Raw genomic sequence first — 111329 nt, forward strand, 5'->3', positions numbered from 1 at the left:
GACCCGGATGCCTGCCGTGCGCATCGAGGCCGGCTACCTGTCCCACCCCAGCGACGCCGCACGCCTGGCCGACCCGGCGTTCCGCGACACGATCGCCGAGGCCGTGCTGGTCAGCCTGCAGCGGCTCTACCTGGGAGATGACGACACCGCCACGACGGGCGTCCTGAGACTCGGCGACCTGCGCGCCTACCTCGCCTCACACAGCTGACAACGACCACGAATCGGCTACTCCCCCAAGGGAATTCCCCGACCGCTGAGCAGCAGCCGACCTACTCCAAGCCCGCGGTCGCGGCGGTCGGTCGGTCTGCGGTCCTAGCTACTTCGGTCCTAGCTGCGGCGGTCGAGGCCGAGCATGTCGACGATCCGGTTGAGGTCCTCGACCGAGGCGAACTCGACCGTCAGCTTGCCCTTGCGCTGACCCAGGGCGATGTTGACCCGGGTGTCGAACCGGTCGGACAGCCGGGCCGCCAGGTCGTCGAGCTGGGGGTGCCGGTTGCCCGCGCGCGGGCGTCGCGGCTTGGCCACGTCGTCCGGCCCGCCGACGGCGACGATCTCCTCGACGTTGCGGACGCTCAGGCCCTCGGCCACGATCCGCTGCGCGACGCGCTCCATCGCGGCACCGTCGGGCAGCGACAGCAGGGCCCGCGCGTGGCCGGCCGACAGCACGCCCGCAGCCACGCGGCGGGCCACGAGCGGCGGCAGCTTCAGCAGCCGCAGCGTGTTGGAGATCTGGGGCCGGGAACGGCCGATCCGAGCGGCGAGCTCGTCGTGGGTGCAGCCGAAGTCCTCGAGCAGCTGCTGGTAGGCCGCCGCCTCCTCGAGAGCGTTCAGCTCGCTGCGGTGCAAGTTCTCCAGGAGGGCGTCCCGCAGGAGGTCGTCGTCCTCGGTCTCCTTGACGATCGCTGGCACGGTAGCCCGCCCAGCCTCCTGCGAGGCGCGCCAGCGGCGCTCACCCATGATGAGCTCGTAGCGCACGCCCTCGGGGGCGTTGTCGAGCTGGTCGGGCCCCTGACCTGCAGGAATGGGCCTGATGACGATCGGCTGAAGCACCCCGATCTCGGAGATGGAGTGCACCAGCTCGGCCATGTCGTCCTCGTCGAAGACCGACCGGGGCTGACGCGGGTTGGGGCGGATCTGCTCGACCGGGATCTCGCCGTAGGAGACTCCCGGGACCGGCGCCAGCCCGTGCGGGTTGTCCGTGTCTGCCGCCACCGCGCCATCTGCGTCGTCGGTGTCGCTCGCGTCACCCGAGCCTGACGCCTCACCGGTGCGGGCCTGCCCGTTGCCGGCAGCACGGTCATCGTCGGACACCCCGTCCGGACCGTGACCGGCGTCGCTGGTCGGCTCCATCGTCGTCGTGGTCGTCCCTGCCCCAGCCGAGGCCTCGCCGGCACCGTCGCGCCCGGACGGCGTCCCACCGGCATACGCCGTCGCGCCGGGACGCTGGTCAGGGAAAAAGACGTCCACGGGACGGCCATTGGGGGAGGTCGGGGCGTTGGGGATCAGGGCACCCAGGCCCCTGCCGAGTGCGCGGCGCTTCTCGCTCATGGTGTCTTCTCTCAGTTCTGCGTGGACGCGGTCGAGTGGTCGGCGGTGGCGGCGCCGCGATCGGCAAGCTCAGCAGCCGCGCCCAGGTAGGACAGGGCGCCACTGGAGTTGGGGTCGTAGGTCATCACGGTCTGGCCGTGGCTCGGCGCCTCCGAGATGCGCACCGAGCGAGGCACGGTGTTGCGCAGGACCTGCGCCGGGAAGTGGTTGCGCACCTCCTCGGCGACCTGGGCCGACAGGCGGGTCCGGCCGTCGTACATGGTCAGCAGGATGGTCGACACGTGCAATGACGGGTTGAGGTGGTTGCGGATCAGCTCGATGTTCTTGAGCAGCTGTGAGAGACCCTCGAGCGCGTAGTACTCGCACTGGATCGGGATAAAGACCTCCTGGGCGGCGACGAAGGCGTTGACCGTCAGCAGGCCCAGACTCGGGGGGCAGTCGATCAGGACGTAGTCCGGCGCCGGGCGATCGGTGTCGGCGTCCGCTTCCAGGTACGCCGCGATCGCCTTCTGGAGGCGGGTCTCGCGCGCAACCAGCGAGACGAGCTCGATCTCCGCGCCGGCGAGGTCGATCGTGGCCGGCGCACACCACAGGCCGGGGATGTCCGGGCACTCCTGGACAACATCCGCCATCGGTGTGCCGTCGACGAGCACGTCGTAGATGCTCGGCACCTCGGCGTGGTGGTCGATACCGAGGGCCGTACTCGCATTGCCCTGCGGGTCGATGTCGATGACCAGCACGGTCAAGCCCGCCTGGGCCAGCGCCGCCGCGACGTTCACGGTGGTGGTGGTCTTGCCTACCCCGCCCTTCTGGTTGGCCACGGTCAGGACGCGCGTCGCCGTCGGCTTGGGGAAGACTCGCCCGGTGAGGGCTATTCGTTTGCGGGCATCAGCGGCGACGGCCTGCGCCAAGGGGGTGTCCCGGTCAGCGGTCGGCAAGGAGGAGGCCAGTTCCTCACGCTCGTCCGTTTCACGTGAAACAACGGCCGCCAGCGCCTCCTCAGCCGCGGCCGAATCCACGGGGTGGGTGCTGGGGTGGGTGCCCGCGTGGGCGTCGGGATGGAGGTCGCGGGCGCCGTTTGTTTCACGTGAAACAGAGGCCGTATTGCTGTCGACTGTGCCGGTCATGGAGGCGTCACCTGTCGTGATGGTCGTACCGTTCGCCGTCGGTTCGGCCTGCCCCGCGCGCTCGTCCAGCGCTGTCGTCGCGGTGGAGAGCTGCTCCGTTTCACGTGAAGCCGGGTCGCTCTGCGACCTCCGGTCCCCTGCCGGCCACCCGAGTGCGCTGCTGGGGCGGTCCGGCCGTTGCGGCCATCCGAGCCCCCTGGTCAAGTGCAGCGTTGCTGTGCTCACGCAGTCTCCTCGTTGGCCATGGGCATCATCCAACCCTAGTTCGCGCGTGCGTCACAACGCGGGAGGCAGCGCCCTGTCAGCAGGGTTGATCAGGTCCGGTTCCTGGCGCGTCGCGCGGGACCGCGCTTGGCTGCCGGACGAGCGCCCACCGTGAGCTGCAGCGTGGTGGTGGGCACGGGGAGCAGGCCGGCGCCGAAGGTCACGACCCGCGCTGAGGTCATTCCGAGCCTGCGCAGCACCTTCTCCTCGGCGGCCAGTTCCTGGGCGGCGGACTCGCCCTTGAGGGCCACGAGGGTGCCGTCGTCGGCCAGCAGCGGGAAGGTCCACCGGGCGAGCTTGTCAATGCGGGCGACCGCTCGCGCGGTGGCATAGGGCGCCGTCAGCACCCCGTTGAACTCCTCGGCCCGGCCCCGGTGGACCGTGCAGTTGGAGAGGCCGAGCTCGTCGATCGTGGTCGAGAGCCACGTGGTGCGACGCAACATGGGCTCGACCAGGTGCAGGTGCAGGTCAGGCCGCACGATGGCCAGGGCCAAACCGGGCAACCCGGCTCCGGAACCCACGTCGACCACGGCCACCCCCTCGGGGAAGGCCTCGTGCGCGACCGCACAGTTGAGGATGTGCCGGTCCCAGAGAATCGGCACCTCGCGGGGGCCGATCAGACCGTGCGAAACCCCGGTGTCCGCCAGGATCGCGGCGAACCGCTCGGCCAGGGCCAGGTGCGTACCGAACACTGCCGCAGCCGCCGGTGGTGCCACCGGAGCCGGAGCCGCTGGGTCTGACGCGGGCGGGGCTGAAGCGGTTGGGTCTGAAACGGCTGGAGGAGCGGCGGGACCCGTCGACGACGCGACGGGCGCGGTCCCGGTCTCCCCGGTCCCGCGCCCGTCGTCGGTGCGTTCGTGCGCCGTCATGCGCTCTGTTTCACGTGAAACACACTCGCCTGCGGCGCGATCACGCCGGCAGGACGACGACGAAGCGGCGGGGCTCCACGCCGTCGGACTCGGACGTGAGACCGGCAGCGAGGACCTCGTCATGAACGACCTTGCGCTCGAAAGCCGTCATCGGCTCGAGAGAGGCCTGCTCGCCCGTCGCCTTGACCTGCTCGATGACGCCGCGCGCGACCTCGACCAAGGACGCACGGCGCTCGGCCCGGTGGCCGGCTACGTCCAGCATCAGTCGGCTGCGCTCTCCGGTGGCCGCTTGGACGGCGAGCCGGGTCAGCTCCTGGAGCGCGTCGAGCACCTTGCCGTCCTGGCCGACCAGGCGCCGAGGCACCCGGCCCTCGTCGGAGTCGACGATGGACACCGCGGCACGGTCGCCGTCCACGTCCACGTCGATGTCGCCATCGAGGTCGGCAATGTCGAGCAGGGTCTCCAGGAAGTCCGCCGCCACCTCGCCCTCACGCTCGAGGTCGGCCACCTTGGCCGGGCGACGCCGCGGCGCCCCGTGCTCGTGGTCAGAGGGCGCGTCCGCTGCCGTGTCGTCGGAGTCGTCGGAGTCGTCGGCGCCCTGGTCGGTGAGCTGATCGACCCCCTGATCGGTGTGCTCGTCGGTGCCCTGATCGGTCCCCTCGCCGGTGCCCTGGTCGGGGCCCTCGCCGGTGCCCTGGTCGGTGCCTTCGTCGATGGACGTCTCAGTGGTCTGGGTGTCGTCCACGACGGTGTTGTTGTGCTCGGTCATGGTGGTCACTCTCAGTTGTCGGTCTGGGGCTTGGTGTCTGTGGTGGAGCTGGGCGCCGGCTTCTTGGCCGGACCTGCGGCACCCTTCTTCTTCTTGTTCCGCGAAGGCTGGACGCGCTGACCGCCCGCCTTGGGCGCCTCGGTGTCCTCCACCTTGTCGAGCCCCTTGACGGTGAACTCCTCGATCGGCTTGCCCTTCTTGCGCCGCCGCTCCTGCATCGCCTTCTCCGCGAGGGAGCCGGGGGCGGGCATCTTGCGGATCACGTAGAACTGTTGGCACATCGACCACACGTTGGTGGTGAGCCAGTACAGGAGGACACCGATCGGGAAGTTGACGCCGGAGATCGCGAAGAAGATCGGCATCAGGTAGAGCAGCATCTTCTGCTGCTTGGCGAACGGGTTGTCCAGCGCCGAGGCCGGCATGTTCTTCATCATCAGCTGGCGCTGGGTGGTGAACGTGCTGGCAGACATGGCGATGATGAGCACGACAGTGACGATCTGGACGGTGAGGCTGTTCGCTCCGACGAACTTGTCGGACAGCTGTGCACCGAAGAACGTCGACGACTCCGCCTCACCGGCGAGCTTGGCCGAGATCGGGCCGATCGGATCGTTCGTGCCGTCGGCGATCTTCTTGAGCCCGTTGAGCACGCGGAACAGTCCGAAGAAGAACGGTGACTGCAGCAGGATCGGCAGGCACGAGCTGAACGGGTTGGTCCCCGTGCGCTTGTAGAGGTCCATCGTCTCCTGCGTCATCGCCTGACGGGAGTCCGGGTCCTTCTTGTCCTTGTACTTGGCCTGGATCTTCTGCATCTCGGGCTGGATGAGCTGCATCCGCCGCGACGCGTGGATCTGCTTGACGAACAGCGGGATCATCGCGGCCCGCATCACCACCACGAGGCCGACGATGGACAACGTCCACGCGACGCCGGAGTCCGACGGGATGCCGAGCAGGTTCGTGAACACCCAGTGCCAACCGAAAAGAATCCACGAGACGATCCACTCGAACGGGAAGATCAGATCACTGAAACTCATGTCGTCCTCAATCTGGTGGTGGGCCGTCGAGGTGACGGTCCACCGGTGGTTCCGGCCGCGCAGTGGGTATGCCGCGCGGCCGGCAGGTCTGGTGCCTTGCCGCTAGGCGGCGTGGGCGGCGTGCGGGGGTGGTGCTGGAACGTGGTCGACCCCACCTGCTGCCCAGGGGTGGCACCTAGCCAACCGCTTGGCGGCCAGCCAGGTTCCCTTGACCGGACCGAAGCGCCGGATCGCGGTGACGGCGTAGGCCGAGCAGGAGGGGTAGTACCGGCAGGTCGGGGGCGTCATCGGTGAGATGAAGCGCTGGTAGAAGAGCAGGAGCCCGATCAGGGGTGCCGCGGTCACCCGCTTGAGCGTGCTCACGCGCGCCCCGCCCCGAGTCGTGCGGTCACCCGAGCGAGGAGACCATCCAGCTCGACGCCCAGTGACGACGAATTCGCTTGCGCCGCAACAGGATTCGCGCGAATCACGAGATCCGTACCAAGCGGCAGTGCGCGAACCCGAGCCGCCATCAGCGCCCGCAGCCGGCGCTTGGTGCGGTTGCGGACCACCGCTCCGCCGACGGCTTTGGAGACAACAAAACCGACCCGCGGCGGTTGTCCCGCACGCGCGTCGGCCTGGTTGGCGTGGACCACGATCAGCGTGGAGCCAGCTCGGGCTCCCCTGGGCCCCCGAAAGGTGGCCGCGAAGTCCGAACTCGCACGGAGCCGGTGCCCCGCGGGCAGCACGGGGTCGGCCTCAGGCGGAGAGCTCGGTGCGGCCCTTAGCGCGGCGGGCCGACAGGATGGCGCGACCCGCACGGGTCCGCATACGCAGGCGGAAGCCGTGGGTCTTGGCCCGACGACGGTTGTTCGGCTGGAAAGTACGCTTGCTCACGAGGATCTCCGTTACTGATCAGGCCCGGGTGGCCTGCTGAGTGCATGGGCGGCTGGGTGGTCGGCCGCAATCGGAGACCCGCGAGAACCGATCCTCGGTGGCTGGCACCAAGGATCCAGGGCGTCACGGGCATGCGAAAACGGCCGACAGGCCGGTTCCAAGGTACGCGAGCGCCCACCGCAGGGTCAAACCAGCGCCGGCCACGCGGCAAACCGCGGGGAACAGCTGGGCTGGCGAGGCGCCAATAGCACCCACTCTTGGCCATTTCGACCCAGACACGCCGTGCGTAGGGCACCAATTTCCCCGAACGAGACCCAATTTCCGCCGTTTCGGTTGCCGCCCTGCGCCGCTGTTGTTACCGTCCCTCCTCGTCCCATCCCTTGCCCACAGGTTGTGGATAACTATGTGGATAAGGCACAGTGTCGATGAGGCACAGGGGACAGACACCATGACCCTGCGACAGGGCAGCCAAACCGTCGAAAGGGATGTGGGACCGGTGAGTGACACAGATCTGGACTACACGCAGATCTGGCAGAACACCATCGCCACCCTCGACGCCGACGGACTCCCGGCCCGCGAACGCGCGTTCCTCACGCTGGCCCGCCTCGCCGGACTGCTCGACGGAACCGCCCTGGTCAAGGTGCCGAACGAGTACACCAAGGACGTCGTCGAGCAGCGGGTGCGCGACGCGGTGACCCAGGCACTGTCCTCCCAGCTCGGCGAGCAGGTGCAGCTGGCCGTCACCGTCGACACCTCGTTGGACGAGGCGCACCACGGTGAGGACACCACGGGTTACGTCGACGAGCAGCCCCTGTCGATCCCTCCCCTCGCCCAGCCTGGCCAGCCGCACGGCCAGCCGCCTGCCCACCTCTCGGTGGACAACGTCTACCCGCTGACGCCGCCCGCCGAGGCGCAGCGCCGCCCGCGCGACGAGGTCATGAGCGTCACCGACGAGTCGGCGACTCGACTCAACCCCAAGTACACCTTCGACACCTTCGTCATCGGCGCGAGCAACCGGTTCGCCCACGCGGCCGCCGTCGCGGTGGCCGAGGCGCCGGCCAAGGCGTACAACCCGCTGTTCGTCTACGGCGAGTCCGGGCTGGGCAAGACCCACCTGCTGCACGCCATCGGGCACTACGCGCGCAACCTCTACCCGCACGTCAAGGTGCGCTACGTGAACTCCGAGGAGTTCACCAACGACTTCATCAACAGCATCCGCGACGACAAGGCGAGCAACTTCCAGCGCCGCTACCGCGACGTCGACGTGCTCCTCATCGACGACATCCAGTTCCTGCAGGGCAAGGTGCAGACGCAGGAAGAGTTCTTCCACACCTTCAACACGCTGCACAACGCCAACAAGCAGGTCGTGATCACCAGTGACCTGCCGCCCAAGCTGCTGTCCGGCTTCGAGGAACGCATGCGCAGCCGGTTCGAGTGGGGCCTGCTGACGGACGTCCAGCCGCCCGACCTCGAGACCCGGATCGCGATCCTGCGCAAGAAGGCCATCCAGGAACGCATGAGCGCGCCCGACGACGTGCTCGAGTTCATCGCGAGCCGCATCTCGACCAACATCCGCGAGCTCGAGGGCGCCCTGATCCGCGTCACGGCCTTCGCCAGCCTCAACCGGCAGAGCGTCGACATGGGCCTGGCCGAGATCGTCCTCAAGGACCTGATCCCCAACGAGCAGGGCTCCCAGATCACCAGCGCGACGATCATGGCCCAGACCGCGGCCTACTTCGGGCTGACCATCGAGGACCTCTGCGGCACGTCGCGCTCGCGGGTCCTGGTCACGGCCCGCCAGATCGCGATGTACCTGTGCCGCGAGCTGACCGACCTGTCCCTGCCCAAGATCGGGCAGCAGTTCGGTGGCCGTGACCACACCACGGTCATGCACGCCGACAAGAAGATCCGCCAGCTGATGGCCGAGCGGCGCGCGATCTACAACCAGGTCACCGAGCTGACCAACAGGATCAAGCAGCAGTCTCGCTGACGCCCGATCCGACTTCTCTGCACCAGGAACTGGTTGTCCACAGCCTTGTGCACAGGTGTGGGGGCCTGTTCACCTCCCCGACACCTCAGTCGAGTTCGTGCTCAGGTGAGCACGAATCCCGCAGCAGATTCGGACATTTGAGGAACCCGACCCATGGTCCACACCTGTGGACAACTCTGTGGGTATGTGGTTCGGCCCTACGCCTATCCACCAAACGGATGATTTCTGTTCCGGAGCCGTTTCCCCGCACATCCACCCCTGTGGACAACCGGTGGACAACCCGTGCACGACCAGCCTTCAGCTGGGGACAACCGGGGTATGCCGTGTGGAGACCGTGTGGGCGCAGCCGGCGCCTCCACAACCCGGCCCAGGTTGTGCCACCGCTTGTCCACCCGGCATGCACAGGGGACGCGCCGCGCTGACCTGCACCGATGTCGGTCGTCCACAGGATCCACACCCCCTATGACAACGACTACCCATCTCCCATCAGCCATCCAGCCCCGAGTACCAATCCTGACCCTGCCCACCTCCAGACCACACCGCTACCCACTGAAATGACACGGAGGAAACAGCTGGGACGGATTGCCCCATCCGGGTTGGCCGAGTGCATCGTGAGCACTAGGGTCAGTGCGCAATCACATTTGTGAAGTCACATTCTTGAAGTTCGGCGGCGGGGCCGCGTGCGAAAGGGCAGGTAGTCACGGTGAAGTTTCGGGTCGAACGTGAGGTCCTCGCCGACGCCGTGACCTGGGTGGCCCGTGGCCTCCCGGCCCGTCCCCCGGTGCCCGTCCTCGCCGGTGTCCTCATCGAGGCGAACGACGAGGGCACCCTGACCCTCTCGGCCTTCGACTACGAGGTCTCCGCCAAGATCACCGTCGCGGCCGAGGTCGCCGAGGGCGGCACGGTGCTCGTCCTGGGCCGACTGCTCGCCGACATCTCCCGCAACCTCCCCACGAAGCCGGTCGACATCGCCACCGAGGGCAACAAGGTCTCCGTGGTCTGCGGGTCCTCGCGCTTCAGCCTGATGCAGATGCCGGCCGACGACTACCCCACGCTGCCGATCTCCCCCACGGCGAGCGGCACGATCGCCGGCGACGTCTTCACCCAGGCCGTTGCCCAGGTCGCGATCGCCGCCGACCGCGGTGACACCCTGCCGATCCTCACGGGCGTCCGCGTCGAGATCGACGGCGACAAGATGACGCTCCTCGCCACCGACCGCTACCGGTTGGCCATGCGTGAGCTGACCTGGAACCCCGAGGCCACCGACGCCAGCCACCTGGCCCTGGTCCCGGCCCGCACCCTGTCCGAGACGGCCAAGGCACTCGGCGCCTCCGGGTCGATCGAGGTCGCCCTCGGTTCGTCGGCCGGTGGCGACGGGCTGGTCGGCTTCGAGGCCGGGCAGCGCCGCACCACCACCCGCCTGCTCGACGGTGAGTACCCCAAGGTCACCTCGATCTTCCCCACGACGGTCGACACCGAGGCCGTCCTCAAGACCTCCGAGCTCATCGAGGCCGTGAAGCGGGTCGCCCTCGTGGCCGAGCGCAACACCCCGGTGCGCCTGAAGTTCTCCGACGGCCAGGTGGCCATCGAGGCCGGCACCGGTGACGACGCCCAGGCCTCCGAGGCCGTCGAGTCGACCCTCACCGGTCCCGAGATCGAGATCGCGTTCAACCCGCAGTTCCTGCTCGACGGACTCGGCGCGGTCGGCACCGACTACTCACGGTTCTCCTTCACCCAGCCGTCACGCCCGGCGGTGCTGTCCGGCCAGGACGAGCTCGACGGCGACGCCGACAGCTCCTACCGCTACGTCCTGATGCCCGTTCGCTTCGCGAGCTGACCGCCCCCGGGCGTAGCCTGAGCACGCGCACCGCGAGGTATGCCGCGAAGCCAGCGTGGCGGCATACCGAACCACCCACACGAACGGGAGTCGTCACATGCAGCTCGGTCTGATCGGTCTCGGCAAAATGGGCGGCAACATGCGCGAGCGGATCCGCCGCGCCGGGCACGAAGTCGTCGGCTTCGACCGCAACCCTGCGGTGGCGGACGTCAAGACCCTGGCCGCCCTCGTCAAGGCACTCGACGCCCCGCGCACGGTGTGGGTGATGGTCCCCGCGGGCGCGCCGACGACCGACACGGTGGCCCAGCTGGCCAAGCTGCTCGACAAGGGCGACATGGTCATCGACGGCGGCAACAGCCGGTTCACCGATGACTTCGAGAACGAGAAGCTGTTGAAGGCCAAGGGCATCGGCTACCTCGACTGCGGGGTCAGCGGTGGCATCTGGGGCCTGGACAACGGCTACGGCCTGATGGTCGGCGGTTCGGCTGCCAACGTGCGCAAGGCGATGCCGATCTTCGACGCCCTGCGGCCCGAGGGTCCGCGCGAGGAGGGCTTCGTCCACGCCGGCAAGGTCGGCGCCGGGCACTACACCAAGATGGTCCACAACGGCATCGAGTACGGCCTGATGGCTGCGTATGCCGAGGGCTACGAGCTGCTCGAGGCCAAGGACATCGTCACCGACGTCCCGGGCGCCTTCAAGGCCTGGACCCGCGGCACGGTCGTCCGGTCCTGGCTGCTCGACCTGCTGGTCGATGCCCTGGAGAAGAACCCGCACCTCGAGGACGTCTCCGGCTACACCGTCGACTCGGGCGAGGGTCGCTGGACAGTCGAGGAGGCGATCGCCAACTCGGTCCCGATGCCGGTCATCTCGGCGTCGCTGTTCTCCCGGTTCGCCTCCCGCCAGCAGGAGTCCCCGACCATGCAGGCCGTCGCGGCGCTGCGCGGTGGCTTCGGTGGACACCAGGTGATGTCGGTCGCCGAGGGCGAGAAGCTCCGCGCCGAGGGAGCCCCGAAGCACGAGAAGGCGGTCGCGGCGAAGGCCGCCACGAAGGAGAAGCCGACCAAGAGCCCTGCCAAGGCGGCTGCGAAGGGTCGCAAGGCAGCCTCGGCCGGTCCCTCCTCGGGCACCGGCTCGACGCGGGGGTCTGCACCGTCGGGGTCTGCGCGGTCGGCGTCGGCGAGCAAGCGCGCGGCGCGATGAGCCTGCTGCGCCGCGACGAGTCCTAGCCGCCTGTGTACGTCCGGCACCTCACGGTTGCCGACTTCCGCAGTTACACCGCCGCCGACCTGCCCCTCGAGCCCGGTGTCACCACGCTGGTCGGCCTGAACGGCCAGGGCAAGACCAACCTCGTCGAGGCCATCGGCTATCTCGCCACCCTGTCCAGCCACCGGGTGTCGACCGACCAGCCGCTGGTGCGGTTCGGTGCCGAGCAGGCGGTGATCCGCGGGGCCGTGATGCGGGGTGGTCGCGAGACGATGCTCGAGCTGGAGCTCAACCCGGGCCGGGCCAACCGGGCGCGACTGGGCCGGTCCCCCGTGTCCCGGCCGCGCGACGTGCTGGGCACCCTGCGCACGGTGCTCTTCGCGCCCGAGGACCTCGCGCTCGTCAAGGGCGACCCGTCGGAGCGCCGTCGCTTCCTCGACGACCTGCTGGTCGCCCGCCAGCCGCGCTGGGCCGGGGTGCGCAGCGACTACGACAAGATCCTCAAGCAGCGGAACGCGCTCCTGAAGTCTGCGCAACCGTTGCTGCGCAGGGGATCCCGGCGCCGACCGCCCTCGCGACCGAGCGACGAGCCCGTCGACGACGCCCGCGCGACCGCCCTGCACACCCTCGACATCTGGAACGACCACCTCGCCACGGTCGGGTCCCAACTGCTCTACGCCCGCCTGCGGCTGCTGCGTGACCTGGGTCCCTACCTGGCCAAGGCCTACGACGAGGTGAGCGCCGGTCAGTCCGACGCGCGAGTCTCCTACAAGAGCAGCCTGCGCGAAGCGGCTGCCGCGTCCCTGGCTGCCGGCGAGGTCCCGGAGATCGATGCGCTGCGCGCCGAGCTCCTGGGCACCCTCGAGGAGGCGCGCGACAAGGAGGTCGAGCGGGGCATCTCCCTCGCCGGACCGCACCGGGACGACCTCGTGCTGTCGCTCGGTGAGCTGCCGGCCAAGGGCTACGCCAGCCACGGCGAGAGCTGGTCGTTCGCGCTGGGACTCAAGCTCGCGGCATACCAGCTGCTGCGGCACGACCTCGGTGAGGACCCGGTCCTCATCCTCGACGACGTCTTCGCCGAGCTCGACACCGGCCGTCGCGAGCGGCTCGCGACCATGGTCGCCGACTGCGAGCAGGTGCTGATCACGGCCGCGGTCGATGCCGACGTGCCGAAGAGCCTGGTGGGACAGACCTTTGCGGTGAGCCTCGGGGAGGTGACCAGGCGTGAGTGACGAGACCCTGCCCGAGCCGGGACCGGAGTCGGGAGCGGAACCGGACATCGAACCGGACGTCGAGCCGGGCAGCGAACCGGCCCCCGGCGTCGAGCCGGACCCCACCGCCCTGGTCGACGACGCCGCGGGGGCCGCGCTGTCGCGGGCCCGGGCGGCCGCTCGCGAGAAGGGGCTTCGACCGGGACTCAAGCCCATGCGGCGCCGCCAGATCGGTGTCCAGTCGCCGGGGGCGAAGACGGATCGGCGCGACCCGCTGCTGCTCGGTGACCAGATGGACCGGTTGATGGCCGACCGCGGGTGGAAGGTCGACGTGGCGGTCGGGTCCGTGATGGGGCGGTGGCCGGACATCGTCGGTCAAGAGGTTGCCCAGCACTGCACGCCGGTGACGTTCGAGTACGGGATCCTCACGGTCCGGGCCGACTCGACCGCCTGGGCCACGCAGCTCAAGCTCCTGGAGTCCTCGATCATGTCCCGCCTCGAGGGGGAGGTCGGCAAGGGCACCGTCACCGCCCTGAAGATCGTCGGCCCGAGCGCACCGTCCTGGTCCAAGGGCCCTCGCCGGTCGACCGGGCCGGGCCCGCGCGACACCTACGGCTGAGCCGACCGCTGCCTAGGATCGACGCATGACGGCCGATGCTGACCGAATGCTCACCCGCGCGCACTTCGACCACGTCGTGCGGGTCACGACGCGCTGGTCGGACAACGACATGTACGGCCACCTCAACAACGCCGTCTACTACGAGCTCTTCGACTCGGCGATCAACGGTTGGCTGATCACGGGGACGGGCGCCGACGTGATGGCGCTGCCGGAGCTGGGGGTCGTGGCCGAGTCGGGCTGCCGCTTCTTCCGCGAGCTGGAGTACCCGCGGCCGCTCGACGTCGGCGTCCGCGTGGAACGTCTCGGGCGCAGCAGCATCACCTACGCCCTGGGCCTGTTCGACGCCCAGGACGCCGAGCTCGCGGCGCTCGGCCACTGGGTGCACGTCTACATCGACCGCGACTCACGCGGCACCGTGCCCATCCCGGAGGTCGTGCGCCACCTGCTCGACCAGGCCGTGCAGGCCCGCTGATGCAGGGGCGCTGATGCAGGTCACCGGCGCGGTCCTCGAGGAGGTCGGGCGCGCTGCTCCCTACGCGGCCAGCCGACCCCTCACCGTCGGCCCCCTGGACCTCGACCCTCCCGAGGCCGGCGAGGTGCTCGTGCGCATCGAGGCCGCCGGGGTCTGCCACTCCGACCTCTCGGTGGTGGACGGCAACCGCGCCCGTCCGGTGCCGATGCTGCTGGGCCACGAGGCGTCGGGCCGCGTCGAGCGGCTGGGTCCGGGAGTCACCGACCTCGTCGTGGGCCAGCGGGTGGTGCTGACCTTCCTGCCCCGGTGCGGCGAGTGCGCCGGCTGCGCCACCGGCGGGCGTATGCCGTGTGGTCCGGGTTCCGCGAGCAACAACGCCGGCGAGCTGCTCGGCGGCGGGCGACGGCTGTCCCGCGACGGAGCTCCCGTGCACCACCACCTGGGGGTGTCGGCGTTCGCGACCCACGCAGTGGTGGACACCAGGTCCGTGGTCGCGGTCGATGACGACGTGCCGCCGGAGGTGGCCGCAGTGCTCGGGTGTGCCGTGCTCACGGGGGGAGGGGCGCTGCTCAACGCGGCGCCTCCCGAGTCCGGGCAGACAGTGATGGTGGTGGGCCTCGGCGGGGTCGGGATGGCGGCCCTGCTCACGGCGATCGCGCTCGGAGCCGGTGACGTCGTCGCCGTCGACACGATGAAGTCCAAGCGTCAGCGGGCGCTCGAGCTCGGTGCCACGCGGGCTCTCAGTCCCGACGAGCTGGCTGGCACCGGGGCCACCGCCGACGTCGTGGTCGAGGCAGCCGGCACAGTGCCAGCCTTCGAGGCCGCGCTGGACGCGACCGCACCGGGTGGCAGGACGGTGACCGTCGGGCTCCCCCACCCCTGCGCGCGGGCGAGCATCTCGCCACTGGCCCTGGTGGCCCAGGCGAAGACCGTGACCGGCAGCTACCTCGGCTCCGCGGTGCCGGCGCGCGACATCCCGGTCTTCGCCCGGTGGTGGCGCGAGGGTCGGCTCCCCGTCGAGGCGCTGGTGTCGGCGCGGATCGGGCTCGACGACGTGAACTCCGCGATGGACGAGCTCGCCGCGGGCCGAGCGGTCCGTCAGGTCATCATCTTCTGATCCGAGACCAGGGGCGCCTCGTCAGGAGGTGCGCAGGGTCGCGAGGACGCCGGAGGTGACCAGCTCGACGTCTCCGCCGTCCACGGCGCTGATGGTGATCACGACCACGTGACCGGCGCTGACGACGTGGAGCAGTTCCATCGAGACGCTGCCGACGGGCAGCACCAGGGTCGTCCTGCTCACGACCACGGGACCGGCCGGGGTGGTCACGCTGCGCACGTCGTCGACCCGCATCCCCTGGCCGGCCAGCTGCTGGGTGACCTGTTCGCGCGTGGGCAGGGCGGCGAACGTGGTGCGCTGCACGTCGAGGCTCTGCCCGCGGCCGCCCGATGCCGGTCCGACCTCGGTGGCGACGACGGTCGCCTCGAGGCCGGCCAGGTAGTCCTCGGGGGTCAGGCGCTGGAGGGCGGCGGACTGCTTGACCCACTCGTCGGCCGGGTCTCCGTGGCGATCGGCCGCGTGCCAGTCGTGGGGGACCTCGAAGCGGAGCGGCGGGCTCGCGACCACGACCTCGTGCGGCGCCCGCGCCCGCTCGAGGACCCGGTCCACGACCCAGATCCCACCCAGCCCGCCGGCGCCACCGATGATGAGCGCGGCGAGGACCGCCGCGAAGGCCCGACGAGGTCGCACGTCCGCAGGATAGGGAGCCGGGAGCCAGCGAGTGGGTGGTTTGTCGAGGATCCGGCGGTAGGCGGTCGGCGGCCGGCGGTCGTGGGTCGACGGCGGACCAGAAACGCCTGAATCGGGCGCTCAGGGGGCCGTCCGCGTATCCCCACCCGTGCGAGGGCACTTTTTTGTCCCAAATCCGCGTTCCCGGGCCTCCTGACGTGAGTTATGACAGTCCCGACAGGTAGACTCTGGAGTGAATTCGCGACCAGCTGGTTCCCAGTCTGGTCGCGTGCCATGAGCGGGTTCAGCGACCACGGGGGACACCCCTGGTCGCTGCGCCACCGGAGAAGGAGCACCGTGTCCGAGGCTGACCACACGCCAGACCAGAACGCCCCCGCAGACAGCACCACACCCCCCACCACCGAGAACCTCACCGCCGCCCAGGCAGAGGCGGCCCGCGAGGTGGTCGAGGCCGACCTCGCCGGCGCCGCTCCCGGGTCAGAGTACGACGCCAGCCAGATCACGGTCCTCGAGGGTCTCGAGGCGGTGCGCAAGCGTCCCGGCATGTACATCGGGTCCACGGGTGAGCGAGGGCTGCACCACCTCGTCTGGGAGATCGTCGACAACTCGGTCGACGAGGCGCTGGCCGGCTTCGCCGACACCATCGACGTGACCCTGCTGGCCGACGGCGGCGTGCGCGTCGCCGACAACGGCCGCGGCATCCCCACCGACATCCACCCGGCCGAGGGCAAGTCGGCGGTCGAGCTCGTGCTCACCCAGCTGCACGCCGGTGGCAAGTTCGGTGGCGGCGGCTACAAGGTGTCCGGTGGCCTGCACGGCGTCGGCTCCTCCGTGGTCAACGCCCTGTCGACCCGGCTCGACGTCGAGGTCTTCCAGAAGGGCCACGTCTTCCGGGTCACCTTCGACCGCGGTGAGGCGGTCGCCCCCCTGGAGAAGATGGAGGCGTCCGACCGCACCGGCACGACCATCACCTACTGGGCCGACGGTGGCATCTTCGAGACGACCACCTACGACTTCGAGACGATCCGCGCCCGGATGCAGCAGATGGCGTTCCTCAACAAGGGGCTGCGCATCAACCTCACCGACGAGCGCGAGCCGGAGCGCGCCGAGGACGCCGACACGGTCGACGTCAGCGAGAAGAAGCAGCGCAAGGTCTCCTACAAGTACGACAACGGCCTGGTCGACTACGTCACCCACCTCGTCACCTCGAAGAAGTCCGAGCCGGTGCACGCCGAGATCATCTCGATCGAGTCCGAGGACACCGAGCGCCAGTTGTCGCTCGAGCTGGCCATGCAGTGGACCACCGCCTACTCCGAGTCGGTGCACACCTACGCCAACACGATCAACACCCACGAGGGCGGCACCCACGAGGAGGGCTTCCGCGCGGCGATGACCAAGCTCATCAACGACTTCGCGCGCAAGCAGAACCTCCTCAAGGAGAAGGACGACAACCTCACCGGCGACGACATCCGCGAGGGCCTGACCGCCGTCGTGTCGGTCAAGCTCGGCGAGCCGCAGTTCGAGGGCCAGACCAAGACCAAGCTCGGCAACTCCGAGGTCAAGGGCTTCGTCCAGCGCGCGATGACCGACGAGTTCGGCCACTGGCTCGAGGCCCACCCGGTCGAGGGCAAGGACATCGTCCGCAAGTCGGTCCAGGCCGCGGCCGCTCGCATGGCCGCCCGCAAGGCGCGCGAGGCGACGCGACGCAAGGGCCTGCTCGAGTCGGGTGGTCTGCCGGGCAAGCTGCGCGACTGCCAGAGCAAGGACCCCGCGATCTCCGAGGTCTTCATCGTCGAGGGTGACTCGGCCGGCGGCTCGGCGGTTCGCGGTCGCAACCCGCACAACCAGGCGATCCTGCCGATCCGCGGCAAGATCCTCAACGTCGAGAAGGCTCGCATCGACAAGGTGCTCGCCAACAACGAGGTGCAGGCGCTGATCTCGGCGTTCGGCACCGGCATCGGCGAGGACTTCGACAAGACCAAGGCGCGCTACCACAAGATCGTGCTGATGGCCGATGCCGACGTCGACGGCCTGCACATCCGCACCCTCCTGCTGACGCTGCTGTTCCGGTTCATGCGCCCGCTGATCGAGGAGGGCTACGTCTACCTCGCGCAGCCCCCGCTCTACCGGCTCAAATGGAGCAACCACCCGCACGAGTTCGCCTACTCCGACCGTGAGCGCGACGCCATGGTCCAGGCGGGACTCGGCCAGGGCTGGCGACTGCCCAAGGACGCCGGCATCCAGCGCTACAAGGGTCTCGGTGAGATGGACTACCAGGAGCTGTGGGAGACCACGATGGACCCCGATCACCGAGTGCTCCTCCAGGTCACCCTCGACGACGCGGCGGCCGCCGACGAGATCTTCGCGATCCTGATGGGCGAGGACGTCGAGTCCCGGCGCGGCTTCATCCAGCGCAACGCCCGCGACGTGCGGTTCCTGGACATCTGACCCCGGTATGCCGGTGGCCACGTTTCACGTGGAACCCGCCACCCGGCATACCCACTGCTTTGTTGAATGGCATGACGGACAAGGGAATTCATGACTGAGATACCGCCGATCGAGTACGACCGCACCGAAGCGGTCGACCTCAACACCGAGATGCAGCGCAGCTACATCGACTACGCGATGACGGTGATCGTGAGCCGCGCGCTGCCCGACGTGCGGGACGGCCTCAAGCCGGTGCACCGGCGCGTCGTCTACGCGATGTTCGACGGTGGCTACCGGCCCGACCGCGGCTACAACAAGTGCAGCCGCGTCGTCGGTGAGGTGATGGGTCAGTACCACCCGCACGGAGACTCCTCGATCTACGACGCCCTCGTCCGGCTCGTGCAGGACTGGTCGCTGCGCTACCCACTGGTCGACGGCCAGGGCAACTTCGGCAGCCCGGGCGACGACCCGGCCGCCGCCCCGCGGTACACCGAGTGCCGGATGGCGCCGCTGGCCATGGAGATGGTCCGCGACATCGACCAGGACACGGTCGACTTCCGCGACAACTACGACGGCAAGACGCAGGAGCCCGTCGTCCTGCCGAGCCGGTTCCCCAACCTGCTCGTCAACGGCAGCTCCGGCATCGCGGTCGGCATGGCCACCAACATCCCGCCGCACAACCTGCGTGAGGTCGCCGACGCGGCCCAGTGGCTGCTCGCGCACCCCGACGCGACTCGCGAGGAGACCTTCGACGCCGTCTTCGCACGGATCACCGGCCCCGACTTCCCGACCGGCGCGCTGATCCTGGGTCGCAAGGGCATCGAGGACGCCTACCGCACCGGCCGTGGCTCGGTCATCATGCGCGCGGTGGTCGAGGTCGAGGAGATCCAGGGCCGGCAGTGCCTCGTGGTCACCGAGCTGCCCTACCAGGTCAACCCCGACACCCTTGCCCAGAAGATCGCCGAGCTCATCAAGGACGGCCGCCTCTCGGGCATCGCCGACATCCGCGACGAGACCTCTGGTCGCACCGGCCAGCGCCTGGTCATCGTGCTCAAACGCGACGCCGTGGCCAAGGTCGTGCTGAACAACCTCTACAAGCACACCCAGCTGCAGAACAACTTCGGCGCCAACATGCTCGCCCTCGTCGACGGGGTGCCGCGCACCCTGCCGATCGACGCGTTCATCCGGCACTGGGTCGACCATCAGATCGAGGTCATCCAGCGGCGGACGACGTTCCGGCTGCGCAAGGCCGAGGCCCAGATCCACGTGCTGCGTGGCCTGCTCAAGGCGCTCGACGCCCTCGACGAGGTCATCGCCCTCATCCGGCGCTCGCCCACCGTCGAGTCGGCCCGAGACGGCCTGATCGAGCTCCTCGGCATCGACGAGCTCCAGGCCCGCGCCATCCTCGAGATGCAGCTGCGCCGCCTCGCCGCCCTCGAGCGCCAGAAGATCATCGACGAGCACAACGAGCTCGAGGCGATGATCCTGGACTTCGAGGACATCCTGGCCAAGCCGGAGCGTCAGCGAACCATCGTGTCCACCGAGCTCGGCGACATCGTCGACAAGTTCGGCGACGACCGGCGCACCCGGATCGAGTTCTTCGACGGCGACATGTCGATGGAGGACCTCATCCCCGAGGAGGACGTGGTCGTCACCATCACCCGTGGTGGCTACGCCAAGCGCACCCGGGTCGACGCCTACCGCTCGCAGGGCCGGGGCGGCAAGGGCGTCCGCGGTGCCCAGCTGCGCGGCGACGACATGGTGGACCACTTCTTCACCACGACGTCGCACCACTGGCTGCTCTTCTTCACCAACCTCGGCCGGGTCTACCGCGCCAAGGCCTACGAGCTGCCGGACTCCGGGCGTGATGCCAAGGGCCAGCACGTGGCCAACCTGCTCGCGTTCCAGCCCGACGAGAAGATCGCCCAGGTCCTCGACGTGCGCGACTACGCCCAGCAGCCCTACCTCGTGCTCGCCACCAAGAACGGCCTGGTCAAGAAGACGCGACTGGCTGACTACGACTCCCCCCGCAGCGGCGGCCTCATCGCTGTCAACCTCAAGGAGGGCGACGAGCTCGTGGCCGCAGACCTCGCGTCGCCGACCGACGACCTCCTGCTGGTCTCGCGCAAGGCGCAGTCGGTCCGCTTCCACGCGACCGACGCCCAGCTCCGGCCGATGGGTCGCGCGACGAGCGGGGTGACGGGCATGCGGTTCCGCGGCGACGACTCGCTGCTGTCGCTGAGCGTCATCCACGAGGGCGAGGACCCCGACGTGTTCGTGGTCTTCGAGAACGGCATGGCCAAGCGCTCGCCGGCCTCGGACTGGAACGCCAAGGGCCGGGGAGGCCTCGGTGTCGCGGTCGCGAAGATCACCGAGCGCAACGGTGACCTGGTCGGCGCCCTCACGGTCGGCGAGGACGACGAGGTCCTGGTCATCATGGGCAAGGGCAACATCGTGCGTATGCCGGTGAGCCCGGTCACGCGGCGTGGCCGCAACACCCAGGGCATGAAGTTCGCCAACCCCGGCACCGGTGACTCGGTCGTCGCGCTGGCGAGAAATCCCGAACGCGCCGTGGACGAGGGCGAGGTCGTCGACGCCGAGGCTGTCGAGGGCGGAGTCGTCGGCGCAGTTGACGCAGTTGGTGTGTCCGACGCGACGACTGAAGGCGCCTCCTCGGCCGAAGATGCCGTAACGTCGTCGGGAGACGAGCAGGTTGCCGGTGGTGCCGAGCAGGCGTCCGACGCACCTGAGAGCGACCCCAGTGGAGGTAGCGAGTGAGCACGGCAGGCCAGACCAGCAGGTCGGCCCTCCCCCAGGGAGGTTCCGCCCCCACTGTGAGCCAGGGTCAGGCGGGCCCGACCCCGGGCGCCGCACGCCCTGCCGGCGCGCAGGGTCGCCCGACGGGCTCCCAGTCCGCCGCCGCGGCCGCCCGCGCCCGACGCGTCAAGCTCACGGTCTCGCGCGTCGACCCGTGGTCGGCGATGAAGATGTCGTTCCTCATCTCGGTGGCCCTGGGCATCGCCGGCGTCGTGATGGTGGCGGTGCTGTGGATGATCCTGTCCGGCATGGGGGTCTTCAGCGAGGTCAACCGCCTGGTCGGCACAATCATCAGCGACTCGCAGAACCCGTTCGACATCATGGACTTCCTCGGCTTCGGCCGGGTGCTGTCCCTGTCGATCGTCATCGGGGTCATCGACGTCATCCTGCTGACCGCCCTGTCGACGCTCGGCGCCTTCCTCTACAACATCTGCTCGGCCCTGGTCGGCGGCCTCCAGCTCACCCTCACCGACGACTGAGCCGGCCCCGAAACCCGGCCTCACGGCATACCGGAAACCGCCCGCTGACCTGCACAGGTCGGTGGGCGGTAACCGTTTTGGTTGTGCGGATGCCCGTGCTGTAACCTCGTGCCTCGCGCCACCTCCCGTGGCGCAGCGGAGATTGGGCTCACGGGCCTATAGCTCAGACGGTTAGAGCGCTTCCCTGATAAGGAAGAGGCCACAGGTTCAAGTCCTGTTAGGCCCACCAATCCCGATCCCCGCGGTTGCTCTGCGAGGGAAGGCGACGGCCCATGAAGAAGCTCCTGCTCCTCATCGTGACGGCCATCGGCGCCACGGCAATCCAGCGGAAGCTCAAGGCCCAGAAGGCCGAGAAGGACCTCTGGGCCGAGGCGACGGACTCCCCGAACTAGGCAACTAAAACCGGGCAACACCCAGGTGACCGGGCCGGACTCGTGCCGGGCCGTGATCCGACGGGGCCATGGCGCAATTGGTAGCGCACCTGCTTTGCAAGCAGGGGGTTAGGGGTTCGAGTCCCCTTGGCTCCACCACAGTTTTGTCGCACATCGGGCCACCTGTTGGCGGTGAAGCCCCCCAGCCGGGGGGTGGCTCGAGGCATGTCGGGCCAGCAGTGCCCAGACCACGCACGATCAGCGGTCGACGACCACGACCTCGAAGCTGGTCGCGGCGGGTGGGAATCCAGTGTCGAACTTCGCGTTCACCGTTGCCAGCCGGTCGCCGAACCGGGCCACCGTCGTCGGTGTCTGGAACAGGCCGCTGGTCACCACCTTCTGCACGGACCCTGAGGACAGGTCGCCACTGAGCTGGACCTCGGCGATCGCGTTGCTGAAGTTCTCCACGGCATCCACGGTCCGACCCTCGAGCAGGATGCCGTCGACGTTCGGGACACTCACTCCCTGGATGGCGTGGCTGGCGCCCGTGACCGGGTCGACAGTGTTCAGCGCCCCCTGGGTACTGTGTGCCACGACGAGTGTTGAACCGTCAGGCGTGGCCTGGATGCCGTTGTTGTTGAAGGCGCCACTGGTGTCGGCGGCCGGACCACTGAGGTGCAGGGTGCTGAAGGCACCAGGCCGCCCGCCCACCACCGGGACGAAGTACAGCTCGGGCTGGGACGAGTTGGTGAACCAGGCACCGTTCGCCGTCACGGCGACGTCGTTGATCACCGAGGCAGCTGTCGAGAACTGGTAGGTCGCGAGGGTCGCCCCGCTGTCGAGGTCGTAGACAAATCCGCGTCCGTCGAACCCGCCCGCGGCGAAGAGCAGGCGATGGGCAAGGTCCACCCGAAGCCCCAGCGCATTGCGACCCGGCGGGTTGTCGATGAACTTCTCGACCCGGCGCGTGCGGATGTCTCCACGGAAGATGTCCCCCGCGAAGAGGTCACTGGCGTAGAACGTCGTGCCGGCACCGCTCGCGATGCCCTCCGTGGACGTCGCGCCCGGCAGCGGGAAGCGGTACTCCGCATGGTCGGCCTGGGCCGCTGACCCTGCGACCACCATCGCGCCGAGTGCTGCCAGGACGGCGGCCAGGCTTCCCCTGATCGTGAATGCACCCATGTCGACCTCCATGTCCCGCCCAGCATCACTCCGGCCGGACCCGAGGTCATCCCACGAAAGGCGTACGAGTCGGGCGAAAACCTGCCGTCGGTCTTCGTCGCGGGATCCGCCGGCCGCTGGGGGCCGTACAGTTAGCACATGAGCGATGACTGTAGACACGGAATGAACCCTGCATGGTGCTCTTCCTGTCTCGGTGATGACGATCGCGCATTCCCCGGCCTGAACGGCAGCGGCACCCGCGGCGGGGTCTCCGAGCAGGAGCAGGTCGACCGCCTCTGCCGCCAGCTGGGTGTCCCCTCGCAGGTCGTCGGCGAGGGAATCCAGCTTCCCTTGGACGTCTTCGAAAAGGCCGCCGTGCGCTGTGGCGTGAAGGTCGGGACCGTGCCGGCGATGGGCCGCGCGCTGGCCAAGCAGGCCGGACTCCCGTGGGGCGCCGCCTGTCACAACCGGGCCACCCCCACCAGCGGCGGCCCGACGGTCACCCGTGAAGGACTCGACGTCATCAACCGGGCCGTCACCCAGATCCTGGCCCACGCCTAACCCCCTCGACCCGCCCTGCGGATTGCCGTCATCGACTGAACCTCGTACCCCTGCTGATCGAGTCGTGCATCATCTGACAGGTGACCGGTACCCCAACAGGCTGTCCGACCTGCTCGACGCCAGGCATGAGCAAGGGCCTCGTGGTGGGTCGCTCGCCCGGCGTGAAGTTCAAGCAGGCGCGCGGACTGGCCGGTGACCTGACCGGCATCCTGCTGACGAGGGGCTTCTTCAACCACAGCGCCCCCGCCTTCCGCTGCGACCAGTGTGGAACGGTGGTCATCCCCCGGGCGAACTGAGGCACGCCGAGGCGCTCAGCGCATTCGGCGCTCGGCGTCCTCGCGCAGCTGGGTTGCGACCTGGTCGAATGGCCCGAAACTGCGTCGTGCGCGAGCCAGCACGACGGCCCCTTCCGACGCGGCCATCACCATCGTCGCGAACGTCGCGGCGTCCTGGCGCCCGAGCCCCCCGCGCTCCAGCAGCGCGGCCAACCGCGCGCCCCACGAACGGAACACGTCCGCGGCTGCGTCGAGCAGCTCGTCCGACCCGCTCGAGACCGTGACGGCCAGGACCGAGCAGCCGGCCCCGAAGTTCGAGCGCTCGAGCACCGTCCGCCACAGCACCATGAAACCCTCGACGACCTCCGGCGCAGGCAACCCGTCCAGGCTGTCGAGCACCGCGACGGCTCGCGCGCCCGCCAGCTCCACCGCCGCGGCGATGAGCTGGTCCTTCCCGTCCGGGAAGTGGTGGTAGATCGAGCCGCGCGGCGCCTGCGACACCTCCAGCACCGACGAGAACGACGTGGCCTGGTAGCCGCCCTGCGCCAGCAGCACGATGGCGCTGTCCACCATCCGCTCCCGCGCTGATCGCGCGGAGTCCCCCGGCCGCTCCGTGTCCGCTGACCCTGCCACCTGCGTCCACCCCATCCCTTGACTATGACGGCCATCATAGAGGACTATGACGACCGTCCTACTATGTCACCGGGAGTGACCATGCCCATGATCGACGTGTATGCCGCCACCGGCACCTTCGCGGACAAGCATCAGCTCGCGGTCGACCTCGCCAGCGCCGTGAAGGAGGTCGAGCAGGTGCCGGACATCCCGATGTTCCGCCAGAACACGGCCGCCTTCGTGCACGACCTGCCGGCAGACGCGCTCGCCAACGTCGACGGCGACTCCACCTACGTCCGGGTGCAGGTGCTCACGAACGCCGGGGCCCTCGACCGCGACAAGCAGATCGCTGTCGTCGAGCGGCTGACGGCCATCGTCGCCACCGCCGGCGGGGACGAATCCCTCGCGCAACGGACCTGGGTAATGCTGACCGAGGCGGCCGAGGGTGGCTGGGGCCTGTGGGGTCACGCCCACACGAACGCCGAGCTCGTGGCCGCCGCCCGCACCCAGATCGCGGAGCTCACCCAAGGCTGACTTGTTGCGCGCTGGTGGTCACCGGAGGCGCAGATCGGAGATGGGTGACCAGCAGGCGGCAACAAGTCGGGAAGAGGGTTGGGTCAGGGCGCCAGCAGGACCAGGGGGACGCGGCAGTTGAGGCCGACGTTGTTGAGCCGGTCGACCAGTCCCCTGCCGTCGATCGTCGGCAGCGCCATCACCCTCGGCTTCCCGGCAGCGAGCGAGCGCGCATAGGCATCACGCGCCAGGACCAGCCGGTGCCAGTCCTCGAGCCACTGCGCGGCGGGCTGGTCCGCGTCCAGCCGTGTCCGTCCGAGCTGGTTCATCGTGGTGACGAGCTCGACGACGGCGTCGTTCTGCGCGTTGATCGCGCCGACCCGCTGCGAGATGGGCGCGGTGGTCGCCACCGCCGCAGCCGCTGCCGAGTCGCGCATCTGCGCGCAGGCGCTCGCCGCCGCCCGCGCGATGCTGCCGTTCTCGATCAGGTCCGGGTCGTCGGTGTTGGCAAAGCTCCACAGCCGCGACAGCGCGACGTAGACCAGGACGCCGGCCACCACGACGGCGACGCGAGCCGTCCACGCCCTCCACTGCTCCCCGGTCACCGGGCCAATCCTCGCGGCATCGGGGCAGTCCGCAACTCCAGCCAACGCATGAGCCCACCGCCCGTCCACACGACGAGGCCCCGCGCGGCATACCCGATGGGGTGCCTCGCGGGGCCGGGTCGAGGCAGACGGGCCGCCGCCCGTCGACCTGGTCGACTAGCTGTCGACCTCGACGATGTCGGCACCGGGCGCGTTCTTCTGCACGGAGGCGATGCCGCTCTCCGCCGCCGACTTCGACTCGTAGGCCTCGCCCACGGCGATCACCTGGCCGTTGCTGGACTTGAGCCGAAAGCGGTACTTGCCAGCCTTGTCCTGGTAGAGCTCGAACTTCCCCGCCATCAGTGCACCTCCGTGAGTGGTCCAACACCAGCGAACGCTTGCAGCCTAGAGCCGCAGGTATGCCGCGTGAACCCTTTCGAGCGAAGCCCCCAGGACTCCGCGGGGCGCAGCCTCAGGAGGCCTCCGCCATCGCCTTGAGCTTGGCCATCGCGTCCATCGTCTGCTTGGGCAGGCTTCGCTTGATCATGGGTGTGAAGAGTTTGCCGAATCCCTTGGTGGCAATGTCGATCGAGTGGGTCAGCGTGGAACCCACCCCGTCGGACGCGGCGACGAAGTCGACCGTCACGTCCATCATCTTGTCGGTGAACTTCATCGCGAAGTGACGGTCGGGCTCGTGCGCGATGATCTGGCCGTCCATCGTGCCGCTGCGGCGACCGTCGTTGTAGTGGTACTTGAGCCGCGTGCCGACGTCGTTCGCGCCCTCGTCGAGCTTGTCGATCCCGGTGCAGCGGGACAGCCACTGGGGGGTCTTGGTGAAGTCGTCGACGATGGCGAAGATGGCCGACGGCGGGGCGCTGACGGACAGCGTGTGGGCGAACTGCGGCATGGTGGCCTCCGGGGGAAGTGAAGTGGGCACACGCTACTGCCTGCGGGCCCCACCCGAGGAGTGCCCGGCGTCAGCTGTCCGGGTAGGCCGGCAGCTCGGCCTCCGCGCGCAGGCTCGGTGGGGCGGGGAGCGGCCGTCGGGGTTCACGGACCCCTGCCGTCCCGGACTCCGGACCGTCCGGTGAGAACGCCCCCACGAGGCGGCGCCCACGGACGCGGCGGTGGCGGTACACGGCATACAGGTCGGCGTGGAGGTGGTCGCGCTCGATGGCGCGGCGCAGCGTCGGGGCGCCGATCATGACCGCCTCACCCGGACTGTCCGCGGTGACGAACACCGGACGGCCGTGCGGCTGACCGGCAAGGTTGTGCGCGATGAGCTCGTACCTGGCCATGCCCCCAGCGTGCGCCGAACTCCACTCACTCACAAGACGTTCAGCGAATCCGGATCCGCGGCGGGCCGGCCACGGTGTGGCCGATGACCGCCGCTCCCGGCACCTCGCCGACGACGAGCAGGCCTCCGCTGGTCTGGGCGTCCGCCAGCATGAGCAGCACGTCCTCCGAGGCTCCGCCGTCGAGGTGTGGACGCACCCACTCGAGGTTGCGTCGCGTGCCCCCGCTGACGAAGCCGGCGCGCAGCCCCTCCCATGCGCCGTCGAGCACCGGCACGGCCGCTGGGTCCAGCACCGCCCCGACTCCCGAGGCACGCAGCAGCTTGAACAGGTGTCCCAGCAGTCCGAACCCCGTGACATCGGTCGCCGCCTCGACCCCCGCTGCCAGGGCCGCAGCGCTCGCGGTGTCGTTGAGCTCGACCATCGAGGCAATGGCCTGTGGGAAGACCTCCCCGGTGGCCTTGTGCTGGTTGTTGAGCACGCCCACCCCGATCGGCTTGGTGAGCGAGATGGGGAGACCGGCGCGCGCGGAGTCGTTGCGCAGCAAGCGATCCGGCTCGGCGAGGCCGGTGACGGCCATGCCGTACTTGGGCTCTGGGTCGTCGATGCTGTGCCCTCCGGCCACGGGGCACCCCGCCTGCCCCGCCACGTCGAGGCCACCGCGCAGCACCTCACGGAGCAGCTCGAGCGGAAGCACCGACCGCGGCCAGCCGACCAGGTTGATCGCCACCACGGGGCGGCCACCCATGGCGTAGACGTCCGAGAGCGCGTTGGCCGCGACGATCCGACCGAAGTCATACGCGTCGTCGACCACCGGCGTGAAGAAGTCCGCCGTGCTGATCACGGCCGTGCCGTCGGCGACCCGGACGACCGCACCGTCGTCCCCGTCGTCGAGGCCGACGAGGAGGTCGTCGCCGGTCTGCCCCCCGAGCCCGCGCACCACCTCCTCGAGCTCGCCCGGCGGGATCTTGCAGGCGCAGCCGCCGCCCGCGGCATACTGCGTCAGTCGCACGGGCTGGCGCGGGTCGGTGAGCAGCGGGTGCACGCTCGGTTGGGTCACGGTTCCTACGCTAGCCTCGCCAGCGGAGGCGTACAGGCGCCTGGTGGCCCTCCCGGTCTTCAAAACCGGTGCAGCCGAGCACCTCGGCTGGGCGGGTTCGATTCCCGTCCGCCTCCGCCAAGGGACAGGAGGTCGTATGCCGCAGCCGCAGTCCAGTCGCGAGTCCAGTCGCGAACCGGACGCCCGCCGCCTCGTGCCTCGCACGGACACCGTCCTCGCCGAACCGGCTGTGGCACAGGCGATCTCGCGTTACGGCCGCGACACTGTGCGGGCCGCTGTCCAGGCGGCCCAGGACGAGGCGAGGCTCGGTGCCATCGCCCCCAACCAGGTGGCGGCGACGGCGCTCGCGGCCCTGCCGGCCCTGTCCACGACGCTGCGTCCCGTCCTCAACGCCACCGGCGTCGTCATCCACACCAACCTGGGTCGGGCACCGCTGTCAGCGGCCGCCGTCGAGGCGATGGCCGCGGCCGCGGGCGCTGTCGACGTCGAGCTGGACCTGGCGACCGGTCGGCGCTCGACCCGCGGGCGCGGCACCATCGCGGCGATCCTCGCGGTGCTGCCGGAGGCGGAGGCTGCCCTCGTGGTCAACAACGGGGCGGCGGCACTGGTCCTGGCCACCACGGCCCTGGCTGCCGGACGGGAGGTCGTCGTCAGCCGCGGTGAGATGGTGGAGATCGGCGACGGCTTCCGGCTGCCGGACCTGATCGCGAGCGCAGGTGCCCGGTTGCGCGAGGTCGGCACGACCAACCGCACCACCCTGGCCGACTACGAGGCCGCCATCGGTGCGGACACCGGCTGCATCCTCAAGGTGCACCCCAGCAACTTCCGCGTCGAGGGGTTCACCTCCGCCGTCCCCGTCGCCGCCCTCGCCGTGCTGGGGCCGCCCGTCGTGCACGACATCGGCAGCGGACTGCTGCGCCCGCACCGCCTGCTGCCCGACGAGCCCGACGCGGCACGTTCGCTGGCCGACGGCGCGGCGGTCGTGACCTGCAGTGGCGACAAGCTGCTCGGCGGCCCCCAGGCCGGGCTGGTGCTCGGTCGTGTCGACACCGTGTCGCGGCTGCGCCGGCACCCATTGGCCAGGGCGGTCCGGGCCGACAAGACCACCCTCGCCGCACTCGAGGCCACGCTGCGCGGTCCACGCCCCCCGGTCTGGGACGCCCTCGAGGCCGACCCCGATCGCCTCCGGGCTCGCTGCGACGCCGTCGTCGCGGCGTTGCCCCCCGGGCTCGCCACCGTGGTCCCCGCCGAGGGGGTCGTCGGGGGTGGCGGCGCTCCGGGCCACACCCTGCCCGGGTGGGCGGTTGCCCTCCCCGAGGCGTATGCCGCGGCGTTGCGTCTCCAGGCCCGTCCGGTCCTGGCGCGGGTGGAGAAGGGGCAGTGCCTGGTCGACCTGCGCTGCATCCCCGAGTCCGCAGATCCGTGGGTGGCGCAGGCAATCCGCGACCTCGTCGGTTAGCGGGGTTTGATGGCGGTTGTCGCGACGGCTGGTCACGTCGACCACGGGAAGTCGACCCTGGTCCGGCTCCTCACGGGTCAGGAACCGGACCGCTGGGCGGAGGAACGCCGACGTGGGCTGACGATCGACCTCGGCTACGCCTGGACCGAGATCGGCGGGCGCCGGGTCAGCCTCGTCGACGTGCCCGGTCACGAGCACTTCATGGGCAACATGCTCGCGGGGCTCGGGCCCGTGACCGCGGTGATGTTCGTCGTCGCGGCGGACGACGGGTGGAGCCGCCAGTCGCAGGAACACGCCCTGGCGATCGCTGCTCTCGGCATCACACGGGTGCTGCTGGTCGTGACCAGGTGCGATCTGGCACCGGGTCAGGCAGCCGCCCGGGAGGCGGCCACACGTCTCGCCTCCGCGGGAGTCCCGGTGACGGAGACCGTCCTCGTGTCCGGTGCCACCGGCGAGGGCCTGACGGAACTGCGAGCAGCCCTGGGGCGCCTGGCCGCGGCTACGCCGGCGGGACCCGCCGAGGTCGGGGCGCCCGTCCGCCTGTGGGTGGACCGGTCCTTCACGATCCGGGGTGCCGGCACCGTGGTCACGGGCACGCTCGAGGCCGGGACGATCCGGATGGGTGACGTCTTCGTCCTGCGCGATCGACAGGTCAGCGCGCGCGGTCTGCAGTCCTGCGGCGAGGAGGTGGAGGCGGTGACCGGCCCGGCTCGGGTGGCCGTCAACCTGAGGGGTGTGGCTGCCGCCGAGGTCTCCCGCGGCGACGCGCTGCTGGGCCTGTCGTGGCCCTCCCCGACGACCGTCGTCGACGTGACCGGGCCTGACGGCGGGGCGCGGCTCCCGAGGACGCTGACCCTGCACGTCGGGACGGCTGCCCTGCCCGTCCGCACCCAGCGGCTCACCGACGGGACGGTCCGGTTGCGGTTGCCGCGGCCCGTCCCCCTGGTCCCGGGAGACCGGGCGGTGCTGCGTGACCCCGGTCTTCGCGAGGTGCTCGCCGGCGTCGAGGTGGTCGCGGTGGATCCCCCCATTCGCCGCGACCGTCGGCACCAGCACCCGTCGGGAGACGCCTCCCCCGCACCGGACGGCATACAAGCGCTCGTCGCCTGGTTGGCGACGCACCCGTTGCAGGCGCCGTCCCGTGACCAGCTCGACGAGTGGGCGCTCACCGCACGCGATCTCGCCGACGCAGCCGATCGTGGCGAGATCGTCCGTCTCGGTGGGGTGGTGCTCGCCGGTGACGCCGTCGGGGTCGCCGAGCAGGTCGTGCGCCGGTTGCCGCAGCCGTTCGCCGTGGGCGACGCCAGCCGGGCACTGGGGACGTCCCGACGCGTGGCGGTGCCCCTGTTGGAGCGCCTCGACACCGCGATGGTGACGCGACGCCTGGCCGACGGACGCAGGGAGCTGCGGGTCAGGCCGTGATCGTGCCGCCCTCGAAGGCGCAGGTCAGCTGGCCGTTACCGGCGGCCTGCGTGCGGCTCACCGGATAGCCGTAATTGCCGGTCGCCCCACCGGCGGACTTCCACTCGGTGAGGACGTTGCCGTAGACCTCGTAGGCCGGAGCCCCGCTCAGCCCCCAGATCTCGCCGCCCTGGAACACCTGGTACGAGCCGCGGTTGGTCGCCACAGCCGACGACGTGGGGTACTTCAGCGGTCCGATGTACCGGTCGACGAGGTACCAGGCTGCGTAGATGGCTCCCGCCACCACCTGGGTCGAGGTGGCCACCGAGTCGGTGATGGCGCCCTTCTGGAACCGCTGGATCCACGCGCCGCTGCCCAGGTCCTGCTTGGCCGCCACGGGATAGCCGAGGACGCCCGACTCCCGTCCTGCGCTCTGCCACACGGGCCAGCGGATGCCCCACACGAGCTGGGTGGTGGTCGAGGCGCTGTCCGTGATGGCGCCCTTCTCGAACAGCTGGATCCAGCCGCCGCCCGTGAGGCCGGTGACCTTGTCGGAGGTCGGGTAGCCCAGGTGGCCCCTGACTCCTCCGTCGGCGACGAAGAGCGAGTCCACGAACGACGACATCGCCCTCGCCCCGGTCTTCGAGCTCCACCAGATGCGGCCGCCCTGAAAGGTGACGTACTGCCCGCGGCCGTCGCCGACTGCGCGCTGTGGACCGGTCGAGGCCTTGAGGAAGGATCCCTGGTCGCCCATGGTGTGGTACTTGGCCGTGATCGCGCTCCACTTCGGCAGGCTCGGTGCGCTGTGCTCGCCGGTGCGGTTGTCGCTGAGGGAGGTCGTGGTGCAGCTGGTCCACTGGTAGGGCGGCCGACAGCTGACGACGCGGCAGTGCACGCCACCGCTGCACTTGACCTGGGTGTTGCACTGGCCGTAGCGGAAGGCGTTGCAGCAGACGCGTCGCTGGTCGCAGGTCGCCGACGACCCGGTGCCGCACGAACAGCTCCAGCACCTCGAGTCGCACATGTTGTCGCTGCACCCGGTCGTGCACTTGGAGCAGCTCGCGTTGCAGTCGACGATGTAGCGGTAGCCACCCCCGCACCACGAGGAGTCGGCGGCCTTCCACCACCCCGCGGCGAAGCTGCCCGGCGGGCAGGTGTTGACGCCCTTGTTGATGGTCGCGCAGAAGACCGTCCAGCCGCTGCCCGCCGTGTTGCCAGGGCCGCAGATGGTGGCGTATGCCGCGACGGGAGTGAGGGCGTACTCCTTGGGTTTCGTGGCGAGCGCGGTGGCCGCGACGGTCGCGCCGACGAGCACGTCGCGGCGTGACACTGGACGCAGCCGTCGCGCCAGGGTCCCCACGAAGCCGGCCATGCCGCCGGGACCGGCGTTGAGGTCGTCCAGCGTGCTCATGGTCGTCCTCCTTGCCGGGTGAGCGTGGCCCGGTCGGTGATCCGGATCGTGGCGACCATGGCCGCGGCGCGGGGCACCGAGGCCATCCGTCGCGCGTGGCTCCCCACGACGGTGAACAGGCAGAACGCGCGTCCGCCCGAGCTGAAGAAGTGCTGCGAGGCGCTCATCCCCGGCAGCGGGCGTTGCAGCCGGTTGGGACCGAACTGGGAGGGCGCCAGGCGCGGCATGCCCTGGTTCTCGAAGAGCCCGCGGTCCGCGACCTCGGCGCCGTAGTCGACCAGGGCCACGAAGACGTCGTCCGGTCCCAGCAGGTCGACGACGTTGCTGCCGAAGTCGCCACGGTCGGCGGGCATCGTCCGTGTGCACGCGTGCAGCACGGCCCGGGTCACGTCCGCCTGGGGTGCCGGGGTGGTCCCCGGCGCCGCGCTCCGGGCCCCCGGAGCAGCCGGCGAAGTCGCTGGGCCCGGCTCGGCGCCGGCCCGTCGGGTCACCGACACCTGCCAACCGTGGGGCGCGTCGGCCCTCAAGCCGTAGTTGTCAGCCATTGCCCTCAACTCCACTGCCCTCAACTCGCAAATGCGGCGGCGGCCAGCAGGATCGCGGCCGCTCCTCCCAGGGCCACCTTAGCGAGGACCGCTGCCGGATTTGTCCATTGCTCGACGCGGATGAAGACCCGGTGCAGGTCGTCGCGGTCCGCAACCCGCGCCATGAGCAGCGAGGGCAGCGCCCGCACGACCCCGAACGTCGCTCCCACGGCCAGCCCGGCACCGAGGTGACCGGCGAGGGCGGCCAGCAGCACCGCGGCATACGTCGTCGCGCTGGTGATGATGGTGACGAGGCCGAAACCGAGCTGCGCACCGAAGCCCACGCCGTAGACCCAGCCGCGGTAGCGCGTCAGCCAGGCCACGTCGACCTGGCGGCGCCAGGAGGGCAACGACTGGGCGCCGCGCAGGTCGGAGGCGAGCCCGACCAGCAGCAGGACCGCGACGAGGACCAGGGTCCAGACCGAGGTGCGCGCCGCGTCGGGCAGGGCCGAGCCGAGGGCGCCGGCGAGGCCACCCATCGCCAGTCCCCCGGCCAGCGACCCGAGGAGGTATGCCGTGGTGGTCAGCCACCAGCGGGAGTTGCGGGCCCGCTCGCCGAGCGGGCTGATGCTCGAGAGCATCGACTCGCCTCAAGGAGACCAGGTCGCCCGGACGGCGGCGACCGCGGCCATCGGCAGACCCAGGGCCAGGGCGAGCACGGTCACGGACATGTCAGTGACCGTGCTCGTGATGCGAGTGGTCGTGACCGTCGTCGGATACCGGTTCGGCGTCCGGCGAGCGGTGCAGGCTCGGGTCGCCCGGTCCGATGCCGGCGGCCAGCAGCTCGGCGTCCATCCGGGGCAGGCTGTCGCGCTCGCCCCGTCCGATGTCACTGTCGACGTGGGCGCCCACGAGCAGCCCGGGACCGGTGCGCCCGGCTGCGGCGCGCGCCTCGGCGTTGTCGGCGACCCCTTGGGCCATCAGGTCGCGGACCTGCGCCCACGTGGTCGCCGACCCCTCGCCGGTCACGACTCCGCCCTCGACGTACACGAAGTAGGGCGATCCGGGGATGTCGTAGTCCACCCACGCACCCGAGGACTGGATGACGTCACGGTCGCCGGCCAGGGCGCGCAGGGTCGAGATCGACTCCTCTGCCGCGCCCTTGGCGACGATGCGCAGGTCGCCGTCGCCGGGCACGTCCACCGATCCCTGGAACTCGTCCCAGAACGTCTGGCACACGCTGCACCCGCTGGTGAGGAAGGCCAACAGCGTCCTCGACCCGGCCGTGGTCACGGTGACGCGCTGCTCGACCCGGTCCAGGTCGGTGCCGATGATGTCGTGGGCCGTCGCGGAGTCCTTGCGGGTCGCCTGCACCACGCCCGTCTCGAGCTCGACCGGCACGGGACCGGGCTTGCCACCGGTGGTGGCGGTGGTGACGCCGGTGCCCGCCTCGCGTTCCAGCTCGAGCCCGGCACCGAGCTCGTGCAGGGCCTTGAGGATGAGGGCGTGGCTGCGCAGCAGCCCGAGGACGAGCACACCGAGCAGCACGATGGCCACGGCTTCGGCGATGACGGCGGCGAGCATCAGGTCGGCTTCTCCTGGTCAGACGCGGGAGGTCGGGGGGACGGTGCTGCGGATGGCTGCGGGAGACGTCGTCGGCAGCACGGCCATCACCTGCCAGGCCAGGAACCCGATCACGCCGGCGAGCCCCACGATGGTGAGGCTGGTCGCGTCCACGGCTGACCAGGCACCCACCGGAGGGTCGAGGGTGACCGCCAGGGCGGTGAGGGCCGCGAGGGCGGTCAGGGTTGCGTGGGTGCGCGTCGCGGGGGTGTCGGGCTTGCCGAAGCACCCGCACGACCCGAGCACGCCACCCTTCGCGAGCACGCGGGCGACGAACGCCGTGAAGACGAGGTATGCCGCGGCCACCAGGGCCGCGCTCGCCCGGCCGGGCGCGACCAGGGCCCAGCCGCCGACGGCGATCTCGACGACGGCGAAGGCGCGCACCAGATGGCGGCCGGCCGGCATACCTGCTGCGCGCAGCGCCCGAACCAGCGGAAGCGGATCGCGGACCTTGGGGACCCCGGCCAGCACGAGGAGCCCCGCCGCAGCGAGGAACGGTCCCGCAACCACGTCCCACATCCGCACCCACGTTACCGTCCGCTCCCGCCCTCCCCCCAACGCAAAACGGCGGKTGCCGGGGCGGGGCGCCGGATCAGATCGGGTCAGTCGACCTTGTCCTTGGCGTCCTGCGCGGCGTCGGACACCTCGTCGGCAGCGTCCGAGACCCCGTCGGCGGCGTCGGTGGCGACGTGCTTGCCCTTGCTCGTGACCTTGTCCTTGGCGTCGGACGCAGCCTCGGTGGCCTTGTCCTTGGCGTCGGCGGCCTTGTCCTTGACCGTCTCGGCGGCGCTGGTGGCCTTCTCCTTGGCGGCGTCGGTCAGGCTGGCGACCTTGCTGGTCGCGCTGACGCTGGAGTCGCGGCCGGCCGTCGGTGCGGTGTAGGGGTCGTCGAGGGGCGTGGCCCACGGGTCCTCGCGCGGTGCCGACTTCTTGAAGGCCGCGAGAGCGGCTGCTGCTGCGGCGGCCAGGCCGAGGAACAGCAGGATCTTGCCCTTGCGCCTGCGGGGCTTGGCCACGGCGTCGCCCTTGAGCACGGAGTAGGCGTCGGAGGACCGGTCAGCCGTGTCGGCAGCGGCCGACTTGGCGGCGGCGGAGGCTGCGGCGACGGCCGCGATCGCCTCGGCGACCCTGGGCAGCAGCGTGTCGACGATGGTGTCGCGGGCGGTGTCGACCTTGGGGGCCAGCCCCTCGACGGCGCCCTGCAGCTTGGGGGCAGCCACCTCGATGCCGTGGTCGACCCGCGGCTTGGCCCACTCGCGGGCGGCCTCGAGGCCGTGCTCGACGTGGGGCTTGCTCCAGTCCTTGGCCTGGGCGGCGCGTTCCTTGGCCACCTCGGCGGCCGGGCCGACGCGCTCCTTGAGGGCTGCTGCATAGTCGACCGCGCTCTGCGCGGAGCTGCTGACAGCGTCGCTGGCCTGCTCAGTCTTGGTCTTGGTGCGGAACACCGTGCCTCCTGTGACTTGGCGTGGGATGGAGTCCGGACGATCGGCGAACCAGTGCCGCGAAGGGCTCTGCACGACGACCGGACGGACGACTTCTCTCGACCCATCCTGCCTTGTTTCCGCTGGTGAGCAAGCCCGTGGGGGTACTGAGGGCCATCTCACGAGACCGCGCATGGAAGGATGGCCGACATGGACGTCACCCTCAAGACCAACCACGGCGACATCAACGTCACGCTGTTCCCCGACCACGCCCCGAAGACCGTCAAGAACTTCGTGGGACTGGCCAAGGGTGAGCAGGAGTACCGCGATGACGCCGGCCGATCCAACCCCACGCCGTTCTTCGACGGCCTGGTGTTCCACCGCATCATCCCCGGGTTCATGATCCAGGGTGGATGCCCCCTCGGGCAGGGCTTCGGTGGCCCGGGCTACACCTTCGACGACGAGATCAGCCCCGACAAGGACTTCACCAAGCCTTACATGCTCGCCATGGCCAACGCCGGCAAGCGGATGGGCAAGGGGACCAACGGGTCGCAGTTCTTCATCACCGTGGGGAACACCACGTGGCTGCAGGGCAAGCACACCATCTTCGGTGAGGTGGCCGACGGCCCCAGTCGCGAGGTCGTCGACAAGATCGCCGCCGTTCGCACCGGTCGCACCACCCCTCGAAGGCCGCCCACGGCGGCCCCTAAGGCAAGGTCCGCACATGAGTGAGCCCACGGCATACCCGCAACAGCAGACGACCCCCGTCTGCCCGCGGCACCCCGACCGGGTCTCCTACGTGCGCTGCCAGCGGTGCGCGCGGCCGGTCTGTCCCGAGTGCCAGCGACCGGCCGCGGTCGGCGTCCAGTGCGTCGACTGCGTGAAGGAACAGGCCAAGACGGTCCGCAGCACGCGGACYGTCTTCGGCGGCAGCGTCAGTGACACCCCGTTGGTGTCCTACGCGATCATCGCGATCTGCGTCCTGGTCTTCGTGCTGCAGACGGCCGAACCGAGCCTGAGCGGCGACATCTCCTTCGTGCCCTACCTGGGCGCGCACGAGCCCTGGCGCTTCCTCACGTCGGCGTTCGCCCACGCGACGATCACGCACATCCTGTTCAACATGCTGGCGCTGTGGATGGTGGGGGCGCAGTACCTCGAGCGGCTGCTGGGCGGAGCGCGGTACGCCGCGGTCTACCTGGTGAGCGCCATCGGCGGATCGTCCTGCTACCTGCTGCTGTCACCGGCGGTGCCCTTCGACGAGCTCGACCCCAGCTCCTGGTACATCGGCGCGGTCGGTGCGTCGGGAGCGGTCTTCGGCCTGTTCGGCGCGCTGCTCGTGCTCAACCGGCACCTGGGCCGTTCCTCGGCCGGCATGTACGCGACGATCGGCATCAACGCCGTGATCGGCTTCGTCGTGCCGGGGATCGCGTGGCAGGCCCACCTCGGTGGTCTGCTCACCGGCGCTGCCGTGGCGGGGGTGATCGCGGCGACCTCCGCCCGCGAACGCCGCCGCTGGCAGTGGCCCGGCGTGGCACTGGTGCTGCTCGTCGTGGTCGCGGTCGCGATCGGCAAGTATGCCGCGTCGCCGGCCTCGCTCCTCGGCTGACCCGGGCGTCGGGCCCGTATTACACGCCTGTCATTTGTCCCCAGCTGTGCACAACCCTGTGGATAACGTGCGGGTCAGGCGGTCAGGCGGGACGGTGCGGTCAGCGCCAGCGGGTCGTCATCGCGAAACCCGTGAGCATCAGGCCGAAGCCGACGCCGAGGTTCCAGCGACCGAGCGACTCCAGCGGGAAGCGCTGGCTGGTGATGTAGAAGACGACGATCCACAGGAGGCCGACGACCATGAGCGTCAGCATCGCCGGCACGAACCAGGGCGGGTTGCCGACCTTGGCCTTCGCGGGCTTGCTCGGCGGGGTGTAAGCGCGCTTGGCGCGACCCTTGGACTCAGGCACGGAAACACTCCTCGAAACTCGGACGGCAGCGTCAACCGTCTCGACGTGTGGCATAGCGTAGTGCCATGGCGGACCAGCGGCTCACGTGGCTGACGCGCCGCCCCACTCTCTGGTCGGCCGTGGTCCCGCTGGTCGCCCTGGTCGCCGGACTGTTGTTCGCCCTGAGCGCGGCCACGGCCCGGGGCACCGACCTGCGTTCGTCGGGCGGTGACCTGCCGGGCCTGATCCGCAACCAGACCCGCCAGAACACCGTCCTCGCAAGCCGGCTCGCGCAGCTGCGTGCCGAGGTGGACCGGCTCTCGGCCCAGCAGGCCCCCGGCGACCTGCGCGTCACCCAGCTGACCACGGAGGCCGACAAGCTGACCCTGGCGGCCGGCACCCAGGCCGTGGCCGGCCCCACGGTGCAGGTGTCGCTCACCGATGCCAAGAACGTCCCCGCCGTGCTGCCCGACGGCTTCTCGGTCGACGACTACGTCGTGCACCAGCAGGACGTCCAGGCCGTCGTCAACGCGCTCTGGGAGGGCGGAGCCGAGGCGATGATGCTGATGGACCAGCGGATCATCTCCACCAGCGCGGTCCGCTGCGTCGGCAACACCCTCATCCTCCAGGGACGGGTGTACTCCCCTCCCTACGTCATCTCCGCCATGGGTGACCAGTCCAACCTCAAGACAGCGCTGGAGCGCAGCCCGTCGGTGTCCATCTACCGGCAGTGGGTGGGCGAGGTCGGCGTGGGATACGACGTGAGGACGAACGTGCAGCAGACCTTCCCCGCCTATGCGGGCTCGATCAACCTGCAGCGCGCCCGGGCCGGCCGATGAGGGTGGCCCGCTGGGTCCTGGGTGTCGCCGGCGACCTGATGGTCACGGCGGGGCTGCTGCTTCTCCTCTTCGTCGGCTGGCAGCTCTGGTGGACCGACGTCACCGCCAACCGCACGCAGGACGCGACGGTCTCCACGCTGACCCGCGACTTCGCGGCCGCGGCGCCGACCAGCCCCGCCGGGCAGCCGACGGCTGCCCCGTTCGGGGCGGCGTTCGCGATCGTGCGGATCCCGCGCCTCGGGGCGCACTACGCGCGCCCGCTCCTCGAGGGCACCGGCCGCGACATCCTCCAGGACGGCATCGGCCACTACGACGGCACCGCGGGGCCCGGGGCGGTCGGCAACTTCGCGATCGCCGGGCACCGCACGACCTACGGGCGTCCTTTCCACGACATCGACAAGCTGCGCAGCGGTGACCTGGTCGTGGTGGAGACCAAGGCGGCATACAACGTCTATGCCGTGCGGCGTCACGAGATCGTGGCGCCCAGCGACGTCAGGGTGATCGCGCCCGTGCCCGACAAGCCTGGCGCGAAGCCCACCGAGCGCTGGCTGACGATGACCGCGTGCCACCCCAAGTACAGCGCCGCCCAGCGCTACGTCGTGTTCGCCCAGCTGGTGAAGACCTACCCCCATGCCGAGGGCCTGCCTGCCGGGACCCTCGCCGCCCCGAAGGGAGCCTGACCGATGCTGTATGCCGCGATCTGGCGCGCGCTGCCCGGTCCCCTCGTGGTGCGGGTCCTGCTCGCCGCCGTGCTCGTGCTGCTCGTGGTCGCCTTCTGCTTCCTGTGGCTCTTCCCGCGCATCGCCCCCCTCATGCCGTTCAACGAGAACACGGTCGACCCCACCGCACTGCGTGCGCCGAACCACCTGGTCCGGGCCCAAGAAACAGGATTACCGATGACGGAGGACCACCGATGACCCGCATCCTCGTCGTCGACAACTACGACAGCTTCGTCTTCACCATCGTCGGCTACCTCCAGCAGCTCGGTGCCGAGTGCGAGGTCGTGCGCAACGACGCCCTGCGTCCCGCCGACGGCGCGGAGTTCGACGGCGTCCTGGTCTCACCCGGACCAGGGACCCCGGAGGAGGCCGGCGTCTCGATGGCGATGATCGAGGGCTGCGGGGAGCGTGCCCAGCCGATGCTCGGCGTGTGCCTCGGTCACCAGGCTCTCGGAGTCGTGACCGGGGCAACGGTCGGCCGCGCCCCGGAGCTGCTGCACGGCAAGACCTCCAGGGTGCTCCACGACGACACGGGGGTGCTCGCGGGGCTGCCGTCGCCGTTCACCGCGACGCGCTACCACTCGCTGACGATCGACCCCGCGACCGTTCCCGAGACGCTGGTCGCCAACGGTCACACCGAGTCCGGCATCATCATGGCCGCGCGCCACCGCGACCTGCCACTGCACGGCGTGCAGTTCCACCCCGAGAGCGTGCTCACCGAGGGCGGCCACCGGATCCTCGCCAACTGGCTGACCCTGTGCGGCCTCGAGGACGCGGTCGCCCGCTCGGCAGGACTCAGCCCGTTGGTGCGCGACGCCGAGGGCGTGGCGCGAGCCGTCGCCGCCGGCTGACTCCACCGCTTCGCCGGGCCGCGCCACGGGGCCTCGTCTGGGGCCGCCTGGCTACGGCAGCGTGGTCGCCGTTCCCGTCGGCAGAGTGGGGGGCGCCGTGGTCGTCGCCGTCGTGGGTGGGGTGGTGGGTGTCTGCACCGGGGGTGGTGGCTGCGCGATGGTCAAGGTGATGGTCGAGCCGTCGTTCACCTTCGTCTTGGCCTTGATGCTCTGCTTGAGCACCGTGTTCTCCGGCTGGGTGCTGTCGACGTAGGTCGTCTTGACGCTCAGCCCGAGCTCGCCGAGCAGGTCGGCCGCCTCGTTGCGGGTCTTGCCCACGACATCCGGCACCGTCACCTTGCCGGACGACACGTTCAGGTCGACGGCCGAGCCCACCGCGACGGCCTCGCCCGCCGCCGGCGAGGTCGTCGAGACCTTGCCCTTGTCCAGTCCGGTGTCATCGACCTCCTTGATGCTGCCCACCTTCAGGTTGAGGTCAGCCAGCTGGGCGGCGGCCTCGTCCTTGCTGAAGCCCTTGAGGTCGGGCAGGTCGACGGTGTTCGGCCCGATCGACACGCTGATGCCCACCTTGCTGCCGCTCGTGACCATCTCGCTGGCGCTGGGGTTCTGGTCGACGACGGTGCCGACCTCCTTGGCGCTGTTGACATCGGTGGGCTCGGGCACCAGTCCGAGGGCGCGGATCTTGGCCTCGGCCGTGTCGACGGGCAGGTCGATCACCGAGGGGACCGCGACCTTCGGCTGGTTCTGTCCCGGCCGGTCCAGCAGGGCCTTCCCGGCCACGGCGATCAGGGTGAGGGCACCGAGCACGGCGAGGACCAGCAGGAAGTACGCCAGGCCCCGTCGCTTGCGGGGCTCGTCGTCGGGGTCGTGCCCGATGGCGGGAAGGGTCGCCGTGTTGGACCCCGCCGGCGCGGCATACTTCCCCCCGGCCGGGATCACCGTGGTGGCTGCGGTCGCGCTGGCCGGCGCGAGGGCCACCGTCGCGTCGGCGGTGCCGGCCGCGGCGCCTGCCGTGCCACGAGCAGCTGCGCTGATCGGGCGGCCGAGGCGCGCCGCCTGCAGGTCGGCACGGAAGGCGGTGGCGTCCTGGTAGCGGGACTCACGGTCCTTGGCCAACGCGTGCAGCACCACGGCGTCGAGGGCGTGGTCGATGCCGGGGGTGAGGGTCGACGGGCGCGGCGGGGGCTGCCCGACGTGCTGGTAGGCGATGGCCACCGGGGAGTCGGCCTGGAACGGCGGCCGTCCCGTGAGCAGCTCGAAGAGCAGGCAGCCGGTGGAGTAGAGGTCCGAGCGGGCGTCGACGTGGTGACCCTGGGCCTGCTCAGGGGAGAGGTACTGCGCCGTGCCGATGACGGCCTGGGTCTGGGTCATCGTCGCGTTGGCATCGGCGACGGCGCGGGCGATGCCGAAGTCCATCACCTTGATCTGGCCCTGGGGGCCGATCATGACGTTGGCCGGCTTGATGTCGCGGTGCACGATGCCCATGCGGTGGCTGTAGGCGAGGGCGTCGAGGACACCCTCGGTGATCCGGGCCGCCTCGGCCGGCGCGAGTGGTGAGCTGTTGTTGAGCAGCTCGCGCAGGGTCTGACCCTCGACGTGCTCCATGACGATGAAGGGCACGGGAACGCTGGCGCCTCCGGCCTCGGTGGCGTAGTCCTCGCCCGAGTCGTAGACGGCCACGATCGATGCGTGGTTGAGGCCTGCGGCGGACTGCGCCTCCCGGCGGAACCGGGCGAGGAACGCGGGGTCCCGCGCCAGGTCGGAGCGCAGCATCTTGATCGCCACGGGTCGCGACAGGCGGGTGTCGTGCCCCAGGTGGACCTCGGCCATGCCACCGCGGCCGAGGAGCTCACCGATCTCGTAGCGTCCCCCGAGCAGGCGTGGTGCTGTCACTTCTTCTTTCCCCCTTTGCCCTTGCCGTTGCCCGCGTTGGCGGGCGCCTTCGGCGCGGCAGTGGTGGCGGGCGCTGTGGTCCGGCTCGCCGTCGTCGCCGTCGTGGTCGCGCTGGATGGTGTCGTTGGTGTCGTGGTGGCCGTGCTGGGTGTGGTGGCACCGGGGTTGCCCTGCCGCGCTCCGGCTCCTCGACCGCCGAGGGCGATGGCCACCACGATGACGACGAGGACGACGACCGCGGCCGCGGCCGGGATCAGCCATCCCGGCCGCCGAGTGTCGTGCACCGCCGTGTCGGCGCGGTCGGAGTCCGTGGTGATGTCGGCACCGGAGGCTGCCGGCGTGGGCATGACCGAGGTCGGCAGGGTGCCCTCGGGCCCGAGGTCGGCCGGGACGCCGACGATGAAGGGTGCGACGGCCGCGGCCGCGCCGGCGACCAGGTGTGCGGGGGCCTGTCCGGGCGTCAGCCTGAGCGCCTCGGCGAAGGCGGCCGCGCTCTGGGGTCGCAGGGTCGGGTCCTTGGCCAGCGCCGCCATGACGGTGGTGCGCAGCGGTTCCTCGACGTCGTCGGAGAGCGGTGGGGCCGGCTGGCTGATGTGCGCCAGGGCGGTGGTCACCAAGGTGTCGCCGGAGAACGGTCGCTGGCCGGTGATCATCTCGTAGCCGACGACGGCCAGGGCGTAGACGTCGCTCAGTGGACCCGCCACCTCCCCCTTGGCCTGCTCGGGAGCCAGGTAGTGGGGTGTCCCCAGCACCTCTCCGGTCTGGGTCAGCGGCGCCTCGTTGAGGGCGCGGGCGATGCCGAAGTCGGTGAGCTTGGCGTACCCGTTGGCGTCGACGACGATGTTGGCCGGCTTGACGTCTCGGTGGACCACGTCCGCCTCGTGGGCGGCCTGAAGGGCCAGGGCCGCCTGGTAGAGGATCTCCGTGACCTCGGCCTGGGGCATCGGTGCGCGCTCGCGGATCAGCGTCGACAGGGGTTCGCCCTGCAGGAGCTCCATGACGAGGAAGGCGCTGCCGTCCTCCTCGCCGAAGTCGTGGACGGTGCCGATGTTGGGGTGGGACAGTCCGCCGCTGTGTCGTGCCTCGGCGCGGAAGCGCTCGAGGAAGCCTTCGTCCTGTGCGCTGCCGGGCAGGAGGACCTTGACGGCGACCTCGCGATCGAGCGTCTCGTCGTGGGCCCGCCAGACCTCGCCCATCCCGCCGAGGGCGATGCGCTCGACGAGGCGGTAGCGGTCGGCCAGCACCTGGCCGGTCTCGTGGCTCACTTGCCCAGCACCGCTTCCATCACTGCCTTGGCGATCGGTGCCGCGACCCGGCCGCCCGCGGCCTCGTTGCCGGCATTGCCGCCGTCCTCGACGACGACCGCGACGGCGACCTTGGGGTCGCTCGACGGCGCGAACCCGGTGAACCAGGCGTGCGGCGCCTTGCCTGCGGCGTGCTGCGCGGTGCCGGTCTTGCCCGCGACGTCGATACCGCTGATCTGGGCGGCGCGGCCCGTGCCGCTCTTCACGACGGCTTCCATCATCCGGGTCAGTGCTGCCGCGGTGTCGGCCGAGACGGCCTGCGAGAGCTGTTCGGGCTGCGTCTCGTCGATCACCTCGAGGTCCGAGGAGGTGACCTTCTTGACGAGGTGAGGTCGCATCACGATCCCGTTGTTGGCGATGGCCGCCGAGATCATCGCCACCTGTAGCGGCGTCACGCGAACGTCGTACTGACCGATCGCGGACTGCGCGAGCTGGGGCTGGTTGAGCTCCGCCGGCACCGAGCTCGGCGTGACCGACATCGGCACCGACAGGCGGTCACCGATGCCGAACTTCGCCGCCTGGGCACGGAAGCCGTCGGCCCCCACCTGCATGCCCAGCCACCCGAACGCGGTGTTGCACGAGATCTCGAGGGCGTGCGTGAGGGTGGTCTTGTCGTTGGGACCGCAGTTGCCCCGGAAGTCGTTGGGCAGGTCGGAGCTGGTCTGCGGCAGGTCGAGCACGGCCGGGCCGGGGATCTGGCTCTCCTCGGTGAACTTGCCGGACTCGAGCGCCGCCGCGGCGGTGACGATCTTGAACGTCGACCCCGGAGGGTAGAGGTTTCCGGCGATGGCGCGGTCCACCATCGGCTGGGTGGGGGCGGAGTTGAGCTGCTTCCAGGCTGCGACGACCTTGTCGGTGTCGTGGCTGCTCAGCACGGAGGGGTCGTATGCCGGGTGGCTGACGAGGGCGAGGATCTCACCGGTCGTGGGGTCGAGGGCGACGACGGCTCCGCGCTGGTCGCCCAGCGCCTTGTCGGCGGCGGCCTGCGCCTTGGCGTTGATGGTGAGCTCGAGGCTCGCGCCCGTCTGCTCCTTGCCGGTGAGGATGTCGGAGACGCGGCGGTAGAAGAGCTTGTCGGAGGACCCGGCGAGCAGGCTGTTCTCGGCCCCCTCGATGCCACCGCCCGCGCCGTAGGTGAACGAGTAGTAGCCGGTGATGTGCGAGTAGAGGTCGCCCTGCGGATAGGTCCGCAGCCACTTGAGCTCGTCCTTGGTGGCGGTGGACTTCGCGACCGGGGTGCCACCGACGAGGATCTGGCCGCGTTCGCGGGCGTAGTTGGCCAGCAGGGTGCGGCGGTTCTCGGGGCGGTCCTGGAGGGCCTTGGCCTGGACGAACGAGATGTAGGTCGAGGAGATCAGCAGCGCCGTGAACAACAGCGCGACGACGGTCGAGAGCCGGCGGATGGGGGCGTTCACCGGATCGCCACCACTTCGGTCCTGGCCTGGCCGGACGGCGTGGGACCGGGCTGGATCTCGGCGACCGGGCGCCGGGCGACGTCGCTGATGCGCAGCAGCAGGGCGACGAGGGTCCAGTTGGCGAGCAGGGAGGAGCCTCCGTAGGACAGGAACGGCATCGTCAGACCGGTCAGCGGGATGACCCGGGTGACACCGCCGACGACGACGAAGCACTGGAGGGCCACCGAGAACGCGAGCCCTGCGGCGAGGAGCTTGCCGAAACCGTCGCGGACTCCGAGCGCGGTGCGCAGTCCGCGCTCGACCAGGAGCACGTAGAGCACCAGGAGCGCGAACAGCCCGATGAGGCCGAGCTCCTCGCCGAAGCTCGGGATGATGAAGTCGGACTCGGCGAAGTAGGTGAGGTCGGGACGGCCACGACCCAGACCCGTGCCGAGCAGGCCACCGGCGGCCATGCCCATCAGGCCCTTGGCCACCTGGTCCGACTGGTCGGGCGCGAACGGGTCGAGCCACAGGTGCACGCGCTGCTGGACGTGCCCGAACACGAGGAACGCGAGATAGGCCCCACCGCAGAACAGCGTCATGCCGATCGCGATCCACGAGGTGCGTTCGGTGGCGACATAGAGCATGGACACGAACAGCCCGAACAGCAGCAGCGACGAGCCGAGGTCCTTCTCGAAGACGAGGACGAGCAGGCTGAGCACCCAGGCGACGATGATCGGCCCCAGGTCCCTGCCCCGGGGGAACGTGAACCCGAGCACCTTGCGACCTGCGAGGGACAGCGCGTCGCGAGTCTGCACGAGGTAGCCGGCGAAGAACACGGCCAGCACGATCTTGGCGACCTCACCGGGCTGGAAGGTGAAGGGTCCGAGCCCGATCCAGATCCGCGACCCGTTGACGGTGCGACCGATACCGGGGATGAGGGGCAGGATCAGCAGCCCGAAACCGACGACGGCCGCCGTGAAGGTGTAGCGCCGCAGCATCCGGTGGTCACGCAGGAACCACAGCACCACCGCGGCGATCGCCACGGCGAGGGCACTCCACGTGAGCTGCTTGAGGGCCAGGCCCGAGCTGATGTCGCGTCCCTTGGCGATGTCGAGGCGGTGGATCATCACCAGCCCCAACCCGTTGAGCAGGGTGACGATCGGGAGCAGGAGGGGGTCGGCGTACGCCGCCTTCCACCGCAGCAGCAGGTGGAACGCCAGCGAGATGACGAGCAGGCCGGCGCCGTGCGTGACCAGACCCGGGGGGAACGCGCCGGAGACGGACAGCCCGACGTTGACGTAGGCCAGGACCACGATGCTCACGGCCAGCAGGAGCAGCACCAGCTCGACGTTGCGGCGGGTTCGGGGGGCGAAGCTCGAAACGGTGGTCATCTCGTCGTCGTGGTCGCAGCGGTGGTCGGCGCCGTGGTGGTGGTCGTGGTGGTCGAGGTGGTGGTGGAGGGCGACGGGGTGCCGGCGTCCTCACAGGCCCCGCCGGTGGCCCGGCTCGCCGCGCACCGCAGCGCGTCGGTGCGCAGGCGGTTGACCAGCGCCTGCGCGTCGGCCAGCGAGTCCTTGGCGATGGTCTGCTGCACCTGTTGGCGCTCGAAATCGGGGAGGTCGGCCACCATGACGTCGGACCCGGACTCGACGTGGGACAGCTTGACCGGCCCGAGGTCCTGCGAAACCCCTTGGTAGATGGCGACATTGCCCTGGTGGGCGCCCACGAAGTACTGGCGCTGGGACCAGGTGTACGCGGCATACGCGCCACCGCCGAGCACGATGAGCACCAGGCCGAGCAGGGCGACGCGACGCAGCCAGCGGCCCGGCCCGGAGGCGGGGCCCTCCTCGGCGAGTGTGACGTCCTGGCTCTCGTCGTCCTGGCCCGAGGCCTCACGGGACAGGGCGGCGGCCTTCGCGGCAGGGGTCACCGGGATCGGGCGGGTGCCGCCCTTGGTGCGGGTGGCGGCGGCCCCGACGATCTGGGGCTGGGTCGGCGGCGCGGTCACCTTGGTGATGTCCACGACGTCACCGATGACGATCGTGACGTTGTCGGGGGCTCCCGCCTTGAGGGCGAGGTCGACGAGGCGGTCGGCCGTGGGGCCGGGAGCCTGTCCGGCGAGGACCAGCTCGGCGATCGTGTCGCCGGCGACGTAGTCGGTGAGGCCGTCGGACGCGATGAGGTAGCGGTCGCCGATGCGGGCCTCACGGACGGTGACGTCGGGCTCGTCGTCGTCCTGTCCGGTGAGTACCCGGGTCACCAGCGACCGCTGCGGGTGACCGATGGCCTCGTCCTCGGTGATCCGCCCCTCGTCGACCAGGCTCTGGACGAACGAGTGGTCCTTCGTGATCTGGGTGAGCTTGCCGTCGCGGGCGAGATAGGCCCTGGAGTCACCGATGTGGGCGAGGACGAGCTTGTTGTGGGACCGCAGGATCGCGATCAGCGTCGTGCCCATGCCCTGCAGGGCCGGTTCGGCCTTCGCGATGTCAGCGAGCTGGTTGTTGGCCGCTGTGATCCGTTGCAGCAGAGCCGAACTCGCCTCGGCGCTGCCCAGGGCCTCTCCATCGAGGTCGACGAGCGCACCGATCACGGTGGACGACGCGATGTCACCGCCGGCGTGACCACCCATGCCGTCGGCCATCGCCAACAGGCGAGGCCCGGCGTACCCGGAGTCCTGGTTCTCCGAACGGACCATGCCGACGTCGGAGCGCGCGGCGTAGTGGAAGGCGAAGGGCATCGTCGTGGCTACCTATCGCCGCAGCTCGATGACGGTCTTGCCGATCCGCAGCGTGCTGCCTGCCTCGACCCGGACGGGGCCGGTCAGTCGTTCCGTGCCGACGAAGGTGCCGTTGGTGGAGCCGAGGTCCTCGACGAACCACGCGTTGTCGCGCTGGAAGATGCGGGCATGCCGGCCGGAGGCGAAGTCGTCGTCGAGGATCAGCGCACACTCGGGGTTGCGGCCGATGATGGTACCGGCCTGGCGCAGCGGAAGGCTCGTGCCGGTGAGCGGCCCCTGCGTGACGACGAGGGAGTGCGGCACGGACGAATGTGGTTGCCGCTTGGGGCGCTTCGCGGGTGTGGCCGGCGCTGGGGCGGCCGAGCGCGAGTCGGGCTGACGTGCGGCTGGCGCGGGCTTGCGGGGCGTGCGGCTGACGACGCGGGTGCCGTAGATGTCTCCCCGGAGCACGCCGACGACGCTGAAGACGAAGATCCACAGGAGGACGAGCAACCCGAGGCGGATGATCGTGAGGGTGAGTTCACTCATGCGTGGCGTTCACCGCCGACCGGCGCGGTAGATGACGGAGGTGCGCCCCACCGTGATCCGGTCCCCGTCGGACAGGCGCTGACTGGTGATGCGTTCGCTGTTGACGAACGTGCCGTTCGTCGACCCCATGTCGCGGATGCTCGCGACGAGGTGCGGCCCGTCGTTGGTCACGCGGATCTCGCTGTGCTGCCTGGAGATTCCCGGGTCGTCGAGGATGATGTCGGCGCTGTCGTCGCGGCCGAGCACGGTCATGGCGCCCATCAGCGGGTAGCGCTCGCCGTCGACGTCCAGCCACGGGCGGTCGGCCGGGTTGACCCGGCGTGGCGGGGCTGCCGGTGCGACCGGTGCCTGCATCTGCGTCGCCTCCAACCCGTCGTCCTCGGTATGCCGTGGGCGTGGGGCGGCCGGCGTCGGCGCGGCGGGGGTTGGCGCGGCCGGTGCGGCGGGGCTGGGAGCCGGCGTCGCGGCATACCCCTCCTCGCCCCGCTTGGGGGCGGCTCCGGGGCGCCGGGCAGTGGAGGTGCGGAGGCGGAAGACGCCCGTCTCGAGGTCGTTGGCGCTCGCGAAGTTCACCTGGAGGGGACCGCCGGGCTGGTAGCGCTGGGACTCGGCATGTTCCTGCGCCGCGGCGATCAGCTCGTTCTCGAGCTCCTCGTCGTAGCCACCGAGCCGCTCGTAGTCGGTGTCGGACAGCTCGACGGTGAACAGGTTGGGGACGATGGTCCGGCCCTGGCCGAGAACGGCGGCGCGGTCGTCCATCGCCCGGCGGATCGCGGACGCGATCTCCACCGGCTGGACCTCGGACTTGAAGGCACGGGCGAAGGCACCGTTGACGGCGCGTTCGAGGCGTTGCTCGACCCGGTCGAACAGTCCCACTGCTGGCACCTCCTCACCTGTTGCCCTGCGATGTCTGGTCACGTCTGGACCCGATCGTAACGGGCTGGTCTGGGCAGACTGGTCACGCGCGCCGCGCCGAAGGGGGCAGACGGTCCTCGTGGCCGCGTGTCCGTCGGAGGCGCGATGGGCCAGTTTGGCGAACGCAGGGCGCGTACGCCACAATTGGCCGTTCCCACGCGCGAGTGGCGGAACGGCAGACGCGCTGCGTTCAGGTCGCAGTGTCCGAAAGGGCGTGGGGGTTCAAATCCCCCCTCGCGCACGTGAGCTGAAGGCCCCCAACCACCACGGTTGGGGGCCTTCGCTCGATCCCCTCCGCTGGCGCGCCCCAACGCGTCCAGGGACGGTGCCTACTATCGCCTCATGAGAATCGCAGTGCTCGGCACCGGCATCGTCGGCCAGACCATCGCCGGCAAGCTCGACGAGCTGGGCCACTCAGTGGCCATCGGCACCCGTGACCCCGAGGCGACCGCGGCCCGGGTCGACCCCGACCAGATGGGCAACCCGCCGTTCACGACCTGGCACGCCGCCCACCCCGGGGTCGAGCTGACCAGCTTCGCCGACGCCGCAGCCGGTGCCACCCTGGTCGTCAACGCCTCCTCCGGCATGGTCGCCCTCAGCGTCCTGGGTCTGGCCGGAGCGGACAACCTCAACGGCAAGGTGCTGCTCGACATCTCCAACCCGCTCGACTTCACCGCCGGCTTCCCGCCCACGCTCTTCGTCAAGGACAGCGACTCCCTGGCCGAGCAGGTGCAGCGGGCCTACCCCGGGGCGAAGGTCGTCAAGGCCCTCAACACCCTGACCGCCTCCCTGATGGTCGACCCGCAGTCCCTCGGTCAGTCCAGCACCGTGTTCGTGTCGGGTGACGACGCGGACGCCAAGGCCGAGGTCGTCGCGCTGTTGCAGGCCTTCGGGCACGACGACGTCATCGACCTCGGCGCCCTGGAGACCGCTCGGGGTGCCGAGATGCTGCTGCCCCTGTGGCTTCGCCTGATGGGTACGCTGGGCACCGGCCAGTTCAACTTCAAGGTGGTCCGCTGACGGCACTCCCCTGACCGGGCACCGAGCACGCGGGCCGCTGCTACCAGCCGGTCTCCTGGTCCTGGGCCTCGCGGTAGGCCTTGAGCAGGCCACCCCGCGCACGGAAGTTCAGGGCGGCAGCCGCGTTGGGGTTCAGGCCCATCTTGGCGGCCGCGACACCCAGGGGCTCGCCCACCACCGCGGTCCGCCACAGGATCTCCCGCCACCGGGGTGGGAGCGTGGCCAGGGCATCCATCATCACGGTGTGCTCCACGAACGCCTCTGCCGCATCGGGCTCGGCGTTGTCGAGGACGTCAGGATCATCGACCAGGAACTCCCGGGCGCTCCGGCGGATTCCGTCGACGTAGAGGTTGCGGATCGTCGCGACCAGGTAGGGGCGGAACGCGATCTTCGGACCGGCCCCGTGGAGGATCGCCACGAGCACCTTGGTGAAGGCCTCGGAGACGAGGTCCTCGGCAACCCCGTGCCCCGCGATGCCCCTCGCCGCCCTCAGCGCCGACGCGTGGTAGCGCGTGTACAACGTCGCCGTCGCGGACTCGTCGCCCGCCCGGACGGCCTCGATCAGGGCCGAGTCAACCTCCTCGCCGGGAGCGTGGTGCTGCCCGACACCGGAGTCGTGCTGCTCATCGGCGTCGGTGCCGCGCCGAGGGTGTGGCGCGTCCGAACCGACGGGTAGCGCTGACATCGGTACCTCCTCGTCGAGAGGTCCGGTCCGGACCTCGATGTGCGTTGTCATGGTTCGACTGCTCCAGCGATCCCGCGTGTTGACGTCGACGCGAGGGGTGGTGCTACTTTCGGGCGGGGTTGTCGAACGTTTTGCAGGGGTCGCGGGTCGGCGAGCAGGCCGACGGCATACCGACCCCATGCACCCGGAAGGGGAGGACGGGTGAGGCAACCAGCTCAAGGTGGCGATGGTCACCGCACCCGCCTCCGGGATGTCGACCCGGGCCGTCTGGGGATACCGGCTGCGGCCGGTCGACGTGCTGTGCAGTCTCTGTCGAGTTGTGGACCAGCCTTGGTGCTGAAGGACAACTCCAGACTGGCTGCCGAGGACTCCGCACACACGGGGGGAACTACCTGTCTTGGTGCCACGACGGTGCGGGCCGTCCTGGGTACCTCGTCGGGTGGGGAGACAACTCGATGCAGGGGGATCAGGAGATGCCGGACCAGGAGTCGATGACCACGAGGGCGCCGTCGCAGGAGACGGTGGCCTCGTGGCGCTTGGTGATGACCGTCCTCGCACGGTCGATGAACGTGAAGCTGGGGCTCGTGACCCGGCACACGGAAGACGGTGCGATCGAGATGACCGCACCCAGCCTTGAGCAGGACTACTACGACCCGGGAGAGCGGCTGGCTCTCGAGCCGGGCCTGCTGTGTGAGTACGTCATCACCAACCAGGCCGAGCTCGTCGTGGCTGACAGCCGCAGCGAGGCGGAGTGGGTGGAGAACCCCGATGCCCGGCGCGGGCTGCTGGCCTATCTCGGCTTCCCCGTCTACTGGCCCGACGGTGACGTCTTCGGGACCATCTGTGTCCTGGACGACTCGCCTCGCGACTTCAGCCAGGCCGATCGACGGCTGCTGCTGTCAGCCCGCGACGCCATCCACGACTCGTTGGGCGTGGCGATGGCGACCCAGCGTGTCGACCAGGGCGCCGCGGTCCGGGCGCCGATGGGGTCGTGGGACTACGACCCGGCGAACGACCTGCTGAGGTTGTCCCCCTCCATCCTCCGACACCACGGCATGGCTGACGCGAGCAGCTGGTCCATCGACCAGTGGCTCGACGGCTTCCCGGAGGACCAGCGCTCGCCGCTGGGCGACGGCATCGCCGCCGTTGCCGAGGGGCTGACCCGGACGTTGAGCCTGGCGGTGCTCGTGCCCGGCCCCGACGGCAGTGCCCTCGTACGGATCACCGCGCGGGGCCTTCACGACGACGCGCACCGCGTGGTCTCCATCGTGGGCAGTCACTGGGTGCTGCCCGACTCCACGGTGCCGGCCCCCCACGTCGTCGACCCCTTCTTCTCGCGTGACCCGATGACGGGGCTGCCCACCCGCGTCGAGCTGGAGTACCGCGTCCAGCGAAGCCTGGAACGACACCCAGGTCAGGCTCCCGGAGCGCAGGTGGTCATGGCGATCATCGAGGTGACCAACGTCGGCGGGATCGTGCACGCGGACGGCATCGACGCCGCCGACACGGTCATGGTCGGACTCGCCGACCGGCTGCGCGGGGCCGACCGCTTCGTCGCTGCCCTGGGTTTCGGACACTTCGCGGTGCTGGTCAGTGCCACGGCAGCCGGTGCGGCGCAGCGGCTGGCCCTGGCCCTGCGCAGGGAGGTGGCAACCCTCCCCTCGGCCGGTTCGGTGACGCCGAACATCTCGATAGGGACCGTCGACGTGGTCGAGATCGCCTCCGGGTCCCCCGGTGAGTTCCTCGCCGAGGTCACCCGCGGGCCGCGGCGGGAGGCTCCGAGGGACCGGGACGTCAACCGCGCCGCCACCGCCCTGACCGAACGCCAGAAGGAGATCGCGACCCTCGTCGCGCAGGGCTTGTCGAACCGTGAGATCGCCGACGCCCTGGTGATCACCGTGCGCACGGTGGAGGGACACCTCGACGGCATCCGCGACAAGCTCGGGCTGACCAGTCGGACCCAGCTGGTGGGCCTGGTCCTCACCCGGCCGGAGGTGGTGGCTCGGCTCAGTCCTGCGGCCGCAACCGGTAGGTCAGGACGGCGTTCCCGACCGACGTGACCTGGCTGTCGACGAGGTCGAGCCGGGTGATCGGCACGGACTCGTCGAAGAGCCGACGACCGACACCGGCCACCGGGTGCGTGGTCAGCGTCAGCTCGTCGATGACACCGGCCAGGAACAGTGACCGGATGGTGTCGATGCCGCCCACGACCGAGATACCGCCACCCTCGGACTCCTTGAGCTCCCGGACGTGGGCGGCCGGGTCGCCGTCGATGACGGTGCTGTTCCAGCCGAGGTCACCCGATCGCGTCGAGGACACCACGTGCTTGCGCACCGGGTTGATGAACTGGCCGAACGGGTCGTCGGCACCCGCGGACTGCCAGTACTGCGACCACTCGTCCCACAGCTTGCGGCCGATGACCACGTCGGTGACGCCGCCGATGGCCTTGCCCATCATCTCCATCTCCTCCGGCCCGAAGCGGTCGAACTGCCACTGGTCGGGGGCCTCCACGACGCCGTTGACGGAGTTGAACAGGTGGGCGGAGACTTTTCTGGCCATGGTCGGAGCCTTTCGCACGAGGGTGGGATTCGTCGATACAGACCATGCCACCCGGCAGAACTCATCGCGCCACCAAATGCCGGGCAACGGTCCGTCACGGCTCCCGCACGTGGCTATTGTCAGCGCAGCGGCCATGGCGAGACCTTTCCGAGCGAATGAGGCGCAATGCAGTCGAGCACCAGCACCCTGACCACTCCCGACGGAACCCAGCTGCACGTCAACAGGTGGTTGCCCGACGGCCCAACCAAGGCCGTGGTCCAGGTCGCGCACGGCATGGCCGAGCACTCTGACCGCTACGCTCGCTTCGGTGAACGGCTGACTGCAGCGGGGTATGCCGTGTACGCGAGCGACCACCGCGGCCACGGCTCCACGGCGCGCACCGCCCAGGACGCGGGCTACTTCGCCGACGACCACGGGTGGGACACCGTGGTGGACGACCTGCACCTCGTGACCGAGCACGCGCTGTCCGAGAACCCGGGTCTGCCGTTCTTCCTCTTCGGCCACAGCATGGGCTCGTTCCTCAGCCGCTCCTTCGTCACGCGGTTCGGCGGGGAGCTCGACGGGCTGGTGCTGTCCGGCACGGCCGGCGACCCGGGCGCGCTGGGCAAGGTGGGCCTCGCGCTCGCCTCCGCCCAGGCCCGGCTGCGCGGCCGTCGCCACCCCAGCGGCCTGATGGACCAGCTCACCTTCGGCCAGTACGGCGCGGCCTTCAAGCCGAACCGCACCAAGTTCGACTGGCTCTCCCGGGACGAGGCCGAGGTCGACAAGTACGTCGCCGACGAGCGCTGCGGCAACGTGTTCACGAGCGGCTTCTTCGTCGACCTGCTGGGCGGGCTCGCTGCCATCAACGCGGACTCGGAGGTGGCCCGCGTGCCCAAGGAGCTGCCCATCCACCTCATCGCCGGGTCGCTCGATCCCGTCGGCGCCAAGGGCAAGGGGGTCCAGCAGGTCGCCGACCAGTACCGCCGCCTCGGCGTGCAGGACGTCAGCGTGAAGCTGTGGCCCGAGGCGCGCCACGAGGTCCTGAACGAGACCAACCGCGACGAGGTGATGGACGAGGTGGTGGGCTGGCTCGACGCCCACCTCCCCGTGCGGGGCTGAGCCACGCGGCATACCCGAAGTTCCCCCCGTGGGCCGAAAGTTGTGGCGCCGACCATGTCGAGAACCGACCGACGGCTCCGTCCTGGGGGTGATGGCGGCCAGAATGGCCGGCACGGACGAAGGAGATGACGATGGCCAAGTACCTGCTGCTCAAGCACTACCGGGGCGGTCCGGAGCGGAGCCCCCAGGGCTGCATCCCCATGGACCAGTGGACTCCCCAGGAGATCTCGGACCACATCGGGTTCATGCACCACGTCGCCGACACGCTCAGCGAGCGGGGTGAGTTCGTCGACGCCGATGGGCTCTCGCCCGAGGGCGCCTTCGTGCGGTACGACGGCGAGGGCAAGCCGCCGGTGACCGACGGCCCGTTCGCCGAGACCAAGGACCTGATCGCCGGCTGGATGGTGATCGACGTCGACTCGGTGGAGCGCGCCCACGAGGCGGCGGCGTTCCTCTCGTCGGCCCCCGGCCCGGGTGGCGTCCCCCTCAACGAGTGGATCGAGGTCCGGGCGTTCATGTCCGAGCCGCCCGTCATCACGGAGTGACCGGGCGATGAGCGAGCTCGACGAGCTGCTCAAGCAGCTCGGACCTCAGGTGCTCGGCATCCTCGTCCGCCGCGGAGCAGACTTCGCGGCGGCCGAGGACGCCGTGCAGGAGGCCCTCGTCGAGGCGTTCCGTCGCTGGCCGTCCGCGCAGCCCGACGAGCCCAAGGCGTGGCTCGTCACGGTGGCGTCGCGCAGGTACGTCGACGCGGTGCGATCGGAGGCCGCGCGGCGCAGGCGGGAGGAGCGGTTCCACGAGGAGCCGGCGCCGGGCGCCACCGAACGGGCCGACGACACGCTCCTGCTGTTGTTCCTCTCCTGCCACCCTGCGCTCTCGCCGACCTCCGCGGTGGCGCTGACCCTACGCGCCGTCGGCGGGCTGACCACGCGCCAGATCGCCCAGGCCTACCTCGTCCCCGAGGCGACCATGGCGCAGCGGATCAGCCGCGCCAAGCGCACCATCTCGGGCGAGCGGCTGACCCATCCGGGCGACCTCGCTGTCGTGCTGCGCGTCCTCTACCTCGTGTTCAACGAGGGCTACACGGGCGAGGTCGACCTGGCAGCGGAGGCGATCCGGCTGACCCGTCAGCTGGCTGCGGCATCCGACGAACCCGAGGTGGCGGGCCTGCTGGCACTGATGATGCTGCACCACGCCCGGCGGGCGTCGCGCCGCACGGAGGCCGGCGAGCTCGTGACGCTGGCCGACCAGGACCGTTCCCGGTGGGACACGACCGCGATCGCCGACGGGGTGCGGATCCTGCAGAACGCCTTGGCCCGCGACCAGCTCGGTGAGTTCCAGGCCCAGGCCGCCATCGCGGCGCTGCACGCCGACGCCCGGTCCGCGGCGGAGACCGACTGGACGCAGATCCTGGAGTGGTACGACGAGCTCACCCGCCTCACCGACAGCCCCGTCGTCGCGCTGAACCGCGCCGTCGCCGTCGGCGAGGTCGACGGCCCGCTCGCCGGCCTCCGAGCCCTGGCCGCCGTGGACGCAACCGTCCCCCGCCACGTCGCCGTCGCGGCATACCTGCACGAGAAGGCCGGGGACCTCGACCAGGCACACGCGTTGTATGCCGCGGCGGCCAGGGCGGCGACCAGCGCGGCGGAGCGCGACCACCTCACCCGTCAGGCGGCCAGACTGCGCGGCTGAACGGGACGAACGGCGGGCGGCTGGGCTCGACGTCGAACCCTTCGCCGGTCCTCGCACCGGACCCTCTGACAGACTCGGGCCATGGACCACGGGGCTTCATCGTCGGACTTCGCGTCTGCCTACCGCCACGGCTTCGCCCGCGTCGCGGCCTGCACCCTCCCCGTCCACGCGGGCGACCCCGCCCGCAATGCCGAGGCCGTCGTCGAGCAGGTGCGCCTGCGGCACGCGGAGGGTGTTGCGGTGGCCCTCTTCCCCGAGCTGAGCCTGTCCGGGTACGCCATCGACGACCTGCTGCTCCAGGACGTCCTCCTCGACGAGGTCGACCGCGCAGTGGTCACCCTCGCCGTGGCGACCAGGACCCTGCTTCCCGTCGTCGTCGTGGGCGCTCCATTGCGGCACGGCAACCGGCTGTTCAACTGTGCCGTCGTCATCCACCGTGGCGAGGTCCTCGGCGTCGTGCCGAAGTCCAACCTGCCCAACTACCGCGAGTTCTACGAGAAGCGGCACTTCGCCTCCGGCGACGACACCCGCAGCGACTGGTTCCACGCGCCGCACTGGCCGGGTGCCGACGAGGAGGGCGACCTCCCGTTCGGCCCCGACCTCATCTTCGAGGCCGACGACGTCCCCGGCCTCGCCGTCCACGTCGAGATCTGCGAGGACATGTGGGTGCCGGTCCCCCCGAGCGCCAAGGCCGCGCTGGCGGGAGCCACCGTGCTGCTCAACCTCTCCGCGTCGCCCATCACCGTGGGCCGCGCCGAGGACCGCCACCTGCTCGCCCGCTCGGCGAGCTCGCGGTGCAACGCGGCCTACCTGTATGCCGCGGCGTCGGCCGGTGAGTCCACGACCGACCTGTCCTGGGACGGCATGACGATGGTCTACGAGATGGGCGACCTGCTCGGGGAGAGCGAGCGCTTCCCGGACGGTGCCCGCGCCACCGTCGTCGACGTCGACCTCGACCGGTTGCGGCAGGAACGCATCCGACAGGGTTCCTTCGACGACAACCGCCGCGCCGAGCGGATCGACGCCAGCGACGGCGCGGACTTCCGCACCCTCGGCTTCGCCCTGAAGCCACCGTCGGGTGACATCGGGCTGCGCCGCAAGGTCGACCGGTTCCCCTTCGTGCCCGACGACGAGGCCCGCTTGGCGCTCGACTGCTACGAGGCCTACAACATCCAGGTGTCCGGGCTCGAGCAGCGGCTGCGGGCCATCGCCACCGACACCTGGCAGCCCAAGATCGTCATCGGCGTCAGCGGCGGGCTCGACTCCACGCACGCGCTCATCGTCGCGGCCAAGGCCATGGACCGACTCGGCAGGCCGCGCACCGACATCATCGGCTTCACGATGCCGGGCTTCGCCACGAGCGACGGCACCAAGACCAACGCGATCCACCTCATGGACTCCCTCGGGATCACGTGGGAGGAGCTCGACATCAGGCCGGCCGCGACCCAGATGCTCAAGGACCTGGCTCACCCCTTCGGGCGCGGCGAGGAGGTCTACGACGTAACCTTCGAGAACGTCCAGGCAGGCCTGCGCACCGACTACCTCTTCCGCGCCGCCAACCAGCGCGGTGGGATCGTCCTCGGCACGGGCGACCTGTCCGAGCTGGCGCTCGGGTGGTGCACGTACGGCGTCGGCGACCAGATGTCGCACTATGGGGTGAACAGCGGCGTGCCCAAGACGTTGATGCAGCACCTGATCCGGTGGGTGGTCGGCAGCGGCCAGTTCGAGGGCCCTGTCAACGGCACCCTCACCGAGATCCTCGACCAGGAGATCAGCCCCGAGCTCGTCCCGACCAGGGCGGGCGAGAAGCTCCAGTCCACGGAGGACTCCGTCGGGCCCTACGCGTTGCAGGACTTCACGCTGTACCACGTGCTGCGTCGCGGTTACCGCCCCAGCAAGATCGCGTTCCTGGCGCTCCACGCGTGGTCCGACCCGGAGTCCGGCGAGTGGCCCGCGGGATACCCCGAGGGCCGCCGCACGGCATACGACCTCGCGACGATCCGGCGCTGGATGGAGGTCTTCGTGCATCGGTTCTTCAGCAACCAGTTCAAGCGCTCCGCGCTCCCCAACGGCCCCAAAGTCGTTGCGGGTGGCTCACTCTCGCCCCGTGGCGACTGGCGTATGCCGTCCGACGTCACCGCCCGCGCGTGGCTGGAGGAGCTGCGGACCAGCGTCCCGGAGAGCTGACGTCTTCTCGCACTCCTGCATGACTGTGCTGTCAGTGACGGGTGCGACAGTGGTGGGGTGGCCGTCACCGTCGAGGACGTGCGCCGCATCGCGGCGCCACTGCCGCGCGCCTACGAGGTACTGGTCCGCGACCGGGTGAAGTGGCGGGTCGGCAGCATCGTGTGGCTGGCCTTCTCCCGCGACGAGACCGAGATGGGCTTCGCCTTTCCTCGCGAGGAGCGGGCGGCCCTGGTCGAGTCGGAGCCCGACGTGTTCTTCATGCCCGGACAGGTCGACCTGCGCTACCAGTGGGTCGAGGCGTGGACGGCGGCGATCGAGCTGGAGCGGCTTCCCGAGATCGTGCTGGACGCCTGGGAGATGGTCGTGCCCAAGTCGGTCTCGGCCCCCTGGTTCGCGAGCCTCAGAGCTGACCGCTGACGATCCACTCACACGCCGTGTGGAGGGCTGCCCACGGATCGGTGCCGAGCACGGTCGAGAACGACTCGCGCAGCCGGCCCTGCGGGTCGTGGAAGGTGGCGTTCCACTCGTGCCCGCGACCATTCACCGACAGGGACGCCCGCCGGATGAGCGTGCACGAGGTCACCTCGACGGACATGGCGCCGTTCGGGTGCACCTCCCGGCGCACGCAGAAGGCGTGGCCGCCGATGATGTCGGTGCAGCGTGCGGCTTCGGCGGCCCGGGACCGTGCCCGGTCGTACGCCGCCTGGGTGGCGTTGTTCAGCGACAGGGCCAGGGCCGATCGAGCCGGGGAGACGCCGGCCACGCTGCACGCGCTGGCGGCGTCGCTCATCGCCGACTCCCGGGCCATCCACGCCCGCGTCACGTCGGCGGCGAGCTGGTCGCGGGCTGTCGGCGAGGCGTTGGCGACGTACCACGCGTTGTCGAAGAGGCGCTCGATGACCGTCATTCGGGACTCCCTGCACAAGAGCCAGATGCTGGCGAGGAATGGGTGACGGGGCTGCGGATCAGGTGATGTCCCCCCGGCAGTCACCATCGTCGGGCCAGGAGTACTACGACACATCCGGCAGGGAGGGGCGCGCCTTCTCCATCAGGAGGACGAGGCGATCCTTGCGGATGCGGCGGTTTGGCTCCGGACGACCCCTCAGCGGCGCCGACCGCCACCGGACCGTCATCGCACCGAGTAGGGGTGGCGCCCCGAGCGTCCCCGGCGCATAGTGGAAATGGCGGCGTGGCGGGTGACCACGACCGTGCGCTGGGAGATGCGATGAGCCGCGAGACGACCCTGCCGGACCTGGTCCCTGTCCTGTCCGCGGGACGGCACCGCAACCCTCGCAAGGGCGCCTGCTTCATGGAGATGGCCTCCTTCCTCGCCGGCGAGCGCTGGAGCGACCACCCCGCGTGCACCCACCCGTTGCTGGCCGCGCTCGCCCGGATGGTCAACGACTCGCTCGGGGACGTCGACCGTCCCAGGCTGGTCACCCTCATCCCCGACGTGGTCGGCCTCACCGGGACCGACCTCGACCTCGACCTGGTCATCGCGACCCGCGCCGCCGCCGCGGCGCTTCCCGTGGCTCCGTCGACCCGCCAGAACGTGCTCGCCGTGGGCCTGCTGACGGCCCAGCGGCTGGCCGCGACCCGCCCCGCCGTGCGGGGCGACGTGGACGGCTGGTGCGCCACCGCGTTCGCGTCGGCTCCCGACGCCCACGCCTGGGCGGAGCGCTACGCGCGTGTCGCCCTGGTCAGCGAGCGGACCTATCGACGCCAGACCGCGCCACACACGGTCGCGTATGCCGTCGAGGGCCTCGCGGTTGCCTGCGTCGACGACGTCGCCGACCGGCTGGTCGGGTTGCTCCAGGACACCGTGGCCGATGTCGCCTCGCGGGTCGAGCGCACCAGCACCCCGGAGCCGGCCGCACGCGCGAGGGTCATGACCGGCTGATCTGTCGAGCCGGCGGGCGACCCCAAGCCGGCTCCAAGTGCCGCCCAAGTGGGTGGGGGCACCGTGTTCCGCACACCTTCTGACCTGCGGAACAAGGAGTCACCCATGACCATCGACCTCACCACCTCAACCCGCCGCGCCGAGGCACTGCGCGGCCTGTGCGACGGTGCGGTTCACCTGCCCGGCGACCCCGGGTACGACGCGGCACGCCTGCCGTGGAACGCGGCCCTCGACCAGCGGCCGGCGGCCGTGGCGCAACCGACCACGGTCGCCCAGGTGCAAGAGGTGGTCCGCGCGGCCGCCGCCGCCGACCTGCGGGTCGCCCCGCAGAGCACCGGACACAACGCGGGACCCCTCGTCGCCCAGGGCCTGGACGACGTCGTCGTCCTGCGCACGTCGGCGATGACCGGCGTGAGCATCGATCCGGTGCGCCGGATCGCCCGCGTCGAGGGCGGCGCCCTCTGGATGCACGCCACCGAGCCCGCCGGCGACCACGGCCTGGCTGCCCTGCACGGCAGCTCCCCCGACGTCGGCATCGCCGGCTACTCCCTGGGCGGGGGCATCGGTTGGTACGCCCGACGTCTGGGCCTGGCCACCAACAGCCTGACCGCCGTCGAGCTGGTGATGGCCGACGGTGAGCACGTCCGGGCCGATGTGCACCGCAACGCCGAGCTCTTCTGGGCACTGCGTGGCGGAGGCGGCAGCTTCGGCGTCGTCACCGCCCTGGAGTTCCGGCTCTACGCCATCGAGAGCGCCTATGCGGGGATGCTCATCTGGGACCGGGAGCTCGCGGACCCCGTGCTGCGCCGGTGGGCCCAGTGGGCTCCGGGCGCGCCCGACGACGTCACCACGTCCTTCCGCGTCCTCAACCTCCCGCCCATCCCGGACATCCCCGAGATGCTGCGCGGCCGCTCGGTCGTCGTCATCGACGGTGCCGTGCTCGGCTCGGACGAGGCCGGCCAGGCCGCGATCGCCGACCTGCGGGCCCTCTCCCCCGAGATCGACACGTTCGGGCGGGTGCCGGCGAAGTCCCTGGTGCGGTTGCACATGGACCCCGAGGGGCCGACGCCGGTGGTGTCCGACTCGGCGATGCTGGGTTCCCTCCCGGACGAGGCGATCGACGCCTTCCTGTCCGAGGTGGGGCCGGGCACGTCGTCCTCGCTCCTGATGGCCGAGCTGCGTCAGCTCGGAGGAGCGCTCGGCCGGACCCACGAGGGCGGCGGTGCGCTGTCCAGGCTCGACGGGCAGTTCGTCACCTTCGCGGGTGCCATGGCGATGACACCGGAGATGGCTGCCCAGGGTCAGCAGGACGCCCACCGGCTGACCAAGGTGCTGTCGCCCTGGTCCAACGGCCGCAGCTACCTCAACTTCGCCGAGACCGACGTCGACCCGCGCACTGCCTACACGGAGCGGACCTGGTTGCAGCTCAAGGGGATTCGTTCGGCCGTCGACCCGCACGGACTGTTCGTGGGCAACCACCGCATCCCGCGGCTCGTCGAGAACGGTCGCGTCACCGACTGAGGGTGGGCAGAGAGAGTCCTGACGGGGACCGGGGACGGGGGACAGAGGGGGACCGGTATGCCGCGTGGTCACCACGCGGCATACCGCCTCTCGGCGTGATGGGTCGGCGTCGCCGATATCGCCTGAAAGCACGAGCGTCACGGCGCGCCCCGCGCGTACTCTCGGGCGAATGAGAGTGGGTGTCCTCGGCGCCGTGCAGGCCCATCTCGGCGACGCGCCGGTCGATCTCGGCACGCGCAAGCAGCGCGCCCTGGTGGCCGCGCTCGCCATGAACCACGGGCGCCCGGTGTCGGTGGACGCCCTCGTCGACATGCTGTGGGCGGACGGTGCGCCACCCGGGGTGACCGGCACCCTGCAGGCCTACATCGCCGGCCTGCGCCGGACGCTCGAGCCGGGGCGCGCGGCCCGGGCACCGTCGACGGTCCTGGTGACGGTGGCGCCGGGATATGCGCTGCGGGTGGGCGAGGACGACCTCGACGCCGCCTCGTTCGACCGCGCCGTGAGCCGCGCCCACCGTCGGATCGGCCAGCTGGCGCGCCTGCACGATGCCAGTGGGCTCACCACCGAGGAGCTGAGCTCGATCGTCGCCGACCTCGACCGGGCTCTCGCCCTCTGGCGCGGCACGCCCTACCTCGAGCTCGAGGACGCACCCTTCGCGGTGGCCGAGCGCGCCCGGCTCGAGGAGCTGCGCGTCGTCGCCCTCGAGGACCGGGCAGTCGCCGCCCTGGAGCTCGGGCAACACGCTACTGTCGCCGGCGAGCTCGAGGCCCTCACGACGGCATACCCACTGCGCGAACGACTTTGGGGGCTGCGCGCGCTGGCCCTGACCCGGGCGGGCCGTCAGGCCGAGGCCCTGGACGCCTTGCGCGAGGTCCGCGAGGTCCTCGCCGAGGAGCTCGGCCTCGAACCGGGGCAGGAGCTGCGCGACCTGCAGGCGGCGGTGCTTCGGCAGGACCCCGCCCTGGACTGGCAGCCGGCGTCGCCTGCGGGGCAGCCGGCGTCCTGGACACCCGACGTGGCGACCGGCGGCACCGAGTCCGTGGGCGGAGGCGGGCCGACCCGGATCCAGTCGTTCGTCCCGACGCTTCCGCCCTGGCCCCTCGTCGGGCGGTCACCGCAGCTGGCGGAGCTGGTCGGCGCGCTGGACCAGGCCCAGTCGGGCACGGTGGCCCTCGCCGCGCTGGTCGGGGAGCCGGGCATCGGCAAGAGCCGCCTTGCGGGCGAGCTGGCCCGCGTGGCCAACGAACGCGGTGCGACCGTGTTGCTCGGACGGTGCTCGCAGGACGACGGGGCGCCCCCGCTGTGGCCGTGGCAGCAGGTGCTGCGCGGGCTCGGGCGTGAGCTGCCCGAGATGACCGACCAGGACGAGGACGGTGGGGGCAGGTTCCGCACGTGGGAGGCCATCGCGGGCGCGGTGGCCGAGGCCGCGACCGGTCGCACCGTCGTCGTGCTGCTCGACGACCTGCACTGGGCCGACGTCGCGTCGCTGCGCGTGCTGCGGTTGCTCGGAGAGACAGTGCAGGACGGCCGGCTGCTCGTGGTGGGCACGTGGCGCAGCCACCCCGAACCCACTGACGCGCTCCTCGACGCGGTGGAGATGTTCGCCCGTCGCCACGCGGTGCGGATCGACCTGCACGGGCTCACGGCGGGTGAGGCCTCGCGCGTCGTCGAGGCCGTGAGCGAGTCGACGCCTTCCCCTGACGAGGCCGCGTCGCTGAGGAAGCGGACCGACGGCAACCCGTTCTTCCTCGTGGAGTACGCCCGGCTGGCGCGCGAGGGCGGCGACCTGTCCGCCCTGCTGGCCGAAGCCAACCCCCCGGCCGCGGTGCACGACGTGCTCGCCCGGCGGCTCAAACGGCTGCCCGAGGAGAGCGTGTCGGCCCTGCGGTGGGCGGCGCTGGTCGGCCGGCAGTTCGACCTCGCCACCCTTTCCGCGGTCTCGCGCCTCGACGAGGAGGACCTGCTCGACCAGCTCGACCCCGCACTCGAGGCGGGGCTGGTCCGTGAGGACGGCATCGACCGCTACCTGTTCGGTCACGCGCTGGTGCGCGACACGATCTACGCAGCCATCCCCGCTGCCCGTCGCGCGCGAGCCCACGCCCGGGTCGCGGAGTCGCTGGCCGGCGGGCCAGGGCGAGAGACCGAGGTCGCGCGACACTGGCTGGCCGCCGGGCCGGCCCACGCGTCGCGTGCCTGGCTCGCAGCCGTCGGCGCAGCGGCCCTGGCGCGGCGGTTGCACGCCTACGAGGAGTCCGCAGACCTGCTCCGGTCGGCCCTCGACACCCTGCCGCAGGACCCTGACTCCACCGCACGCGAGCGGTACGACGTGCTGATGGACCTCGCGGACGCCCAGCGCTGGTCGGGCGACTGGGAGGGGCTGGTGGCGACAGCGGAGGCGGCGATCGCCGTCGCGGACGAGCTTGCGGACGTCGAGCTCCTCGGTCGGGCCGCCACCGTGACCTCCGTGGGGGCGCTGTGGCAGTCGGGACCCCACGGCACCGTCAACGCGGTGGTCGTCGAGGCGCTGCGTCGTGCGCTGGCGGGGCTGCCTCCCGCCGATGGCGGGCTGCGCTGCCGGGTGATGCTCGGCCTTGCCCTCGAGATCTACTACGGCTCGACCTTCGAGGAGCGGATGGCGCTCGTCGAGGAGGGTCTGGCCATGGCCCGGCGGATCGGCGACGACGACCTGCTGCTCGACGCCTGCCAGCTCTCCTACGTCGCCGTCTGGCGGACGTCCACCGCACCGCTGCGCCGAGACCTCGTCACCGAGGGGATGGAGCTGGCCCACCGGCTCGGCAACGAACGCGCGTACGTCGTCACCACGACGCTGCGGGCCGTGGTGGCCGGGGAACTCGGGCTGGTCGAGGAGATGTGGGAGCACGCGGTGGTGGCGCGCGACTGGGCCCAGCGGCTGCGGCTGCCGTACGGGCTCATCGTGCTGGACAGCCTGGAGCTGCCGTGGCTGGCGATGGCGGGGCGGTTCGACGAGTGCGTCGAGAGGATGGACGACATCGTCCGGCTGGACCAGGAGATGACGCTGTCGCAGACCGAGGACGCCACGGCCGGCGCCCTCATGTCGCTGCGGCTGTGGCAGGGCCGATCCCTCGAGGTGGCCCCGGTGCTCGAGCAGTTCGTGGAGCACAGTGTGCTGCCGGTGACCTCGACGATGCTCGTGTTCTGGCTGCGGGCCGGTGAGCTCGACCGTGCCAGGGAGTTTGCCGCCACCCACGCCGTGCGCGTCGACGACGACGACTGGTTCTCGATGCTCAACTGGTGTGCCGCGGCCGAGGCGTCCCTCGGCCTTGACGACCACGCGATGGCGTCGGCTGCCTACGACCGGCTGGCGGCGTACGCCGGCTACTCGTGCTGCGCCGGATCGGGCAACGCGATGGGGCCCGTCGACGCCTACCTCGCCCAGGCGGCGGCCGCGGTCGGCGAGGCGGACCTGGCCGCCAGCCACGCCGATCGCGCGCTCGAGCTGTGCGAGGAATGGCAGATCCCGCTGGCCGCGCAGTGGCTGCGTGACCAGCGGGAGCGCTACTCCTTCTGACGCCCAGACTGCTTAGTCGACATAGCGGAAGGCGATGGCCTCGCGCCGCTCGAAGGCCCGGCGGGTGAGCAGCCACAGGATGTGGTTGGGCCGACCGGTCTTCGCGAACACCTGACGCCGCAACGGTCCCGGCACGTCGTGGGCGGCCCAGGGCACCAGGGCGAGCACCTGGGCGAACGTGACCCCGGCCCTGAAGTGCTCCTCCTCGAGCTGCTCCCAGTCCTCGTGGGTGAGCACCCGCTGGATGATCGCGATGGCCTCGGTCTCCTCGTGCCGCAGGTGCCGTCCGAGGCTCTCCCGGGCCGCGCACAGCCGCACGGCCAGGGCCGCCCGGGCGTCCTCGTCGGCCTGGTGCGCGAGCCGTTCGAAGCCGGCGGCGCACGCTGTCAGGATCGGGTCGATCTCCGCGTGCTCCGCCTCCATGGCCTCCAGGACCTGGCGGTCCGCCTCGTCGGCGCGCTCGAGGAGGGCCGGCCAGAGACCGGCGTCCTCACCCGCGTGGTGGTGGTGGAGCACCTCGGCGAACAGCTCCCAGCGCGCCGCCAGCGCTCGCCAGGTCGACCGCGCCTCCGTGGGGGTGGCCGCGGCCGCCGTGGCGAAGGCCGCCAGGTCCCGGCGGAACCCGTGGTGCATGACGTACATCATCGTCATGTCGACCGGTCCCGGGTGGGCGGCCGTCTGTCCGGGGAAGGTGAGCTGTTCCGGCCAGGTGGGTGCAGTGGTGGTGGTCATGACAGGTTTCCTCTCAGGTCAACGGTTCTGGGTCAGGTGGTCAGGCGCGGTCAGCGGCTGGTGACGGTTTCGAGCTCGTCGTCCCAGAGGTCCTCGTCCGAGAGGCCCACGTCCTCGGTGCCGCTCACCCCCACAGCCACGGGCAGGGATGCCGGGTTGCCCGGCGCGCCGCCGCGGGTCACCGCGGGCGCCGTGGTCAGAGGGGCCGGCTCGAGGTCGAGGTCCTCGTCCGTGACCTCTGCTCGCACGTGCGGCAGGAGGCGGTCGAGCCACCGGGGGACCCACCAGTTCCAGTCGCCCAGGAGCGACATGGTGGCCGGCACCAGGACCATCCGGACGACCGTCGCGTCGAGCAGGATCGCGGCTGCCATGCCGATGCCGAGCTGCTTGACCACGACGTCCACCTCGCTGGCGAAGCCGAGGAAGACCGCGACCATGATGGCCGCCGCACTCGAGATCACCCGCCCGGTGGCGGACAGCCCCCGCACGACGCTGCCGTGCGAGTCGCCCGTGCGTGCCCAGTCCTCGCGGATCCGGGAGAGCAGGAACACCTCGTAGTCCATGGAGAGGCCGAAGAGGATGGCGAACATCAGGATCGGCACCCAGCTCGACACGGCCATGGGGTGGTCGAGGCCGAGCAGGTCGGTGGCCCAGCCCCACTGGAACACGGCCGTCAGGACGCCATAGGCGGCACCGATGCTCAGCAGGTTCATGACTGCCGCCTTGAGCGGGATCACGACCGAGCGGAAGACCAGCGCCAGCAGGAGGACCGAGACGGCGACGACGAAGGCGATGACGACCCACAGGCGTCCGGCGAGCATCTGGGCGATGTCGGCGAAGAACGCCGTGCCCCCCGTCAGCTCAGCGCCGGCAGGCAGCTGGGCGCGCACACTGCGCACGAGGGCACCAGTGCGCTCGTCGGTCGGCCCATAGGCGGGGATCGCGTCGAACACGCTGATGGCCGAGTCGGGCGACGTGACCGCAGGCGTCACGTCGACGATGTCGGAGCGCTCCTCGAGGGCTCGGGCCAGCGAAGCCACAGCGGCGTCCCCGAGCCTGGAGCGGTCGACCACGACGGTGAGCGGCCCGTTGCTCCCGGGCCCGAACTCGGCACTGACGAGGTCGTAGGCCCGACGGGTCGTGAGCTCCGTGGACTGGCTGCTCGGGTCCTGCGGCCAGGTCCGCATCTCGAGGGCCGGAACGGCCAGGGTGAGCATGACGATCGCGGCGGCCATCGCCCACAGCAGCGGACGCCTGGCGACCTTGACCGCCCACCGTGCCGTGAACGGCATACGGGCTGGGGCGCCCTTGGCCCGTGCCGCGCGGCCACGCCGGGTGGCGCCTCCGCGCCGGACCGTGCGGGGCAGCAGCCGACGGCCGGCGAAGCGGCACAGCACCGGCACGAGGGTGAGCGAGGCGGCCATCACGCACAGCACGGCGATGGCGGTCGCGAAGCCGAAGGAGCTGTAGACGGGCAGCCCGGCGAGCCGCAGGCCCATCAGCGAGACGAGCACCGTGCTGGCCGCGAAGACCACCGACCGACCGGCTGTCGCGGCGGCGCGCCCGGCGGACTCGGTCACGCTGAAGCCCTGCGCGAGGTACTCGGCGTGGCGCGTGACGAGTAGCAACGCGTAGTCGATGCCGACGCCGAGTCCGACCATGGTCGCGACCATCGGGGCGGCCGTGCTGACGTCCATGACGGCGGCGAGCAGGGTGACGCCAGCGGTGCCGACACCGAGTCCGACGAGTGCGGTGGCGATCGGCAGGCCGGCACTGACCACGGACCCGAAGGCGAAGACGAGGATGACGAGCGCTGCGACGATGCCGATGATCTCGCCACGACCCTCCATCGGGGCGGCCGCGCTCTCGGGCAGCTCTCCCCCGAGCTCGACCTGCAGACCCGCGGCGCGCAGTGGTGCGACGGCGGCGTCCAGCGGCTCGAGGTGGCCCATGAGGTCGGGGTCGGTGACAGGGGCGTCGTAGCTGACGTTGACGACTGCCGTGTCGCCGTCGGCCGAACGCTGTGCGGGGAACACCTGCACGACGTGCGGCATCTGCTCCAACCGGCTCGAGAGGCCGGACAGGGTCCCGTCGGTGGGCCGGTCGCCGGAGCGGTCGTGCACCACCACGCGGGCGGCGGTGCCGCCGGCGCCGGGAAGGTGGGCGCGCAGCTGGTCGATGCCGACCTGGGAGCGTGCGCCCGGGACGTCGTAGTCGTCCTGGGGTGTGCCGCCGAGGGTCGCGGCGAGACCGGCGACCACGAGGGCGATGAGCAGCCAGGCGGAGAGCGTCCGCCACGGGTGGGCAGCGGCGCCGCGGCCGAGTCGGTAGAGCAAGCGGGTCATGGTGGGTCGTCCTTCGAAGGCAGAGGTGAACTGGTCGGGACCAGCGTCGGCTCACCTGCTTGTGCGCCACTTGGGACTGACTTGGGGTGCTCAGCCGGGCAGCGACCCTCAGCCGGGCAGGGCGACCTCGACGCGAAGGGCGTGGTGGTCCGAGGCATCCGAGCGCACCACCTGCGCCGACAGGGGGCGCACACCCCCGCCCACCCAGACGTAGTCGATGCGACGTGGCGGAGGTTCGGCCTCGAAGGTGTGCCCGTCGCCGTCACCCGCGACGGTCCAGGCATCCTCGAGCCGCCCGGCGAGGCAGCTGTGTGCCGGGGAGCCGGGTGTCGTGTTGAGGTCGCCGAGGAGGACGGTCGGGCGTTCGTCGAGGGTGGCGACGATCGCTTCCGCCTGCCGGGTCCGCTCGGTCTCGCTGTCCCACTGCAGGTGGGTGCCGAGGACCCGCAGGGCGGTGCCGTCCACGAGGACGGTGGCCTCGAGCATGCCGCGCTGCTCACTGCCGGGGAAGCACGGCAGCAGGGTGTTGGTCACGGACTCCAGCGGCAGGCGACTCAGCAGGGCAGTGCCGTACTGGGCTCGCGGTGATCCGGGGTGGGCGGGCTCGGCGTCGAGGTTCGCGGCATACGCGAGGTGCCAGCCCAGGAGCTGGGCGAGCAGACCCGGCTGGTCCTCGAACCGGCTCTGTGCCCGGCGGCGCCGGTCCACCTCCTGAAGCCCCACGAGGTCGGCGTCGGTGGCCGCGATGACGTCAGCGATCCGGCGCAGGTCCAGCACGCCGTCGAGGCCGACCCCGCTGTGGATGTTGTAGCTGAGCAGGGTGAGGGTCATGAACGCCTCTCCGCCGTCAGCGCGGGGGTCGCCGCAGGAGCGGCGGCAGGTAGGCGGCCCCGGGAGCGTCGGGGGTGGAGGCGGCGTAGTCGGAGGGGTTCGAGATGCCGCACTGCCGCAGCGAGAGGCAGCCGCACCCGATGCACGAGTCGAGCTTGTCGCGCAACGCCTCCAGGGCCGCGACCTGCTCGTCAAGCCTCGTCCTCCAGTGGGCCGAGATGCGGTGCCAGTCGGACTTCGTGGGCGTGCGGTTGGCGGGCAGGTTCGACAGCTCGCGTCGGATCTCGTCGAGGGTCAGCCCGACATTGCCCGCAGCCCGGATGAAGGCCAGCCGGCGCAGCACGCTGCGGGCGTACCGTCGCTGGCCGCCCGACGTGCGGGACGCCTCGATCAGCCCCTCGCGCTCGTAGTAGCGCAGCGCCGAGGCCGCGAACCCACTGCGCTCGGCGACCTCGGAGACGGTCAGCACGTCGGTCGTGTCCACGCCCTCCACTCCTCCTCGGATCGGGGCTTGACTTCAAGTTCACTTTAACTTTGATGATGTCTCCATCAGCCGAACAGCGCAACTGGAGGCACCATGCACACCGCCCTCATCACGGGTGGCTCGGCCGGGCTCGGCCTGGCCCTCACCCGGGACCTCGCCGCAGACGGGTGGCACGTGGTCGTCGACGGCCGGGACACCACCCGGCTCCAGGAGGCCGTCGGCTCACTGCCCGGAACCATCACCCAGGTCGCCGGGGACGTGACCGACCCGGCGCACCGCGAGGCGCTCGCTGCCGCGGTGGCGACGAGCGGCCGGCTGGACCTGTTGGTGCACAACGCCAGCACCCTCGGACCCACCCCACTGCCGCCACTGGCCGAGGTCGACCCCGACGGCCTCGACGACGTCTGGCTCACCAACGTCGCAGCCCCGCTGGCCCTCACCCAGCTCGTCCTCCCGGCGTTGCGCGCCTCGGGCGGGGTGCTGGTGGGCATCTCCTCGGACGCCGCGGTGGAGCACTACGAGGGATGGGGTGCGTATGCCGCGTCGAAGGCCGCCCTGGACCACGTCATCCTGACGCTGGGCGTCGAGAACCCGCAGGTCGCCGCCTATGCGATCGACCCGGGGGACATGCGGACGGCGATGCACCAGGCCGCCTTCCCCGGCCAGGACATCAGCGACCGACCGCTCCCGGAAACGGTCGTGCCGGCCATTCGAGCGCTGATTCGCGAGCGCCCGGCCAGCGGCCGGTACCGGGCCGCCGACTTCGCCCAGGAGGCGTCGGCGTGACCCGCCTGTCCGTCGCCCCGCTGACCCGCGTCGACAGCCCCGACGCCACCACTGCTCCCGGGCCACCCGAGGAGCGTGGCGTCGCCCGGGACGAGGTGCGGATGCTCGTGGCCACCGACCAGGGAGTCGCGCACGCACGCTTCCGGGACCTGCCGGCATACCTCGCGCCCGGTGACCTGGTCGTGGTCAACAACTCGGCCACCCTCGCGGCGGAGTTCGACGCCCTGGCCGGCGGTCGCGGCCCGGTCGTCGTCCACGCCGCGACCAGGCTCGACGACGGCACCTGGGTGGTCGAGCTGCGCACCCCGCCTGATGCGTCCCGCGCCGTCCTGGACGCGCAGGTCGGCGAGGAGCTCGAGCTCCCGGCCGGCGGGCGACTCACCCTGCTGGCGCCCTACCCGCGGGCCGACTCCTCCCCCACCGGCAGCGGCAACCGGCTCTGGCGGGCAGCGGTGAGCGGCCCGCGCGCGCTCGAGCAGCACCTCGTGAGGTACGGAAGGCCGATCGCCTACGGCCATCTCGACCGGAGCTACCCGCTGGCGGCCTACCAGACGGTCTTCGCCACGCGTCCGGGCAGCGCCGAGATGCCAAGTGCCGCAAGGCCGTTCAGCCCCGAACTGGTCACCAGGCTGGTCGCGACCGGCATCGGCGTCGCGGTGGTCACGCTGCACACGGGGGTCTCGTCGCAGGAGGCGGGCGAGGCGCCACAGCCCGAGTGGTTCGAGGTGTCCGCGACGGTGGCCCGGCTGGTCAACGCCACTCGAGCCGCCGGTGGCCGCGTCGTGGCGGTCGGGACGACGGTGACCCGCGCTCTCGAGTCCGCGGTCCTTGACGGGGCCGACAGCGGCGGCGGCGGCGAGGTGGCTGCGAGGTCTGGGTGGACGACCCGGGTGGTCACCCGCGACGACCCGCCCCGGGTGGTGAACGGGCTGGTCACTGGGTGGCACGACCCCCAGGCCTCGCACCTGCTGCTCGTCGAGGCCGTGGCCGGGCAGGACCTGACCCAGCGCGCCTACGACGAGGCGGCGCGGGGCGGCTACCTGTGGCACGAGTTCGGCGACTCGGCCCTGCTGCTCCCGAGCCGGCCGGGAGGCGCGTCCTGAGCGATCTGCCTAGGATCCGGACATGACCCTCGGTGACCTGCTCGTCGACGCCTTCACGCGGATTCGCCAGGGTGCCGAGGATGCCGTCCGAGGACTGTCGCCGGAACAGCTCGCGCAGCGTCCGACGCCGAACTCCAACTCGATCGCGTGGCTGGTCTGGCACCTGACCCGCATCCAGGACGACCACATCGCGGAGGTCGCCGACCACGAGCAGGTGTGGACGAGCGCGGGCTGGCACGAGCGGTTCGGGCTGCCCTTCGTGCCGGCCGACACCGGCTACGGCCACACCCCCGACCAGGTCGCCCGGGTGCGCGGCCTCGACCCGGACCAGCTGGTCGGCTACCTCGACGCGGTGCACGCCGTCACGGTCGACTACGTCCGGCCGCTCACCCCGGACGACCTCGGCCGGGTGGTCGACGAGCGCTGGGACCCGCCGGTCACGCTGGGGGTCCGGCTGGTCAGCGTCGTCAACGACGACCAGCAGCACGTCGGTCAGGCCGCCTTCCTCCGCGGGCTGCTGGACGGCTGAGCGCGACCCCTAGCGATAGCGGCGGGCGAGCTCGACCGCCCGGCTCGGGTAGTCGGAACCGAAGAGCACCGCGTGGACCATCAGCGGGTGCAGCTGGTGCAGCGCCACCCGCTGGGGCCACTGGGCGTCGAGGCGGTGCTGCTCGAGGTAGCCGCCGATGACGAAGTCCCAGTGCGGGCACCCGAACAGCGCGAGCATCGCCAGGTCGGTCTCGCGGTGGCCACCGTGCGCCGCCGGGTCGATGAGGACTCCCCCGCTCGGGGTCCACGCGATGTTGCCCGACCACAGGTCGCCGTGGATGCGGGCCGGCGTCGCCCCGTCGTCGAACTCCCCGTGGCTCACCCGGCGCGCCAACCGCTCGAAGAGCGCAATATCGGAATGGTGGTAGATACCCCTATCGACCCCCATCGACAGCATCGGGAGGAGTCGCTGCTCGGCGTAGAACTCGCCCCACGTCTCGGTCGGCCGCAGCGGCAGGGGCAGCAGCTCGGTCGCCGGGCCGAGGAAGCCGTCGCCCTCCCAGCCGTCCGGAGGGCTCCCGTATGCCGCGGCGCCGGCATCGTGGGTCCGGGCCAGGGCGGCGCCGAACGCCTCGGCCATCGCCGGGTCCGGGTTGGCGAAGGTCAGCTTCCGCAGGTCCAGGTGGTCGGAGGCCACGTCGAGCACGGTGACCACCTCGGCCCCGCCCGGCGCGCTCGCGAGCCAGGCCAGCCCGGCCGCCTCCCACCGGAAGTAGCCGTCCGGCGCCGACCGGCTGCCCTTGCGGAAGACCGACGAGGGCTGCTCGCTCACCGGGGGGCCCCGGGTCGGAGCCGCGCGTGTGCCATCCCGACATCTAACCGCGTGTCCACGTCACCGCACGTCCGCGCTCGGGCGGCCACACGGCATACCGGAAGTTTGTGGTCCCGGGACGCCGACTGGCGGGTACGGTGAGCGTGAACACCACGTCGCCTAGGAGCGCCCATGGCCGAGCTGGCCTCCGTCCCGGACCTCACTCCGGACAACACCCCGAGCATCCCGAGCAGTGCGGACGGTGCGAATGCCGGGGACCTCTCGAGCACCACACCCGCCACGCGGATCACCGAGCAGGACGCGCGCGAGGCCGAGGCGCTCCACCAGGACGCCGGCGCCCGCAGCCTGGCCGCGGCCCAGCGCCTGATGTCCGAGCTCGCGGGCTCACTCGAAGGTCTCGACGACCTCGCTCCCTACCTCGACCGGCTGGTGGCTGCGGTCAACGCCAACATCGACGGCTGCGACGCGGTGGGGGTCACGGTGGTCATGGAGGACCGACCGCGCACCGCGGCGTACACCACGGCCGGGACGCTCGAGATCGACGCCGTGCAGTACGCCGTCGGCGACGGGCCCTGTCTGGACGCGTTCCGGAACGGGCGCGAGAACCTCGTCGACTTCGCCGGGGGCGAGGAGCGCTGGCCCGCCTTCATGGCAGGCTGCGAGGCCGGCGAGGTGCAGTCCCTGCTCGCGCTGCCCCTGGAGTCCGGGGGGCGGCGGTTCGGGGCCCTGAACCTCTACGGCTACGAGCGGCACGCGTTCGACCACAGCGACCTGGTGCTCGTGCGGATGGCTGCCGCTCGCGCGGCCGATGCCCTGGCAGCTGCGGTGCAGGTCGCCGGCGCCCGTCAGGTGGCGGCGCAGATGGAGCAGGCGATGGCCAGTCGCGCCGTCATCGAACAGGCCAAGGGCGTGCTCATGGGCCGGCACTCGATCAGCGAGATCGTGGCCTTCGAGCTGCTCCGGCGCCAGTCCCAGGAGCAGAACCTCAAGCTGCGCGTGCTGGCTTCCCAGATCGTCGCCGAAGCTCGATCCTCGCGTTCCGAGGCGCTGTGAGCTAGTCTCGGCTTCACCTGAAGCAACCGGGTTTGGCCACACGGCCATCCCGGTTGCTTTTTGCTTTACCGGGACTGTGCATCCACGGGCAGCGGTCTTGCCCCAGGAGGTTTGCGAGATGAAGGGTGCTCCCCGCACCTGCCGCGGCGGCTTCACCGGCTGTGGCACCCCCCGCCCGTCGACGAGGCTGGGCCTGCGCTGCGGACACGAGCCGCGACTCCCCGGACTCGGCGTTCCGGGCCGCTCCACCACCGGATGGACAGGACACGGACTGCCGTCGACGGCCGACCCGTCGACCCTGCTCGTCTACGTCATGGACATCTACGATCCCGACTCGTGGGCCTACCTGCCCTCGGTCAGCGCGGTGCTCAGTGCCGCCTGCTCGCTCGTCGACGTGGAGGTCGTGCAGTCCGGCCGGTATGCCGCCAACGCACCGGCCGCGTGCCTCATCGCCCTCCTCGCTGCGGGCGAGCTGCCCGTCTCGACGGTCCTGGGTGCCGTGCAGCACGCGTACTTCGTCGAGTCGCGCCCGCTCGACGCACCGGGTGTCCTCGAGTCGATCTGCGCGGGTCTCGGTCTCGACGGTCCCGCTGTCGAGCTGTTCGCGGCCAGCCAGCGGGCCCGTGAGCTGGCCGCCGAGGACTTCGAGCTCGCCCAGGACTTCGACCTCGGCGGAGGGCCACTGCTCATCGCCAGCCGTGGCGAGCAGATCTTCGAGTTCGACGGCCCCGGCGCCACCGGTGATCGACTCGTCGACCAGTTCAGGACGGTGCTCACGAGGCCATAGGGTCTGTCCATGGCCAGACCGCATCGCGCTTCCATCGTCGAGGACGCCTGGCACCGTCGGGTCGACTCGGCGCTGAGACGCCGCGGCTGGCAGACCCGGATCGTGGCCCACACCGGCTACGGCTCGCAGGAGTTCGCCCGGGTGCTCGGCAGGGTGCTGCTGACCCGGCGACCCGAGCCCGGTGAGCGCGCCGACGCCGGCGCCTCCGCAGCGGAGCTCCGGTCCGCCGAGGACGAGCGCCGTGGCTGGCGCGCGTTCGTCACCGCACCGGCGATGAACGTCCCCGTGACGATCACCGTCGGCGCCAAGACTGTGCACACCCGCAGCGACCGCAGCGGCTACATCGACACCAAGGTCAAGGGCCACGGACTCGAGCCCGGCTGGCACGAGGTCAGGGTGAGCGCGGCCGACGCCGAGGACGTGGTGGCGGCCGTCATGATCGTGGGCGACGACGAGACCTTCGGCCTGATCAGCGACATCGACGACACGGTCATCTCGACGTCCCTGCCTCGCCCGATGATCGCGGCCTGGAACACCTTCGTGAAGAGCGAGAACGCCCGACACGTCGTGCCCGGCATGGCGACGATGTACCGCGAGCTGCTCGAACGACACCCGAACGCACCGATGGTCTACGTCTCCACCGGCGCGTGGAACACCGCGCCGACCCTGACCCGGTTCCTTCGACGTCACGGCTACCCGCCGGGCCCCCTGCTCCTCACCGACTGGGGTCCGACCAACACCGGGTGGTTCCGGTCGGGGCAGGAGCACAAGCAGGCCTGCCTGCACCGGCTCGCCAACGAGTTCCCCCACATCCGCTGGGTCCTCGTCGGTGACGACGGCCAGCACGACCCCAAGATCTACGGCGACTTCGCCGAGCAACGGCCGCACACGGTCGCAGCCATCGCCATCCGCGAGCTGACGCCGGGCGAGCAGGTGCTGTCCCACGGCATACCCGTGTCGTTGGAGGAGTTCGCCGCACCGCGTGGCCGCCACGAGCGCGAGGTGCCGGTATGCCGCGCGGGCGACGGCTACGGGCTGGTGCGGCTGCTGCGCATCGCCCTCGACCTGTAGGGCACGGCCCGCGCAGCTAGCGAGCCGTGACGTCGAGGTGGGGTGCGTCCGCGCACGGCGTCTCGCGCTGGGCCAGGCCGAAGGCAGTCAGGGCTGCACCGCCGACCAGCAGCCCGGCGCAGACCAGCATGGCGAGTCGGTAGGAGGGCGCGAGCGCGTCGGCCGACGCGTAGTCGGCGCCGCCCAACCCGACCAGCGGGGGAAGGGCTGCCACGGCGAGCAGGCCGGCCGTGCGCGCCACCGCGTTGTTGACGCCACTCGCGGTGCCGGCCAGCTCGTCCGGCGCGGCGGCGAGCACGGTGCCGGTCAGGGGGGCGACCGTCATGGCGAGGCCGAGCCCCACCAGCGTGATGCCGGGAAAGACGTTGGTGACGTAGGAGGCCTCTCTCGGCGACATGGCCAACAGCACGAATCCCGCTGCGGCGACGAGGGTTCCGCCGATCATGTAGGGGCGTGGGCTGGACCTGGCGGCCAGTCTGCCGAAGCGGCCGGCGAGAAGAAGCATGACAACACTGAGGGGCAGGGTCGCGGCACCAGCCTCGAGCGCGGACCAGCCAGCCACGGTCTGGAGGAAGAGCACGAGGAACAGCAGCGCGGCGGACAGTCCCGCGTAGACGAGGAGCGTGACGAGGTTGATGGTGGTGAACACCCGGTTGGCGAACAGCGAGGGCGGAACCATCGGGTCGTGGGTGTGCAGCTCAGCCCGGACGAACCCGCCCAGCGCGATCACGCCGATCGCACCGATGGTCAGGGCCGAGGCGCTGAGCCCGTCGGACAGGGACGTCAGGCCATAGGTGAGGCCGGCCAGTCCGACCACGGCCAGGGCGACCCCGGTTGCGTCGACGTGCTTGCTGGCCAACGGATTTCGCGACTCGGGCACGAACTTGAGGCTCAGCACCACGACCACCACCGCCAGTGGCACGTTGAGCCAGAAGGCCCACCTCCAGTCACGCTCGACGAGCCAGCCGCCGATGACAGGTCCCGAAGCCGTGGCGACGCCCAGCAGGCCGGTCCAGGCGCCGATGGCAGCCATCCGGTCGTCCCGGTGGAAGGACGCCTGGAGGATCGCGAGGCTGCCGGGAACCAGCAGTGCAGCGCACAGACCCTGGAAGGCACGTGCCGCGATGAGCACCTCGACCGTCGGCGATAGGGCGCAGAGCACCGAGGCGACACCGAACCCGCCCACGCCCACGGCATACATCGCCCGTCGCCCGAACCGGTCGCCCAGTGAGCCGCCGAGCAGGATGAAGGAGGCCAGCGTCAGCGCGTAGGCGTTGACGACCCACTGCAGGCCGGCGAGGTCGGCCTCGAGGTCGCGTCCGATCGTCGGGAGCGCGACGTTGACGATGGTGCTGTCGAGCAGGGCGATTCCGCTCCCCAGCACCGTGGTGGTGAGGGCCAGCCGTCCGGTGTGCGACTTGAGCCGCAGCAGCTCCTTGGGTGCGGCCGTCGTCGTCATGGCTCCATCGTCGCACCGCCGCGCAAGGGGTCTGTCGGTGCTGGGATTCCCGCGGATCCGCGGCGGATCTCTGACAAACTCGGCCTTGTGCCGGAGCTGCCCGAGGTCCAGGCGCTCGTCGACTTCCTCGCCGAGCGGACCGTCGGGCTCGCCGTGACAGGGGTCGAGCTCGGGTCCTTCTCGGTGCTGAAGACCTTCGACCCGCCACCGCAGGCGCTCAGCGGAGCTCCCGTCGACGCTGTGTCCCGGCACGGCAAGTTCGTCGACATCGACTGCGACGGAGTGCATCTCGTCTTCCACCTCGCCCGCGCGGGCTGGCTGCGCTGGTCTGACGCGATGCCCAACACGGTGCTGCGTCCGGGCAAGTCACCGATCGCCCTGCGCACCCGGTTCTCCGATGCGTCCGGCTTCGACCTCACCGAAGCGGGTACCAAGAAGCGTCTCGCCGCCTATCTCGTCCGTGACCCGCACGACGTCCCCGGGATCGCCTCCCTCGGACCTGACCCGATGGCCGACGAGTTCACCCGTGAGGCGTTCGGGGCGCTGCTGTCCGGGCGACGCTCACAGATCAAGGGGCTGCTGCGCGACCAGGGGTTCATCGCCGGGATCGGCAACGCCTACTCCGACGAGATCCTCCACGTCGCCAGGATGTCGCCGTTCGCGATGGCAGCCAGCCTCGACGACGAGGCCGTGGATCGCCTGTATGCCGCGTTGCGGGGAACGCTGTCCGCGGCCGTCGCGACCGCCTCGGGCAAGCCGGCCAAGGAGCTCAAGGACGCCAAGCGCGCGGGGATGAGGGTGCACGGCCGCACCGGGGAGACCTGCCCGGTCTGCGGCGACGTGGTGCGCGAGGTGTCGTTCGCCGACTCGTCGTTGCAGTACTGCGCGACCTGCCAGACCGGTGGCAAGCCGCTGGCCGACCGTCGGATGTCCCGCCTCCTCAAGTAGCGGTGTCCCGGACCCCGTGCGATCGCACGGCCAGGGCGGCGAGCTGGATTCGGCTCGACGTACCGGTCTTGTGGAGCAGGTTGGAGACGTGGACGCTCACCGTCTTCTCACTGATGAACAGGTGGCGCGCCACCTGCGCATAGGTCTCCCCGGCGACGATGTGGTCCAGGATCTCGGCCTCACGCGGGGTCAGGGCCACGCCCACCAGCTCGGTGACCGGCTCGGCTGCGGGGTGGTGCTCGCCGGGGTCGACCAGGGAGAGGTGCGCCTGCAGGGCCAGCTGTTCGACGAGGGCAACCAGCGGGGCCGCCCGGAGCTCGTCGCCGATGGCAGCCGCTCGGCCCAGCGCGTCGGCCGCCCTCTCGCGACCCTTCGGCTCTGCCAGGAGCGTCCGGCCGAGGAAGTACAGCGACCTGGCGTGGTCGAACCGGAGTCCGGCACGGTTGGTCGCCTCAGCCGCCGCCTGCCACAAGGGCAGCGACGTCGGGTCCTCGCCGTGGCACCTGGCCCGGTCTGCGCCGTAGAGAGCGCCCCACGCCGGGTGGACGGCGTCCTCCAGCCCGGAGGGCAGGAACGGCGGCGGCGAGCCACCACGCAGGGACTCGATGCGCTCCAGCCAGGAGATCGCGGCGGCCCTCGTTTCGTCGGACGCGCCCGCACCGGCGTCCGCCAGGTCGGCTGCGGCGCGCGCCGCCAGCCGGAGGAGTTCGTCGGCCACGGAGTGGTCGAGGGCGACGGCCTGGGTCATCCAGGTCTCGACCAGCTCGAGGGTGCGTCGAGGTCGTCCGAGCTCGAGGGCGACCAGCATCTCGCTCAGGATGAACTCGTCCCCCAGGCCGCTGACGGGCATCAGCTCCCTGGCGCGGTTCAGGTGCGCGTCGGCCGCGGCTACGTCGCCCTCCAGGGCGCTGAGCACGGCCGCGCCGCACCGGGCTGCCGCTCCCCAGCGGGTGTTCAGCCGCAGGGCCAGCGTTTCGCGGATGATGGAGCGCGCAACGTCCCACTGGCCGAGCTGGACCAGCGTCAGCGCTGCGCGCGCACCGGTGCAGGAGATGCCCTGGGCGCTGCCGCGCTCCCGCATGAGCGCAAAGACCTCGCGCGAGAGCGACGCCGACGCTGCGAGCTGCCCCACGGACTCGAAGCTGTTGCAGACGTTGACCGACACCCTGATGAGCAGCTCGGTCTCGTCGACCCCACGGGCCAGAGCCCACGCCCGCTCCGCATCGACGACGCCGTCATGGGTGCCCCACGACGTCTGCGCGCGCACCACCAGAGCCCAGGCGAGGGCGTCGTCGGCACCCAGTGCCTCGGCAAGGTGGACGGCCTCCGCTGCGTGTCCCGCACCGGCGGCGATCCCCTCGAAGACCTCGAAGTTGGCCAGGTGCGCGAGCGCGAGCACCCGTTCCTTCGAGTCCGGGAAGGGGTCGGTCAGGGCGACGGCTCGCTCGAAGTCGGCGACCACGGCCGAAGCGCTGCCGGTGATGTTGGTCCCCTTGGCGAAGTTCAGCGCCATCAGGACGCGGCAGGCGGCCAGCGGCTCCTCCTGTGGATCGACGGCCGAGAGCGCCCGCTCGTAGAACTCCACGGCCAGGGCCGGTCTGCCGGCGGCGATCAGGCACCGCCCGGCCCTCGTGAGCAGCTCGGTCCTGGACGGCCTCGACTCAGCCGGAACCAGCTCGAGCAGGTCGCCGGCCGTGGCGAGGTGTGTCGCCTCCTCGCTGATCGCGTGGAGCCTGAGGGATTCGTCCGCGGCGCGCAGAGCCCATCTGAAGGCCGGTTCCACGTCCTCGGCGGCGGCGTAGTGCAGGGCGAGGTGGGTCGCGCGCTCGGCGTCCGTGACGCCTTCGGCGGCCTCCCAGCCGGCGGCGAAGGCGCGATGGACCTCGGGGAGCTCCCACGGGGGCAGCGTCGTGACCACCACCTCGGCCAGCAGGGGGTGGCGGAACCAGACGTCCCCACGGTCCTGAACGACGGTGATGCCCTCGCCGACCGCCTCGCTCACGGCGGCCGTCACCTCGTCGGCCGCCATTCCACGCCGTCGGGCGAGGTCCTCGAGCACGCGGAACGCCACGGGACGCCCGGCGACGGCCACCAGCTGGGTGACCGACCTGGCCGTGGGACCGAGTCGGTGCCACGAAGCGAGCAGCGCCTGGGCGAGTCGGCCGCCGGCACCGTCGGTATCGCCGACCTCCTGCGCCACGAGCTCCGCGAGGTAGGGGTTTCCCTCGGAACGGGCAAAAACCCTCTCTGCCAGCGCCACATCGGCCTGCACGCCTGGCAGCCGCAGCACGAGCTGCTCCGTCTCGCCGGCGCTGAGGCGCGAGAGGCGGAGGTGGTGGACGGCGGTGAGGCGTCGCACGTCGGCCAACCAGCCGTACAGCCGGTGCCCATCACCCAGCTCGGTGTCCCGGTAGGTGAGGGCGAGCGTGAGGTGCTGACCCGGGTGCAGTCCGGCGACGATGAAGGAGAGGACATCGAGGGAGCTCGGGTCAGCCCACTGGAGGTCGTCCACGACCACGAGGGTGGGTGCGTCGTCGGCCAGTCGGTCCACGGCACCAGCAAGCTGGAAGAGCAGTCCCTGCGACCCGGGGTGGGCAACGCCGCCGCGGGATCCCAGCACGTTGCCGTGGGAAACCGCACCGGGAAACACCCGGTCGAGGGTCTCGGCGCCGACGCCTCGCCCCCAGCGGTCGAATGCCTGGGTGAACGGCAGGTGCGTGGTGACCTCGGCCCCGAACCGGAGGCACTGGCCGAACAGGACGTGGAACCCTCGCGCCTGCGCCCGCTCGACCAGGTCGCGGACGAGGCTGGTCTTGCCGATGCCGGGCTCGCCGTGGAGCAGCGTCGCCCCCGGCTTCCCAGCCACGGCTTCGTCCAGCGCGCGGAGCAGCCGCGCCTGTTCGGCAGCGCGTCCCACCAGGGGCCGTGGGGGGTCCATCTCCCGATCATCCACCCGTGGTCGGCGCCCCGTCGTCCGCTCGTCCGTCACCGAGCAGCGTCCACGGACTCTAGAGGGTGAGAGAACGGCGACGAGACGTCTGAGGGGGACTGTGAGGCCTGCACGAGCAGTCCTCCGGGCTCTGGGCGCTTCCCTCTTCCTCTGTGTGGTCCTCGTCGTCCCGGTCGCGGCCATCGACAAGCCCCTCGACTCGACCAGCCTGACCGTGGTCGGACTGGTCGCGATCGCGGTCGGAGCGTTCACCTATCGTCACGCGCGGCATGGTCGCGCGCGGGGCGACGCCAAGGACTGAGGCTCGTGGTCCACGGCTGGCCCACGTCTCGCCGGGGTCAGTCCCGGAGCAGCACCGTGGCTGCGTTGAGGAAGGTCTCGGCTGCCTCGTCGTCGTCGAACCACCGCAGGTAGAGGCCGGTGGTGACCCGCTCGACGAAGGCCCACTGCCCCACCCGCTCCGGGTCGGTGCCGGTGAGCTCGGCCGCGTGCGCACACAGGGCCTCGTGCCGCTCGCGGGCCAGGGAATGGTCCCGGCTGGCCAGGACCTCCCTGCTGAAGTCACGCAGGGTCACGCCGACGTCGTACTCGGGCTCGCACCGGAACCCGTCGGGGTCGACGAGCTTGTAGCGAGGGATCCCGTTGGCCTGCAACGCATTGCCGGGGTGGGGGTCGCCGTGGCAGAGGACGTCGCGCGCGGGATCGCGGGTCGCCGACAGGTGACGGGCGAGCTCGTGGGCGCGGTCCAGTGCTGCGCCCCAACGCTCCTCGTCGTCGCCCTGACGGAACCGGCGCACGATCCCCGCCAGCACCGCGGCCTTGTCCTCCCCGGCAGCGACCTCGGGAGCCAGGGACACCGGCACCTCCCACGCCAACCGCAGCGTGGCGGCCAGGTGGTCGACCTGGGTCACCGCAGGCAGCCGAGAGGAGGCGAGGCTGGGCCCGAGGCGTTCCAGCAGCACGGCGCCGCGAGGGGCGTCGGACGCCAGCACCGCGGCATACCCGCGCCCGTGTCCTGCCTCGAGAGTGGCGACCTGGGCCGTGAAGCCGGGGCCCACCTGCTCGATCTTGAGGACCGCAGGCGTCCCGTCGGCGTCGACGGCGACCACGGGGACGCCCAGGCCTTCGGCGTACACCTCGCCGAGGGTGAGCGACCAGCGCTCGACCAGGTCCGCGAGCAGCTCGGGCAGGCCGTCGAGCACCGGCACGAGAGCGGGATGGTCGCCCACCTGGGCGCGAGCCGTGGCCACCACCCGGGCGATCGCCGCCGCGCTGCTCGTCATGGCCACACTGTGCCGCCCGCGGGGACGGTCTGCCCACTGGATTTCCGCGCGGTCTGGCGGGGGTGTTTCATTGGGGGCATGACCATCCCCCAGGTTCCTGTCACGGACGTCCACGACCACGCCGTACTGCTCGACGTGCGCGAGCAGGACGAATGGGACGCGGGCCATGCGCCCGGTGCCCTGCACATCCCGCTCGGCGAGCTGCCGTCCCGGCTCGACGAGCTGCCGGACACCGATGCGGGCACGCTCGCCGTGGCCTGCCGCGGTGGTGGCCGTTCGTCCAGGGCCGTGGCGTGGCTGTCGCAACAGGGTTTCGACGTCGCCAACCTCGACGGCGGCATGAAGGCGTGGCAGGGCGCGGGCAAGCAGCTCGTCGCCGACTCGGGCTCCGCCACGGTCAAGTAGGTCACGGCCATGGCGTGGTTCGGTCGGGGCCGCGACGACTCCGCAGCTGACGTGCCCGAGACGGAGGAGCGCACGCTCCCCGATGCCGGTGACACGCTCGACCCAGGCGCTTCGCTGCGCCCGCTGGTGGACCCGCTGGGTGACGGTGAGCGAGGCCGGATCACCGCCGCCCTGGAGTCGCTGACCGCCGAAGGAGTCGACGTCGACGACCTCGACTCGCTCAGTGCCGGCCTCGACCGGGCGTATGCCGCGTGGTCGGCCGCGCCGGAGGACGACCGTCCCGACCATGCCGCCGTCGTGGAGCGCTACGCGGTGGGGATCGGCGAGCACCTCGACCGCCACACCGACCTCGACTGGCAGGTGGTCACCGATGTCTTCGGGACCGACCTGTCGCTGACCGAGGGTTTCAAGGGTTCGTTCGTCGTCGTCCCGCACAACCTGGTGGCGGGACGCTGGATGCGCGGCGAGACCGGCTGGATCCCTGCCGTGGTGGGGCACATCGTCCGCCGCCGCACCCGCGACTGACGCGCAGCGAGGAGGGTGGGCCGCGCAGACCCGCGCGACCCACCCCCAGGTCTCACCAGCGGACGGACGTCGAGACGCTGGCCTGTCCCCCGAGCCAGCTGTGCGCTGCCGCGATGAGGCCGTCCCCGACGACCTTGGCCTTCTTGTGCTCGGCGCCGGCGTACGCGAGGTCGGCCTTGTCGAAGTAGGCGTTCACGCTGAGGCTGGCGTCGATGATGTGGGCGCAGGCCTCACCGGTGGTGCTGATGGTGAGCTCTTCGCCGGGGCTGACCTGCAGGACCGCGTGGACGTCGACCGGCTCGCAGGTACCCGGGACGGTCGGGAAGGTGCCGTCGGAGGCGGTGACGACCAGGTCGAGCGCGCCTCCGAGTGGCCCTGCGGTCGGCCCGTCGAAGTGCCAGCTCGAGGCGGACACGCTCGGGGTGCCGTCGAAGAGGCTGCGGTCGAGGCGCTCGACGGTGGCGGCGTGAGCGCTTGCAGGGACGAGTGGCACGAGCGCAAAGGTGGCGCTGGCGACGGCGGTGATGGTGCGGACATTCATGGGATGACTCCAGTGATCCTTGGTCTGGCCGGGCGGTCCGGCGCTGTTGGTGGGACCACTGTGGCCAGCGCCTCTTGGGCGGCACTTGGGCTCGACTTGAAGCCGGACTTGAGCTCGACCTGCCCCCGCCCCGAACCCGTCGAGGGCGACACGATCGGTGCGTATCCCGAAATCTCAGGGAAACGCTAGAAACCCCCATAGCCTGCGATCGTGGACCCGATACGGAACCCGTACGCGCCCGGAGCCGGCCAGCGCCCGCCCGAGCTCGCCGGTCGTGACGAGCAGCTGCACGCCTTCGACGTGGTGATCGAACGCATCGCGCGCGGTCGACCCGAGCGGTCGATCGTCCTCACCGGCTTGCGTGGGGTCGGCAAGACGGTGCTGCTGAACGCCCTGCGCTCGGCCGCCGTCCGCGCCCGCTGGGGGACCGGCAAGCTCGAGGCGCGTCCCGACCAGGGCCTGCGCCGGCCGTTGTCCGCGGCGTTGCACGTGGCGGTCCGGGAGCTCGGGCATCCCGCGGGTGACGAGGTGGACCACGTCCTCGGGGTGATCAAGGCCTTTGCCCAGCGGGACGCCGCTCCGGGCGCCAAGCTGCGGGAGAAGTGGAACCCCGGCATCGACGTTCCCGTGGCCACCGGCCGCGCGGACTCCGGCGACATCGAGATCGACCTGGTCGAGCTCCTCACCGACGTGGGTGGGCTGGCGGCCGACGTGGGCCGGGGCGTCGCGATCTTCATCGACGAGATGCAGGACCTCTCGGCTGACGACGTCTCGGCGATCTGTGCGGCCTGCCACGAGATCTCCCAGTCAGGCCTGCCGGTCATCGTCGTGGGTGCCGGGCTCCCGCACCTCCCGGCGGTGCTGTCCGCGTCGAAGTCCTACTCCGAGCGCCTGTTCCGCTACCAACGCATCGACCGCCTCGACCGCGCCGCGGCCGACCTCGCCCTCGTCGCGCCGGCCGCCGACGAGGAGGCCGAGTTCACGCCCGAGGCGTTGGACGCGATGTATGCCGCCACCGCCGGCTACCCGTACTTCGTCCAGGCCTACGGCAAGGTCGCGTGGGACGTCGCCCCGCGCTCGCCGATCACGGCCGAGGACATCACGGTGGCCGCACCCGAGGCAGAGGCGGAGCTGGCGGTGGGGTTCTTCGGGTCCCGGTTCGAACGGGCCACACCTGCCGAGCGGGAGTACCTGCGAGCCATGGCGGACGCTGCGCTGACGCTGGCCGAAGCCGGCGAGGAGGTCGACGAGACCGAGTCGGTGCCCACCGCGTCGGTGGCACAGGTCCTCGACCGCAAACCCCAATCCCTCTCTCCGGCAAGGGATGCGCTCCTCAAGAAGGGTCTGATCTACTCGGGCGAGCGAGGCCGGATCGCGTTCACCGTCCCCCACTTCGGCCGCTACCTGCGCTCCGCCAGCTGAGGTAGGTCATCACGAGGGCGACCGGTCTACCGTGAGGAGCAGGGCTCGCCCGTCCTGGGCCTGACCTGAGCGACGTCGGGTGGAGGTGCCTCGATGAGCAGAGTCTTCACGGCGGCTGCGGTGCAGGCGTCCTACGTGCTCATGGATCGCGAGGCGACGACCGACAAGGTCGTGCAGCTCATCGCGGAGGCCGCCGCTCGGGGCGCCGAGCTGATCGTGTTCCCCGAGGTCTTCGTGCCCGGCACGCCGATCTGGATCGACTCGGTCCCCATCTGGGACGGCGACGAGGCCTGGTTCGCCCGCCTCGTCGACCAGGCGGTCGTCGTACCAGGGCCGACCACGGAACGGATCGGCGCCRCCGCCCGGGAGGCGGCGGCATACGTGGTGGTCGGGGTCGACGAGCGGGAGCCGCACGGGACCACGATCTACAACACGCTCCTGTACTTCGGGCCGGATGGACGACTGCTCAACAAGCACCGCAAGCTGATGCCCACGGGATCCGAGCGGACGGTGTGGGGGATGGGTGACGGCTCGATGCTCGACGTGGTGCCCACCGACCTGGGCCGGGTGGGTGGCCTCATCTGCTGGGAGAACTACATGCCGCTGGCGCGCTTTCACCAGTACGCCCAGGGGGTCGAGATCTGGGTCGCGCCCACCCTGGCCCAGGGTGACGGCTGGATCGCGACGATGCGGCACATCGCCCGGGAGGGTCGGGTGTGGGTGCTCGGTGTGAACCCCTGCCTGCGCGTGGACCAGATCCCTGTCGACTTCCCGGACCGCGACCGCGTGTGGCGGGCGCAGGAGGGTGCCGAGGCCGAGTGGGTCGAGCCGGGCAACAGCGTGATCTGCAACCCCAACGGCGAGATCGTCGCCGGTCCGCTGCGTCACGAGGAGGGCATCCTCACCGCGGAGGTCGACCTCACCGCGGTGGCCTCCGGACGACGGATGTTCGACCCCGTCGGCCACTACCACCGCCCCGACGTCTTCCAGCTGACCGTCGACACACGACGTCAGCGCGCCGTCACCGTCCTGTCCGAGGAGACCGCTTCGCAGGGAGGGTGACCCTGGGGCCTCACCCGAACGGCGGCGGGCCGAGCAGCACGATCCCGCCATTCGCCTGCGCGGAGGCGCGGACCCGGTCGAAGTCGACGACACCGTCTGCGCCGTCGACCCCGTCCTCGGCCAGCGGTTCACTCGCATCCCAGTAGAACGCCTCGCAGCACCCCGGCGTGTGCAGGAACAGGATCTTCGCGCTCGCCGACAGCACCCGGAAGGCGTGCGGCACTCCCCGTGGTGCGACCGCGACACCGCCGGCACCGACGTGGTGGTCGACTCCGTCGACGTGCATGAGGATCTCGCCCTCAAGCACCAGCGCGGTCTCGTCGGAGTCCGGATGGGTATGCAGCGGGGTCGCCTTCCCGCCGGACATCGAGTCCTCGAACAGCAGGAAGGCGCCGTTGCTCTCGTGGGCGCGCACCTTCCAGGTGTGGACGCCGCCGCCGAAGAACCAGCGACGCTCTCCTTCGCCCTCGGCCCTGATGATGGCTGCGGGAACCGTGGTCGTGCTGGACATGACGCCCACTTTCGTCGGACTTGCGTGGGGATCGGCGTCGACCAGGCCGCCGTGTGGACACACCGATCGGACACACCGTCCGTGAGACTGGAGTCTCATGATGAGACTGACGTATCATGAACGGTGTGTCAATGCCCTACGAGACCCACGGCCGGACCGGTCAGAAGAGCCGCACCCGCAGGGCGCTCGTCGACGCCGCGCGCGCCATGGTGGCCAGGGGTGAGATCCCGACCGTCGACCAGGCCGCCGTCGCGGCCTCGGTGTCGCGCGCCACGGCATACCGCTATTTCCCCAACCACGGGTCCCTCCTGGCTGCCGCCCATCCCGAGACCGGCGCGCGTTCCTTGCTCGGCGACGACCCTCCCGCGGAGCCTGCCGCGCGGCTCGACATCGTCATCCGCGCCTTCACGACGCTGATCGTGCAGACCGAGGCCCAGCAGCGCACCATGCTGCGGCTGTCCCTCGAGCCCCGTGACGCAGACGGCTCGCCGCTGCCCTTGCGGCAGGGTCGGGCGATCGCCTGGATCACCGAGGCCCTCGAACCGCTGCGCGGACAGCTCGGCGACCAGGCGCTGCACCGGCTCGTTCTGGCGATCCGCAGTGCCGCCGGGATCGAAGCGCTGGTCTGGCTCACCGACATGGCGGGACTGTCGCGGGACGAGGCTGCGGACCTGATGTGCGAGTCGGCCCAGGCGCTGCTGACGAGGGCGATCGCTAGCCCCAGTGCGGCGGTCGGGACGTCGGCTGGCTAGCACGAAATCTTGCGTTGCCGGTCCGCAGGGCCGGGTGTAGCGTCCCAAGGTCCGGACAAAGTAGTCCGAAAACCTCGGGCGAACCGTCCAGACCACCCAGGCGACGCCGCCCGGCGTCGCTCCCCCTTCTGGGTCGGAGGACGACGATGTCTCGATCTCACGTTGCCGGTGCAACAGCGCTGCTGCTGGGAGTGGCCGTCATGGCGGCACAGGTGCCCGCCACTGCCACGCCGAGGGGAGGGGGGACCGCAGCGGCGGTCGCCGCGGCCGGCGACGAGCTGTCGGTGAGCACGCGCCTGGCCGACCGACGGGAGGTCTCGGCCGGCACCCGCGCCTACTCCATCGGCTTCGAGGACGGCCGGTTCTACGCGAACGGCTGGCACATCACCGGTGAGATGGGCGGCGTCTGGACACCTCCGATGAAGATGGTCGACGGCGTGTGGTTCGGCCTCGACGACCAGTGGGTGGGGCCCGCGACGAAGTTCACGAGCGGATGGGGCTACAGCCGCTACGACCTGCCCGACACCGCAGGCCTCAAGGTCGCGCGCACGGACTTCGTGCCTGACGGCGTGCGTGGTGCGCTCTTCGGCCTGACCGTGACCAACCCGGGTGCGGCCCGGACGGCCAAGCTCTCGGTCGACGCCCACTCCGAGCTGATGGGCCAGTACCCGTGGGGCTTCGGCGGCGTGACCCCGAACGCGAGCGACAACCTCCAGGACACCGGTGCCTACGACGGCAAGAACCTCGTCTTCACCGACGACGGTGCGCTGCCCGGGGCCCCTGTCCACCACTACGCCGCGGTCGTCGGCACCGCAGCCACCCCGAGCACCGGGCAGATCGGCAGCCAGTTCTACGGAGCCCAGCCCGGCCACCGCTGCACCGGCAACGAGACGGGCGCCCCGGCAGACCCCAAGCCCTCCGCCTGCGACGACGGACCCTTCGGAAAGGGCACCGGCGGCCGGCTGACCTACAGCCTCGACCTGCCGGCCGGCGGCTCGACGACGATCTGGCTGGCCGTCGCCGGCTCCGACCAGGGACTGACCTCGGCCCGTGGCGAGCTCGCCAAGGCGCTGGCCGACCCCGGTGCGGCCCTGGCCGCCAAGAAGGCCTCACGCCAGGCGCTGTCGCAGATGACGCAGCTCTCCCTGCCCGGCGACCCGCTGGTGCAGGACGCAGTGCAGTGGGGCAAGCAGAACATTGCCGACCTCACCCAGACGGCGACCGACCTGCAGATCCGCTGGACCAACCAGGGCAAGCAGTTCCCCGCACCCTCCGGGACCGTCGCCAAGGCGACCTGGATCGGGGCAGGCTTCCCCGACTACCCGTGGATCTTCGGCACGGACGCCGAGTACACCGCGTTCGCATCGGTGTCGGTCGGGCAGTTCGAGGCGATCAAGGACCACCTACGGGCGTTGCGCGAGGTGTCCGACATCCTCAACAACCGCTCGGGCGTCGTGACGCACGAGGTCGTGTCGGACGGGTCGATCTGGTACGGCCAGGACTCCCGCAGCACCAACCCGGACGGCACCACGGCATACAACTTCAACACCGATGAGACGGTGAAGTTCCCCAGTACCGTGGCGCTCCTGTGGCGCTGGACCGGTGACAACGGGTTCCGAGACGAGATGTACGACTTCTCGGTGCGCAACCTCAAGTACGTCACCCGCACCCTCGACGCCGACCACGACGGCTTCCCCGAGGGCCTCGGCAACGTCGAGCGCGGCGGCATGGGCACGGAGAAGCTCGACAACACCGTCTACTACATCCGCGGGCTCTACGACCTGGCCACCATGGCGAAGGCAAAGCACGACGGCCCCACCTTCTCGTGGGCCAACACCCTCGCCCGCCAGATCAGCGACCGCTTCGACGGGGCGTGGTGGTATGCCGCGGCGTCCCAGTACGCCGACTCGCTCACCGATCCCGGCAACGTTCAGTCGTTCCAGAAGCACTGGATCGGCCAGACGCCGATGGAGGCCGAGCTGCAGGTCAACGGGCGCACCGTGCCCGGCCTCGCGCCGTTCGCCCACGGGAACACCGCGCTCGCCGGCCGCGAGGACCCCTGCTACAGCGGGACGGCTCCCCTGTCTACCGGCCTGTTCCACACGGGGTGCGGCGGTGGCCAGAACGGCCAGGGCGAGAAGGTCGTCTTCGGCCTGACCACGTCGATCCAGTCGATCGGTGAGGGCAACTACGGCCGGCTCGGTGCCGGACAGCAGCAGCGCTACACGCACGCCCTGGCCGACCCGATGTTCGCCGAGCCCGCCACGGGCGGGACACCTGACGAGCAGCCGGGCGCGATGCCGGAGATCTTCCCCTCGCCGGACCAGGGCGCCAACATCGACCGGTGCTGGACCTGCCGCTCGATGTTCATGCAGGCGTGGGGCAACTACGGCACCGCGTGGGCGGTCGTCCACCAGTGGCTCGGCCTCCAGCCCGACCTCGGCAACGGCGAGCTGGTCGTGGTGCCGCAGGTGCCGGCCGGTCAGCCATCGGCCTCCGGTGAGCACATCCGGCTGGGCGGCGGGTTCGCCGGCGTGACGGCCTCCGTCCTTGGTTCGCGCTACACGACGACCGTTGCCGTCGACAGCGCCGTCGGGGCCGACAAGGTCTGGATCGGGCACACCGTCCCGCGCGGCAGCACGGTGACCCAGGTCGTGCTCGACGGGCGGGTGCTGTCCGACTGGACCAGCCGTACGACCAACCGTGGCCTCGAGGTGACCGTCCCGACCAAGGCCGGCTCGCACACCCTGGTGGTGACGGCCTCCTGAACCATGCCGTGGCAACGCCGTTCTGCGCAATGGCGTTGCCACGGTTGGTGCGAGGCGTCAGCCGAGGCGCTGGGCGAGTGAGACCACGAGCCCTTCCGGCCCCCGGACGTACGCCATCCGCCAGGAGCCCTCGTACTCGCCGACGCCTCCGACCAGTCCGTAGCCCTGTGTCGCAGCCCAGTCCACAGCTGCCTGCAGGTCATCGACCTCGAAGGACACGTTGCGCAACCCCAGCTCGTTGGCCATGGCGGCCGGGGAGCCGGGCACGGAGTCGGGTCGCACGAACCTCGCGAGCTCCAGGCGGGTGCCATCGCCGGGTGACTTCAACATGACGATCTCGGTGCGGGAGCCGGGAATGCCGCAGACCGTGTCGAGGAACTCGCCCTCGACGAAGGTCCTGCCCTCGACCTCCAGGCCCAGCGCCACGAAGAAGTCGGTCACGAGGTCGAGATCCGCGACCGTGATGCCGATGTGGTCGAAGCGTCGTACGTGCGACATGGGCCCGTCCTCCCGTCGTGCCGATTGCGCATCCGCAACCCGAAAGCGCCTTCGCAACGGTAGGGCACCTCGCGTCGGGCTCCGACACCTGACACAGTGACTCGATGCTGAACGAGGTGGCCGACGGTGTCTGGGTGCGGCAGAGCGAGTGGGTCTGGAGCAACGCCATCGTGGTTCGCGGAGAGGCCGGGTTGACCGTCGTCGATCCCGGCATCGACGGCTCCGACCTCGACCAGCTCGCCGATGACGTGGACGGGCTCGGCATCCCGGTGGTCGCGGGGTTCTGCACCCATCCCCACTGGGACCACCTGCTCTGGCACTCGCGGTTCGGAGACGTCCCGCGCTACGCCACCGCTGCCGGCGCCCAGGTTGCCACCGAGGCCCGGGAGCGGGCGCAGGCGATGGCGGCGGAGAGCGCGACGGGCATCCCGCTCGAGCTGGTGGCGCTGCTCACCCCGCTGCCCTCGGACGGGGCACTCGTGCCGGGCGAGATCATCGAGCACCAGGCGCACGCCCCCGGCCACGCGGCGATCCTCCTGGCGGACCGTGGCGTCCTGATCGCGGGTGACATGCTCTCGGACGTCCTGATCCCGCTCCTCGACGCCCGCCGTCCTGGTCAGCTGGACGCCTATGAGTCGGCACTCGACCGGCTGGGTGAGGCTGCCCGGCAGGTCGAGGTCGTGGTCCCGGGCCACGGCGCGGTGGCGCGGGGGGTCGAGGTCGCGGTCCGCTTCGAGGCCGATCGTGCCTACCTCGACGCACTCCGGCGAGGAGAGGAACCGGCCGACGCGCGTCTGCAGCAGCACTACTGGCTCTCCGTCCCGCACCAGTCCAACGTGCAACAGGTCCGAGACCCAGCCGGCTGAACCCGGCGTGCTCGGGACGGTCGGCGTGGTGAGACCAAGGCATAGGATCAAGCCACGTGTCGCTCGGCGGAGGAGCAGATCTGATGGCCGTCCAACTGCCTGATGAGGAGCGAGAGTGGGCTGCTGAGAAGCGCGACTTCGTTGCGGACCGGCGTGACGAGCTGGCGGCGCGGCGCGACCGAACTGGCGATGCGAGGGACCGGACAGCCGCCACGCGGGAGGCGGCGCTGGACGAGCGGGAGTTGCGCGTGGACGTCCGCGCGGCCGAGCTCGGTGCCCCGCCTGACGGTGCCGAGGCGGGAGCGCAGCACGTCGATGCCCGCGCTGCTCGGGAGCAGGCGCGGCAGGACCGTGACGAGCTGGCGGGCGAGCGCGATGCTGCCGCTGGTGCTCGCGACGAGGCGACACAGCTGCGAACGGAGGCCACTCCGACCACGCGGCTGGCGTCGGCGTTCGCCGCCATTGCGGAGCATCTCTACGCAGCCGACTCCTTCGATGATGTCCTTCTGCGGATCGCCCAGACCGCGGTGAGCACGGTTGCGGGCTGCGAGATGGCGAGCGTCACGCTCAGTGGGCGAGGGTCGTATCAGACGGCCGCGACCACGGACCTGGCCGCGTCGGTGGTCGACCAGGCGCAGTACGACGCGCACGAGGGGCCCATCCTGGACGCGGTCGACACCCCGGTCGTCTATGCGCAGTCGTTCCCGGACACCCGCTGGCCCACGCTCGCGTCCCGTCCGGCCGACCTGGGTGCGCACTCAGCCGCTTCCTACCGCCTGGCGGCGGCGGGTCCTGCGACCGCGGGCACCGGAGGATCGCTGAACACCTACGGCACGGAGGCCGATGCGTTCAGCGACGAGGCTCAGCAGATCGGACTCATCCTGGCCGCACACGCGTCGGTGGCTGCCGGGGCGGTCCGTGAACGCGACGCCCTGCAGGATCTGGCAAAGAACCTCAACGAGGCCCTGTTGTCCCGAGATGTCATCGGCCAGGCCAAGGGGATCCTGATGGAGCGGCTCAACCTCAGCCCGGAGGAGGCCTTCGACGTCCTGCGTCGCTCATCCAACCGGCTCAACGAAAAGCTGCACACCCTGGCGCTGCGCCTCGTCGAACCCGAGTCGTAGGCACGGCCCCGTGCGGCGTCGGGGGCGTACTGTTCCCGCCATGGCGACCTCCGAACGGTCCACGGAGCTCCTCGGCGGAGTGCTGGACGCCGCGGAGAACGCCTCTCCGTTGCAGGCGGTGGAGGCGGTCACCGAAGCCCTCGCGCAAGCCCTCGGCTCGTCTGCGGCGTTCTTCCTGATTGCCGACATCTCCGGGCGCGGACTGGTCCGCCTCTCGCACGGGGCCTCCTCCGAGGAGCTGGCGCAGCTGGGCCTCGGTGGCCAGGAAGGGGTCCTTCGGGCGGAGGACAACGAACAGGCCGTCGTGGTGCCGTTCGACGGTGGGCCGGTCGAGACGGCGTTGCGCACCCAGAGTGTGCAGGTCATCCCACCCGCCGCGGACTCGGGCGCGGGCCGGAGCCGGCCCGATGGGTCGTCCTGGCGCCGGTGACCGAGCGGGGCGAGGTCCTCGGGCTCCTCCAGCTGTCGCTGCCCAAGGCTCCAGACGCTGCCAGTTTGGGCCAGATCTCCCGCATCGGCCACGTGCTGTCGTTCGTGGTGATTGCGAACCGGCGACACACCGACCTCTTCGAGTGGGGCCAGCGCAGCACGGCGTTCACCCTGCCCGCCGAGATCCAGCGGCGGCTGCTGCCCGCGGCCTTCACGTGCGAGGCGGGAGCGTTCACTCTCTCGGCGTGGCTGGAGCCGGCCGCGTCCGTCGGCGGCGACACGTTCGACTACTGCCTGGGCCGCGACGCGCTGCACCTTTCGCTGACGGACGCGATGGGGCACGGAGTGGCAAGCGCCCTCACCGCCACCTTGTGCGTGGGGAGCCTGCGCAACAGCCGCCGTCAGGGCTCCTCACTGCTCGCCCAGGCGCGGGACGCGAACCTGACCCTGTTCGAGCATGCCACCGCCACGGGCTCGGAGAGCTTCTCCACCGGCATGCTCGGCCGCCTCGACCTTCCCACCGGGACGCTCGCTCTGGTCAACGCCGGACACGTCGCTCCGTACCTGTGCCGCGCAGGCACCACGCGGGCTGTCCCCCTCCCGGTGAACGTGCCCCTGGGGTTGTTCGCCAGCACCGCCTATCGCAGCACCCACCTGGACCTGGAGCCGGGAGACCGGCTCGTCATGGTCACCGACGGCATGCTCGAGCGCGATGCCGCCACCGTGGACCTGATCGCCGAGATCACCCGGACCCGGGACCTGCACCCGCGCGAGGCCACCCGCCAGCTCACCGACCTGGTCCTGCAGGTCTCCGGTCAGGCCCTTGCCGACGACGCCACCCTCCTCGTCCTGGACTGGCACGGCTGCCACGGGCGCGACCGGGAAACCACCGCAGGCTCTCAGAAGCTGCGCCCTGCACCAGTCAGTGAGCCGCTGTGACCTCGAGGAGGAGCTCCACCCCATGAGCGAGACGACCGACCTCGCCGGACAGAGCCCCCACGCCACGACCAGGGTCGACCTGGGCCACGGCCTCGAGGTCAGCCGACTCGGCTTCGGCGGCATGGCGATCACGCACGTCTACGGTGAGACCGACCCCGCCGAAGGGCTGCGCACCCTCCACCACGCCGTCGACGCAGGCGTCACCTTCATCGACACCGCAGACGTCTACGGCCGTCCACGTGAGGGCGAGTCCGGACCGGCAGGCACCAACGAGGAGCTCGTGGGCGAGCTGCTGCGCACCCGTCGCGACGAGGTGCAGCTCGCGACCAAGTTCGGCATCACCGGCATCCCGAACGACGGGCCTGGCGCGACCGCGGTCCGCGGCGACGCGGCATACGTGCGCAGTGCTGCGGAGGCGAGCCTGCGACGTCTCGGGACGGACGTCATCGACCTCTACTACCTGCACCGTCGCGACGTGACCGTCCCCATCGAGGAGACCGTCGGCGCGATGGCCGAGCTCGTCGCAGCGGGCACGGTGCGCCACCTCGGGCTGTCCGAGGTCACCGCTGACGAGCTGCGTGCGGCCGCCGCGGTCCACCCCATCACCGCGGTGCAGAGCGAGTGGAGCATCTGGTCGCGGGACGTCGAGGACCACGTCGTCCCGGCTGCGCGCGAGGTGGGGGCCGGCTTCGTGCCGTACTCGCCGCTCGGGCGCGGGTTCCTCACCGGGGCGATGACGAAGGAGGCCGTAGCCGCCTCGATGCTCAAGGGTCACCCGCGGTTCGACGCCGGCTTCGAGGCCAACCAGCGGGTCGTCGGGGTCGTCACGGCCGTCGCCTCCGAGCTGGGCGCAACTCCCGCCCAGGTCGCGCTGGCGTGGCTGTTCGCCCAGGGCGAGCGCCTCAGTATGCCGGTCGTGCCGATCCCCGGCACCCGTCGCCCTGAGCGCGTGGACGAGAACCTCGGAGCCCTCGCGATCCACCTCGACGCCGACCAGCTGGGGCGGCTGGAGGCCGCTGCCGACCTCGCCGAGGGTGGACGCAACCTCAGCACGGACCCGGCCTGGATCTCGTCCGGGCGCGAGTAGCCGCGTCACCAGTGCAGAGGCTGTAGCCCGGGTTAGGTTGGCGGCCAGAGCCATCCAGCCTGAGGAGCCACCGTGTTCGAACAGCTCGTCGCCGCAGCGCCGCAGGGAGTCGTCGACGACCTCCTCCACCTGGACATGCCTCCGGCGGAGAAGGTCATCCGGACCGTCGCGATCTACCTCGGGATCCTGCTGATCATCCGCGTCGCGGGCAAACGCCTGATGGCACAGATGAACTCGCAGGACCTCGTCGTGGTGCTGTTGCTGTCCAACGTGGTCCAGAACGCCATCATCGGCCAGGACAACTCGCTCGTCGGCGGCCTCCTGGGCGCCGCCGTCCTCGTCCTCGTCAACGCGGGACTGGACCGCTGGTCACTGCGCAGCCCCCGGGTCGCCTGGCTGCTCGACGGTCGGCCCACCGTGGTGGTCGACGACGGAGTGCTCGACTCCCGCGCCCTCGCCCATGTGGGCATGAGTCCCGAGGAGCTCAACAACGCGATCCAGACCCAGGGTGCCGACTCACTCAGTGAGGTGCAGCGGGTCGCGCTCGAACCGGGCGGTTCCATCACCGTCGAGCTGCGGCCCGACGCGCGCAGCGCCACCATCGGCGACCTGCGACGCGCGGTCGACGCGCTCACCGCCCGCCTCGACGCGCAGGGAGGCGCAACCCCTCCCGTCTGATCACCGACCTTCGGGTATGCCGTGCAGTCGCCGGTGCAGCTCCCGCACCTCCTGCTCGAGCTCGGGAGCCGGACCGTCCACCTGGAGCCCCGGCGCAACGGCCTGGATCGCCAGCGGCAGCACGGGGCCTGGCGGCACACCCCACTCGCGGAGCCAGCCGACGAGCTGCCGGGTGGACACGGCATACACGATGCGACCGAGGCCGACCCATGCGTGCGCGGCCGAGCACATCGCGCAGTGCTCGCCGGAGGTGTAGACGGTGCAGGCCGCGCGCTCGTCGGCGGCGAGGTGCTGGGCCGCCCACTTGGCCGCCTCGAACTCCGGGTGACGGGTCTGGTCGCCGTCCCGGACCCGGTTGCGGTCGGCAAACCGCACGGCCCCGGCACCGTCGACGAGCACCGAGCCGAAGGGCTCGTCGCCCGCCTCGAGTCCTTCACGGGCGAGGTCCACGCACTGGCGCAGGTGGGTGAGGTCGACGTCGGAGAGGGACACGCCTCCGATGCTCGCAGACCACGCCGCACCCAACCACCGCCGCACCCAACCACCGCCGTGGTGCGGACCTCAGCGGTGGCCGGCCTCCAGCTCGAGGAGGTAGCGCTTGGCGGCCAGCCCACCGGCATACCCGGTCAGGGCCCCGCTGGAGGCGACGATGCGGTGGCACGGGAGCACCACGCACAAGGGGTTCGCCCCGAGGGCGGCGCCGACGGCTCGCGCGGCCGTGGGCCGGTCCACGCGGGCAGCCAGCTCGCCGTAGGTCGCCCGGTCTCCGTAGCCGACTGTCGCCGCGAGGCGGGGCAGCACGGTCCGCTGGAAGTCGGACGCGAGCGCCAGGTCGGTGCGGAGCGTGAACTCCCGCGTCCGTCCGGCGAGGAAGTCCTCGAGCTCGCTGCGGGCGTCGTCCAGCTCGCGTGGTTGACGCAACACCCGCGGTGACACGCGTTCACTGAGACGCGTCAGGACATGGTCCTCGTCCTCGGCGGTCGGGACGAACGCCGAGGCGACGAGCGCGCCAGTGTCGTTGCGGGCCAACAGCATTCGGCCGATCGGAGTCTCCTCCACGACGTAGGAGACATCGCTCGGAGCGAGCACCGGAGGGTGCAGGTGGGCAGGACTCGGCTGGAAGCCGGCGAGGCGGGCAGCGGGGTCGGTCATGACACGTCCTTACGCAGGGTCGCGAGCGCGTCGCTCACGAGGCGCCGGCTCATGGCGGGCGAGGTGCCCAGCACGATGGCGATGGTGGGGTGGTCGAGGTCGGCGACGTACTTGAGGACGACGGCTTCGCGCTGCCGGGCTGGCAGCGCCGCCACCGAGGCCCAGAGGGGTCCGTCGGGCAGCTCGGCGTCAGCGGCCGGAGCGGCCTCCCTGGCTGTCGACAACGACGCGGGGTCGTCGTGGGGCACCGCACGGCGGGCCCGTTGCCGGTGCACGTCCATGGCGCACCGGTGCGTGATCGTGAGCAGCCAGCCCCGCAGGTTCCGTGCCGAGCCCAGCGTCGGGTAGGCCGCGAGCGCCTGCGTCCACGCCTGCTGGGCGACGTCGTCCCCGTCCACCGGGCCGGCGAGGGCGTGGGCGAGGCGCGCGACGTCACGCCAGTGGGCGTCGACGAGGGTCTGGAAGGCGGGCAGCTTCACACCCATGGAACGCCGCACCTCCCCATCGTGTGAGTCGTGTGAGTCCCGTGACTGGCGGGCCCGCGTGGGCCCGAGCCAGAGAGCCAACCGCCACCGTATGCCGCGTGTGCCGGGGCAGCCATCGTGCCGCATCTCGGCCCGAAGTCCCGAGCAGCGGGTGGGAATCGGCCTCGTGTGGAAACATGGTCTGGTGCTCGACGACGTCGTCCCTGCGCCCTTCCGGGGCGCTGCGCGACACACCCCACTCGTGATCGCCCACCGAGGTTCCAGCCTCGCCGAGCCGGAGCACACGCTGCGGGCCTACATGCGGGCCATCGAGGAGGGTGCGGACGCCCTGGAGTGCGACGTGCGGCTGACCGCCGACTCGCATCTCGTCTGCGTGCACGACCGCCGGGTCAACCGCACCTCCAATGGGCGCGGCATCGTGTCCACCCTCGAGCTGGCGGAGCTCGAGGGCCTGGACTGGGGTTCGTGGAAGAAGGACCACGCTGGTGACCTCGAGCTCCCCGATCGCGACCGCAACCGCCTGCTCACGCTGCGCGCCCTGCTCACCACGGTCCTGGAGTCCGAACGCCCTATCGGCCTGGCCATCGAGACCAAGCACCCCACCCGCTATGCCGGGCTGGTCGAGCGTCAGCTCGCCCGGGTACTGGCCGAGTTCGACCTCGACGGTCCCCGCCGTCCCGACCAGCACTGGGTGCGGGTCATGTCGTTCTCCCAGCTGGCCGTGCAGCGGATGCGCCAGCTGTGTCCGGGCGTGCCGGCGGTCTACCTCATCGAGGAGTCGGTGCCGCTGCGGTTCCGCGACGGGTCGCTGCCCAAGGGCATCCACACGGTCGGGATGGACATCAAGATCCTTCGGCGCTACCCCCAGACGGTGGCTCGGCAGCACCGCCACGGTCACGAGGTCTATGCCTGGACCGTCGACGAACCGGCCGACATCGAGCTCTGCCTGGAGCTCGGCGTCGACGCGATCATCAGCAACCGTCCGCGCGCGGTCCTCGACGCTGTGGAGGTCAGTAGATAGTCTCCGTGCGAACTCGCAACGATCGGACATGGGCACTGGGCATGGCAGCAGCACCACTGGGGGAACGCCCCCACCGCTCGCAACCGTCGTCGGCGGGGCGCGGCCGAGACGCGTCCCGGACTGTCCGGGTCCCGTGGCGTGCGACCTCGGTGGCCCAGATCCGCAAGGCGCTGGTCGACGACCTCGAGGGTCGTGACGTGCCCGCGGCCGTCATCGACGAGGCCGAGATCGTGGTGTCGGAACTCGTCTCCAACGCGGTCCGGCACGCCCGCGCCCTCGCCGACGGCAACCTTCGGGTGCACTGGAAGGTCAAGGGCGGCGTCGTCGAGGTCGAGGTGACCGACGGTGGCAGCGAGAGCACACCCCGTCCGGCTCCCCGCACGATCTGGGCGCCTTCGGGTCGAGGCCTGCGCATCGTCCGCAGCCTCGCCCACGAGTGGGGCGTCACCGAGGACCGCAACGGGTCGACGGTGTGGGCCTCCCTGGGCGGCCCCTCCCGGCGCCGCAGCCACTGAGCGCGACCTCCACTTCCGCCTTCCCCACCCCTCGCCCCCGCACCCCTCCCACTAGGGTTTGCGCCATGGGCAAGGCATCACGGCGCCGCAAGGGCGCAGACCACGGCACCGCCACGTCGCGCGTCGACCCCGCACCGTTCGTCGCGCGGCCCTTCGAGGGTCTGCCCGGTGAGACCGACTGGGTCGCGATGCGCGAGATCCTCCCGGCCGCCACGGCCACCGTCACCTTCGCGAAGGGCCAGGCCCCCGAGGGGGCGCCCACCGAGGTGACCATCGCCACGGTGCTGCCCCTCGCGTGGCCGGGCCTGCACCGCGCCGACGGTGCGGTCTTCGTCGGCACCCAGTCGGGGTCCATCTCCGGGGACGCGTCGCGCGACCTCGCGACCTCGCTGCTGGCGGCCGCCTCGGCAGAGCAGGGCGTGCCCATCACCAGCACCCCAGCCTCGACGGCGCAGACTCCGCGGCTGCAGGACCTCCTCGACACCTCCGCGCCGTTCGAGGTGACGGTCCACGAGGGCTTCGACTTCTGGGTCGGTGACACCGACCTCGACGACGAGGCGAAGGCCTCGCTCGATCGCGCCAACGAGTCGGTCATCCCGACCGTCAAGATGGCCGCGGCGCCGTCGGCGTACTGGTGCCGCATCGGTGAGCGCACCCACATCCGGCTCGTACTGCCCGAGGACGAGGATGTCGCCACCGACGCCCTGGCCCGCCTCCACGCGAGCGGCGACAGCGGGCTCGGCGAGCCGACCCGCCTGCTCGGCGCGTTCCGCGCGGGCGGCCTGCTCGTGCCCGTCTGGGACCTCGAGCCCGACAAGACCTCCGACGACTACGAGGCCCCGCTCGCGGAGTTCATGACCAGGTATGCCGCGGCCTCGGCCGCCGACTCGCCCCTCACCGCGGAGGAGCGTCGGGCCCGGTCCGGACTGCTCAGCCGCCAGGTGACCCTGCGCTGACGGGCTGGGGTTGACATGACCGAGCCGACGGGACTCCGCTGACAATGGCCCAGCTGACATGACCCCACCCACGACCCAGCCCACCACCCCGACCGTGGCCGCGGTGATCCCGGCCAAGGACGAGGCGGACCGGATTGCTGCGACGGTTCGTGCCGTCCGCGGCATACCGGGGGTGGACCTTGTCGTGGTCGTCGACGACGGCAGCTCCGACGACACGGCCGAGATCGCCCGCGAAGCCGGCGCCGAGGTCGTGCGGCACGCGCGCAACAGGGGCAAGGCCGCGGCGATGACGACGGGGGCGGGCTACGTCGCCCGCCACGAAGGGGTCGAGGGCCGCGTCGAGGGCTCCGGCAGCCGGCGACCCCTGCTCTTCGTCGACGGCGACCTCGAGGACACTGCTGCCAACGTCGCCGTGCTCGTGCCGCCGGTCCTCGAGGGGCGCGCCGACATGACCATCGCCACCCTGCCGCCGCAGAAGACGGCCGGCGGCGGGCACGGGTTCGTCGTCAGGCTGGCCCGCAAGGGGATCGAGGACCTCACCGGCTTCGTGGCCCACCAGCCGCTGTCGGGGATGCGCTGCATCTCGCGGCAGGCGTTCGACGCGGCCAGTCCGCTCGCGCGCGGCTGGGGCGTGGAGGTCGGGCTGACCGTCGACGTGCTGATGGCGGGCCTGCGCGTCGAGGAGGTGCCCTGCGAGCTGCACCACCGCGTCAGCGGCTCCGACTGGCGCGGCCAGGTGCACCGGGCCAAGCAGTACCGCGACGTCGCCCTCGCCCTGGCGCGCCGCCGGGCCCGGCGCGGGCTGCGCTGACCGGCGCGACGATGACGACGGCGGGTGGGGCCTCGACGTCCCTGCGGGGCAGGCTGGCGACGCCCGCCCTGACCCTGTCGTTCGCGCTCCTCCTGCTGGTGGGACTGGCCGGCCCCAGCGCGGCCAAACCCCCGCTGGGGCCGCGCGGCTGGGCGCCGGGAGACCTGGCCTGGTCACCCGGCCCGGCGCTCGTGACCGGGCTGCTGTGGACGGCATACCTCGTCGGCGCCCTGGGCGTCGTCGCGCGACTTCGCGCAGAGCCCTCCGTCGTGTCGGGGGCGTCGATGCTCGGTGCCGTCGCCACCAAGGCCCGACGCCGACTCGTCCCGGGTGGCTGGGCCCTTCCGGTCGGCCTGGCCGTGCTGGCGCTGCTCACCGGGCCGTTCGGCTCCGCCGACCACACGAACTACGCGGCCTACGGCCGGATCGCCGCCCTCGGCGGGGACCCCTATCTCACCCCGCCGAGCGCTTGGTCCGCCCTGGACCCGGTGACCTCGGCGGTCGAACCCCCGTGGACCCACACCGTCAGCGTCTACGGACCCTTCGCCACGCTCCTCCAGGCGCTGACCTCGCACGTGGCGGGGGCCAATGTCCGCGAGACCGTGTGGTGCTGGCAGGTCCTCGTCGTGCTGGCCTGGCTGGCGGTGCGGTTCCTCCTCCTGCGGGCGGGTGCGACGCCGCGACGCGTGGACACGCTGTGGACGTTCAACCCCGTGGTCTTCGGGGTCGGGGTGCTCGGTGCCCATGTCGACCTCGTCGCTGCCGCGCTGGCCGTTGCTGCCCTGGTGCTGGCGGCGCGACATCCCTGGGCGGCCGGTGCCTTCGCGGGGCTGGCAGTGTCCTGCAAGGTCACCTACGGCGTGGTGGCGCTCGCGGTGCTGCTCGGCTGGTGGGCCCACGAGCGGTCCGGGTTCCTCAGCCGGGCGGGCCGGTTCGCGCTCGCCGCCCTCGTCCTCGTGGTGCCCCTGCACCTGTGGGCGGGACCGCACGTGTTCGACCAGCTGGACCGCGCTCGCCGGTCGATCTCGCTCGCGACGCCGTGGCGGCTGCTCTACGAAGCCCTGAGCGGCCCGCTCACCTCGGGCCACGCCCGCACCCTGGTGACCTGGCTGGCCACGCTGTCGGTCCTGGTCTTCGTCGTGGTCCTCGCCAGGCTCACCAGACACCTCGCACCGGCCACCTCGACCGGGACCGCGGTGCGGTGGGTGCTCGTGCTCAGCACGGCCTACACCGTCGGTGCGCCCTACTCGTTGCCGTGGTACGACCTGCTCACCTGGGCGACGCTGCCGGTCCTCGCGGCCAGTGTGCTCGACCTGATCCTGTTGGTGCGACTGGTCGCCATGGCCGTCGCCTACGTGCCGGGTCGTGTGGTCGGCATGACACCGGGGGTCCAACGCGTCACCCTGTGGGTGCGCCGCACCCCGGTGCCGTATGCCGCGCTGCTGGTGTGGGGGTGGCTCACCTTCGCCGCGAGGCGCGTGTCGTCGCGGAACCCCGAGCCTCGTCCTCCAGCACCCTGACGCTGACGGCGATGATGAGCGGGACCGCGATGATCGCGCCGTTGGCCGGGATCGCCACGCCCGAGTCGTTGATGGCGAAGCCGATGGTCATCGTGATCAGCAGGGCGATCAGGCCGGGCCGCAGGGTCGGGATCGCCTCGTAGGAGCGCTGCAGGGACCGCGACCCCCAGGACGTCGGGCGGGCCAGGATCACGATGACGAAGACCAGGGCGATCGGGACCAGCAGCGCGAGGGGGTAGTTGCCGAACAGGATGTCGATGTTCTGCTGGAGCTTGCGCACGATGATGTCGCCCGCCTTGCCGGTGAAGATCGACCGGAAGAACCGCCCGAGGTGCGACTGGTTCTCGGTGCCTCGCAGGGAGTCGAGGAAGCCCACGAGGAGGAACAGGGCGATGGTCCCTCCGGCGAGGAGGGCGCCGCGGCGCCAGGTCATCCGGATGCCGAGGATGGCGAGCACGAGGTAGACCAGGCCCGGCAGCAACGCCGGGGGACCACCGCCGTCGGCACCCCATCCGGGGTAGCCGTCGACGACCACGGCCGCCAGCCCGATGGCCAACGCCGCCGCGGCCGCCACGCGCGGCCTGCCACGGCGGACGAAGTGGCTGGACACCGCGATGCAGAGCAACAGGGCGGCGGTGGCGAACAGCGCGAACGTCACGTTGCCCATGCCGTAGAAGCGGCCGCCGACAACGGGTTGCAGCCCCATCAGCGAGGAGATCTGGAGGTGCGACCCGAACATCACGTCGCCACCGAGGACGAGCAGGGTGGCCAGGGCGACCACGACCAGGGTTCCGGTGATGCGACGGGCCCACGGTCCGAGCAGCGCGATCGCCGAGATGAGGGCCACGAACAGTCCGACGCTGAGGACAGCCGCCACCATCGGGATGGGGAAGCGCCACCACGGCAGGAGGTTGGCCAGGAACGTCGCCGCCGGGATGGTGGCGGCGACCACCGCCACTCGTCGGGTGATGCGCAGCAGTCGCAGTCGTAGGTCGATCGACCCGAAGTCCCGGCGCCAGACGACAGCCGCCAGCAGGTAGATCGCGATCTGGGCGATCACGACGGCGTTGAAGAACGGTGGCACCAGCGGGTGGACCTCGTGGCTGGCCTGGTCGAAGTCCAGGAGGTGCCGCAGCCGGTCGCGGGCCGCGGCCTCGGAGTTGGGGCCCTCCTGTCCCCTCCGCAGCGCGAACCCACCCAGGGCGTCGGGGACCGGCACCCCGGCCGCGCTCAGGGCGGTCACGGTCAGGTCGGCCGACTGGACCAGGCCGTCCTGGCGGGTGGAGGGGGAGTAGAGCGTGCCGGAGCCGTAGCTCGGACCCTTGGCCGCCACCAGGCGCAGCCGCTCGCTCATGCCCGCATCGGACAGGCTGGCGACGACCAGGTCGGACCCGCTGGGGGCGGCCGCCAGGACCTCGGCGATCCGCCGGTCGATGGCGGTGCCCTGCGCCTGCCGGGTGCCCGGCTCGCTGGTGACCTCGCGGTCGGGCAGGTCGTTCGGGTCGCGCAGGGAACCCACGTCGACGAGCGTGACCCGGCACCGCGAGAGCAGGCCGGTGAGCTCGCTGGGCTCCAACGCGGCATACCTCGGCACGGCGCCGGAGAGGTAGGCCGCGCCGACCCCGGCACCCGGCCCGACGGCCTGCACGCACTGCCTGTTGGAGGCGAGCTGCTCGCCGAGGGTGCCGAGCGTGGAGTCGAACTTGAGGGCGTCGGCAGCCTTGACGTAGGTGTTCCAGTCGGGCACGACGCCGCTGCTGACCTCGGGGACGGGCGGGCACGGGTCGGTGGTGCTGCGGGCGCCGTTCTTGCCCGTGCCCGGCGCTGCCGCGCGGTTGCCGGCCGACAGGCTCAGCCAACCGTCGACAGGGCACGTGTTGGGGAAGACCGAACGCACGGACAGTGCCGCAGTCGACCCGTCGCGCAGGAACGACCAGAGAGCGGGGGTGCCCTTCGCGTTCACGTCGCTCCACGTGAGGCCGCCGGTGCCGATCAGGATGATCGGGTTGGTCGCGGTGGCTGGGGTGGCGGCGACCGAGGTGGGCTGGTCCGCGGCGGCGGGTGCGCCTGGCAGCAGCACGGAGAGCAGGGTCACGAGGAGGATGGAGAACAGGCCGGCGAGGGAGAGTCGGGCGCGGCGGGTCACCCGTACAGGCTACGGGTCGCGGCGCAGGACAGAATGGGGGCGTGACCACCGCGACCCCCACCGCCGCCGTGGCCCGAGGTCGAGGACACCGGTTCCGCACCCTGGGTCGCTCAGCCGGCTCCCGAGTTGCCGGCTGGTCGCCGGCAGCGCGGTGGAGCCTCGCGGTCGTGGTCGTCCTCGCCGGCGCGTCCATACCGGTGCTGCGCTACCTCGTCTTCTGGCCGCTGGACCAGTGGCAGGTCGACGTCGAGGTCTACCGCGAGGCAGGCGTCTCGATCCTCACCGGGCGACCCATCTACTCGGCCATGACCGAAGCCCCCCAGCTGCTGCCCTTCACCTATCCACCCTTTGCGGCAGTGCTTGCGGTTCCCTTGGCGTTGTTGCCTTTTGGTGCCATCGGCTGGCTGTGGACCCTGGCCCAGATCGCGGCTACCGCCGCCATCGTCTGGTATGCCGGGTGGCGCCTGATCCACCGCACGGGCACCCTCGCGCCGATCACCCTGGCGCTCCTCACGGTGCCGATGCTGTGGCTGCACCCGGTGTCGGACGGGATCCGGTTCGGCCAGGTCAACGCGTTCATGGTGCTCGCCTGCCTGATGGACCTGCGCACCCCGCGTCCGGGGCTGCTGCGCCGCGTCCCCGCTGGTGTCCTCGTCGGCCTGGCGATGTCGATCAAGCTGACCCCCGGTGTCTTCGTCGTGCACTACCTGGTCAACCGGCGGTGGAAGGAAGCCATCACCGCCGTGGTGACAGCGGTCGCCGTCACCCTGGGGTCGTGGGTGCTGCTGCCGGAGGCGTCGTTCGCCTTCTGGGGCGGCGCGCTCCAGGACCCCGCCCGACTCGGTCCCAACGCCGGCACCTCCAACCAGAGCATCCGCGGCTTCCTGTTGAGGCTGGGCCCCCACGGACTGCCCGGTGATGCCCTCTGGCTGTTGCTGGTCGCCGTGGTGGGCTTCGTCGGGTACCAGCTCGCGCGACGCGCCTACCTCGCGGGCGACTCGATCAGCGAGGTCGCGGCCATCGGGCTGATGGCGGTGCTGCTGTCGCCGGTGGCCTGGATCCACCACCTGCACTGGATGGTCGTGGTCATCTTCGCCGTCCTGGGTGCAGACCCCATGCGGGACCGCCGTCGCCTTGCCGCCGCAGCGGTCGTGACGGGCTTCTTCCTGTGCCGGCTGCCGTGGTGGGGCATCACCTGGCTGAGCCACCCGGACTGGCCACGCTGGTTCGGCCGGGTCCTGCAGAACTCCGACACCTTCGGCTCCCTGCTCGCTCTCGCCCTGCTGTGGTGGGCGTTGCACAGCAAGCCGGCCACGCGGCATACCCGGGACCCGGAGGTTGGGGAGCGCGCCGAGGCGACGCCGTGAGGGTCGCGGTCCTGGACGACTACGCCGGGGCGTTCGCGCGGCTCCCCGCGGCGCGGCGGCTCGAGGGCCACGACGTGGTGGCGTTCACCGACTCAGTGCGCGGGGTGGCGCTGGCCGAGCGGCTCGACGGTTTCGACGCGGTGATCCTGCTCCAGCAGCGGACCCTCGTCCCTCGTGACGTGGTCGAGCGGCTCACCACGGTGCGGCTGCTGAGCCAGACGGGGCGCAACACCAGCCATCTCGACGTCGCCGCCTGCGTCGAGCGCGGGATCACCGTCTCCGCGGGAGGCGCGGGAGGTCCACAGGCCACCGCCGAGCTGACCTGGGCACTGATCCTCGCTGCCCTCCGCCACGTGCCCGCCGAGGTGCAGCGACTGCGCGCCGGGCAGTGGCAGGCTTCGGTGGGCACGGGCTTGCACGCGAAAACCCTTGGTGTCTATGGCTTCGGTCGCATCGGCAGCCTCGTGGCCGAGGTGGGGCGGGCCTTCGGGATGCGCGTCCTCGTGTGGGGACGCGAGGGTTCGCTCGCCCGAGCGACAGAGGCCGGGTATGCCGCGGCCGCCAGTCGCGCCGCCTTCTTCGCCGAGTGCGACGTGCTGAGCGTGCACCTGCCTCTGGTCTCGGAGACGACCGGGATCGTCACGGCGGCCGATCTTGCCCTGATGAGGCCCGACGCGCTGTTCGTGAACACCTCGCGTGCCTCGATCGTCGCTCCTGGAGCGCTGGCGTCGGCCTTGGAGGCCGGGCGCCCCGGACGGGCCGCCGTCGACGTGTTCGAGGTCGAACCCGTGCTCGACGCCGCCCACCCGCTGCTGGCCCTGCCGAACCTGACGGCCACCCCGCACCTCGGGTACGTCGAGTGGGACGTCCTCGAGCGGCTCTACGACGCGGCGGTCGACCAGGTGCTGGCCTTCGACTCGGGTGCGCCCGTCAACGTCGTGAGCTGACTCCGTTCAGGCCTTCCCCGTCCGCGCCCGAGGTCCTTCGCCCAAGACTTCCCCGCAAGGCTTCCTCCGCGGGTGCTGGACCATGGCGCTGCTTCGGCGGGTGCAGGTAGCCTCCGAGCAGCGGACCGCCGCCCCGGGTGCAGCGCCGGGCCCGGCGACCGGGGAACGGAGTGACCCGTGGCCAAGCCGACGATCCTGGCCGTCGACGACGACCCCGTCGTGTCCAAGGCCATCACCCGCGACCTGCGGGACCGCTTCGGCGCCGACTACCGCGTGGTCGGGGCCACGTCGGGGGCGGGTGCGCTGGAGCTGCTGACCGAGTTCACGCTGCGGGGGCGTTCCATCGCGCTCGTGGTGTCCGACCAGCGGATGCCGCGGATGACCGGGATCGAGCTGCTCGAACAGGTGCGCGGCCTGAGCCCGGACACCAAGCTGCTGCTGCTGACCGCCTATGCCGACACGGACGTCGCCATCCGGGCCATCAACGACATCGGGCTCGACTACTACATGCTCAAGCCCTGGGACCCGCCGCAGGACAAGTTCTTCCCCGTGGTCGAGGACCTGCTCGGGGACTGGCGCGACACGCACCGCGACGACGCCAGTCAGCTGCGGGTGGTGGGCCACCGCTGGTCCGACCGCAGCCAGGAGGTCAAGACCTTCCTCGCGCACAACCACGTGCCCTACCGGTGGCTGGACGTCGAGCGGGACGAGGGCGCCCGTGAGCTGGCCGAGCTCGCCGGGGCCAAGGCCTCCGACCTGCCCCTGGTCCTCGTCCCGGACGCCGAGCCGCTGCGCAGCCCGAGCAACCGCGCGCTCGCCGACGCGCTTGGCCTGCACACGCTGGCCGACGCCCCGCTGTACGACCTGTGCATCGTGGGCGGTGGCCCGGCGGGACTGGCGGCCGCCGTCTATGCGTCGTCGGAGGGACTGCGGACCGTCGTCGTCGAGCGCGACGCGCCTGGCGGGCAGGCGGGACAGAGCGCGTCCATCGAGAACTACCTCGGCTTTCCCAAGGGGCTGTCAGGGGCCGACCTCACCCACCGGGCCGTGGCGCAGGTGGCCAGGTTCGGCGCCGAGATGGTGGTCGCGCGTGAGGCGGTCGGCCTGCGGACCAGGGGTCCGGTGCGCTCGGTGGTGATCGACGGTGCCGACGAGCTGGAGGCGCGGGCCGTGGTCATCGCGACGGGAGTGTCCTACCGCCGGCTCGAGGCGGACGGCCTGGACGAGCTGGGGGCGCGGGGGGTCCACTACGGTGCCTCGGCCAGCGAGGCGGCCCAGTGCGAGGGTGAGGAGGTCTACGTCGTCGGAGCCGCGAACTCTGCGGGCCAAGCGGCGCTGAACCTCGCGCGGTTCGCCAAGAAGGTGGTGATGCTGGTCCGCGGCGCCGGCCTCGAGCTGACCATGTCGCAGTACCTCGTCGCGCGGATCCGGGCGTGCACCAGCATCGAGGTGCGAGTGGGGTGCGAGGTCGTGGCTGCGCGCGGCGACGGGCACCTCGAGTCCCTGACCTTGCGCGACCGGGCGACCGGCGCGACCGAGAAGGTCGAGACCTCGTCCTTGTTCATCTTCATCGGGGCGATGCCACGCACCGACTGGTTGGGGGACGAGGTGGTTCGCGACGACCACGGCTTCATCGTGACGGGCCAGGACCTGCTGGTTGGTCCCGGCCGTCCGGCCTGGTCGGCGGACCGTCCGCCCTATGCCCTGGAGACGAGCATCCCCGGCGTCTTCGCGGCGGGGGACGTGCGCCTCGACTCGATGAAGCGCGTGGCTTCGGCCGTGGGCGAGGGTGGCATGGCGGTCTACCTCGTCCACCGCTTCCTGGCGACGACGTGAGGCGCCCAGTTGGGGACGACGTGATGGGGAGGCTCGATGGGCGCCGGTGAGCTGAGGGACCTCACGCTGTTCGACGGACTCGCCGACGAGCAGCTCGACCGGCTCTGGACCGCGGGCAAGGAGTGGCCCTTCGAGACCGGCGACGTGCCCTTCCGCGAGGGGAAGCCGGCCGACTTCTGGTGGGTGCTTCTCGAGGGGTCGCTCAGCCTGGCGCGTCGGGTGGGGCAGCAGGAGACCGAGCTCGGGGTGATGAGCTCGCCGGGGCAGTGGGCTGGTGGCTTCCAGGCCTGGGATGCGCACGGCGTCTACATGGCCACGGCCCGCGGGGTGGTCCCCGGCCGGCTGCTCCGCGTCCCGGCGGAAGCGCTCGGCGACGTCGCGCGGGAGTGGTTCCCGTTCGGCGTCCACCTCATCTCGGGGCTGGTCAACACGGTTCGGAGCATCGAGGCCAAGGCCCGCCAGCGCGAGTCACTGGTCGCGCTCGGCACCCTCGCGGCAGGGCTCGCACACGAGATCAACAACCCGGCCTCGGCGGCGACCCGCGCCGTCGACGCCCTGGACCAGGCCACGGAGGCGCTGCTGGCCTCGCTGCGGCGGCTCGGCGAGAACTCCATGACCGCAGAGCAGTTCGTCGCGTTGGACACCCTGCGTCGAGGCATCTCTCCAGCCGGTCAGGACCTCGACGCCCTCGCCACCGCCGATCGCGAGGAGGAGCTGGCCGAGTGGCTCGCCGCTCACGACGTCGAGCGCGACTGGGTCATCGCCCCGCCGTTCGCCGCGGCCGGAACCGGTGTCGACCTCTTCGAACGGGCCGCTGCCGACCTGCGCCCGGGCCAGCTCGAGCCCGGCCTGGAGTGGATCGCCAGCTCACTCACCGTGGTGGGGCTGCTGGGCGAGATCCGGGAGGCGACCCACCGGGTCTCGGAGCTGGTGGCCGCGGTCCGCTCCTACTCCCAGCTGGACCGGGCGCTCGTGCAGCGAACCGATGTCACCGAGGGCCTGGAGAGCACGCTGGTCATGCTCGGCCACAAGCTCCGCGGCGGGGTCACCGTGGTCCGCGACTACGCCCCCGACCTCCCCCTCGTCGAGGCGATCCCCGGCGAGCTCAACCAGGTCTGGACCAACGTGATCGACAACGCGGTGGATGCCATGGAGGGCTCGGGCAGCCTACGGATCACGGTGCGGGGCATCGAGGACGGTGTCGTCGTGGAGATCGCCGACGACGGTCCCGGGTTCCCCGACGACGTGGCTGCCCACGCGTTCGAACCCTTCTTCACCACCAAGGAGGTCGGAAAGGGCACCGGCCTCGGCCTCGACATCTCCCGTCGGATCGTCGTCGAGCGCCATGGGGGCGACATCTCCCTGGAGCCCGGGGACGGCGGCGGCGCGGTCGTGGTGGTGCGGCTGCCGCTGCGCCCGGCCGAGGGCTGACCGCCTGACCCCACTGCGCCGTCCGCGCCCCTGCGTCAGATGGTGATGACCTCGAAGATCTGCAGGACGGTCAGCGCAGCCAAGAGGAGGCAGACGCCACCACCGATGCGCCGGATCGTGGCGAGCTTCACCCTGGCGAGCAGGGCTCGTCCGAGGACGGCTGCGAGGCCGGACACGGCTGCCAGCGCGAGGAACGCCCCGATGAAGACCGACACGGGTTCCTTGAACTGCAACACCATCGAAGCCGTCAGCAGCTGTGACAGGTCACCCCACTCGGCGAGGAAGAGCACGCCGAACGACACCCCGATCGCCTTGAGGCCGACCGCGGTCGCCGCCCCCTTGTGGGCGAACTCCTCCTCGGTCTCGGCCTCCTCCTCGTCAGCCTTGGCAGCGCCGTGGAGCAGGATGAACCCACCCACGAGGAACATCACCGCCGCGAAGATCTCCACCGGTCGCTTGGGCAGCTGCGACAGGAGCCCTCCGACGGTGACTGCGACGGCGGTCTGCACGAGGAACGCCAGGGACACCGCGATCCAGACGTACAGCGGCCGGAACCGGGTCGCCAGCACGAGCGTCGCGATGAAGGTCTTGTCGGGCAGCTCGACGAGAAAGATCGAGCCGAACACGATGGCCATGGTGGCGAGGTCGAAATCCATATCGCGTCGACTGTATCCGCGGCGCCCCAATACGCTGACGGGGTGTCCGACCCCCAGACCCTCGCCGCGGCAGCGCTCGCTGTCGCCGTGGTCTCGATGGTGATCGCACTCGTCGCCGTCGTCAGGATCGCGCGGGTCACGGCCAGGCTGCGCGTGATCGAGGGCCAGCGCCCCGTCGGCACCGGCGACCTCGCCGCTCTTCGGGCCGACATCGCCCAGGCGCTACGCCACGTCGCCGTCGTCCGCTACGACGCGTTCGGTGACATGGGTGGCCGGCTGTCCTTCAGTGCTGCCGTGATCGACGACCAGGGTGACGGACTGGTCGTCTCCTCGATCCACGCCCGCGGCGAGTCCCGCACCTACGCGAAGGGCATCGTCGGCGGCGGCTCCGACGCGACCCTCACCCCCGAGGAGCAGCAGGCCCTCGCTGCCGCCCGCACCGGATCCCAAGGAGCCTGACCTCCGTGACCACACCAGTGACCAGACACGGCTACTTCGGCCCCGCGGGCACCTTCACCCAGATGGCGCTGAACGCGTGGGGTCCGGCCGAAGGCCAGGAGCACGTCGCCATCGCGTCGGTCGAGGCCGCCCTGGGTGCCCTGCGCGCCGGCGACATCGACGCGGCCATGGTGCCGATCGAGAACTCGGTCGAGGGCGGCGTGAGCGCCACCCTCGACGCGCTGGCCAGCGGTGACCCGCTGGTGGTGGTGGGCGAGGTCCTCGTCCCCATCACCTTCGTGCTCGCCGCCCCTCCCGGTATGCCGCTCGACGAGGTCCGCGCCGTCGGCACCCACAGCCACGCCTGGGCCCAGGTCCGCGGCTGGATGGGCGCCCAC

The 111329-nt window shown here is 71.0% G+C and carries 113 protein-coding genes and 4 tRNA genes (2 of these 117 running past the window's edge); 68 read left to right on the forward strand and 49 right to left on the reverse strand.

Annotated features, from left to right (window positions below; translation table 11 throughout):
* A protein-coding gene (locus tag AC1DWR_RS12630) for an N-acetylmuramoyl-L-alanine amidase (RefSeq protein WP_477614209.1) crosses the window boundary here: on the forward strand, positions 1 to 208 show its end. 1004 nt of this gene lie to the left of the window's left edge; only the last 208 of its 1212 coding nucleotides appear in the window; its start codon lies beyond the left edge, outside the window; its stop codon occupies positions 206 to 208.
* A gap of 119 nt (positions 209 to 327) precedes the next feature.
* On the opposite strand, the gene AC1DWR_RS12635 is transcribed toward AC1DWR_RS12630, so the two are convergent.
* The 8 genes from AC1DWR_RS12635 to rpmH all read right to left on the reverse strand — a co-directional run bounded on the left by AC1DWR_RS12635 (position 328) and on the right by rpmH (position 6484).
* Positions 328 to 1548, reverse strand: a complete 1221-nt coding sequence (locus AC1DWR_RS12635) for a ParB/RepB/Spo0J family partition protein (RefSeq protein ID WP_477614210.1) — start codon at positions 1546 to 1548, stop codon at positions 328 to 330.
* An 11-nt stretch (positions 1549 to 1559) separates the two neighbouring features.
* Positions 1560 to 2675, reverse strand: coding sequence for a ParA family protein (locus tag AC1DWR_RS12640; RefSeq protein ID WP_477614211.1), 1116 nt, complete (start codon positions 2673 to 2675; stop codon positions 1560 to 1562).
* Between the two features lie 314 nt (positions 2676 to 2989).
* The gene (rsmG, locus tag AC1DWR_RS12645; protein WP_477614212.1) at positions 2990 to 3631 is read right to left on the reverse strand and encodes a 16S rRNA (guanine(527)-N(7))-methyltransferase RsmG; all 642 of its coding nucleotides are present in this window, start codon (positions 3629 to 3631) and stop codon (positions 2990 to 2992) included.
* Positions 3632 to 3848: 217 nt separating this feature from the next.
* Complete coding sequence (locus AC1DWR_RS12650) at positions 3849 to 4577, reverse strand: Jag family protein (protein ID WP_477614213.1); 729 nt, start codon at positions 4575 to 4577, stop codon at positions 3849 to 3851.
* Positions 4578 to 4588: 11 nt separating this feature from the next.
* Positions 4589 to 5608 (reverse strand): membrane protein insertase YidC, encoded by a 1020-nt coding sequence (yidC, locus tag AC1DWR_RS12655; protein WP_477614214.1) that lies wholly within the window; start codon positions 5606 to 5608, stop codon positions 4589 to 4591.
* Between the two features lie 102 nt (positions 5609 to 5710).
* A complete protein-coding gene (gene yidD, locus AC1DWR_RS12660) occupies positions 5711 to 5971 on the reverse strand; it encodes a membrane protein insertion efficiency factor YidD (RefSeq protein WP_477624562.1) in 261 nt (86 codons plus the stop codon).
* The gene (gene rnpA, locus AC1DWR_RS12665; RefSeq protein WP_477614216.1) at positions 5968 to 6408 is read right to left on the reverse strand and encodes a ribonuclease P protein component; all 441 of its coding nucleotides are present in this window, start codon (positions 6406 to 6408) and stop codon (positions 5968 to 5970) included. Before rnpA ends, yidD begins: the two co-directional genes overlap by 4 nt.
* A complete protein-coding gene (rpmH, locus tag AC1DWR_RS12670; RefSeq protein WP_140739978.1) occupies positions 6347 to 6484 on the reverse strand; it encodes a 50S ribosomal protein L34 in 138 nt (45 codons plus the stop codon). The genes rnpA and rpmH overlap by 62 nt, the downstream gene beginning before the upstream one ends.
* A 496-nt stretch (positions 6485 to 6980) precedes the next feature.
* Between rpmH and dnaA the strand changes: the two genes are divergently transcribed.
* The 7 genes from dnaA (at position 6981) to AC1DWR_RS12705 (ending at position 14934) form a co-directional block, all read left to right on the forward strand.
* The gene (gene dnaA / locus AC1DWR_RS12675; RefSeq protein ID WP_477614217.1) at positions 6981 to 8474 is read left to right on the forward strand and encodes a chromosomal replication initiator protein DnaA; all 1494 of its coding nucleotides are present in this window, start codon (positions 6981 to 6983) and stop codon (positions 8472 to 8474) included.
* Between the two features lie 703 nt (positions 8475 to 9177).
* Positions 9178 to 10311: a DNA polymerase III subunit beta gene (dnaN, locus tag AC1DWR_RS12680; RefSeq protein ID WP_477614218.1), complete on the forward strand. Its 1134-nt coding sequence runs from the start codon at positions 9178 to 9180 to the stop codon at positions 10309 to 10311.
* Between the two features lie 97 nt (positions 10312 to 10408).
* On the forward strand, positions 10409 to 11512 hold the full coding sequence (gnd, locus tag AC1DWR_RS12685; RefSeq protein ID WP_477614219.1) for a phosphogluconate dehydrogenase (NAD(+)-dependent, decarboxylating): 1104 nt from the start codon (positions 10409 to 10411) through the stop codon (positions 11510 to 11512).
* Positions 11513 to 11544: 32 nt separating this feature from the next.
* Entirely contained in the window at positions 11545 to 12747 is a 1203-nt protein-coding gene (gene recF / locus AC1DWR_RS12690; protein ID WP_477614220.1) for a DNA replication/repair protein RecF, read from the forward strand.
* On the forward strand, positions 12740 to 13345 hold the full coding sequence (locus tag AC1DWR_RS12695; protein ID WP_477614221.1) for a DciA family protein: 606 nt from the start codon (positions 12740 to 12742) through the stop codon (positions 13343 to 13345). Before recF ends, AC1DWR_RS12695 begins: the two co-directional genes overlap by 8 nt.
* A 25-nt stretch (positions 13346 to 13370) precedes the next feature.
* On the forward strand, positions 13371 to 13817 hold the full coding sequence (locus tag AC1DWR_RS12700) for an acyl-CoA thioesterase (RefSeq protein ID WP_477614222.1): 447 nt from the start codon (positions 13371 to 13373) through the stop codon (positions 13815 to 13817).
* A 13-nt stretch (positions 13818 to 13830) separates the two neighbouring features.
* On the forward strand, positions 13831 to 14934 hold the full coding sequence (locus tag AC1DWR_RS12705; RefSeq protein WP_477614223.1) for an alcohol dehydrogenase catalytic domain-containing protein: 1104 nt from the start codon (positions 13831 to 13833) through the stop codon (positions 14932 to 14934).
* A 21-nt stretch (positions 14935 to 14955) separates the two neighbouring features.
* On the opposite strand, the gene AC1DWR_RS12710 is transcribed toward AC1DWR_RS12705, so the two are convergent.
* Entirely contained in the window at positions 14956 to 15564 is a 609-nt protein-coding gene (locus tag AC1DWR_RS12710) for a hypothetical protein (protein WP_477614224.1), read from the reverse strand.
* A gap of 336 nt (positions 15565 to 15900) precedes the next feature.
* On the opposite strand from AC1DWR_RS12710, the gene gyrB reads away from it, so the two are divergent.
* From gyrB to AC1DWR_RS12740, 6 genes are all read left to right on the forward strand, one after another.
* Positions 15901 to 18012: a DNA topoisomerase (ATP-hydrolyzing) subunit B gene (gene gyrB, locus AC1DWR_RS12715; RefSeq protein ID WP_477614225.1), complete on the forward strand. Its 2112-nt coding sequence runs from the start codon at positions 15901 to 15903 to the stop codon at positions 18010 to 18012.
* Between the two features lie 90 nt (positions 18013 to 18102).
* Positions 18103 to 20769, forward strand: coding sequence for a DNA gyrase subunit A (gyrA, locus tag AC1DWR_RS12720; protein WP_477624563.1), 2667 nt, complete (start codon positions 18103 to 18105; stop codon positions 20767 to 20769).
* A gap of 56 nt (positions 20770 to 20825) precedes the next feature.
* Positions 20826 to 21287 carry a DUF3566 domain-containing protein gene (locus tag AC1DWR_RS12725; protein ID WP_477624564.1) on the forward strand — a complete coding sequence of 154 codons (462 nt, stop codon included), beginning with the start codon at positions 20826 to 20828 and terminating at the stop codon, positions 21285 to 21287.
* 152 nt (positions 21288 to 21439) lie between these two features.
* Positions 21440 to 21516 (forward strand) — tRNA-Ile (locus AC1DWR_RS12730).
* A 43-nt stretch (positions 21517 to 21559) separates the two neighbouring features.
* A complete protein-coding gene (locus AC1DWR_RS12735) occupies positions 21560 to 21679 on the forward strand; it encodes a DLW-39 family protein (RefSeq protein WP_477614228.1) in 120 nt (39 codons plus the stop codon).
* 62 nt (positions 21680 to 21741) lie between these two features.
* A tRNA-Ala gene (locus AC1DWR_RS12740) sits at positions 21742 to 21817 on the forward strand.
* Between the two features lie 99 nt (positions 21818 to 21916).
* Here the strand turns inward: AC1DWR_RS12740 and AC1DWR_RS12745 are convergent.
* Complete coding sequence (locus tag AC1DWR_RS12745) at positions 21917 to 22840, reverse strand: SMP-30/gluconolactonase/LRE family protein (protein WP_477624565.1); 924 nt, start codon at positions 22838 to 22840, stop codon at positions 21917 to 21919.
* 138 nt (positions 22841 to 22978) lie between these two features.
* On the opposite strand from AC1DWR_RS12745, the gene AC1DWR_RS12750 reads away from it, so the two are divergent.
* Positions 22979 to 23380: a hypothetical protein gene (locus AC1DWR_RS12750; protein WP_477614230.1), complete on the forward strand. Its 402-nt coding sequence runs from the start codon at positions 22979 to 22981 to the stop codon at positions 23378 to 23380.
* A gap of 80 nt (positions 23381 to 23460) precedes the next feature.
* Positions 23461 to 23676 (forward strand): PF20097 family protein, encoded by a 216-nt coding sequence (locus tag AC1DWR_RS12755; protein WP_477614231.1) that lies wholly within the window; start codon positions 23461 to 23463, stop codon positions 23674 to 23676.
* A gap of 15 nt (positions 23677 to 23691) precedes the next feature.
* Here AC1DWR_RS12755 and AC1DWR_RS12760 read toward each other — a convergent pair whose 3' ends face one another.
* Positions 23692 to 24303 carry a TetR/AcrR family transcriptional regulator gene (locus AC1DWR_RS12760; RefSeq protein ID WP_477624566.1) on the reverse strand — a complete coding sequence of 204 codons (612 nt, stop codon included), beginning with the start codon at positions 24301 to 24303 and terminating at the stop codon, positions 23692 to 23694.
* A gap of 66 nt (positions 24304 to 24369) precedes the next feature.
* Between AC1DWR_RS12760 and AC1DWR_RS12765 the strand changes: the two genes are divergently transcribed.
* Positions 24370 to 24801 carry a hypothetical protein gene (locus tag AC1DWR_RS12765; protein ID WP_477614233.1) on the forward strand — a complete coding sequence of 144 codons (432 nt, stop codon included), beginning with the start codon at positions 24370 to 24372 and terminating at the stop codon, positions 24799 to 24801.
* A gap of 83 nt (positions 24802 to 24884) precedes the next feature.
* Here the strand turns inward: AC1DWR_RS12765 and AC1DWR_RS12770 are convergent, their stop codons facing one another.
* The 5 genes from AC1DWR_RS12770 to selD all read right to left on the reverse strand — a co-directional run bounded on the left by AC1DWR_RS12770 (position 24885) and on the right by selD (position 27671).
* Positions 24885 to 25385, reverse strand: a complete 501-nt coding sequence (locus AC1DWR_RS12770) for a hypothetical protein (protein WP_477624567.1) — start codon at positions 25383 to 25385, stop codon at positions 24885 to 24887.
* Positions 25386 to 25541: 156 nt separating this feature from the next.
* The gene (locus tag AC1DWR_RS12775) at positions 25542 to 25724 is read right to left on the reverse strand and encodes a YegP family protein (protein WP_477614235.1); all 183 of its coding nucleotides are present in this window, start codon (positions 25722 to 25724) and stop codon (positions 25542 to 25544) included.
* Between the two features lie 112 nt (positions 25725 to 25836).
* Entirely contained in the window at positions 25837 to 26271 is a 435-nt protein-coding gene (locus AC1DWR_RS12780; RefSeq protein WP_477614236.1) for an SRPBCC family protein, read from the reverse strand.
* A gap of 70 nt (positions 26272 to 26341) precedes the next feature.
* Complete coding sequence (locus AC1DWR_RS12785) at positions 26342 to 26662, reverse strand: hypothetical protein (protein WP_477624568.1); 321 nt, start codon at positions 26660 to 26662, stop codon at positions 26342 to 26344.
* 40 nt (positions 26663 to 26702) lie between these two features.
* The gene (gene selD / locus AC1DWR_RS12790) at positions 26703 to 27671 is read right to left on the reverse strand and encodes a selenide, water dikinase SelD (RefSeq protein ID WP_477624625.1); all 969 of its coding nucleotides are present in this window, start codon (positions 27669 to 27671) and stop codon (positions 26703 to 26705) included.
* Positions 27672 to 27743: 72 nt separating this feature from the next.
* Between selD and AC1DWR_RS12795 the strand changes: the two genes are divergently transcribed.
* The 3 genes from AC1DWR_RS12795 (at position 27744) to AC1DWR_RS12805 (ending at position 30600) form a co-directional block, all read left to right on the forward strand.
* Positions 27744 to 27839: transfer RNA gene (locus AC1DWR_RS12795), tRNA-Sec, on the forward strand.
* 16 nt (positions 27840 to 27855) lie between these two features.
* On the forward strand, positions 27856 to 29178 hold the full coding sequence (gene selA / locus AC1DWR_RS12800) for an L-seryl-tRNA(Sec) selenium transferase (protein WP_477624569.1): 1323 nt from the start codon (positions 27856 to 27858) through the stop codon (positions 29176 to 29178).
* Positions 29179 to 29187: 9 nt separating this feature from the next.
* Entirely contained in the window at positions 29188 to 30600 is a 1413-nt protein-coding gene (locus tag AC1DWR_RS12805; protein WP_477624570.1) for a SelB domain-containing protein, read from the forward strand.
* On the opposite strand, the gene AC1DWR_RS12810 is transcribed toward AC1DWR_RS12805, so the two are convergent.
* The 6 genes from AC1DWR_RS12810 to AC1DWR_RS12835 all read right to left on the reverse strand — a co-directional run bounded on the left by AC1DWR_RS12810 (position 30590) and on the right by AC1DWR_RS12835 (position 35582).
* Positions 30590 to 31990, reverse strand: a complete 1401-nt coding sequence (locus AC1DWR_RS12810; protein ID WP_477624571.1) for a hypothetical protein — start codon at positions 31988 to 31990, stop codon at positions 30590 to 30592. The two genes, AC1DWR_RS12805 and AC1DWR_RS12810, sit on opposite strands and share 11 nt — an antisense overlap.
* Positions 31987 to 32535, reverse strand: coding sequence for a hypothetical protein (locus AC1DWR_RS12815; RefSeq protein WP_477614241.1), 549 nt, complete (start codon positions 32533 to 32535; stop codon positions 31987 to 31989). Before AC1DWR_RS12815 ends, AC1DWR_RS12810 begins: the two co-directional genes overlap by 4 nt.
* Before the next feature lie 20 nt (positions 32536 to 32555).
* Positions 32556 to 33155: a hypothetical protein gene (locus tag AC1DWR_RS12820; protein ID WP_477624572.1), complete on the reverse strand. Its 600-nt coding sequence runs from the start codon at positions 33153 to 33155 to the stop codon at positions 32556 to 32558.
* A 91-nt stretch (positions 33156 to 33246) separates the two neighbouring features.
* A complete protein-coding gene (locus AC1DWR_RS12825) occupies positions 33247 to 34098 on the reverse strand; it encodes a hypothetical protein (protein WP_477624573.1) in 852 nt (283 codons plus the stop codon).
* An 18-nt stretch (positions 34099 to 34116) separates the two neighbouring features.
* Positions 34117 to 34656 (reverse strand): MauE/DoxX family redox-associated membrane protein, encoded by a 540-nt coding sequence (locus AC1DWR_RS12830; RefSeq protein WP_477624626.1) that lies wholly within the window; start codon positions 34654 to 34656, stop codon positions 34117 to 34119.
* A gap of 83 nt (positions 34657 to 34739) precedes the next feature.
* A complete protein-coding gene (locus AC1DWR_RS12835; protein WP_477624574.1) occupies positions 34740 to 35582 on the reverse strand; it encodes a hypothetical protein in 843 nt (280 codons plus the stop codon).
* 186 nt (positions 35583 to 35768) lie between these two features.
* Between AC1DWR_RS12835 and AC1DWR_RS12840 the strand changes: the two genes are divergently transcribed.
* Positions 35769 to 36290, forward strand: a complete 522-nt coding sequence (locus tag AC1DWR_RS12840) for a peptidylprolyl isomerase (protein WP_477624575.1) — start codon at positions 35769 to 35771, stop codon at positions 36288 to 36290.
* The gene (locus AC1DWR_RS12845; protein WP_477614246.1) at positions 36283 to 37164 is read left to right on the forward strand and encodes a rhomboid family intramembrane serine protease; all 882 of its coding nucleotides are present in this window, start codon (positions 36283 to 36285) and stop codon (positions 37162 to 37164) included. Before AC1DWR_RS12840 ends, AC1DWR_RS12845 begins: the two co-directional genes overlap by 8 nt.
* Before the next feature lie 100 nt (positions 37165 to 37264).
* On the opposite strand, the gene AC1DWR_RS12850 is transcribed toward AC1DWR_RS12845, so the two are convergent.
* A complete protein-coding gene (locus AC1DWR_RS12850; protein WP_477614247.1) occupies positions 37265 to 37513 on the reverse strand; it encodes a cell division protein CrgA in 249 nt (82 codons plus the stop codon).
* A gap of 65 nt (positions 37514 to 37578) precedes the next feature.
* Here AC1DWR_RS12850 and AC1DWR_RS12855 point away from each other — a divergent pair, with 65 nt between their 5' ends.
* The 4 genes from AC1DWR_RS12855 to AC1DWR_RS12870 are packed head-to-tail and all read left to right on the forward strand — an operon-like array spanning position 37579 to position 39901.
* Positions 37579 to 38331: a DUF881 domain-containing protein gene (locus tag AC1DWR_RS12855; protein ID WP_477614248.1), complete on the forward strand. Its 753-nt coding sequence runs from the start codon at positions 37579 to 37581 to the stop codon at positions 38329 to 38331.
* A 2-nt stretch (positions 38332 to 38333) separates the two neighbouring features.
* Complete coding sequence (locus AC1DWR_RS12860; protein ID WP_477624576.1) at positions 38334 to 39011, forward strand: class E sortase; 678 nt, start codon at positions 38334 to 38336, stop codon at positions 39009 to 39011.
* 3 nt (positions 39012 to 39014) lie between these two features.
* Entirely contained in the window at positions 39015 to 39248 is a 234-nt protein-coding gene (locus AC1DWR_RS12865) for a hypothetical protein (protein ID WP_477624577.1), read from the forward strand.
* Positions 39245 to 39901 carry an aminodeoxychorismate/anthranilate synthase component II gene (locus tag AC1DWR_RS12870; protein WP_477624578.1) on the forward strand — a complete coding sequence of 219 codons (657 nt, stop codon included), beginning with the start codon at positions 39245 to 39247 and terminating at the stop codon, positions 39899 to 39901. The genes AC1DWR_RS12865 and AC1DWR_RS12870 overlap by 4 nt, the downstream gene beginning before the upstream one ends.
* 51 nt (positions 39902 to 39952) lie before the next feature.
* On the opposite strand, the gene pknB is transcribed toward AC1DWR_RS12870, so the two are convergent.
* The 7 genes from pknB to AC1DWR_RS12905 are packed head-to-tail and all read right to left on the reverse strand — an operon-like array spanning position 39953 to position 48636.
* A complete protein-coding gene (gene pknB / locus AC1DWR_RS12875; RefSeq protein WP_477614252.1) occupies positions 39953 to 41794 on the reverse strand; it encodes a Stk1 family PASTA domain-containing Ser/Thr kinase in 1842 nt (613 codons plus the stop codon).
* On the reverse strand, positions 41791 to 43059 hold the full coding sequence (locus tag AC1DWR_RS12880; RefSeq protein ID WP_477614253.1) for a serine/threonine-protein kinase: 1269 nt from the start codon (positions 43057 to 43059) through the stop codon (positions 41791 to 41793). The genes pknB and AC1DWR_RS12880 overlap by 4 nt, the downstream gene beginning before the upstream one ends.
* Positions 43056 to 44513: a peptidoglycan D,D-transpeptidase FtsI family protein gene (locus tag AC1DWR_RS12885; protein ID WP_477614254.1), complete on the reverse strand. Its 1458-nt coding sequence runs from the start codon at positions 44511 to 44513 to the stop codon at positions 43056 to 43058. The genes AC1DWR_RS12880 and AC1DWR_RS12885 overlap by 4 nt, the downstream gene beginning before the upstream one ends.
* The gene (locus AC1DWR_RS12890; protein ID WP_477614255.1) at positions 44510 to 45886 is read right to left on the reverse strand and encodes an FtsW/RodA/SpoVE family cell cycle protein; all 1377 of its coding nucleotides are present in this window, start codon (positions 45884 to 45886) and stop codon (positions 44510 to 44512) included. The genes AC1DWR_RS12885 and AC1DWR_RS12890 overlap by 4 nt, the downstream gene beginning before the upstream one ends.
* Positions 45883 to 47232, reverse strand: coding sequence for a PP2C family protein-serine/threonine phosphatase (locus AC1DWR_RS12895; protein WP_477624579.1), 1350 nt, complete (start codon positions 47230 to 47232; stop codon positions 45883 to 45885). Before AC1DWR_RS12895 ends, AC1DWR_RS12890 begins: the two co-directional genes overlap by 4 nt.
* A 12-nt stretch (positions 47233 to 47244) precedes the next feature.
* Positions 47245 to 47760, reverse strand: a complete 516-nt coding sequence (locus AC1DWR_RS12900; RefSeq protein WP_477614257.1) for an FHA domain-containing protein FhaB/FipA — start codon at positions 47758 to 47760, stop codon at positions 47245 to 47247.
* 9 nt (positions 47761 to 47769) lie between these two features.
* Positions 47770 to 48636, reverse strand: coding sequence for an FhaA domain-containing protein (locus tag AC1DWR_RS12905; protein WP_477614258.1), 867 nt, complete (start codon positions 48634 to 48636; stop codon positions 47770 to 47772).
* A gap of 197 nt (positions 48637 to 48833) precedes the next feature.
* On the opposite strand from AC1DWR_RS12905, the gene AC1DWR_RS12910 reads away from it, so the two are divergent.
* A tRNA-Leu gene (locus AC1DWR_RS12910) sits at positions 48834 to 48916 on the forward strand.
* A gap of 101 nt (positions 48917 to 49017) precedes the next feature.
* Entirely contained in the window at positions 49018 to 49695 is a 678-nt protein-coding gene (locus AC1DWR_RS12915; protein WP_477614259.1) for an NADPH-dependent F420 reductase, read from the forward strand.
* A gap of 40 nt (positions 49696 to 49735) precedes the next feature.
* Here AC1DWR_RS12915 and AC1DWR_RS12920 read toward each other — a convergent pair whose 3' ends face one another.
* Positions 49736 to 50431: an RNA polymerase sigma factor gene (locus AC1DWR_RS12920; protein ID WP_477624580.1), complete on the reverse strand. Its 696-nt coding sequence runs from the start codon at positions 50429 to 50431 to the stop codon at positions 49736 to 49738.
* 422 nt (positions 50432 to 50853) lie between these two features.
* Between AC1DWR_RS12920 and AC1DWR_RS12925 the strand changes: the two genes are divergently transcribed.
* On the forward strand, positions 50854 to 52440 hold the full coding sequence (locus AC1DWR_RS12925) for a LuxR C-terminal-related transcriptional regulator (RefSeq protein WP_477624581.1): 1587 nt from the start codon (positions 50854 to 50856) through the stop codon (positions 52438 to 52440).
* On the opposite strand, the gene AC1DWR_RS12930 is transcribed toward AC1DWR_RS12925, so the two are convergent.
* On the reverse strand, positions 52388 to 52939 hold the full coding sequence (locus AC1DWR_RS12930) for a dihydrofolate reductase family protein (protein ID WP_477624582.1): 552 nt from the start codon (positions 52937 to 52939) through the stop codon (positions 52388 to 52390). The two genes, AC1DWR_RS12925 and AC1DWR_RS12930, sit on opposite strands and share 53 nt — an antisense overlap.
* Before the next feature lie 165 nt (positions 52940 to 53104).
* On the opposite strand from AC1DWR_RS12930, the gene AC1DWR_RS12935 reads away from it, so the two are divergent.
* From AC1DWR_RS12935 to AC1DWR_RS12955, 5 genes are all read left to right on the forward strand, one after another.
* Positions 53105 to 54040, forward strand: coding sequence for a lysophospholipase (locus AC1DWR_RS12935; protein WP_477624583.1), 936 nt, complete (start codon positions 53105 to 53107; stop codon positions 54038 to 54040).
* A 131-nt stretch (positions 54041 to 54171) separates the two neighbouring features.
* A complete protein-coding gene (locus tag AC1DWR_RS12940) occupies positions 54172 to 54585 on the forward strand; it encodes a YciI family protein (RefSeq protein ID WP_477624584.1) in 414 nt (137 codons plus the stop codon).
* Positions 54586 to 54592: 7 nt separating this feature from the next.
* Positions 54593 to 55732: an RNA polymerase sigma factor gene (locus AC1DWR_RS12945; RefSeq protein ID WP_477624585.1), complete on the forward strand. Its 1140-nt coding sequence runs from the start codon at positions 54593 to 54595 to the stop codon at positions 55730 to 55732.
* A gap of 81 nt (positions 55733 to 55813) precedes the next feature.
* On the forward strand, positions 55814 to 57919 hold the full coding sequence (locus AC1DWR_RS12950; RefSeq protein ID WP_477614266.1) for an NAD(+) synthase: 2106 nt from the start codon (positions 55814 to 55816) through the stop codon (positions 57917 to 57919).
* Between the two features lie 57 nt (positions 57920 to 57976).
* Positions 57977 to 58336, forward strand: a complete 360-nt coding sequence (locus tag AC1DWR_RS12955; RefSeq protein WP_477624586.1) for an MmcQ/YjbR family DNA-binding protein — start codon at positions 57977 to 57979, stop codon at positions 58334 to 58336.
* Here the strand turns inward: AC1DWR_RS12955 and AC1DWR_RS12960 are convergent.
* The gene (locus AC1DWR_RS12960; RefSeq protein WP_477614268.1) at positions 58320 to 58826 is read right to left on the reverse strand and encodes a hypothetical protein; all 507 of its coding nucleotides are present in this window, start codon (positions 58824 to 58826) and stop codon (positions 58320 to 58322) included. The genes AC1DWR_RS12955 and AC1DWR_RS12960 overlap by 17 nt on opposite strands.
* Positions 58827 to 59144: 318 nt before the next feature.
* Between AC1DWR_RS12960 and AC1DWR_RS12965 the strand changes: the two genes are divergently transcribed.
* The 3 genes from AC1DWR_RS12965 (at position 59145) to AC1DWR_RS12975 (ending at position 64890) form a co-directional block, all read left to right on the forward strand.
* On the forward strand, positions 59145 to 59819 hold the full coding sequence (locus AC1DWR_RS12965) for a hypothetical protein (RefSeq protein WP_477614269.1): 675 nt from the start codon (positions 59145 to 59147) through the stop codon (positions 59817 to 59819).
* Positions 59820 to 59924: 105 nt separating this feature from the next.
* Positions 59925 to 61340, forward strand: coding sequence for an FAD-binding oxidoreductase (locus tag AC1DWR_RS12970; protein WP_477614270.1), 1416 nt, complete (start codon positions 59925 to 59927; stop codon positions 61338 to 61340).
* 169 nt (positions 61341 to 61509) lie between these two features.
* Positions 61510 to 64890 carry a BTAD domain-containing putative transcriptional regulator gene (locus tag AC1DWR_RS12975; protein ID WP_477614271.1) on the forward strand — a complete coding sequence of 1127 codons (3381 nt, stop codon included), beginning with the start codon at positions 61510 to 61512 and terminating at the stop codon, positions 64888 to 64890.
* Between the two features lie 12 nt (positions 64891 to 64902).
* Here the strand turns inward: AC1DWR_RS12975 and AC1DWR_RS12980 are convergent, their stop codons facing one another.
* The 4 genes from AC1DWR_RS12980 to soxR all read right to left on the reverse strand — a co-directional run bounded on the left by AC1DWR_RS12980 (position 64903) and on the right by soxR (position 69282).
* Positions 64903 to 65622: a hemerythrin domain-containing protein gene (locus AC1DWR_RS12980; RefSeq protein ID WP_477614272.1), complete on the reverse strand. Its 720-nt coding sequence runs from the start codon at positions 65620 to 65622 to the stop codon at positions 64903 to 64905.
* A 50-nt stretch (positions 65623 to 65672) separates the two neighbouring features.
* Positions 65673 to 67967 (reverse strand): MMPL family transporter, encoded by a 2295-nt coding sequence (locus tag AC1DWR_RS12985; RefSeq protein WP_477614273.1) that lies wholly within the window; start codon positions 67965 to 67967, stop codon positions 65673 to 65675.
* A gap of 108 nt (positions 67968 to 68075) precedes the next feature.
* The gene (locus AC1DWR_RS12990) at positions 68076 to 68798 is read right to left on the reverse strand and encodes an endonuclease/exonuclease/phosphatase family protein (protein WP_477614274.1); all 723 of its coding nucleotides are present in this window, start codon (positions 68796 to 68798) and stop codon (positions 68076 to 68078) included.
* A gap of 16 nt (positions 68799 to 68814) precedes the next feature.
* Positions 68815 to 69282 (reverse strand): redox-sensitive transcriptional activator SoxR, encoded by a 468-nt coding sequence (gene soxR / locus AC1DWR_RS12995; RefSeq protein ID WP_477614275.1) that lies wholly within the window; start codon positions 69280 to 69282, stop codon positions 68815 to 68817.
* 93 nt (positions 69283 to 69375) lie between these two features.
* Between soxR and AC1DWR_RS13000 the strand changes: the two genes are divergently transcribed.
* From AC1DWR_RS13000 to AC1DWR_RS13010, 3 genes are read left to right on the forward strand one after another with little or no spacing between them, the layout of a single operon-like run.
* Positions 69376 to 70068 carry an SDR family NAD(P)-dependent oxidoreductase gene (locus AC1DWR_RS13000; protein ID WP_477614276.1) on the forward strand — a complete coding sequence of 231 codons (693 nt, stop codon included), beginning with the start codon at positions 69376 to 69378 and terminating at the stop codon, positions 70066 to 70068.
* Positions 70065 to 71171 carry an S-adenosylmethionine:tRNA ribosyltransferase-isomerase gene (locus AC1DWR_RS13005; RefSeq protein WP_477614277.1) on the forward strand — a complete coding sequence of 369 codons (1107 nt, stop codon included), beginning with the start codon at positions 70065 to 70067 and terminating at the stop codon, positions 71169 to 71171. The genes AC1DWR_RS13000 and AC1DWR_RS13005 overlap by 4 nt, the downstream gene beginning before the upstream one ends.
* Positions 71172 to 71193: 22 nt before the next feature.
* Positions 71194 to 71700, forward strand: coding sequence for a mycothiol transferase (locus AC1DWR_RS13010; protein WP_477614278.1), 507 nt, complete (start codon positions 71194 to 71196; stop codon positions 71698 to 71700).
* A gap of 9 nt (positions 71701 to 71709) precedes the next feature.
* On the opposite strand, the gene AC1DWR_RS13015 is transcribed toward AC1DWR_RS13010, so the two are convergent.
* Positions 71710 to 72492, reverse strand: coding sequence for a fructosamine kinase family protein (locus AC1DWR_RS13015; RefSeq protein ID WP_477614279.1), 783 nt, complete (start codon positions 72490 to 72492; stop codon positions 71710 to 71712).
* 171 nt (positions 72493 to 72663) lie between these two features.
* Between AC1DWR_RS13015 and AC1DWR_RS13020 the strand changes: the two genes are divergently transcribed.
* From AC1DWR_RS13020 to AC1DWR_RS13030, 3 genes are all read left to right on the forward strand, one after another.
* A complete protein-coding gene (locus AC1DWR_RS13020; protein WP_477614280.1) occupies positions 72664 to 73545 on the forward strand; it encodes a GAF and ANTAR domain-containing protein in 882 nt (293 codons plus the stop codon).
* A 118-nt stretch (positions 73546 to 73663) separates the two neighbouring features.
* A complete protein-coding gene (locus AC1DWR_RS13025; protein ID WP_477614281.1) occupies positions 73664 to 74332 on the forward strand; it encodes a DsbA family protein in 669 nt (222 codons plus the stop codon).
* Positions 74333 to 74341: 9 nt separating this feature from the next.
* Positions 74342 to 75403, forward strand: coding sequence for an App1 family protein (locus AC1DWR_RS13030; protein ID WP_477614282.1), 1062 nt, complete (start codon positions 74342 to 74344; stop codon positions 75401 to 75403).
* 16 nt (positions 75404 to 75419) lie between these two features.
* On the opposite strand, the gene AC1DWR_RS13035 is transcribed toward AC1DWR_RS13030, so the two are convergent.
* A complete protein-coding gene (locus AC1DWR_RS13035; protein WP_477624587.1) occupies positions 75420 to 76862 on the reverse strand; it encodes an MFS transporter in 1443 nt (480 codons plus the stop codon).
* A gap of 87 nt (positions 76863 to 76949) precedes the next feature.
* Between AC1DWR_RS13035 and AC1DWR_RS13040 the strand changes: the two genes are divergently transcribed.
* Positions 76950 to 77810 carry an Fpg/Nei family DNA glycosylase gene (locus tag AC1DWR_RS13040; RefSeq protein WP_477624588.1) on the forward strand — a complete coding sequence of 287 codons (861 nt, stop codon included), beginning with the start codon at positions 76950 to 76952 and terminating at the stop codon, positions 77808 to 77810.
* On the opposite strand, the gene AC1DWR_RS13045 is transcribed toward AC1DWR_RS13040, so the two are convergent.
* Positions 77803 to 80748 (reverse strand): helix-turn-helix transcriptional regulator, encoded by a 2946-nt coding sequence (locus AC1DWR_RS13045; protein ID WP_477624589.1) that lies wholly within the window; start codon positions 80746 to 80748, stop codon positions 77803 to 77805. The two genes, AC1DWR_RS13040 and AC1DWR_RS13045, sit on opposite strands and share 8 nt — an antisense overlap.
* 112 nt (positions 80749 to 80860) lie before the next feature.
* Between AC1DWR_RS13045 and AC1DWR_RS13050 the strand changes: the two genes are divergently transcribed.
* Entirely contained in the window at positions 80861 to 81061 is a 201-nt protein-coding gene (locus AC1DWR_RS13050; RefSeq protein ID WP_477624590.1) for a hypothetical protein, read from the forward strand.
* Positions 81062 to 81098: 37 nt separating this feature from the next.
* Here AC1DWR_RS13050 and AC1DWR_RS13055 read toward each other — a convergent pair whose 3' ends face one another.
* Positions 81099 to 82043, reverse strand: coding sequence for an aminoglycoside phosphotransferase family protein (locus AC1DWR_RS13055; protein ID WP_477624591.1), 945 nt, complete (start codon positions 82041 to 82043; stop codon positions 81099 to 81101).
* A gap of 78 nt (positions 82044 to 82121) precedes the next feature.
* Here AC1DWR_RS13055 and AC1DWR_RS13060 point away from each other — a divergent pair, with 78 nt between their 5' ends.
* Together AC1DWR_RS13060 and AC1DWR_RS13065 are read left to right on the forward strand one after the other, a co-directional pair.
* Complete coding sequence (locus AC1DWR_RS13060) at positions 82122 to 82448, forward strand: rhodanese-like domain-containing protein (protein WP_477624592.1); 327 nt, start codon at positions 82122 to 82124, stop codon at positions 82446 to 82448.
* A 9-nt stretch (positions 82449 to 82457) separates the two neighbouring features.
* Positions 82458 to 82973 (forward strand): DUF3806 domain-containing protein, encoded by a 516-nt coding sequence (locus AC1DWR_RS13065; RefSeq protein ID WP_477624593.1) that lies wholly within the window; start codon positions 82458 to 82460, stop codon positions 82971 to 82973.
* 52 nt (positions 82974 to 83025) lie between these two features.
* Here the strand turns inward: AC1DWR_RS13065 and AC1DWR_RS13070 are convergent, their stop codons facing one another.
* Entirely contained in the window at positions 83026 to 83514 is a 489-nt protein-coding gene (locus AC1DWR_RS13070; RefSeq protein ID WP_477624594.1) for a hypothetical protein, read from the reverse strand.
* A 210-nt stretch (positions 83515 to 83724) separates the two neighbouring features.
* On the opposite strand from AC1DWR_RS13070, the gene AC1DWR_RS13075 reads away from it, so the two are divergent.
* Positions 83725 to 84936 carry an ATP-binding protein gene (locus AC1DWR_RS13075; RefSeq protein WP_477624595.1) on the forward strand — a complete coding sequence of 404 codons (1212 nt, stop codon included), beginning with the start codon at positions 83725 to 83727 and terminating at the stop codon, positions 84934 to 84936.
* 93 nt (positions 84937 to 85029) lie between these two features.
* Positions 85030 to 85998 (forward strand): carbon-nitrogen hydrolase family protein, encoded by a 969-nt coding sequence (locus AC1DWR_RS13080; protein ID WP_477624596.1) that lies wholly within the window; start codon positions 85030 to 85032, stop codon positions 85996 to 85998.
* Positions 85999 to 86008: 10 nt separating this feature from the next.
* On the opposite strand, the gene AC1DWR_RS13085 is transcribed toward AC1DWR_RS13080, so the two are convergent.
* On the reverse strand, positions 86009 to 86509 hold the full coding sequence (locus tag AC1DWR_RS13085) for a cupin domain-containing protein (protein ID WP_477614294.1): 501 nt from the start codon (positions 86507 to 86509) through the stop codon (positions 86009 to 86011).
* A gap of 131 nt (positions 86510 to 86640) precedes the next feature.
* Here AC1DWR_RS13085 and AC1DWR_RS13090 point away from each other — a divergent pair, with 131 nt between their 5' ends.
* Together AC1DWR_RS13090 and AC1DWR_RS13095 are read left to right on the forward strand one after the other, a co-directional pair.
* On the forward strand, positions 86641 to 87261 hold the full coding sequence (locus AC1DWR_RS13090; RefSeq protein ID WP_477624627.1) for a TetR/AcrR family transcriptional regulator: 621 nt from the start codon (positions 86641 to 86643) through the stop codon (positions 87259 to 87261).
* 146 nt (positions 87262 to 87407) lie between these two features.
* Positions 87408 to 90029 (forward strand): glucosidase family protein, encoded by a 2622-nt coding sequence (locus AC1DWR_RS13095; RefSeq protein WP_477624597.1) that lies wholly within the window; start codon positions 87408 to 87410, stop codon positions 90027 to 90029.
* A 57-nt stretch (positions 90030 to 90086) separates the two neighbouring features.
* Here the strand turns inward: AC1DWR_RS13095 and AC1DWR_RS13100 are convergent, their stop codons facing one another.
* Positions 90087 to 90527, reverse strand: coding sequence for a VOC family protein (locus tag AC1DWR_RS13100; protein WP_477624598.1), 441 nt, complete (start codon positions 90525 to 90527; stop codon positions 90087 to 90089).
* A gap of 104 nt (positions 90528 to 90631) precedes the next feature.
* On the opposite strand from AC1DWR_RS13100, the gene AC1DWR_RS13105 reads away from it, so the two are divergent.
* From AC1DWR_RS13105 to AC1DWR_RS13130, 6 genes are all read left to right on the forward strand, one after another.
* Entirely contained in the window at positions 90632 to 91393 is a 762-nt protein-coding gene (locus tag AC1DWR_RS13105) for an MBL fold metallo-hydrolase (RefSeq protein WP_477624599.1), read from the forward strand.
* Between the two features lie 83 nt (positions 91394 to 91476).
* Positions 91477 to 92517 carry an ANTAR domain-containing protein gene (locus AC1DWR_RS13110; RefSeq protein ID WP_477614298.1) on the forward strand — a complete coding sequence of 347 codons (1041 nt, stop codon included), beginning with the start codon at positions 91477 to 91479 and terminating at the stop codon, positions 92515 to 92517.
* A gap of 40 nt (positions 92518 to 92557) precedes the next feature.
* Entirely contained in the window at positions 92558 to 92947 is a 390-nt protein-coding gene (locus AC1DWR_RS13115; protein WP_477624600.1) for a hypothetical protein, read from the forward strand.
* Positions 92944 to 93885, forward strand: coding sequence for a PP2C family protein-serine/threonine phosphatase (locus AC1DWR_RS13120; protein WP_477624601.1), 942 nt, complete (start codon positions 92944 to 92946; stop codon positions 93883 to 93885). The genes AC1DWR_RS13115 and AC1DWR_RS13120 overlap by 4 nt, the downstream gene beginning before the upstream one ends.
* 22 nt (positions 93886 to 93907) lie before the next feature.
* On the forward strand, positions 93908 to 94972 hold the full coding sequence (locus AC1DWR_RS13125; RefSeq protein WP_477624602.1) for an aldo/keto reductase: 1065 nt from the start codon (positions 93908 to 93910) through the stop codon (positions 94970 to 94972).
* Between the two features lie 72 nt (positions 94973 to 95044).
* Complete coding sequence (locus AC1DWR_RS13130; RefSeq protein WP_477614300.1) at positions 95045 to 95650, forward strand: DUF421 domain-containing protein; 606 nt, start codon at positions 95045 to 95047, stop codon at positions 95648 to 95650.
* Here AC1DWR_RS13130 and AC1DWR_RS13135 read toward each other — a convergent pair whose 3' ends face one another.
* The 3 genes from AC1DWR_RS13135 to AC1DWR_RS13145 form a co-directional block, all read right to left on the reverse strand.
* Complete coding sequence (locus AC1DWR_RS13135) at positions 95651 to 96142, reverse strand: nucleoside deaminase (RefSeq protein WP_477624603.1); 492 nt, start codon at positions 96140 to 96142, stop codon at positions 95651 to 95653.
* A gap of 69 nt (positions 96143 to 96211) precedes the next feature.
* On the reverse strand, positions 96212 to 96802 hold the full coding sequence (locus tag AC1DWR_RS13140; RefSeq protein WP_477624604.1) for a methylated-DNA--[protein]-cysteine S-methyltransferase: 591 nt from the start codon (positions 96800 to 96802) through the stop codon (positions 96212 to 96214).
* On the reverse strand, positions 96799 to 97299 hold the full coding sequence (locus tag AC1DWR_RS13145; protein WP_477624605.1) for an RNA polymerase sigma factor: 501 nt from the start codon (positions 97297 to 97299) through the stop codon (positions 96799 to 96801). The genes AC1DWR_RS13140 and AC1DWR_RS13145 overlap by 4 nt, the downstream gene beginning before the upstream one ends.
* 229 nt (positions 97300 to 97528) lie before the next feature.
* Between AC1DWR_RS13145 and AC1DWR_RS13150 the strand changes: the two genes are divergently transcribed.
* The 5 genes from AC1DWR_RS13150 (at position 97529) to AC1DWR_RS13170 (ending at position 102110) form a co-directional block, all read left to right on the forward strand.
* Positions 97529 to 98308, forward strand: coding sequence for a glycerophosphodiester phosphodiesterase (locus AC1DWR_RS13150; protein ID WP_477614304.1), 780 nt, complete (start codon positions 97529 to 97531; stop codon positions 98306 to 98308).
* A 41-nt stretch (positions 98309 to 98349) separates the two neighbouring features.
* Positions 98350 to 98823 carry an ATP-binding protein gene (locus AC1DWR_RS13155; RefSeq protein ID WP_477614305.1) on the forward strand — a complete coding sequence of 158 codons (474 nt, stop codon included), beginning with the start codon at positions 98350 to 98352 and terminating at the stop codon, positions 98821 to 98823.
* Positions 98824 to 98888: 65 nt separating this feature from the next.
* On the forward strand, positions 98889 to 99779 hold the full coding sequence (locus tag AC1DWR_RS13160; protein WP_477624606.1) for a DUF5926 family protein: 891 nt from the start codon (positions 98889 to 98891) through the stop codon (positions 99777 to 99779).
* A 58-nt stretch (positions 99780 to 99837) separates the two neighbouring features.
* The gene (locus tag AC1DWR_RS13165; protein WP_477624607.1) at positions 99838 to 100590 is read left to right on the forward strand and encodes a glycosyltransferase; all 753 of its coding nucleotides are present in this window, start codon (positions 99838 to 99840) and stop codon (positions 100588 to 100590) included.
* Positions 100591 to 100601: 11 nt separating this feature from the next.
* Positions 100602 to 102110 carry an MptA/MptB family glycosyltransferase gene (locus AC1DWR_RS13170; RefSeq protein WP_477624608.1) on the forward strand — a complete coding sequence of 503 codons (1509 nt, stop codon included), beginning with the start codon at positions 100602 to 100604 and terminating at the stop codon, positions 102108 to 102110.
* Here the strand turns inward: AC1DWR_RS13170 and AC1DWR_RS13175 are convergent.
* Positions 102049 to 104256, reverse strand: a complete 2208-nt coding sequence (locus AC1DWR_RS13175) for a hypothetical protein (RefSeq protein ID WP_477624609.1) — start codon at positions 104254 to 104256, stop codon at positions 102049 to 102051. The genes AC1DWR_RS13170 and AC1DWR_RS13175 overlap by 62 nt on opposite strands.
* 41 nt (positions 104257 to 104297) lie before the next feature.
* Between AC1DWR_RS13175 and AC1DWR_RS13180 the strand changes: the two genes are divergently transcribed.
* From AC1DWR_RS13180 to AC1DWR_RS13195, 4 genes are all read left to right on the forward strand, one after another.
* Positions 104298 to 105623, forward strand: coding sequence for a glycosyltransferase 87 family protein (locus AC1DWR_RS13180; protein ID WP_477624610.1), 1326 nt, complete (start codon positions 104298 to 104300; stop codon positions 105621 to 105623).
* Complete coding sequence (locus AC1DWR_RS13185; RefSeq protein ID WP_477624611.1) at positions 105620 to 106570, forward strand: D-2-hydroxyacid dehydrogenase family protein; 951 nt, start codon at positions 105620 to 105622, stop codon at positions 106568 to 106570. The genes AC1DWR_RS13180 and AC1DWR_RS13185 overlap by 4 nt, the downstream gene beginning before the upstream one ends.
* A 177-nt stretch (positions 106571 to 106747) precedes the next feature.
* On the forward strand, positions 106748 to 108406 hold the full coding sequence (locus AC1DWR_RS13190) for an FAD-dependent oxidoreductase (RefSeq protein WP_477624612.1): 1659 nt from the start codon (positions 106748 to 106750) through the stop codon (positions 108404 to 108406).
* A 36-nt stretch (positions 108407 to 108442) separates the two neighbouring features.
* Positions 108443 to 109837: an ATP-binding protein gene (locus tag AC1DWR_RS13195; RefSeq protein WP_477624613.1), complete on the forward strand. Its 1395-nt coding sequence runs from the start codon at positions 108443 to 108445 to the stop codon at positions 109835 to 109837.
* Between the two features lie 35 nt (positions 109838 to 109872).
* On the opposite strand, the gene AC1DWR_RS13200 is transcribed toward AC1DWR_RS13195, so the two are convergent.
* Positions 109873 to 110493, reverse strand: coding sequence for a TMEM165/GDT1 family protein (locus AC1DWR_RS13200; RefSeq protein WP_477624614.1), 621 nt, complete (start codon positions 110491 to 110493; stop codon positions 109873 to 109875).
* Positions 110494 to 110589: 96 nt separating this feature from the next.
* Between AC1DWR_RS13200 and AC1DWR_RS13205 the strand changes: the two genes are divergently transcribed.
* Positions 110590 to 110952 carry a DUF4446 family protein gene (locus tag AC1DWR_RS13205; protein ID WP_477624628.1) on the forward strand — a complete coding sequence of 121 codons (363 nt, stop codon included), beginning with the start codon at positions 110590 to 110592 and terminating at the stop codon, positions 110950 to 110952.
* Positions 110949 to 111329 carry the start of a prephenate dehydratase gene (gene pheA / locus AC1DWR_RS13210; protein ID WP_477624629.1) on the forward strand. It continues 585 nt past the right edge of the window, so 381 of the gene's 966 nt are visible here — the first part of the coding sequence; the start codon lies at positions 110949 to 110951; its stop codon lies beyond the right edge, outside the window. Before AC1DWR_RS13205 ends, pheA begins: the two co-directional genes overlap by 4 nt.

This window comes from Pedococcus sp. P2_E2, assembly GCF_056403955.1.

Bases quoted from the DNA above. Each gene is read 5' to 3' on its own strand.
- AC1DWR_RS12635 (WP_477614210.1), bottom strand. From the start codon at position 1,548: ATGAGCGAGAAGCGCCGCGCACTCGGCAGGGGCCTGGGTGCCCTGATC.
- AC1DWR_RS12640 (WP_477614211.1), bottom strand. From the start codon at position 2,675: ATGACCGGCACAGTCGACAGCAATACGGCCTCTGTTTCACGTGAAACA.
- AC1DWR_RS12650 (WP_477614213.1), bottom strand. From the start codon at position 4,577: ATGACCGAGCACAACAACACCGTCGTGGACGACACCCAGACCACTGAG.
- yidC (WP_477614214.1), bottom strand. From the start codon at position 5,608: ATGAGTTTCAGTGATCTGATCTTCCCGTTCGAGTGGATCGTCTCGTGG.
- gnd (WP_477614219.1), top strand. From the start codon at position 10,409: ATGCAGCTCGGTCTGATCGGTCTCGGCAAAATGGGCGGCAACATGCGC.
- AC1DWR_RS12700 (WP_477614222.1), top strand. From the start codon at position 13,371: ATGACGGCCGATGCTGACCGAATGCTCACCCGCGCGCACTTCGACCAC.
- AC1DWR_RS12705 (WP_477614223.1), top strand. From the start codon at position 13,831: ATGCAGGTCACCGGCGCGGTCCTCGAGGAGGTCGGGCGCGCTGCTCCC.
- gyrA (WP_477624563.1), top strand. From the start codon at position 18,103: ATGACTGAGATACCGCCGATCGAGTACGACCGCACCGAAGCGGTCGAC.
- AC1DWR_RS12735 (WP_477614228.1), top strand. From the start codon at position 21,560: ATGAAGAAGCTCCTGCTCCTCATCGTGACGGCCATCGGCGCCACGGCA.
- AC1DWR_RS12745 (WP_477624565.1), bottom strand. From the start codon at position 22,840: ATGGGTGCATTCACGATCAGGGGAAGCCTGGCCGCCGTCCTGGCAGCA.
- AC1DWR_RS12750 (WP_477614230.1), top strand. From the start codon at position 22,979: ATGAGCGATGACTGTAGACACGGAATGAACCCTGCATGGTGCTCTTCC.
- AC1DWR_RS12760 (WP_477624566.1), bottom strand. From the start codon at position 24,303: ATGGGGTGGACGCAGGTGGCAGGGTCAGCGGACACGGAGCGGCCGGGG.
- AC1DWR_RS12765 (WP_477614233.1), top strand. From the start codon at position 24,370: ATGCCCATGATCGACGTGTATGCCGCCACCGGCACCTTCGCGGACAAG.
- AC1DWR_RS12775 (WP_477614235.1), bottom strand. From the start codon at position 25,724: ATGGCGGGGAAGTTCGAGCTCTACCAGGACAAGGCTGGCAAGTACCGC.
- AC1DWR_RS12780 (WP_477614236.1), bottom strand. From the start codon at position 26,271: ATGCCGCAGTTCGCCCACACGCTGTCCGTCAGCGCCCCGCCGTCGGCC.
- AC1DWR_RS12785 (WP_477624568.1), bottom strand. From the start codon at position 26,662: ATGGCCAGGTACGAGCTCATCGCGCACAACCTTGCCGGTCAGCCGCAC.
- selA (WP_477624569.1), top strand. From the start codon at position 27,856: ATGCCGCAGCCGCAGTCCAGTCGCGAGTCCAGTCGCGAACCGGACGCC.
- AC1DWR_RS12805 (WP_477624570.1), top strand. From the start codon at position 29,188: ATGGCGGTTGTCGCGACGGCTGGTCACGTCGACCACGGGAAGTCGACC.
- AC1DWR_RS12810 (WP_477624571.1), bottom strand. From the start codon at position 31,990: ATGAGCACGCTGGACGACCTCAACGCCGGTCCCGGCGGCATGGCCGGC.
- AC1DWR_RS12815 (WP_477614241.1), bottom strand. From the start codon at position 32,535: ATGGCTGACAACTACGGCTTGAGGGCCGACGCGCCCCACGGTTGGCAG.
- AC1DWR_RS12820 (WP_477624572.1), bottom strand. From the start codon at position 33,155: ATGCTCTCGAGCATCAGCCCGCTCGGCGAGCGGGCCCGCAACTCCCGC.
- AC1DWR_RS12825 (WP_477624573.1), bottom strand. From the start codon at position 34,098: ATGCTCGCCGCCGTCATCGCCGAAGCCGTGGCCATCGTGCTGCTCGGT.
- AC1DWR_RS12830 (WP_477624626.1), bottom strand. From the start codon at position 34,656: ATGTGGGACGTGGTTGCGGGACCGTTCCTCGCTGCGGCGGGGCTCCTC.
- AC1DWR_RS12840 (WP_477624575.1), top strand. From the start codon at position 35,769: ATGGACGTCACCCTCAAGACCAACCACGGCGACATCAACGTCACGCTG.
- AC1DWR_RS12855 (WP_477614248.1), top strand. From the start codon at position 37,579: ATGGCGGACCAGCGGCTCACGTGGCTGACGCGCCGCCCCACTCTCTGG.
- AC1DWR_RS12865 (WP_477624577.1), top strand. From the start codon at position 39,015: ATGCTGTATGCCGCGATCTGGCGCGCGCTGCCCGGTCCCCTCGTGGTG.
- AC1DWR_RS12870 (WP_477624578.1), top strand. From the start codon at position 39,245: ATGACCCGCATCCTCGTCGTCGACAACTACGACAGCTTCGTCTTCACC.
- AC1DWR_RS12890 (WP_477614255.1), bottom strand. From the start codon at position 45,886: ATGACCACCGTTTCGAGCTTCGCCCCCCGAACCCGCCGCAACGTCGAG.
- AC1DWR_RS12895 (WP_477624579.1), bottom strand. From the start codon at position 47,232: ATGCCCTTCGCCTTCCACTACGCCGCGCGCTCCGACGTCGGCATGGTC.
- AC1DWR_RS12900 (WP_477614257.1), bottom strand. From the start codon at position 47,760: ATGAGTGAACTCACCCTCACGATCATCCGCCTCGGGTTGCTCGTCCTC.
- AC1DWR_RS12915 (WP_477614259.1), top strand. From the start codon at position 49,018: ATGAGAATCGCAGTGCTCGGCACCGGCATCGTCGGCCAGACCATCGCC.
- AC1DWR_RS12920 (WP_477624580.1), bottom strand. From the start codon at position 50,431: ATGACAACGCACATCGAGGTCCGGACCGGACCTCTCGACGAGGAGGTA.
- AC1DWR_RS12925 (WP_477624581.1), top strand. From the start codon at position 50,854: ATGCCGGACCAGGAGTCGATGACCACGAGGGCGCCGTCGCAGGAGACG.
- AC1DWR_RS12930 (WP_477624582.1), bottom strand. From the start codon at position 52,939: ATGGCCAGAAAAGTCTCCGCCCACCTGTTCAACTCCGTCAACGGCGTC.
- AC1DWR_RS12935 (WP_477624583.1), top strand. From the start codon at position 53,105: ATGCAGTCGAGCACCAGCACCCTGACCACTCCCGACGGAACCCAGCTG.
- AC1DWR_RS12940 (WP_477624584.1), top strand. From the start codon at position 54,172: ATGGCCAAGTACCTGCTGCTCAAGCACTACCGGGGCGGTCCGGAGCGG.
- AC1DWR_RS12945 (WP_477624585.1), top strand. From the start codon at position 54,593: ATGAGCGAGCTCGACGAGCTGCTCAAGCAGCTCGGACCTCAGGTGCTC.
- AC1DWR_RS12950 (WP_477614266.1), top strand. From the start codon at position 55,814: ATGGACCACGGGGCTTCATCGTCGGACTTCGCGTCTGCCTACCGCCAC.
- AC1DWR_RS12960 (WP_477614268.1), bottom strand. From the start codon at position 58,826: ATGACGGTCATCGAGCGCCTCTTCGACAACGCGTGGTACGTCGCCAAC.
- AC1DWR_RS12965 (WP_477614269.1), top strand. From the start codon at position 59,145: ATGAGCCGCGAGACGACCCTGCCGGACCTGGTCCCTGTCCTGTCCGCG.
- AC1DWR_RS12970 (WP_477614270.1), top strand. From the start codon at position 59,925: ATGACCATCGACCTCACCACCTCAACCCGCCGCGCCGAGGCACTGCGC.
- AC1DWR_RS12975 (WP_477614271.1), top strand. From the start codon at position 61,510: ATGAGAGTGGGTGTCCTCGGCGCCGTGCAGGCCCATCTCGGCGACGCG.
- AC1DWR_RS12980 (WP_477614272.1), bottom strand. From the start codon at position 65,622: ATGACCACCACCACTGCACCCACCTGGCCGGAACAGCTCACCTTCCCC.
- AC1DWR_RS12985 (WP_477614273.1), bottom strand. From the start codon at position 67,967: ATGACCCGCTTGCTCTACCGACTCGGCCGCGGCGCCGCTGCCCACCCG.
- AC1DWR_RS12990 (WP_477614274.1), bottom strand. From the start codon at position 68,798: ATGACCCTCACCCTGCTCAGCTACAACATCCACAGCGGGGTCGGCCTC.
- AC1DWR_RS13000 (WP_477614276.1), top strand. From the start codon at position 69,376: ATGCACACCGCCCTCATCACGGGTGGCTCGGCCGGGCTCGGCCTGGCC.
- AC1DWR_RS13010 (WP_477614278.1), top strand. From the start codon at position 71,194: ATGACCCTCGGTGACCTGCTCGTCGACGCCTTCACGCGGATTCGCCAG.
- AC1DWR_RS13020 (WP_477614280.1), top strand. From the start codon at position 72,664: ATGGCCGAGCTGGCCTCCGTCCCGGACCTCACTCCGGACAACACCCCG.
- AC1DWR_RS13025 (WP_477614281.1), top strand. From the start codon at position 73,664: ATGAAGGGTGCTCCCCGCACCTGCCGCGGCGGCTTCACCGGCTGTGGC.
- AC1DWR_RS13030 (WP_477614282.1), top strand. From the start codon at position 74,342: ATGGCCAGACCGCATCGCGCTTCCATCGTCGAGGACGCCTGGCACCGT.
- AC1DWR_RS13035 (WP_477624587.1), bottom strand. From the start codon at position 76,862: ATGACGACGACGGCCGCACCCAAGGAGCTGCTGCGGCTCAAGTCGCAC.
- AC1DWR_RS13045 (WP_477624589.1), bottom strand. From the start codon at position 80,748: ATGGACCCCCCACGGCCCCTGGTGGGACGCGCTGCCGAACAGGCGCGG.
- AC1DWR_RS13055 (WP_477624591.1), bottom strand. From the start codon at position 82,043: ATGACGAGCAGCGCGGCGGCGATCGCCCGGGTGGTGGCCACGGCTCGC.
- AC1DWR_RS13060 (WP_477624592.1), top strand. From the start codon at position 82,122: ATGACCATCCCCCAGGTTCCTGTCACGGACGTCCACGACCACGCCGTA.
- AC1DWR_RS13065 (WP_477624593.1), top strand. From the start codon at position 82,458: ATGGCGTGGTTCGGTCGGGGCCGCGACGACTCCGCAGCTGACGTGCCC.
- AC1DWR_RS13070 (WP_477624594.1), bottom strand. From the start codon at position 83,514: ATGAATGTCCGCACCATCACCGCCGTCGCCAGCGCCACCTTTGCGCTC.
- AC1DWR_RS13085 (WP_477614294.1), bottom strand. From the start codon at position 86,509: ATGTCCAGCACGACCACGGTTCCCGCAGCCATCATCAGGGCCGAGGGC.
- AC1DWR_RS13090 (WP_477624627.1), top strand. From the start codon at position 86,641: ATGCCCTACGAGACCCACGGCCGGACCGGTCAGAAGAGCCGCACCCGC.
- AC1DWR_RS13095 (WP_477624597.1), top strand. From the start codon at position 87,408: ATGTCTCGATCTCACGTTGCCGGTGCAACAGCGCTGCTGCTGGGAGTG.
- AC1DWR_RS13100 (WP_477624598.1), bottom strand. From the start codon at position 90,527: ATGTCGCACGTACGACGCTTCGACCACATCGGCATCACGGTCGCGGAT.
- AC1DWR_RS13105 (WP_477624599.1), top strand. From the start codon at position 90,632: ATGCTGAACGAGGTGGCCGACGGTGTCTGGGTGCGGCAGAGCGAGTGG.
- AC1DWR_RS13110 (WP_477614298.1), top strand. From the start codon at position 91,477: ATGGCCGTCCAACTGCCTGATGAGGAGCGAGAGTGGGCTGCTGAGAAG.
- AC1DWR_RS13115 (WP_477624600.1), top strand. From the start codon at position 92,558: ATGGCGACCTCCGAACGGTCCACGGAGCTCCTCGGCGGAGTGCTGGAC.
- AC1DWR_RS13125 (WP_477624602.1), top strand. From the start codon at position 93,908: ATGAGCGAGACGACCGACCTCGCCGGACAGAGCCCCCACGCCACGACC.
- AC1DWR_RS13140 (WP_477624604.1), bottom strand. From the start codon at position 96,802: ATGACCGACCCCGCTGCCCGCCTCGCCGGCTTCCAGCCGAGTCCTGCC.
- AC1DWR_RS13155 (WP_477614305.1), top strand. From the start codon at position 98,350: ATGGCAGCAGCACCACTGGGGGAACGCCCCCACCGCTCGCAACCGTCG.
- AC1DWR_RS13160 (WP_477624606.1), top strand. From the start codon at position 98,889: ATGGGCAAGGCATCACGGCGCCGCAAGGGCGCAGACCACGGCACCGCC.
- AC1DWR_RS13165 (WP_477624607.1), top strand. From the start codon at position 99,838: ATGACCCCACCCACGACCCAGCCCACCACCCCGACCGTGGCCGCGGTG.
- AC1DWR_RS13170 (WP_477624608.1), top strand. From the start codon at position 100,602: ATGACGACGGCGGGTGGGGCCTCGACGTCCCTGCGGGGCAGGCTGGCG.
- AC1DWR_RS13195 (WP_477624613.1), top strand. From the start codon at position 108,443: ATGGGCGCCGGTGAGCTGAGGGACCTCACGCTGTTCGACGGACTCGCC.
- AC1DWR_RS13200 (WP_477624614.1), bottom strand. From the start codon at position 110,493: ATGGATTTCGACCTCGCCACCATGGCCATCGTGTTCGGCTCGATCTTT.
- AC1DWR_RS13205 (WP_477624628.1), top strand. From the start codon at position 110,590: ATGGTGATCGCACTCGTCGCCGTCGTCAGGATCGCGCGGGTCACGGCC.